At 62.9% G+C, this 86975-nt stretch carries 94 protein-coding genes and 1 tRNA gene; 43 read left to right on the top strand and 52 right to left on the bottom strand.

The features are described from left to right. Positions 1-258: 258 nt before the first annotated feature. Positions 259-1662, bottom strand: coding sequence for an MATE family efflux transporter (locus tag AC0L2X_RS10245; protein WP_473599736.1), 1404 nt, complete (start codon positions 1660-1662; stop codon positions 259-261). A gap of 67 nt (positions 1663-1729) precedes the next feature. Between AC0L2X_RS10245 and AC0L2X_RS10240 the strand changes: the two genes are divergently transcribed. Continuing rightward, positions 1730-1900: a hypothetical protein gene (locus AC0L2X_RS10240; protein WP_473599735.1), complete on the top strand. Its 171-nt coding sequence runs from the start codon at positions 1730-1732 to the stop codon at positions 1898-1900. Continuing rightward, positions 1897-2478, top strand: a complete 582-nt coding sequence (locus tag AC0L2X_RS10235; RefSeq protein WP_473599746.1) for a histidine phosphatase family protein — start codon at positions 1897-1899, stop codon at positions 2476-2478. Before AC0L2X_RS10240 ends, AC0L2X_RS10235 begins: the two co-directional genes overlap by 4 nt. Positions 2479-2499: 21 nt before the next feature. On the opposite strand, the gene AC0L2X_RS10230 is transcribed toward AC0L2X_RS10235, so the two are convergent. From AC0L2X_RS10230 to gcvA, 9 genes are all read right to left on the bottom strand, one after another. Continuing rightward, a complete protein-coding gene (locus AC0L2X_RS10230) occupies positions 2500-4086 on the bottom strand; it encodes an FGGY-family carbohydrate kinase (protein WP_473599734.1) in 1587 nt (528 codons plus the stop codon). Further along, positions 4083-4766 carry an HAD family hydrolase gene (locus AC0L2X_RS10225; RefSeq protein ID WP_473599733.1) on the bottom strand — a complete coding sequence of 228 codons (684 nt, stop codon included), beginning with the start codon at positions 4764-4766 and terminating at the stop codon, positions 4083-4085. Before AC0L2X_RS10225 ends, AC0L2X_RS10230 begins: the two co-directional genes overlap by 4 nt. A gap of 15 nt (positions 4767-4781) precedes the next feature. Continuing rightward, positions 4782-6260, bottom strand: a complete 1479-nt coding sequence (locus AC0L2X_RS10220; protein WP_473599732.1) for a mannitol dehydrogenase family protein — start codon at positions 6258-6260, stop codon at positions 4782-4784. 71 nt (positions 6261-6331) lie between these two features. Next, entirely contained in the window at positions 6332-7102 is a 771-nt protein-coding gene (locus AC0L2X_RS10215; RefSeq protein ID WP_473599731.1) for an L-iditol 2-dehydrogenase, read from the bottom strand. Continuing rightward, on the bottom strand, positions 7099-8103 hold the full coding sequence (locus AC0L2X_RS10210) for an ABC transporter ATP-binding protein (protein WP_473599730.1): 1005 nt from the start codon (positions 8101-8103) through the stop codon (positions 7099-7101). The genes AC0L2X_RS10215 and AC0L2X_RS10210 overlap by 4 nt, the downstream gene beginning before the upstream one ends. A 51-nt stretch (positions 8104-8154) precedes the next feature. Continuing rightward, a complete protein-coding gene (locus AC0L2X_RS10205) occupies positions 8155-8979 on the bottom strand; it encodes a carbohydrate ABC transporter permease (RefSeq protein WP_023676992.1) in 825 nt (274 codons plus the stop codon). 11 nt (positions 8980-8990) lie between these two features. Continuing rightward, on the bottom strand, positions 8991-9863 hold the full coding sequence (locus AC0L2X_RS10200; protein ID WP_473599729.1) for a carbohydrate ABC transporter permease: 873 nt from the start codon (positions 9861-9863) through the stop codon (positions 8991-8993). A 114-nt stretch (positions 9864-9977) separates the two neighbouring features. Beyond that, the gene (locus AC0L2X_RS10195) at positions 9978-11288 is read right to left on the bottom strand and encodes an ABC transporter substrate-binding protein (RefSeq protein WP_352567508.1); all 1311 of its coding nucleotides are present in this window, start codon (positions 11286-11288) and stop codon (positions 9978-9980) included. 213 nt (positions 11289-11501) lie between these two features. Beyond that, complete coding sequence (gcvA, locus tag AC0L2X_RS10190) at positions 11502-12413, bottom strand: transcriptional regulator GcvA (RefSeq protein ID WP_292662413.1); 912 nt, start codon at positions 12411-12413, stop codon at positions 11502-11504. A 110-nt stretch (positions 12414-12523) separates the two neighbouring features. Here gcvA and AC0L2X_RS10185 point away from each other — a divergent pair, with 110 nt between their 5' ends. After that, positions 12524-12709 (top strand): hypothetical protein, encoded by a 186-nt coding sequence (locus tag AC0L2X_RS10185; RefSeq protein WP_473599728.1) that lies wholly within the window; start codon positions 12524-12526, stop codon positions 12707-12709. A gap of 75 nt (positions 12710-12784) precedes the next feature. Here AC0L2X_RS10185 and AC0L2X_RS10180 read toward each other — a convergent pair whose 3' ends face one another. Beyond that, positions 12785-13744 carry a sugar-binding transcriptional regulator gene (locus AC0L2X_RS10180; protein ID WP_473599727.1) on the bottom strand — a complete coding sequence of 320 codons (960 nt, stop codon included), beginning with the start codon at positions 13742-13744 and terminating at the stop codon, positions 12785-12787. Between the two features lie 361 nt (positions 13745-14105). Here AC0L2X_RS10180 and AC0L2X_RS10175 point away from each other — a divergent pair, with 361 nt between their 5' ends. Continuing rightward, entirely contained in the window at positions 14106-14738 is a 633-nt protein-coding gene (locus AC0L2X_RS10175) for an HAD family hydrolase (RefSeq protein WP_473599726.1), read from the top strand. A gap of 15 nt (positions 14739-14753) precedes the next feature. Here the strand turns inward: AC0L2X_RS10175 and AC0L2X_RS10170 are convergent, their stop codons facing one another. The 7 genes from AC0L2X_RS10170 to ureC all read right to left on the bottom strand — a co-directional run bounded on the left by AC0L2X_RS10170 (position 14754) and on the right by ureC (position 20356). Continuing rightward, positions 14754-15521, bottom strand: coding sequence for a class II aldolase and adducin N-terminal domain-containing protein (locus AC0L2X_RS10170; protein ID WP_473599725.1), 768 nt, complete (start codon positions 15519-15521; stop codon positions 14754-14756). Positions 15522-15602: 81 nt separating this feature from the next. Next, the gene (gene ureG / locus AC0L2X_RS10165; protein ID WP_473599724.1) at positions 15603-16244 is read right to left on the bottom strand and encodes an urease accessory protein UreG; all 642 of its coding nucleotides are present in this window, start codon (positions 16242-16244) and stop codon (positions 15603-15605) included. Then, complete coding sequence (locus AC0L2X_RS10160; RefSeq protein WP_473599723.1) at positions 16241-16681, bottom strand: DUF3995 domain-containing protein; 441 nt, start codon at positions 16679-16681, stop codon at positions 16241-16243. Before AC0L2X_RS10160 ends, ureG begins: the two co-directional genes overlap by 4 nt. After that, a complete protein-coding gene (locus tag AC0L2X_RS10155) occupies positions 16678-17367 on the bottom strand; it encodes an urease accessory protein UreF (protein ID WP_473599722.1) in 690 nt (229 codons plus the stop codon). The genes AC0L2X_RS10160 and AC0L2X_RS10155 overlap by 4 nt, the downstream gene beginning before the upstream one ends. Next, positions 17360-17944 carry an urease accessory protein UreE gene (locus AC0L2X_RS10150; protein ID WP_473599721.1) on the bottom strand — a complete coding sequence of 195 codons (585 nt, stop codon included), beginning with the start codon at positions 17942-17944 and terminating at the stop codon, positions 17360-17362. The genes AC0L2X_RS10155 and AC0L2X_RS10150 overlap by 8 nt, the downstream gene beginning before the upstream one ends. Positions 17945-18002: 58 nt before the next feature. Beyond that, positions 18003-18596, bottom strand: coding sequence for a hypothetical protein (locus AC0L2X_RS10145; protein ID WP_473556854.1), 594 nt, complete (start codon positions 18594-18596; stop codon positions 18003-18005). A 47-nt stretch (positions 18597-18643) separates the two neighbouring features. Next, the gene (gene ureC / locus AC0L2X_RS10140) at positions 18644-20356 is read right to left on the bottom strand and encodes an urease subunit alpha (protein ID WP_473599720.1); all 1713 of its coding nucleotides are present in this window, start codon (positions 20354-20356) and stop codon (positions 18644-18646) included. Positions 20357-20535: 179 nt separating this feature from the next. Here ureC and AC0L2X_RS10135 point away from each other — a divergent pair, with 179 nt between their 5' ends. Together AC0L2X_RS10135 and AC0L2X_RS10130 are read left to right on the top strand one after the other, a co-directional pair. Beyond that, positions 20536-20919 carry a hypothetical protein gene (locus tag AC0L2X_RS10135; RefSeq protein WP_023677006.1) on the top strand — a complete coding sequence of 128 codons (384 nt, stop codon included), beginning with the start codon at positions 20536-20538 and terminating at the stop codon, positions 20917-20919. Positions 20920-21045: 126 nt separating this feature from the next. Beyond that, complete coding sequence (locus tag AC0L2X_RS10130) at positions 21046-21540, top strand: hypothetical protein (RefSeq protein WP_352567599.1); 495 nt, start codon at positions 21046-21048, stop codon at positions 21538-21540. Positions 21541-21566: 26 nt separating this feature from the next. Here AC0L2X_RS10130 and AC0L2X_RS10125 read toward each other — a convergent pair whose 3' ends face one another. The 4 genes from AC0L2X_RS10125 to AC0L2X_RS10110 are packed head-to-tail and all read right to left on the bottom strand — an operon-like array spanning position 21567 to position 23327. Next, the gene (locus AC0L2X_RS10125; protein WP_352567600.1) at positions 21567-21872 is read right to left on the bottom strand and encodes an urease subunit beta; all 306 of its coding nucleotides are present in this window, start codon (positions 21870-21872) and stop codon (positions 21567-21569) included. A gap of 29 nt (positions 21873-21901) precedes the next feature. Beyond that, positions 21902-22156, bottom strand: coding sequence for a DUF1272 domain-containing protein (locus AC0L2X_RS10120; RefSeq protein WP_473556849.1), 255 nt, complete (start codon positions 22154-22156; stop codon positions 21902-21904). Positions 22157-22174: 18 nt separating this feature from the next. Further along, positions 22175-22477 carry an urease subunit gamma gene (locus AC0L2X_RS10115; protein ID WP_473599719.1) on the bottom strand — a complete coding sequence of 101 codons (303 nt, stop codon included), beginning with the start codon at positions 22475-22477 and terminating at the stop codon, positions 22175-22177. 28 nt (positions 22478-22505) lie between these two features. After that, positions 22506-23327 (bottom strand): urease accessory protein UreD, encoded by an 822-nt coding sequence (locus AC0L2X_RS10110; protein ID WP_473599718.1) that lies wholly within the window; start codon positions 23325-23327, stop codon positions 22506-22508. A 223-nt stretch (positions 23328-23550) separates the two neighbouring features. Here AC0L2X_RS10110 and AC0L2X_RS10105 point away from each other — a divergent pair, with 223 nt between their 5' ends. From AC0L2X_RS10105 to AC0L2X_RS10095, 3 genes are all read left to right on the top strand, one after another. After that, positions 23551-23805, top strand: coding sequence for an acyl carrier protein (locus AC0L2X_RS10105; protein ID WP_023677013.1), 255 nt, complete (start codon positions 23551-23553; stop codon positions 23803-23805). Between the two features lie 4 nt (positions 23806-23809). Further along, the gene (locus AC0L2X_RS10100) at positions 23810-25018 is read left to right on the top strand and encodes a beta-ketoacyl-[acyl-carrier-protein] synthase family protein (RefSeq protein WP_352492188.1); all 1209 of its coding nucleotides are present in this window, start codon (positions 23810-23812) and stop codon (positions 25016-25018) included. A gap of 134 nt (positions 25019-25152) precedes the next feature. Then, positions 25153-25857 (top strand): glutathione S-transferase family protein, encoded by a 705-nt coding sequence (locus tag AC0L2X_RS10095; RefSeq protein WP_473556841.1) that lies wholly within the window; start codon positions 25153-25155, stop codon positions 25855-25857. A gap of 21 nt (positions 25858-25878) precedes the next feature. On the opposite strand, the gene AC0L2X_RS10090 is transcribed toward AC0L2X_RS10095, so the two are convergent. Then, positions 25879-26004 carry a hypothetical protein gene (locus tag AC0L2X_RS10090; protein WP_352911920.1) on the bottom strand — a complete coding sequence of 42 codons (126 nt, stop codon included), beginning with the start codon at positions 26002-26004 and terminating at the stop codon, positions 25879-25881. On the opposite strand from AC0L2X_RS10090, the gene AC0L2X_RS10085 reads away from it, so the two are divergent. Continuing rightward, complete coding sequence (locus tag AC0L2X_RS10085) at positions 25991-26287, top strand: hypothetical protein (protein WP_473599717.1); 297 nt, start codon at positions 25991-25993, stop codon at positions 26285-26287. The two genes, AC0L2X_RS10090 and AC0L2X_RS10085, sit on opposite strands and share 14 nt — an antisense overlap. Before the next feature lie 43 nt (positions 26288-26330). On the opposite strand, the gene AC0L2X_RS10080 is transcribed toward AC0L2X_RS10085, so the two are convergent. Further along, positions 26331-26951, bottom strand: coding sequence for a nucleoside triphosphate hydrolase (locus AC0L2X_RS10080; protein ID WP_473599716.1), 621 nt, complete (start codon positions 26949-26951; stop codon positions 26331-26333). A 289-nt stretch (positions 26952-27240) separates the two neighbouring features. Continuing rightward, the gene (locus tag AC0L2X_RS10075; RefSeq protein ID WP_473599715.1) at positions 27241-28347 is read right to left on the bottom strand and encodes a hypothetical protein; all 1107 of its coding nucleotides are present in this window, start codon (positions 28345-28347) and stop codon (positions 27241-27243) included. Between the two features lie 223 nt (positions 28348-28570). On the opposite strand from AC0L2X_RS10075, the gene AC0L2X_RS10070 reads away from it, so the two are divergent. Beyond that, positions 28571-29461 (top strand): D-alanyl-D-alanine carboxypeptidase family protein, encoded by an 891-nt coding sequence (locus AC0L2X_RS10070; RefSeq protein ID WP_473599714.1) that lies wholly within the window; start codon positions 28571-28573, stop codon positions 29459-29461. A 37-nt stretch (positions 29462-29498) separates the two neighbouring features. Here the strand turns inward: AC0L2X_RS10070 and AC0L2X_RS10065 are convergent, their stop codons facing one another. Then, complete coding sequence (locus AC0L2X_RS10065) at positions 29499-30305, bottom strand: AraC family transcriptional regulator (protein WP_473599713.1); 807 nt, start codon at positions 30303-30305, stop codon at positions 29499-29501. Positions 30306-30504: 199 nt separating this feature from the next. On the opposite strand from AC0L2X_RS10065, the gene AC0L2X_RS10060 reads away from it, so the two are divergent. Both AC0L2X_RS10060 and AC0L2X_RS10055 read left to right on the top strand, forming a co-directional pair. Next, a complete protein-coding gene (locus AC0L2X_RS10060) occupies positions 30505-31425 on the top strand; it encodes a zinc-binding dehydrogenase (RefSeq protein ID WP_473599712.1) in 921 nt (306 codons plus the stop codon). Positions 31426-31579: 154 nt separating this feature from the next. Next, positions 31580-31656 (top strand) — tRNA-Arg (locus AC0L2X_RS10055). Between the two features lie 75 nt (positions 31657-31731). Here AC0L2X_RS10055 and AC0L2X_RS10050 read toward each other — a convergent pair. Genes AC0L2X_RS10050 through AC0L2X_RS10035 form a run of 4 tightly spaced genes read right to left on the bottom strand, consistent with a single transcriptional unit; the run spans position 31732 to position 38494 of the window. Further along, positions 31732-32475 (bottom strand): M48 family metallopeptidase, encoded by a 744-nt coding sequence (locus AC0L2X_RS10050; protein WP_473599711.1) that lies wholly within the window; start codon positions 32473-32475, stop codon positions 31732-31734. After that, on the bottom strand, positions 32462-35764 hold the full coding sequence (locus AC0L2X_RS10045) for a type I restriction endonuclease subunit R (RefSeq protein ID WP_473599710.1): 3303 nt from the start codon (positions 35762-35764) through the stop codon (positions 32462-32464). Before AC0L2X_RS10045 ends, AC0L2X_RS10050 begins: the two co-directional genes overlap by 14 nt. After that, positions 35761-36990, bottom strand: coding sequence for a restriction endonuclease subunit S (locus AC0L2X_RS10040; protein ID WP_473599709.1), 1230 nt, complete (start codon positions 36988-36990; stop codon positions 35761-35763). The genes AC0L2X_RS10045 and AC0L2X_RS10040 overlap by 4 nt, the downstream gene beginning before the upstream one ends. After that, on the bottom strand, positions 36980-38494 hold the full coding sequence (locus AC0L2X_RS10035) for a type I restriction-modification system subunit M (protein ID WP_473599708.1): 1515 nt from the start codon (positions 38492-38494) through the stop codon (positions 36980-36982). Before AC0L2X_RS10035 ends, AC0L2X_RS10040 begins: the two co-directional genes overlap by 11 nt. A gap of 199 nt (positions 38495-38693) precedes the next feature. On the opposite strand from AC0L2X_RS10035, the gene AC0L2X_RS10030 reads away from it, so the two are divergent. The 4 genes from AC0L2X_RS10030 (at position 38694) to AC0L2X_RS10015 (ending at position 40875) form a co-directional block, all read left to right on the top strand. Next, positions 38694-38909: a hypothetical protein gene (locus AC0L2X_RS10030; protein ID WP_473599707.1), complete on the top strand. Its 216-nt coding sequence runs from the start codon at positions 38694-38696 to the stop codon at positions 38907-38909. Positions 38910-39114: 205 nt separating this feature from the next. Further along, positions 39115-40104: a DUF2332 domain-containing protein gene (locus tag AC0L2X_RS10025; RefSeq protein WP_473599706.1), complete on the top strand. Its 990-nt coding sequence runs from the start codon at positions 39115-39117 to the stop codon at positions 40102-40104. A gap of 289 nt (positions 40105-40393) precedes the next feature. Beyond that, on the top strand, positions 40394-40603 hold the full coding sequence (locus tag AC0L2X_RS10020; protein WP_473599705.1) for a hypothetical protein: 210 nt from the start codon (positions 40394-40396) through the stop codon (positions 40601-40603). A gap of 38 nt (positions 40604-40641) precedes the next feature. After that, positions 40642-40875, top strand: a complete 234-nt coding sequence (locus AC0L2X_RS10015) for a hypothetical protein (protein WP_352492179.1) — start codon at positions 40642-40644, stop codon at positions 40873-40875. A 108-nt stretch (positions 40876-40983) separates the two neighbouring features. Here AC0L2X_RS10015 and AC0L2X_RS10010 read toward each other — a convergent pair whose 3' ends face one another. Continuing rightward, on the bottom strand, positions 40984-41298 hold the full coding sequence (locus tag AC0L2X_RS10010) for a hypothetical protein (protein ID WP_473599704.1): 315 nt from the start codon (positions 41296-41298) through the stop codon (positions 40984-40986). A gap of 72 nt (positions 41299-41370) precedes the next feature. Further along, the gene (locus tag AC0L2X_RS10005; RefSeq protein ID WP_473599745.1) at positions 41371-41889 is read right to left on the bottom strand and encodes a metallophosphoesterase family protein; all 519 of its coding nucleotides are present in this window, start codon (positions 41887-41889) and stop codon (positions 41371-41373) included. 200 nt (positions 41890-42089) lie between these two features. Here AC0L2X_RS10005 and AC0L2X_RS10000 point away from each other — a divergent pair, with 200 nt between their 5' ends. Both AC0L2X_RS10000 and AC0L2X_RS09995 read left to right on the top strand, forming a co-directional pair. Continuing rightward, complete coding sequence (locus AC0L2X_RS10000; protein WP_473599703.1) at positions 42090-42419, top strand: hypothetical protein; 330 nt, start codon at positions 42090-42092, stop codon at positions 42417-42419. Between the two features lie 95 nt (positions 42420-42514). Next, positions 42515-43063 carry a DNA-3-methyladenine glycosylase gene (locus AC0L2X_RS09995; protein WP_473599702.1) on the top strand — a complete coding sequence of 183 codons (549 nt, stop codon included), beginning with the start codon at positions 42515-42517 and terminating at the stop codon, positions 43061-43063. Between the two features lie 32 nt (positions 43064-43095). Here the strand turns inward: AC0L2X_RS09995 and AC0L2X_RS09990 are convergent, their stop codons facing one another. Beyond that, complete coding sequence (locus tag AC0L2X_RS09990) at positions 43096-43515, bottom strand: DUF3606 domain-containing protein (RefSeq protein ID WP_473599701.1); 420 nt, start codon at positions 43513-43515, stop codon at positions 43096-43098. 16 nt (positions 43516-43531) lie between these two features. On the opposite strand from AC0L2X_RS09990, the gene AC0L2X_RS09985 reads away from it, so the two are divergent. Beyond that, complete coding sequence (locus AC0L2X_RS09985; protein ID WP_473599700.1) at positions 43532-44008, top strand: EF-hand domain-containing protein; 477 nt, start codon at positions 43532-43534, stop codon at positions 44006-44008. 169 nt (positions 44009-44177) lie between these two features. Further along, positions 44178-44519, top strand: a complete 342-nt coding sequence (locus AC0L2X_RS09980; protein ID WP_473599699.1) for a hypothetical protein — start codon at positions 44178-44180, stop codon at positions 44517-44519. 21 nt (positions 44520-44540) lie between these two features. On the opposite strand, the gene AC0L2X_RS09975 is transcribed toward AC0L2X_RS09980, so the two are convergent. The 11 genes from AC0L2X_RS09975 to AC0L2X_RS09925 form a co-directional block, all read right to left on the bottom strand. Then, complete coding sequence (locus tag AC0L2X_RS09975) at positions 44541-45374, bottom strand: SMP-30/gluconolactonase/LRE family protein (RefSeq protein WP_473599698.1); 834 nt, start codon at positions 45372-45374, stop codon at positions 44541-44543. 13 nt (positions 45375-45387) lie between these two features. Further along, positions 45388-47163 (bottom strand): CoA-transferase, encoded by a 1776-nt coding sequence (locus tag AC0L2X_RS09970; protein WP_473599697.1) that lies wholly within the window; start codon positions 47161-47163, stop codon positions 45388-45390. Beyond that, on the bottom strand, positions 47160-47945 hold the full coding sequence (locus AC0L2X_RS09965) for an enoyl-CoA hydratase/isomerase family protein (RefSeq protein WP_473599696.1): 786 nt from the start codon (positions 47943-47945) through the stop codon (positions 47160-47162). Before AC0L2X_RS09965 ends, AC0L2X_RS09970 begins: the two co-directional genes overlap by 4 nt. A 2-nt stretch (positions 47946-47947) precedes the next feature. Then, positions 47948-49153, bottom strand: a complete 1206-nt coding sequence (locus AC0L2X_RS09960) for a CaiB/BaiF CoA transferase family protein (protein WP_473599695.1) — start codon at positions 49151-49153, stop codon at positions 47948-47950. A gap of 17 nt (positions 49154-49170) precedes the next feature. Then, positions 49171-49956: an SDR family NAD(P)-dependent oxidoreductase gene (locus AC0L2X_RS09955; RefSeq protein ID WP_473599694.1), complete on the bottom strand. Its 786-nt coding sequence runs from the start codon at positions 49954-49956 to the stop codon at positions 49171-49173. Between the two features lies 1 nt (position 49957). After that, positions 49958-50953: an ABC transporter permease gene (locus tag AC0L2X_RS09950; protein WP_352492166.1), complete on the bottom strand. Its 996-nt coding sequence runs from the start codon at positions 50951-50953 to the stop codon at positions 49958-49960. Positions 50954-50983: 30 nt separating this feature from the next. Then, a complete protein-coding gene (locus AC0L2X_RS09945) occupies positions 50984-52516 on the bottom strand; it encodes a sugar ABC transporter ATP-binding protein (protein WP_473599693.1) in 1533 nt (510 codons plus the stop codon). Continuing rightward, the gene (locus AC0L2X_RS09940; protein ID WP_473599692.1) at positions 52506-53489 is read right to left on the bottom strand and encodes an ABC transporter permease; all 984 of its coding nucleotides are present in this window, start codon (positions 53487-53489) and stop codon (positions 52506-52508) included. The genes AC0L2X_RS09945 and AC0L2X_RS09940 overlap by 11 nt, the downstream gene beginning before the upstream one ends. Positions 53490-53619: 130 nt before the next feature. Beyond that, the gene (locus tag AC0L2X_RS09935) at positions 53620-54651 is read right to left on the bottom strand and encodes a sugar ABC transporter substrate-binding protein (RefSeq protein ID WP_473599691.1); all 1032 of its coding nucleotides are present in this window, start codon (positions 54649-54651) and stop codon (positions 53620-53622) included. A 23-nt stretch (positions 54652-54674) separates the two neighbouring features. Further along, positions 54675-55526 carry an IclR family transcriptional regulator gene (locus tag AC0L2X_RS09930; protein ID WP_473599690.1) on the bottom strand — a complete coding sequence of 284 codons (852 nt, stop codon included), beginning with the start codon at positions 55524-55526 and terminating at the stop codon, positions 54675-54677. Continuing rightward, entirely contained in the window at positions 55526-56662 is a 1137-nt protein-coding gene (locus AC0L2X_RS09925; RefSeq protein WP_473554149.1) for an extracellular solute-binding protein, read from the bottom strand. Before AC0L2X_RS09925 ends, AC0L2X_RS09930 begins: the two co-directional genes overlap by 1 nt. A 196-nt stretch (positions 56663-56858) precedes the next feature. Between AC0L2X_RS09925 and AC0L2X_RS09920 the strand changes: the two genes are divergently transcribed. The 6 genes from AC0L2X_RS09920 to AC0L2X_RS09895 all read left to right on the top strand — a co-directional run bounded on the left by AC0L2X_RS09920 (position 56859) and on the right by AC0L2X_RS09895 (position 62671). Next, positions 56859-57095 (top strand): hypothetical protein, encoded by a 237-nt coding sequence (locus AC0L2X_RS09920; protein WP_473554147.1) that lies wholly within the window; start codon positions 56859-56861, stop codon positions 57093-57095. A gap of 173 nt (positions 57096-57268) precedes the next feature. After that, positions 57269-58192, top strand: a complete 924-nt coding sequence (cyoA, locus tag AC0L2X_RS09915; RefSeq protein ID WP_473599689.1) for a ubiquinol oxidase subunit II — start codon at positions 57269-57271, stop codon at positions 58190-58192. Positions 58193-58194: 2 nt separating this feature from the next. Continuing rightward, positions 58195-60201, top strand: a complete 2007-nt coding sequence (cyoB, locus tag AC0L2X_RS09910; protein ID WP_473599688.1) for a cytochrome o ubiquinol oxidase subunit I — start codon at positions 58195-58197, stop codon at positions 60199-60201. Further along, positions 60198-60851 (top strand): cytochrome o ubiquinol oxidase subunit III, encoded by a 654-nt coding sequence (gene cyoC / locus AC0L2X_RS09905; RefSeq protein ID WP_352492158.1) that lies wholly within the window; start codon positions 60198-60200, stop codon positions 60849-60851. The genes cyoB and cyoC overlap by 4 nt, the downstream gene beginning before the upstream one ends. After that, the gene (gene cyoD / locus AC0L2X_RS09900) at positions 60848-61276 is read left to right on the top strand and encodes a cytochrome o ubiquinol oxidase subunit IV (protein WP_352492157.1); all 429 of its coding nucleotides are present in this window, start codon (positions 60848-60850) and stop codon (positions 61274-61276) included. The genes cyoC and cyoD overlap by 4 nt, the downstream gene beginning before the upstream one ends. 201 nt (positions 61277-61477) lie before the next feature. Then, complete coding sequence (locus AC0L2X_RS09895) at positions 61478-62671, top strand: DUF3182 family protein (RefSeq protein WP_352492156.1); 1194 nt, start codon at positions 61478-61480, stop codon at positions 62669-62671. A 147-nt stretch (positions 62672-62818) separates the two neighbouring features. Here the strand turns inward: AC0L2X_RS09895 and AC0L2X_RS09890 are convergent, their stop codons facing one another. Then, positions 62819-63256 carry an Lrp/AsnC family transcriptional regulator gene (locus tag AC0L2X_RS09890; protein ID WP_292655471.1) on the bottom strand — a complete coding sequence of 146 codons (438 nt, stop codon included), beginning with the start codon at positions 63254-63256 and terminating at the stop codon, positions 62819-62821. A 128-nt stretch (positions 63257-63384) separates the two neighbouring features. On the opposite strand from AC0L2X_RS09890, the gene rocF reads away from it, so the two are divergent. Together rocF and AC0L2X_RS09880 are read left to right on the top strand one after the other, a co-directional pair. After that, positions 63385-64305, top strand: a complete 921-nt coding sequence (gene rocF / locus AC0L2X_RS09885; protein WP_352663781.1) for an arginase — start codon at positions 63385-63387, stop codon at positions 64303-64305. 3 nt (positions 64306-64308) lie between these two features. Continuing rightward, entirely contained in the window at positions 64309-65376 is a 1068-nt protein-coding gene (locus tag AC0L2X_RS09880) for an ornithine cyclodeaminase (protein WP_473599687.1), read from the top strand. Between the two features lie 16 nt (positions 65377-65392). On the opposite strand, the gene AC0L2X_RS09875 is transcribed toward AC0L2X_RS09880, so the two are convergent. Continuing rightward, positions 65393-65554, bottom strand: coding sequence for a hypothetical protein (locus tag AC0L2X_RS09875; protein ID WP_352492153.1), 162 nt, complete (start codon positions 65552-65554; stop codon positions 65393-65395). 270 nt (positions 65555-65824) lie between these two features. Here AC0L2X_RS09875 and AC0L2X_RS09870 point away from each other — a divergent pair, with 270 nt between their 5' ends. The 4 genes from AC0L2X_RS09870 (at position 65825) to AC0L2X_RS09855 (ending at position 71244) form a co-directional block, all read left to right on the top strand. Continuing rightward, complete coding sequence (locus tag AC0L2X_RS09870) at positions 65825-67774, top strand: PrkA family serine protein kinase (RefSeq protein ID WP_352449545.1); 1950 nt, start codon at positions 65825-65827, stop codon at positions 67772-67774. 19 nt (positions 67775-67793) lie between these two features. Next, positions 67794-69116 carry a YeaH/YhbH family protein gene (locus AC0L2X_RS09865; RefSeq protein WP_352492152.1) on the top strand — a complete coding sequence of 441 codons (1323 nt, stop codon included), beginning with the start codon at positions 67794-67796 and terminating at the stop codon, positions 69114-69116. After that, the gene (locus tag AC0L2X_RS09860) at positions 69116-70654 is read left to right on the top strand and encodes a SpoVR family protein (RefSeq protein ID WP_352663787.1); all 1539 of its coding nucleotides are present in this window, start codon (positions 69116-69118) and stop codon (positions 70652-70654) included. The genes AC0L2X_RS09865 and AC0L2X_RS09860 overlap by 1 nt, the downstream gene beginning before the upstream one ends. Before the next feature lie 98 nt (positions 70655-70752). Beyond that, on the top strand, positions 70753-71244 hold the full coding sequence (locus AC0L2X_RS09855; RefSeq protein ID WP_473599686.1) for a DUF1772 domain-containing protein: 492 nt from the start codon (positions 70753-70755) through the stop codon (positions 71242-71244). A 110-nt stretch (positions 71245-71354) separates the two neighbouring features. Here the strand turns inward: AC0L2X_RS09855 and AC0L2X_RS09850 are convergent, their stop codons facing one another. Both AC0L2X_RS09850 and AC0L2X_RS09845 read right to left on the bottom strand, forming a co-directional pair. Beyond that, entirely contained in the window at positions 71355-71600 is a 246-nt protein-coding gene (locus AC0L2X_RS09850) for a hypothetical protein (RefSeq protein WP_023720508.1), read from the bottom strand. A gap of 39 nt (positions 71601-71639) precedes the next feature. Then, positions 71640-73640: a protein-L-isoaspartate(D-aspartate) O-methyltransferase gene (locus tag AC0L2X_RS09845; protein WP_352492149.1), complete on the bottom strand. Its 2001-nt coding sequence runs from the start codon at positions 73638-73640 to the stop codon at positions 71640-71642. Between the two features lie 279 nt (positions 73641-73919). Here AC0L2X_RS09845 and AC0L2X_RS09840 point away from each other — a divergent pair, with 279 nt between their 5' ends. Both AC0L2X_RS09840 and AC0L2X_RS09835 read left to right on the top strand, forming a co-directional pair. Then, positions 73920-76331 carry a phosphoketolase family protein gene (locus AC0L2X_RS09840; RefSeq protein ID WP_473599685.1) on the top strand — a complete coding sequence of 804 codons (2412 nt, stop codon included), beginning with the start codon at positions 73920-73922 and terminating at the stop codon, positions 76329-76331. Then, a complete protein-coding gene (locus AC0L2X_RS09835; RefSeq protein WP_473599684.1) occupies positions 76331-77524 on the top strand; it encodes an acetate/propionate family kinase in 1194 nt (397 codons plus the stop codon). Before AC0L2X_RS09840 ends, AC0L2X_RS09835 begins: the two co-directional genes overlap by 1 nt. Positions 77525-77561: 37 nt before the next feature. Here the strand turns inward: AC0L2X_RS09835 and AC0L2X_RS09830 are convergent, their stop codons facing one another. Both AC0L2X_RS09830 and AC0L2X_RS09825 read right to left on the bottom strand, forming a co-directional pair. Continuing rightward, positions 77562-78644 carry a sensor histidine kinase gene (locus AC0L2X_RS09830; RefSeq protein ID WP_473599683.1) on the bottom strand — a complete coding sequence of 361 codons (1083 nt, stop codon included), beginning with the start codon at positions 78642-78644 and terminating at the stop codon, positions 77562-77564. Between the two features lie 116 nt (positions 78645-78760). Further along, complete coding sequence (locus AC0L2X_RS09825) at positions 78761-78976, bottom strand: KTSC domain-containing protein (RefSeq protein ID WP_473599682.1); 216 nt, start codon at positions 78974-78976, stop codon at positions 78761-78763. A 128-nt stretch (positions 78977-79104) separates the two neighbouring features. On the opposite strand from AC0L2X_RS09825, the gene AC0L2X_RS09820 reads away from it, so the two are divergent. After that, a complete protein-coding gene (locus AC0L2X_RS09820) occupies positions 79105-79719 on the top strand; it encodes an alpha-ketoglutarate-dependent dioxygenase AlkB (protein ID WP_473599681.1) in 615 nt (204 codons plus the stop codon). A 41-nt stretch (positions 79720-79760) separates the two neighbouring features. Here the strand turns inward: AC0L2X_RS09820 and AC0L2X_RS09815 are convergent, their stop codons facing one another. Beyond that, the gene (locus AC0L2X_RS09815; protein ID WP_473599680.1) at positions 79761-80225 is read right to left on the bottom strand and encodes an NUDIX hydrolase; all 465 of its coding nucleotides are present in this window, start codon (positions 80223-80225) and stop codon (positions 79761-79763) included. A 125-nt stretch (positions 80226-80350) separates the two neighbouring features. Between AC0L2X_RS09815 and ku the strand changes: the two genes are divergently transcribed. From ku to AC0L2X_RS09795, 4 genes are all read left to right on the top strand, one after another. After that, complete coding sequence (gene ku, locus AC0L2X_RS09810) at positions 80351-81184, top strand: non-homologous end joining protein Ku (RefSeq protein ID WP_473599679.1); 834 nt, start codon at positions 80351-80353, stop codon at positions 81182-81184. Between the two features lie 150 nt (positions 81185-81334). Further along, positions 81335-82678 (top strand): PAS domain S-box protein, encoded by a 1344-nt coding sequence (locus AC0L2X_RS09805; RefSeq protein ID WP_473599744.1) that lies wholly within the window; start codon positions 81335-81337, stop codon positions 82676-82678. A gap of 76 nt (positions 82679-82754) precedes the next feature. Further along, entirely contained in the window at positions 82755-83126 is a 372-nt protein-coding gene (locus AC0L2X_RS09800; protein WP_473599678.1) for an avidin/streptavidin family protein, read from the top strand. Between the two features lie 109 nt (positions 83127-83235). Next, complete coding sequence (locus AC0L2X_RS09795) at positions 83236-83652, top strand: HD domain-containing protein (protein ID WP_473599677.1); 417 nt, start codon at positions 83236-83238, stop codon at positions 83650-83652. A gap of 30 nt (positions 83653-83682) precedes the next feature. Here AC0L2X_RS09795 and AC0L2X_RS09790 read toward each other — a convergent pair whose 3' ends face one another. Then, a complete protein-coding gene (locus AC0L2X_RS09790) occupies positions 83683-84093 on the bottom strand; it encodes a DUF427 domain-containing protein (protein ID WP_352492140.1) in 411 nt (136 codons plus the stop codon). Positions 84094-84274: 181 nt separating this feature from the next. Here AC0L2X_RS09790 and AC0L2X_RS09785 point away from each other — a divergent pair, with 181 nt between their 5' ends. From AC0L2X_RS09785 to AC0L2X_RS09775, 3 genes are all read left to right on the top strand, one after another. Beyond that, on the top strand, positions 84275-85090 hold the full coding sequence (locus tag AC0L2X_RS09785; RefSeq protein WP_473599676.1) for an endonuclease/exonuclease/phosphatase family protein: 816 nt from the start codon (positions 84275-84277) through the stop codon (positions 85088-85090). A 63-nt stretch (positions 85091-85153) separates the two neighbouring features. Next, on the top strand, positions 85154-86554 hold the full coding sequence (locus AC0L2X_RS09780; RefSeq protein WP_473599675.1) for a phospholipase D-like domain-containing protein: 1401 nt from the start codon (positions 85154-85156) through the stop codon (positions 86552-86554). A gap of 84 nt (positions 86555-86638) precedes the next feature. Beyond that, positions 86639-86821, top strand: coding sequence for a hypothetical protein (locus tag AC0L2X_RS09775; protein ID WP_473599673.1), 183 nt, complete (start codon positions 86639-86641; stop codon positions 86819-86821). Positions 86822-86975: the final 154 nt, after the last annotated feature.

Below are 86975 nucleotides of genomic sequence, written 5' to 3'. Positions count from 1 at the left end.
AAGCCCGTGATGCTCTGCCGCTGCCGAACCGCCCTCAATGCGAGCGCGACGTCCGGTTCGTGATCTTTACCTCACCCCACGCGCCAATCCCGCGCAGCGGGTTCGTTCCCCGGCCCTATTGAGACGTTGGTTGCCTCGGTGCAAATGTCCGCTCATGGCGCTTATCGGACGTTTCGTGAGAGCCGATCCGGAGGCGTCGGTTAATCAGCCACAATGTCAGGACACGAGGGCCACCGGAGGAGTCGACAGCCGCTTGCCTCAGTGCCCGAATACCAGAGGCGGCGCTATACGGTCACGCCGCAACCAGCGCCCCAGCAAGAGCGCCGCCACCACCGCCAGTCCCGACGACAGGCCGATCCAGATACCGACGCCATTGAAGCCGAACCGGAAGGCCAGCAGCACGCCGAGCGGCAACCCGATGCCCCAATAGCCGATCGCGGCATAGATCATCGGCACCTTGGTGTCGTGCAGGCCGCGCAGCATGCCGCTGGCGACCGCCTGCGCGCCGTCAAAAACCTGGAACAGCGCGGCAAAAGCGAGGAACGACACGGCAAGCGCCACCACCTCGGCATTAGCCGGATTGCCCAGGTCGATGAAGGCGCCGATCAGGAGATGCGGCCACAGGATCATCACCAGCCCCATCAGCGCCATGAAGGAGACACCGACGACATAGGCGGTCCAGCCAGCCCGGCTGACACCTTCCGGATTGCCGGCGCCGTGGGCAAGTCCGACGCGCACCGTCACCGCCTGATTGAGGCCGAGCGGCACCATGAAGGTGATCGAGGCGATCTGGATGGCGATCGCATGGGCGGCAAGCGAAGCCGCATCGATCAGGCCCATGAGAAAGGCCGCCGCGTTGAAGATCGTCACCTCGAAGGCCAGCAGGCCCGCGATCGGCAGGCCGAGCCGCAGCAGGCCCTTGAAGCGCGGCCAGTCGGCCCGCCAGAAGCGTCCGAACAGACGATAGCGCCGAAATTTCTTCTCAAGCATCACCACCGCCGCCATGCCGGCGAACATAAGTGTGCTGGACAGCGTGGTGGCAAGGCCGGAGCCGGCGATGCCCATCGATTGGATGCCGAGATTGCCGAACATGAACAGCCAGTTGAAAAAGGCGTTGCAGGCGACGGCAACGAAAACGATGATCAGTGCCCAGCGCGGCCGCTCCAGGGCCGAAATAAACGAGCGCAGGACGATGTAGCCGAAAAAGGGCAGCACCGCCCATTCGAGCCAGCGCAGATAGACGCCGGCCTGGTGCGCCAGCGCCGGTTCCTGACCCATGGCCAGCAACACGCTCTCGCCGTGCCAGAGAAGGACCCATATCGGAATACAAATGAGGATCGCCAGCCACAGACCCTGGCGCACGGTGCGGCGCAGATCGCGCGCCGAGTGGCGGCGACGGCCGAGCTCGGTCGCCATCATCGGCGAGGTTGCCAGCATCAGGCCGAGCCCGAAGATCAGCGGCATGAAGTAGAGGTTGGCACCAAGCGCACCGCTGGCCAGCGTGTCCGGCCCCAGCCGCCCCATCATCATGACGTCGGTAGCGGTCATCGCGGTCTGGCCGAGATTGGTCAGCACCATCGGCCAGGCGAGCGCCAGCATCGCCCTGATTTCCCGACGCCAAAGGTTTTCCGGCGCGCGAGCGTCGGCTTCGATCGCAGACATTCTAGTTTTCCGCCTATCCGATTGCGGCACGTCGGCAAGAGCCGGAAGCCGCGTCTCAGCGCGGAAAATGGCCAAGATCGGCCGGATTCCGCATTACGACGGGTTTGTCTATCAAATGGGCACCGGTGGCAAGAGGCTGACTTGCGGAAGGGTTAAGCCAGTCAACTCAATGCGGGCTGTTGGAGAGGCCATGGAAGCCGCTATGGTCACGGTGGATTCATTTGAAAAGGCACCCTGATGAGCGCGTTTCCCGAAATCTATCTGGTTCGGCATGGCGAGACGGAATGGAGCGCGTCCGGAAAACATACCGGCCGGACCGACATACCGCTGACGCCGGCCGGCGAGGACGCTGCGAGGCGGATCCCTGAGCGGCTAAAGGGCCTGTCCTTCTCGGCGGTGTGGTCGAGCCCGTCGCAGCGCGCCTTCAACACCTGTGCGCTGGCCGGCTTCGGCGCGTCAGGCGTGAAGAAGGACGATCTGGCGGAGTGGGATTATGGTGCCTATGAGGGATTGACCACCAAGCAAATCCTCGCCGAGCGTCCCGGCTGGCGGCTTTTTCGCGACGGCTGCCCGAGGGGCGAGTCGGCCGCGGATGTCGCCTCGAGGGCGGACCGGATCGTCAGCCAGTTGCACGAGGCCGGCAGCAATGTCCTGATCTTCTCAAGCTCGCATTTCCTGCGGGTGCTGGCCGCACGCTGGCTCGGCCTGCCGCCGCAAGGTGGCGCGCTTTTCGTGCTGGATACCGCCAGCGTGAGCGTGCTCGGCTACGAGCACGATTTTGACGAACCGGTAGTCCGGCGCTGGAACCAGAGATAGCTGTCTCGAGGCCGTTCGGCCCTATCGGATCGCGTCCAGCGCGTGCCTTTGCCGATGCATTTCGAGAAACACGCGATAGTCGCGGTCGAACCGGCCGGCGGCAGCCGGATTGGGCTCGCGCGTCCTGCCGCCTTGCTGCATGGCGACGCAGGCGGCGTTCAAATCGGGAAAAAGTCGGGCCGCGGTGGCCGCAATCATGCCGGTGCCGAGCAGCACCGCTTCATCCGCCAGCGGCTCGACCACTGTGCAGCCGGTGGCGTCGGCATAGAGTTCCATCAATAGCGGGTTCTTGGTGTGGCCGCCGGTGACGTGCAGCGTGTCGATCAGATAGCCGTTTTCGTTCAGCGCTTCCAGCACATGGCGGACGCCAAGCGCGATGCTGACGGCGGTGCGCCAGTAGAGCTTGCACAGGCTGTCGAAGGAGGAATCCAGCGTCAGCCCGCTGATGACGCCGACGGCATGCGGGTCGGCGAGCGGCGAACGGTTGCCGTGAAAATCGGGCAGCACGTGCAGCCTGGCGGCGAGGTTGTCTCCTTCCGCGGCGCGCAGCTCGGCGACGCGGCGGGCGATCCTGGCATGCATGGCGGCATCCGGTTCGCCGCCGGCGCCGTTCCAGCGGATGATGTGATCGAGCAGCGCGCCGGTGGCCGACTGGCCGCCTTCCGACAGCCACAGACCGGGAAGGGCGGCGCCATAATACGGCCCCCAGACACCGGCGAAAGGCTGCGGGTCGGGCGACATCGCCATGACGCAACTCGACGTGCCGGCGATCAGGGCCAGATGGCGGCCGATGTCCTTCGCGTCACCGGCGAAGCCGCCGAGCACGCCAAGCGCGCCGGCATAGGCATCGATGACGCCGGCGCCGACCCGGCATTTTTCGGTGAGGCCAAGCTCCGCCGCGGCTTGTGCGCCGAGCGGCCCGATATCGGCGCCGACCGGGCTTGCCTTTCCCGGCAAATTGCCGTGCTCGAAAAGGTCGCCGAGCCCCACGGCTTCGAAGAAGTCGCGCCGCCAGCCGGTCTCTTCATGGGCCAGATAGGTCCATTTGGCGGTCAGCGTGCATTGCGAACGGGCGAGCGAGCCGGTTGCCTTCCAGCTCAGGAAGTCGGTGAGGTCGAATAGGTAGCCGGCTTCGTTCCATGTTCCAGGCAGGTTGCGCTTCAGCCACATCAGCTTCGGCGTCTCCATTTCCGGCGACATGACGCCGCCGATATAGTCGAGCACGGCATGGCCGCTTCTGGTGCATTCGTCGGCCTCGGCAATGGCGCGATGGTCGAGCCAGACGATGGTGTCCCAGCGCCTTTCGCCAGTGACGGACACGCTGAGCTGGCCGCCGTGCCGGTCCCGCACCACAAGCGAGCAGGTGGCGTCAAAAGAGATGCCGACGATATCCTCGGCCTTCACGCCCGCCTTTTCGCGGGCAGTGCGCACGGCCATGCACACCGCCGACCATATATCCTGCGAATCGTGCTCGGCATGGTCGGCCTTCGGCTGTTGCATGGCGATCGGGTGCTCGGCGCGGCCGAGCAAGGCGCCACCGGTGTCGAGAATGCCGGCACGGGCGCTTCCGGTGCCGACATCGACCGCGCAAACGAAACTGTTGGTCAAGGTGTTCTTGCTCTCGCTCCCAGGCCTGCAATCAGATCGGGCAATTGCAGCATGTCAGCGAATATAAAGTCCGGCTCACTTGACGCAAGCCGCGCTTTCAATGCCGGGTTGCCGGTGTGCGAGCCGCCGGTGAAGGCAAGGACGCGCATGCCGGCCGCCCGCGCCGCTTCGATGCCGGCCGGGCTGTCCTCGACGACGAGGCAGTTTCGCGGGGCCGCTCTCATTTTATCGGCTGCATGGAGAAAGAGATCGGGCGCCGGTTTGCCCCGCGCCACCATGGCGGCGCTGAACAGATGCGGCTCCAGCAGGCCAAGCAATCCTGTGACCTGGAGCGCATAGCGGATCCGCTCCAGCGTGCCGGAGGAGGCGACGCAGCACGGCACGCCGAGCTTCGGCAGGACCTGTGCGATGCCTGGCATCGGTTTCAGCTGCTCGCGGAACTTGCGCATCAGTTCGGCGCGCATCTCGGTCAGATGCTGGTCGGTGAGATCGAGCCCGAAGTCGCTTGCGAGGATTTCGCGGACGCTCTTCATGCTCTTGCCGAGGAAGTGCTCGTAGGCAATGTCCTCGCTGACGTTGCCGCCGGCAAGCGCGATCATCTCCAGCAATGCCGAAACGGACAGCATCTCACTGTCCACCAGCACGCCGTCACAGTCGAAAATGACCAGTTCAGGCGTCATCGCGCTGGATCGGCTTCAGAGGTCGCCGGCGAGATAGCGCGTCAGTGTCGCGCGCGCGCCGTCCGCCCACAGCGATTTGAGCGCATGGCCGAACGCTTCGGCGAACGGCCGCGAGCGGCCGACATCGCCATAGATGTCTTCCATGGCAAGCCAGGCGGCAGGCATGTCCCTGGCCGCCTTGGCCGTCGCGTGCAACCGGCCCCAGTTCGGGTCGTTGGGCTCGGTGACGGCACCGGAATCCGTCGTGCCGAAGCAGTAGCGACACCAGAGCGCAGATTCCAGCGCCAGGCCGGTGACGCTTTTGCCGGCCTTCAGCCGGTCGGCGATGGTCGGAATGATGAATTTCGGCTGGCGGTTGGAGCCGTCGAGGCAAAGCCGGCGTATGGTGTCGCCGATCTTCGGGTTGGAGAATCGGTGCTCGATAAGCTGGTAATAGTCCTCCAGCACGGTGTCCGGCACCGGCGGCACGGTCGGGATGATTTCGTCATGCTCGAGCTTGTCGAGGAAGCCGCGTACCAGCGGCTCCTGCATTGCCTCATGTACGAAATGGATGTCCATCAGCCCGGCCGGATAGGCGATGGTCGCGTGGCCGCCATTGAGGATGCGGATCTTCATCAGCTCATAGGGCGCGACATCGCTGACGAACTGCACGCCGACCTTTTCCAGCGGCGGGCGGCCGTCGGTGAAACGGTCCTCCAGCACCCATTGCTTGAACGGTTCGCAAAACACCGGCCAATTGTCGTCGAGGCCGAATTCGCCGGAGAGAATGCCGCGCTCGCGGTCGGTGGTGGCCGGCGTGATGCGGTCGACCATGCCATTGGGAAAGGCAACTTTTTCGCTCACCCAGTTTGCCAGATCCTCGTCGATCAGCCGCGCAAGGCCGATGACGCCATCCGAGGTGACGTGGCCGTTATGGGGGATGTTGTCGCAGGACATGATTGTAAAAGGCACGATGCCGTCGGCGCGGCGGCGCAGCAGCCCGGCGAGGATGAGGCCGAAGACGGTCTTCGGTGTCGCCCCCGGCTCAGCGTCGGCAACGATGTCGGGATGCGTCGGATTGAAGACGCCGGAAGCCGGATCGATGAAATAGCCGCCCTCGGTGATGGTCAGGGAAACGATCTTGATCGCCGGATCGGCGAGCTGCTCGACGATTGCGATCGCGTCGCCAGGCATTAGGAAATCGATCATGACGCCGGTGACGCGCGCACTCATATGGCCGCTGTCCTGCTCGACCACGGTGGTCAGCCAGTCCTGCTCCTGCAGCTTGCCGCGGCCGACCTTCTCGCCCTCGAACACGCCGGCGCCGACGATTGCCCAGTCGTGGCCGACACCCGAATTGAACAGGTCATCGAGATAGACGGCCTGGTGCGAGCGATGGAAATTGCCGACGCCGAAATGCACGATGCCGGCCTTGAGTGCGGCCCGATCGTATTTCGGGCCGGCGACCTTGGGCGGCAGCTTGGTGAGGTTGGAAGAAGAGAGTTTCACGGACATCTGCTTTTACCCTTTAGCGGGACGGCTCTTCCCCCCGTGGAGGAGACGGGGAGAAGAGCGCCTTCGCCCCCTCAACTCATCCACTGGCCGCCATCGACATTATAGGTCTGGGCAACGATGTATTCGGCCTCGTCGCTGGCCAGGAACACCGCCATGCCGGTGAGGTCTTGCGCCGTGCCCATGCGGCCATAAGGCACGGCTTCGCCGACCAGTCTCTTTTTTTCGCCCTTCGGCCGGTTCTCGAACTTGGCGAACAAGGCATCGACATGGTCCCAATGCTCGCCGTCGACGACACCCGGGGCGATGGCATTGACGTTGATGCGGTGCTTGATCAGGTCGAGCCCTGCCGACTGGGTGAGCGAGATGACCGCCGCCTTGGTGGCGCAGTAGACGGCGACCAGCGCCTCGCCGCGGCGCCCGGCCTGGCTTGCCATGTTGATGATCTTGCCGCCCTTGCCGCGGGCAATCATCGAACGGGCGGCGGCCTGCAGCGTAAACAGCGTGCCGGCGACGTTGACGGAAAACAATTTGTCGTAGCTTGTCTTGGTGATCTCGACGATCGGCGCCAGGTCGAACAGGGCAGCGTTGTTGATCAAGATATCGAGGCCGCCGGCCCTGGCTTCGACCGCCTTGACGGCTGCATCGATAGACGCGAGATCGGTGGCGTCCAGCTTCACCGCGTAGGCGTTGCCGCCGATTTCCGAAGCCGTCTTCTCGGCGGCCTCGAGATTGATGTCGCCAATCGCAACCGTCGCCCCTTCGCGCATATAGGCTTCGGCAAATGCCCTGCCGATGCCGCGCGCCGATCCGGTGATCAGCGCCGATTTACCCCGGAGCCTCATTGCAGCATCGCCTTCCCGTCGGCGCCGAAACGATGCAGCTTGGCCTTGTCCGGCGTCAGGTAGATCGTGTCGCCGTGATGGACGGGCAATTCGCCGTCGGCGCGTACCGTCAGCTGCCCGACACCATCCGCCTGGACGTGCAGGAACGTGTCGGAGCCGAGATGCTCGGCAACGCCGACCGTCGCCTTCCAGTCGCCTGACGTCTTCGAAATGTTCATATGTTCCGGACGGATGCCGACTGTCCTGGCGCCATATTTGGCGGCCGGCGCGCCTTCAATCAGGTTCATCTTCGGCGAACCGATAAAACCGGCGACGAACAGGTTCTTGGGCGTCTTGTAGAGCTCCATCGGCGAGCCGACCTGCTCGATATTGCCGGCATTGAGCACCACGATCTTGTCGGCCATGGTCATCGCCTCGATCTGGTCGTGGGTGACGTAGACCATGGTTGTCTTGAGTTGGTGGTGCAGCTCGCTGATCTCCAGCCGCATGGTGCCGCGCAGCGCCGCATCGAGATTGGACAAAGGCTCGTCGAACAGGAAGGCCGATGGCTGGCGCACAATGGCGCGGCCGATGGCGACGCGCTGCCGCTGGCCGCCTGAGAGCTGGCCGGGACGGCGATCGAGATAGTTCGTGAGGTTCAGGATCCGCGCGGCGTCCTTCACCTTCTTGTCGATGGTGGCTTTGTCCTCGCCCGCCATCTTCAGCGGGAAAGCGATGTTCTTGGCCACCGTCATGTGCGGGTAGAGCGCGTAGGACTGGAACACCATGGCCAGCTTGCGCTTGGCCGGCGCCTCACCGGTGACGTCGCGGCCATCGATATTGATGGTGCCGCCGCTGGTGTCCTCCAGGCCGGCGATCAGACGCAGCAGCGTTGACTTGCCGCAGCCTGACGGGCCGACGAAGACGACGAACTCGCCGTTCTCGATGACCAGGTCGAGGCCGGGAATGATGGACGTCGCCCCGAAGGATTTGGAGACGTTCTTGAGCGTGATGTTTCCCATGTTTTCCTCCCCCGAAGGGCTATTTCGTCGTTTTCTGTCAGGCAGTTTCCGTTACTTCACCGCCCCGAACGTTAGGCCGCGTACCAGCTGCTTCTGGCTGAACCAGCCCATGATCAGGATCGGCGCGATCGCGAGCGTCGAGGCGGCCGAAAGCTTGGCCCAGAACAACCCTTGCGGGCTGGAGAAGGAGCTGATGAAAGCGGTGAGCGGCGCGGCCTCGGTGGTGGTCAGCCGGATCGTCCAGAATGCCTCGTTCCATGCGAGAATGATATTGAGCAGCATGGTCGAGGCGATGCCGGGCACCGCCATCGGCGTCAGCACGTAGATGATCTCGTTCCAGAGCGACGCGCCGTCCATGCGCGCCGCTTCCAGGATCTCGCCCGGGATCTCGCGGAAATAGGTGTAGAGCATCCAGACCACGATCGGCAGGTTGATCAGCATCAGCATGACCATCAGGCCGATGCGGCTGTCGAGCAGTCCGGTGTCGCGGAAGATCAGATAGATCGGGAACAGCACAGCGACGGCCGGCATCATCTTGGTGGAAAGCATCCACATCAGGATGTCCTTGGTGCGTTTGCCTGGCGAAAACGCCATCGACCATGCCGCCGGTATGGCGACGAGCAGAGCCAGGATGGTCGAGCCGACCGACAGGAACACCGAGTTCAGGAAGAATTTGAAATAGCCGTTCTGCGCCTGGACCTCGGAATAGCTCTCCGTGGTTCCCGACGGGAACAGGTTGAAGCCCTGGATAGCCTCCTGCTCCGACTTGAACGAGGTGATGATCGTGTAGAGGATCGGGAAGAAGATCAGCAACGCGACGATCCAGGCGGCCGCGGTCGCAATCGTCTTGTGCTGGGTGGTGACTGCACGTGCCATCTTATCCTCCCTTATTTGTCCAGGTTCTTGCCGACGGCGCGCATGGCGAAGAAGGCGACGATGTTGGCGAGAATGACAGCAATGATGCCGCCGGCGGACGCCTGGCCGATTTTGAACTCCAGCAATGCCTTCTGGTAAACGAGGAAGGGCAGGTTGGTGGAGGCGTAACCTGGGCCGCCATTGGTGGTGACGAGGATCTCGGCATAAACCGACAGCAGGAAGATCGTCTGGATCAGGATGACGACGGTTATGGCGCGCGACATATGCGGCAGCGTCAAATAGATGAAGCGGCTGACAAAGCCGGCGCCGTCCATTTCGGCGGCTTCCTTCTGCTCGCCGTCGAGCGACTGAAGCGACGTCAAAAGGATCAGCGTCGCAAACGGCAGCCATTGCCAGGCAACGATGATGATGACCGCCGTGAGTGGATGCTGTCCGAACCAGTCGATCGGCTGCCCGCCGAAGAAGCGCGCAATGTCGGCAAAGACGCCGTATTGCGGATGCATGATCATGTTCTTCCAGACGAGTGCCGCCACCGGCGGCATGACGAAGAACGGCGAGATGACAAGGATGCGGACGATGCCCTGTCCCCACATCGGCTGATCGAGCAGAAGGGCGAGCAGAATACCGCCGATCACCGTGATCAAAAGCACGCTGACGACGATGGTGAGCGTGTTGAGGATCGACTGCAGGAATGCCGGGTTGGAATAGAACAGCGCGTAGTTCGAAAACCCGACGAAGCCGTCGCGCATCGGATTGAGCGGGTTGTATTGCTGGAAGGAGAACCACAGCGTGAATGCCAGCGGCACAATCATCCAAACCAGCAACAGCACCACGGATGGCGCCATCATGAAGCGGGCAAGCGAACGGGTCTGCTGAGTAGCCATGACGGTCACCCTTCGAGGTCAGCCAAGTTTTTCAGCGGTGTGAAAGCTGGCCGCCCGAACTGGGATTCGGGCGGCCGTTGCCGGTCGCCATTGGCAACCGGCACCGGGAGGAGCCTACTTGATGTAACCGCCCTCGGTCATCGTCGCGGTGGCGGCGTCCTGCGCCTGCTTCAAGGCATCGTCGACGCTCGACTGGCCGGCAAGTGCCGCTGAGAAGAGCTGGCCGACAGTGGTGCCGAGACCCTGGAACTCAGGAATGGCGACGAACTGGACGCCGACATAAGGCACCGGCTTGACGGTCGGGTGCGTCGGATCGGCAGAGTTGATCGAGTCCAGCGTCATCTTGGCGAAAGGCGCTGCCTTCTGGTACTCGGGATTGGCATAGAGCGAGGAGCGCGTTCCCGGCGGTACGTTGGCCCAACCTTCCTTCGAGGCGACGAGCTCGGCATAGTGCTTGCTGGTTGCCCAGGACACGAACTTTTGTGCGGCGTCGGCCTTCTGGGTGCCAGCGGGGATGGCCAGCGACCAGGCCCACAGCCAATTGCCGCGCTTGCCGAGGCCATTGTCCGGTGCCAGCGCATAGCCGACCTTGTCGGCGACGGTGGAGTTCTTCGGGTCGGAAACGAAGGAGGCAGCGACGGTGGCGTCGATCCACATGCCGCATTTGCCCTGCTGGAATAACGCCAGGTTTTCGTTGAAGCCGTTGGACGACGCACCCTCGGGGCCGTCGGCCTTCATCAGGTCGACATAGAATTGCAGCGTGTTCTTCCATTCGGGCTGATCGAATTGCGGCTTCCAATTCTCGTCGAACCAGCGCGCGCCGAAGGAGTTCGACATGGCGGTCAGGAAGGCCATGTTCTCGCCCCAGCCGGCCTTGCCGCGCAGGCAGACACCGTTCACGCCGTTGGCGCGGTCGGTCATCTTGTCGGCGGCCTGCTTGATGAAGTCCCAGGTCGGTGCGTCGGGCATCTTGAGTCCGGCCTTGTCCATCAGATCCTTGCGGTACATGACGAAGGAGCTTTCGCCGTAGAACGGCGCTGCGTAGAGCTTGCCGTCGACCGACAGGCCGCCGGCTATGGCCGGAATGATGTCCTTGACGTCGTAATCGTCGCCGAGCTTGTCGAGCGGCAAAAGCCAGTTCTGCTTGGCCCAGATCGGCACTTCGTAGGTGCCGATGGTCATCACGTCGTACTGCCCACCCTTGGTGGCGATGTCGGTGGTGACGCGCTCGCGCAGGACGTTTTCCTCGAGCGTGACCCACTGCAGCTGGATGTCGGGATTCTTCGAGGTGAAGTCGTCGGTCAGCTTCTGCATGCGGACCATGTCGCCATTGTTGACCGTGGCGATGGTGATGGATTCGGCATGCGCGGCGAACGCAAGCGCGCTGGCCGAGAACAGGCCTAGGGTGAACGTGCGAAGTTTCATCAAAATTCCTCCCATAAACCAAGATGAGCATTTGCCTTGGCTGTGAGCAATTACTCACTTGCGCTGAATTATGTCAAGACGGATTCGTTGCTGCAGCGCAGCACGCCGGTCTCGTGCAGCGGCAAGCCTGGGACGTTTGCGGCATGTCTGATGAAGGATTCGACCGGGCTGATTGGGCCCGGAGCTTTGCTATCGGGCTTGCTGGGATTCAGCCTATTGGCAAGCGATCTCGCTCAGGATCCAATCGCGGAAGGCGCGGATCTTCGGCACGTTGCGCCGCGCCGTCGGATAGACCAGCCAATAGGCATGGCCGTCGTCACCAACCAGATCAAAGGGCTGGATCAGGCGGCCGTCGGCAAGTTCGGTCTTGAACAGCGCCTTGGTAACGATCGCCACGCCGTGGCCGGCAATCGCGGCATTGGCCTCATAGGCCTGTGCGCCCATGCTGGTGCCGGGGCGCTTGGCCAGCTCCTCGACCGGCAGGCCGGCGGCGGCGAACCAGTCCCGCCACCAGATGTCGCCGGGGTCTAGGATCGGCAGCCGCAGCAGGTCGGCCGGCTCCTTTACGCCGCCGATGCTTGCCGCGAGCTTTGGACTAAGAACGGGCGTGAAATCGGCCCTGAAAAGCATATGGGTCTCGACGCCCGGCCAGTTGCCGCCGCCGGAGCGGATGGCGATGTCGATGTCCTCTCTGGCAAAGTCGACAACCCTGTTCGAAGTATCGACGCGCACCGCCAGCGACGGATGCGCGACCTGGAACGAACCGAGATGCTGCGCCAGCCAATTGGAGGCAAAGGTCAGCAGCGTCGAAACGCAAAGCACGCCGTCTGCGCCGGTGCGCGCGGCGGCATAGGCGCCGCTCAACAGCGCGAACGCCTCGCTGACCGCAGGTGCCAGGCGCTGGCCGGGTTCGGTCAGAACGATCTGTTTTGGTTGGCGCAGGAACAAGGGCGCGCCGATGCGCTCCTCCAGAAGCTTGATCTGATAGCTTGCCGCCGCCTGCGTCATGCCAAGCTCCTGGGCGGCCTTGGTGAAGGAGAGATGCCGCGCCACCGCCTCGAATACCCGGATCGCCTGAAGCGGAGGAAGCTGCGAAACCAGCTGTCGTGAATTGAGCTCCGGCATAAGCCCTCCTTATGGGCAGTGATCGACGTTTGATTGGCGGCACCGGCCGGTCCTACCGATATTCCGTATTGAAGATCAATTACGCCTAGAGATAGTGAAGGCTGACGATCATGACCACGATACAGGAAAAGCTGCTTCTTGCTCCAGCCCATGGCTGGTTTTCACGGCTGGCGCGGGGATTGGCAGGGCACACAGCGCGCAAACGCGCCTATCTCGACGTCCGGGAACTGCCGCCGCATCTGCAGCGCGACATGGGCTTCCTCGACGGCAACGATCCTTGCGGCCGGCACCAGTAGTGTCGCTCTTTTTATCGGGGATTCAGCTGCGTTTCGATTTCACATGATCGTTTCCGACCGCCAGCGGCTCGGAGATCATGCACCCGCCAGCAAGGCGGCGGCGGTCCGCTCATCGGTGATGAGGCCGTTGACCAGCCGCCGGTTGACGGCGGCGAAGATGCCCGGCAGCTTGCGGTCGCCCATGGCAAGCGCGATCACCAGCGACTTTTCGCGCGACGGCAGCGGCGCCGACGACACCCGGTCGTTGGTGATGCCCTCGATCATGCGGCCGTCGCGATCGAATACCCAGCCGACGATCTCGGCGATACCGCCGGCCTTCTGCAGCGCCTTCAATTCACCCTCCGAAATGAAGCCGTCCTCGTAGAGCGGCGCCTTCGGGCCGAGATCGCCTATGCCGACAAAGGTGACGTCGGCCTCGGCCGCAAGCGCCAGCGTCGGCTGGATCATCGGCTGGCTGAGCAGCATCTCGCGCTCCTCCGGCGAGGAGGCGATGACCGGCAAAGGCATCGGAAACGAGCGCGCCTTGACCCTGTCGGCCATGGTGAAGATGACGTTGTAGAAGGCGGCCGAACCGTCCGGCGAGATGTTGCCGGTCAGCGATACCACCTTGTGCTGCGGGCATTCCATCGGCGGCAGCTGCTCGATCGCCGCCTTCAGCGTGCGGCCGGTGCCGATCGCCATGACGATCGGGGTCGGCGACCGCAGCCGTCGTTCGATCTCGGCCGCCGCCGCCTCGGCGACGCCGATGATGGTGGAGGAAGAAGACGGGTCGCTCGGCACCACCTCGACCAGATCAAGCGCAAAGCGCGATTTCAGCCGTGCCGCAAGGTCGAGGCAATTGGCGATCGGATGGTCGACGCGCACCTTGATCAGCCCTTCGGAGACCGCGAGCGACACCAGCCGCTGCGCCGTCTGCCGGGAGATGCCAAGCGTAGCGGCGATCTGGTCCTGGGTGTTGCCTGCGACATAATAGAGCCAGCCGGCGCGCGCCGCGTCGTCCAGCCTGTTGCCGCCGCTATCCTGCCGCGAATTCAAGTTCGTGCCTCCCAACCCCGCCGAGCACAAGAGGCGGAGCACCATAGTTTCGCAGGGAATGAACTTGCGCGCAATTGCCTATTGTAAGAGCAATTGCTTAGGGCTGAAACCTGGTGTTTGGAGCGAAGGGACGGGTCGACCCAGTCTCGTTGCAACAGCAAGGCTGTCGAGGTCGCACCAATCTTGGTTCTAAAGCGCGTCGCGTTCGATCGGCCTCATGCGGCGCGTTTTAGGTTCTTTTTTATGCATGTCGTCATCGCAAAACCGCTGCACACTTTTGCGCGACACGCATTAGCGGGGACGCGGCGGTTTATCTCCCGCGCTAAACGCTTTAAGGGATTTTTTGAGAATGGAGCCTTGCATGACGCCGAAAGCGGTTTTCTGGGACATGGACGGCACGCTGGTCGACAGCGAGCCGCTGCACGAGGCAGCGCTGATTGCGGCGCTGCACAGCGTCGGCATCGCACCGCCGGCCAACTTGCACGAGCGGGTGCTCGGCATCGCCGCATGGCCGGTCTACGAAATGCTGCGCGACGAGTTCGGCCTCGACCTGCCTTTCGACGACTGGATCGTGCGCAAATACGATCACTATCTGCCGATGGCCGAAACGCTGATGCCACGCACCGGCGCGATCGAGATTTTCAATGAGCTGCGCGCGCTTGGCGTGCCGCAAGCGGTGGTGTCCAACTCGGACAGGCTGATCGTCGATGCCAATCTGCGCGCCGCCGGCCTCGTCTATCCCGGTATGAAGACGGTCAGCCGCAACGACGTGCGCGAAGGCAAGCCGCATGCCGAACCTTTCCTGCGCGCCGCCTGGTTGGCCGACGTCGATCCCGCCGGGGCCGTGGCGGTCGACGACAGCGTGACCGGCGCCACGGCGGGGCTGGCGGCTGGAATGAAAACGATCTTCTGGCCAGAGGTGCCGATGGAGGGGCCGCCGGGCGCGATTGTCATCAACAGCGCCGACGAATTGCGGGCCGAACTGGGACTTTAAAGCTTTAACGGGCGCTCAGTTCCGGTAGGCAGGCTCCTGCTCGTCGAGGATAGCCTTCAGTTCGGAGAGGTGGCGTTCGGCCTGGCCGGGATAGTCTTCCTGTTCCCTTGCCGCCTTTTCGGCGATCTCATTCGACAGTACCCGCAGCGGCCGGCCGGTCCACAGCGCCTTGATATAGGTTTCGGCGGCGCGCTCGAAATAGAACATGCGGTTGAAGGTATCGGCGACGCTGTCGCCGATGACCAGCACGCCATGGTTGCCCATCATCATCACCTTGACCTTCGGGTCGACAAGAAGCTGCGAGCAGCGCTCGCCCTCTTCCTCGAAGGCCAGCCCGCCATAGTGAGCGTCGACGACATGGCGGTTGAAGAAGATCGCCGAGTTCTGGTCGATCGGCGGCAGCGTCGAGTCGGCGAGCGAGGCAAGCACGGTGGCGTGGATCGAGTGGACATGCATGACGCAGCGCGCATGACGCACGTTGCGATGGATGGCGCCGTGCAGGCCCCATGCCGTCGGGTCGGGCGCATTCGGGCCCGTCAGCGTGTCGGGATCGTTGGCGTCGATCAGAAGCAGATCGCTTGCCTTGATGCGCGAGAAATGCACCTGGTTGGGGTTCATCAGGAATTGCGAGCCATCGTCGTTGACCGCCAGCGAGAAATGATTGGCCACCGCTTCGTGCATGTTGAGCCGCGCTGTCCAGCGGAAGGCGCAAGCCATATCAACGCGCTCCTCATAGAACGGCAGGTTGGTCAGCACTTCCTTCTGCAGGCGCGTGATGCTCATCGTAAACCTCCGTGAAAGAAGCAAGGATGCCGCGCGGCCGGAAGACGCGCAACCGGTTTCGTTTGGTGCAGGCGAGCGCCGTTATGCCGCCGTGCTGGTGGCCGTGCCGACCCTGAGCCCGCCATGTTCGACGATGAAATCGATCACTTCCTGCAGTCCCTTGCCGCGCGACAGGTCGGTGAAGCCGAACGGCCGTTTGCCGCGCATGCGGGCAGCGTCGCGTTCCATGATGTCGAGATTGACGTTCACATAGGGCGCAAGGTCGCTCTTGTTGATGACCAGGAAATCGGACCGGGTGATCGCCGGCCCACCCTTGCGCGGTATCTCCTCGCCCTGACAGACCGAGATGACATAAAGCGTCAGATCGGCAAGGTCCGGCGAGAAGGTGGCGGCGAGGTTGTCGCCGCCCGATTCGATGAAGACGATATCGAGGTCCGGAAATTTCCTGGTCATCTCGGCAATCGCCTGCAGATTGATCGAGGCGTCCTCGCGGATGGCGGTGTGCGGACAGCCGCCGGTCTCGACGCCGACGATGCGATCCTCGGGCAGTGCCTGCAGCCGGACCAGCATCATGGCGTCTTCCTTGGTGTAGATGTCGTTGGTGACGACGGCGATCGAGAACTCGTCACGCAGCGCCTTGCAGAGCTTTTCGGTGAGCGTCGTCTTGCCCGAGCCGACCGGACCGCCAATGCCGATGCGAAGAGGACCGTTGGGCGATATCATGCGGGGAACTCCGAGAGGGCAAGAACAGCAAAGCCAAGCCCGATCAGCAGGCACAGCGGCGAATAGTAACGCAGATCGAGCCGCGAGAAAGGCTGTTCGGGCGTCAGCCGGCGCCACCAGGGCGTGAAGCCGGCAATGCCGCGCGCCAGGAAAACCAGTGCGATGAGCAGTGACGTGGCGGCAAGCCCGGCCTTGGGAAATGGCGTGGCAAAGATGCCCTCGAGCGCCATCGGCCACAGTGTCGCCAGGCCGAGACATGCGGCGACGGCGAAGCTGGCGAAGGGTGCCGGCATCTCGTCGACGCCGCGAAAGCCGATGACCGCACGGGCGCAGGAAGCCGCGTCCCTGCCCGGCCAGATGCCGCCAATGCCCCAATAGACATGCAGTGCGGTGATCAGCAGCAGGACGAGCGAGAGCGCGAAAGCGAGGACGATCATGAACGGAACAGCCGCGAGTACTGGATTTCGTGCTTCATCGCCATGATATCCGAGACGAAGGCGCAGCCGCCGAGGTCGTCTGTTGTCGAGCCGGCGGCGCGGTCGGCGGTAGCCAGGGCAAGCGGCTCGAAGGCGGCCAGTAGCGTCATCGCGGCACTCTGTCCGACGATGCCAAGCCGGATCGCAGCCTGGACGAGATTGGAGAAGAAGGCCTGCAGAAAGGCCGCCAGGGCGTCCCGCAGCGCAATGCCGTGGCCGCCGGCGACGGCACCGACGGCGACGCAATAGGCACATTCGGCCGGCAGGCGATCCAGCACGTGGCACGGCCAGGCGGAGGCCGCTTTCAGGAAGGCGGCGCCCTGCAGCATCGTCTCGGTATGACGCTCGCGCGAGCCTGCCAGAGCTTCGGCAAGGGCGACGATTTCATCGAGATCGCTGGCTTCGCGTGCCCGGCGCCAGCTTTCGGCAAACAGCACCGCATCGTTCCAGCCCGAACCGATCTCGACCAGCGTTTCCAGCCACGCGGCGAGCTCTTTGCTGTCGGCAACCAGCCCGGCATGCACGGCTTGTTCCAGGCCATGGCTGTAGGAAAAGCCGCCGACCGGGAAGGAAGGCGACAGCCACGCCATCAGCCGCAACAATGCAACGTTGGAAGGCTGGGCCACGTTGGAAGGCTGGTCAGTCATGGTCATGGTCGTGCGAATGGCTGTGGGAATGCGATTCGCTATGGCTATGGGAATGCGCTTCGGCGTGGCTGTGCGCATGCGCCTCGGCATGAGCATGGCCGTGGCCGCCATGCCCTGAATAGGCGCCGCGCACCGGCTTGAACGGCTCGGAGACGTCGCTCACAATGGCGCCCAATCCCTCCAGCATCGCCTTGATGACATGGTCGCGCAGGATGAGGATGCGCCCAGCTTCGATGGCGGCGGCGAGATGACGGTTGCCGATGTGCCAGGCAAGCTCGGCCAGATGGACAGGGTCGCTGGCCCGGACGTCGTAGAGCGGCTCCTCGGCCGCGATGATCTCGATGTGGCGGCCATCCTCCAGCACCAGCCGGTCGCCATGGTTCAACGTCACCGGTTCGGGCAGGTCGACCAGCACCTTGTCGCTACGGGCCGTTTCGATGGCGCGACGGCGCAGATGCCGCTCGTCATGGGCAAGCACCGCACGGTCGTATGGCGTGGTGGTTCCGGCTTCACCTGCGGCCAGGACGGCCACGGCGCGCGGGAATTTGGTGAAGTCGGTGCGGATATCGAGCTTCATGTAAAAACTGCCTCTCCCAAAAAAGCCTAGACTATCCGATCAGCCGCCCCAATGGCGCTCAAACAATCGTGTCGAAGAGCCGCAGGATAAACGATATCTGATAGACGAGCGCGCCCGCGACAAAGGCGATGTGAAAGCGGCGGTCGCGCAGCAGGATCGCAATGACGCAAAGCGCGACGAAAACCGGCGTGCGGATCAGATATTCGACGCCGAAATGGGCGAAATGCGCCGGCCCTTTCAGCAGCGTGTCGATCACGTCGAGCAGATAGGTCGCCGCCAGCAGGCCGAAGAACCAGGCCCGGCGCGAATAAAAGAAATCCTCATAGCTGGTGTAGTCCAGCATCGAATCCGGAAACAGCAGCGCGCAGAGCAGGAACAGCGTGACGGCGTAGAAGATGATGAACAGGTATTTGCCGAAGGTCCAATTCTCGATCTGGAACAGACCGAACTCCCACCACCAGAAATGCACCAGCATCAAAAGCACCGACGCAACCCAGGCGAGGTGCACGGGATAGAGCCGGTACTGGCCGGGATGCTGGACGATGCGGGCAAGCCCCGACAAAAGGCGGGTGACGCCAAGGCCGATCACCATGCCCAGGACGATGCGGATATGCGGGAAAATGTCGTGCGCGTAGGGGAGTTGCTGGTCCATAAGCCTGGCGCGGCATGTTCTACATCGGTCGTTCTAACGCCTATGGTTCAGAACAGGAAGTAGCGTTGCGCCATCGGCAGCACGGTGGCCGGCTCGCAGGTGAGCAACTCGCCGTCGGCGCGGACCTCATAGGTCTCGGGGTCGACCTCGACATGCGGAGTGGCGTCGTTGAGCACCATCGAATGCTTGCCGATGCCGCCGCGGGTATTCTCGACCGCGACCATCTGCTTGTCGACGCCGAGCCTGCCGCGCAGGCCGGAATCGAGCGCGGCCTTCGAAACGAAGGTCACCGACGAATTGGTCATCGCCTTGCCGTAGGCGCCGAACATCGGCCGGTAATGCATCGGCTGCGGCGTCGGGATCGAGGCGTTGGGATCGCCCATCGGGGCGGCGGCGATCATGCCGCCGATCAGCACCATGTCCGGCTTGACGCCGAAGAACGCCGGATTCCACAACACAAGGTCGGCGCGTTTTCCCACCGCCACCGAACCGATGTCCTTCGACAGGCCATGCGCGATGGCCGGATTGATGGTGTATTTGGCGATGTAGCGGCGGACGCGGAAATTGTCGTTGTTGCCGGTCTCCTGCGGCAGCGAACCGCGCTGGCGCTTCATCTTGTCGGCGGTCTGCCAGCAGCGGATCGCCACTTCGCCGACACGGCCCATGGCCTGGCTGTCCGACGAGATGATTGAGAAGGCGCCGATGTCGTGCAGAATGTCTTCCGCGGCGATGGTTTCCTTGCGGATGCGGCTCTCGGCAAAGGCGATGTCTTCGGGGATCGACGGCGACAGATGGTGACAGACCATCAGCATGTCGAGGTGTTCGGCCAGCGTGTTGACCGTGTAGGGGCGGGTCGGATTGGTCGAGGACGGAATGACGTTGGGCAGGCCGCAGACCTTGATGATATCAGGTGCGTGGCCGCCGCCGGCGCCTTCGGTGTGGAAGGCATGGATGGTGCGGCCCTTGATGGCCGCGACCGTGTTTTCGACGAAGCCGGACTCGTTCAGCGTGTCGGTGTGGATCATCACCTGCACGTCGTAATCGTCGGCGACCGACAGGCAGCAGTCGATAGCAGCCGGCGTCGTGCCCCAGTCCTCGTGCAGCTTCAGCGAGCAGGCGCCGGCGAGCACCATCTCCTCGAGCGCGGCAGGCAGCGACGCGTTGCCCTTGCCCGACAGGCCGATATTCATCGGAAAGGCATCGAAAGACTGGATCATGCGCGCCAGATGCCACGGCCCAGGGGTGCAGGTGGTGGCCAGCGTGCCGTGCGCCGGGCCGGTGCCGCCGCCGAGCATGGTGGTGATCCCCGACATCAGCGCCTCCTCGATCTGCTGCGGGCAGATGAAGTGGATATGCGCGTCGAAGCCGCCGGCGGTCAGGATCTTGCCCTCACCGGCGATGATCTCGGTGCCCGGGCCGATGACGATGGTGACGCCGCCTTGAGTATCCGGATTGCCGGCCTTGCCGATCGCGGCGATGCGGCCGTCCCTGAGGCCGATATCCGCCTTGACGATACCGGCGGTGGCATCGACGACCAGCGCATTGGTGATGACTGTGTCGACCGCGCCTTGCGCGCGCGAAACCTGGCTCTGGCCCATGCCGTCGCGGATGACCTTGCCGCCGCCGAATTTCACTTCCTCGCCGTAAAGGGTGAGATCCTTTTCGACCTCGATGAACAGCTCGGTGTCGGCGAGCCGGACCTTGTCGCCGACGGTCGGGCCGTACATCTGGGCATAGGCGGCGCGGGTGATTCTAGCCATCAGCAATTACTCCCGAAATACAGCCCGAAAATACCGCTTGTCGAAGCCGGGCCCCACATTGCCGCCATCCTATGGTCACGCAATGACCCGCTGAGCGACACTTTCCGATCCCATTTGGCGGTTGAGGTGGCCAGGTCACCCCAAAACGACCATTTGCCAATCGATGGAAAGGAACATCCATGCGCAAAACGACTCTTCTGGCAGCCGCCGCCACGCTGGTGCTCGCAACCGCCGCCAGCGCCCAGCAACAGCCTGCGCAGCAGCCCAGTCCGGCGCCGGCCGCGCCTGCTCCTGCCGCACCCGGGGCGCAGCCTCAGGCGCCCACCATCCAGGCGATCAACGTCGTCGATATCAAGGATCTGCCGGCGGACACTCAAGCCAAGGTCAACGAGGTGATCGCCAAGCGCAGCGACGCCGATCTGCAGAAACTGCGCGGCTCGATCGACGCGACACCGCAGGTCAAATCCGCGCTCGAAGCCAAGGGGCTCACCTCGGCGCAGGTGATCGCCGCCAGCATGAGCACCAATGGCGCGCTGACGCTGATCACCAAGAAAGCGAGCTGACGAGACGAGGCGGCGGGCCGGCGCCTGGTCAGCCCGCCGCATCGCAAAGGGAACCTTCACGGGGGACGTTACGTTTCGGTCCTGTCGCCCTGACACGAGACTCGAAAAGGACCCTGAGAACGAGCGATGGCGATCACCACCTTGTCCGACACCAGATGGCTGCATGGGATTGCCGCGACCGCGTTTCTGGCAGCCAGCGTCCCGCACGCGGCGCTGAACGCGCAGAGCCTTGATAGCGCCGAGACCGTCAACCGGATCGTCGGCTCGGAGGTCGGCCAGGAAGAGACCCAGACAAATGCGGAAGCCGGCAAGGTCAGCTCGGCGATCGACCGCACGCGTGAGAACATCGCCGCCGTGCGCAAGACATCCAAGCTCGACAAGGTCGATATCGTGTTTCTTACCGACGCCGCGCGCACCGAAGGCGGCCCGCCGCCGGCGATCGAGAACAAGGTCAGGCAACATCGGGACGACATTGCCGAGCTGCGCAAGGAGATCGAGGCGAACGCATTGCTGTTCAACGCCATCGACTCGCGGCGTGTGCAGACCGAGGACGTTCTGGCGGTAGAATTCGACGATCCGGGAAAGGTCGTCATTTACGCGGCGGCCAAGCCGCCCGGCTGAGCCGAAACTGCTCGACGCCTTCGATCTCACAGCGCGCCCATGATCTTCTGCTGAAACCCGTAGACCTCGCGCTTACCGCCGAGCGGCACCAGGGTAACGTCGCGCTCCTGCCCCGGCTCGAAGCGCATGGCGGTGCCGGCAGCGATGTCGAGCCGCATGCCGCGGGCCTTGTCGCGATCGAACCTCAGTCCCTCATTGGTCTCGAAGAAGTGGTAATGGCTGCCGACCTGGATCGGCCGGTCGCCGCTGTTGGCTACCTTCAAGGTGACCGTCGCCAGACCCTTGTTCAGCTCGATCTCGCCGCTTGCCGTGATGATTTCGCCGGGGATCATTGATTGCCTTCCGTTTCACGGTCGCCGGATCAGGCGGCCTTGCGGGGGTCGCAGCCTTCGGCCTTCAGCACACGTCTGGTGGAGGCCGGATATTTCATCAGCAGGGCTGCCGGACGGATCGGGCGGGCCGAGAAGTTGCCGCCGCAATTCGGACAGGCGCCGCCGAGCACGTTTTGTGCGCAGTCGGCGCAGAAAGTGCATTCGAAGGTGCAGATCACCGCATCCGTCGCATCGGGCGGCAGATCTTTGTCGCAGCATTCGCAGTTGGGGCGCAGCTCAAGCATTTCCTCTCCTTGGCGGTGTTATCTGATCGGCTCGTGCACGGTCACCAGCTTGGTGCCGTCGGGAAACGTCGCCTCGACCTGCACATCGTGGATCATTTCGGCAATGCCCTCCATCACCTGGGCCCGGGTGACCACATGGGCGCCGGCCTCCATCAGCTCGGCGACCGGGCGGCCGTCGCGGGCACCCTCGACGACGAAATCGGTGATCAGCGCGATCGCTTCCGGGTGGTTGAGCTTGATGCCGCGTTCAAGCCGCTTGCGGGCCACGATCGCCGCCATGGCGATCAGCAGCTTGTCTTTCTCCCTCGGCGTTAGATTCATGCGTTTTCCTGCGGTGGTACAATCAAAATCAAAGTGACCATAATTTGGGCAGGCCCGCCCGTCCGTTGAGCAATTCGACAAGCGGCACCAGCCGCTTGCGGAGCTGGTAGCCGTCCTCGGCGAACAGCCTCGCAAGAAGCTTGCCAGATTTCCGTACATTCCAGAAACTCACGCCGCCCTGGCCGCCGACCATGCCCCGGGCCGGCTCGAGCAAAGCCTCTGCCCGCGGCGACACCATCAGCAGCGTCGCCACGGCGACGGCACCGCCGCCAACCGCCGGACGGTTCAAGGTGGCCGCAATGTCCGGCCCGATGCAGAACTCCTCGGCATGGACTAGCTTCCCGTCCTGGCGGACGCGCCAGCGGTCGTGGAATTGGCCTTGCGAAGCCAGTTCACCCATGGCCAGGCGGCCGAAGACGGTAGCCTCCAGGATCAGCGCTTCGGCTCCAGCGGCAAGCTCCACGTCAAGCCTGCGGGCAAAGGCCGAGCGGTCGAAGACGATGGTTTCCTGCGGCAGCCAGGCAATGTGGCCGCCTTCGCCGACGGTCAGCTGCACCCGCACTTCGGCACGGTCGGATGCGGCGCGGTAGATTTTCTCGCAGGCCTGCGTCGTTATGGTTGCGGACGCGCCGGCACCGACATCGACCTCCCAGGCGAGACGGTCGCCACCGGTCAGCCCACCGGCGGTGTTGATCAGGACAGCTTCGAGCGGATCGGCCGAGACTGCCGGCATGCGGATCTTGGCCGAACCGTCCTGGTACAGGCGCCGAAGATGCGTCCGGCCTCCGTTCCAGTCGCAGCCAAGCCGCGCAACGCCGGCAACGCGCTGCGCCGGCGGCACTGAAGTCAAGCTATATGCGATCGTATCCACGACACCAACGTTAAGCACTGCGGCGGCTTTGTCGATATATAGCTTGTTGCTTGACAGCGTTTCGGTTTCTATAGAGGGAGCCACCTTGGTACGGTCACCGGCGCCTGGCGGGGGTAAAGGGCGATGATGACGACGTAATCGAGGACAAAAGGGGCGCTGATCAGTTGGCGTCGGGAAACGACAGAGTTGGGGAAGAAACCGAATGGCTGACCAGCTGGCAAACGATATCATCGCCAAGATCAAGGCTCACGCCGAGCCGGGCGGCGAGGAAATCACCACCAGTACCGAACTGACCGCCCTTGGCATCCATTCGCTGGAACTGACGGAGATCATCTTCGATCTCGAGGAAGAGTATGGCATCGAAATCGAGATGAACACGGTCGATGCCTGGAGCAATCTGAAGAATGTCGGCGACATGGTCGAGGCGGTTCGCGCGCTGATCGCGAAAAAAGCCTGACTGAATGCACAAGCGCATCGTCATCACGGGCATCGGCGGATTATGCGGGCTCGGCACCAATGCACCTGCAATCTGGAATGAGATGCGCGCCGGCCGTTCGGCAATCGGCGCGATCGACAATCCGCTGCTGCATGATCTGAAGGTCAAGGTCGGCTGCGAAATCAAGGCGCTTCCCGAGCACGGCATCGACCGCAAGCAGGTCGTTTCGATGGACCGCTTCAGCCTTCTGGCGACGATCGCCGCGCGGGAGGCGGCACAGCAGGCGGGATTGAACCCGCACGCGGCCAACACCTACCGGATGGGCACCATCGTCGGCGTCGGCGTCTGCGGCTGGGAGGCAATCGAAGAGAACTATCGCGCCATCCTGCTCGAAGGCAAGAACCGCGCCGGCATCTTCACGGTACCGAAAGTAATGCCGGGCGCAGCCGCCGGCCACGTCAGCATGAATCTTGGTCTGCGCGGGCCGGTGTTCGGCATCACCTCTGCCTGCTCGTCATCCAACCACGCCATTGCCTCGGCGGTCGATCAGATCAGGCTCGGCCGGGCCGACGTCATGGTCGCCGGCGGTACCGATGCGCCGCTGGTCTGGGGCATCCTCAAGGGCTGGGAGGCCCTGCGGGTCCTGTCGCCGGACACCTGCCGGCCGTTTTCGGCTGACCGCCAAGGGCTTGTGCTCGGCGAAGGCGCCGGCATGGTGGTGCTGGAAACATATGAGCATGCCATGGCGCGCGGCGCCGCCATCCTTGCCGAAATCGCCGGCGTCGGCCTTTCCGCCGACGCCTCCGACATCGTCGCCCCAACCATCGAAGGGCCGGAGGCGGCGATGCGCTTCTGCCTCGTCGATGCCGGGCTCAATCCGGAGGACGTCGACTATCTCAACGCGCATGGCACCGGCACCAAGGCCAACGATCAGATCGAGACGGCGGCGATCAAGCGTGTCTTCGGCGGCCATGCCTACAAGCTTTCGGTGTCCTCGACCAAATCGATGCATGCCCACTGTCTCGGCGCGTCCGGCGCGCTGGAAATGATCGCCTGCGTGATGGCAATCCGCGAAGGCATCGTGCCGCCGACCGCCAATTATCGGGAAGCCGACGCCGACTGCGATCTCGACATCACGCCGAACGTGGCGCGCGAACGCGCGGTGCGCACCGCGATCAGCAACAGCTTCGCCTTTGGCGGCACCAATGCGGTGCTGGCGGTCAAGGCCGTGTAACCGCACCCCTTGCGGTCCTTCACGGGGCCGGCGAAACTTTCCATGCGCATATTGATCGCGCCAGGCGTCGCGCCTAACTCTCTGCGACCCGCCATGACCGTGCCGCTCGGCGCGGTCCCCGACCAGGAGTTTCGATGACCGATCTGTCCGCGTTTCCGATCGCCACGCGCTGGCCGGCGAGCCACCCCGACCGCATCCAGCTCTATTCGTTTCCGACGCCGAACGGGGTGAAGATATCGATCGCGCTGGAGGAACTTGGCCTGCCGTACGAGCCGCATGCCGTCGACATCGGCAAGAACGAGAGCTGGACCCCGGAATTCCTGTCTTTGAACCCGAACGGCAAGATACCGGCGATGATCGATCCGGACGGCCCGGGCGGCAAGCCGATCGGCTTGTTCGAATCCGGCGCCATCCTGCTCTACCTCAGCGACAAGACCGGCAAGCTGGTCCCGGCAGACGCAACGCTGCGTTACGAGACGATCCAGTGGGTGTTCTTCCAGATGGCTTCGATCGGGCCGATCTTCGGCCAGGTCGGGTTCTTCCACAAATTCGCCGGGCGCGAAATCGCCGACAAGCGCCCGCTGGAACGTTATCGCGACGAGTCGCGGCGGCTGATCGGCGTCCTCGAAACGAGGCTCAAGGGCCGCAGCTGGATCATGGGCGACGACTACACCATCGCCGACATTTCGATGCTTGGATGGGTGCGCAACCTGATCGGCTTTTACGAGGCACGGGAACTCGTCGGTTTCGACGACTTCCCCAGCGTGGGCGCATGGCTGGAGCGTGGCCTCGCCCGGCCGGCGGTACAGAGGGGCCTCACCATTCCGGCCAGAGCCTGATCGAAAGCCTGACTGGACCGGCTATTTTGCCTTGGTCCGGCGTTTCGAGCTCTTGCCGACTACGGAAGCGGCAAGCGAGGCCGCACCTTTGGCGGTCGCTAGCACGGCACCGGCGGCGACGTTGGCCGTCGTTTTGACGGTGCGCATTGCGCTGCCTGCGATCGATCCTCTGCTGCTTGCCGGCTTTTTAGGGCTGGCGGCTTTGGGAGTTGCGGCCTTGCTCGCAGCAGGCATCACCTTTTTCGGCGCTGCCTTGCCAAAGCTGGGCTTTGCCGCCTCCTTGGAGCGGGCCGCCGCTGCCGGGCCGGCGCCGGTTTTCGCTCGAGTGGCTTTTGATCGTGTTGCCCTGCCCTTGGCGGGCGCAGGCTTTCTTGCCATGGTTTCCATCGAACTGTTCCCTCATGCGGCACGATTGCCGTGTCCGGGATAACGGCCTGAAAGTGCTAAGGTTCCGGCCGAACAGTCCTTACAGATCAGGCCTGTTCACCGACCACCAGGTCGGCGGGCCGCCGACGGGCAAGCACCCGATCGATGTTCGGCATGTCGTTGGAAGCAATCCAGGCGCGCGCGTCCTCTTCGGACCGGCCGTGCTCGTGCCATCGCTCCAGCAGTCGGCGCTCGAGCTCGGCGCGCGGCACATCGACAAAGATCGAGAAATCGAACAGCGGCGCCAGCCGCGTCCATGGCTCTTCGTCGAGCAGCAGATAATTGCCTTCGACCAGGATGAATTTGGTCTCGGCGGCGATGATCGCAGCGGCGGCGCGCGACAGCTCCATGCTGCGGTCGAAGACCGGGATGGCGATATCCGGCTCGCCGGCGCGGATGCGCTTGAGCAGCGTTTCGAAGCCGGCAAAATCAAAGGTTTCCGGGGCACCTTTTCGCGCGCGAAGGCCGCGCCGCTCGAGCACGACATCGTCGTAATGGAAGCCGTCCATCGGCACGACTTCCGCCGTGCCTTCCGGCAGCAGATCGTGCAAGCCTGCCGACAATGTCGATTTGCCGGCGCCGGGCGGACCGGCAATGGCAACGATGAAGCGCGGTGCCTTGCTGGCGCGCTTGAAGATGGTGGCGGCGAGATGAGCGATCTCTGACATGAGTGATTCCGCGCTACAATTTTTCGGGTCCATCTTGGCGGCAGTTCGGGGGAATTTCAAATCCGTACCAATTGTCGACATCCGCGCCGCCCCTCATTGCCCTGCCGGGCATTTCTCCCCGTATAGTGACGGGGAGAAAGGGCTGGCCGAAATGTTGGCGCCCTTCCTATGACGCTGGTGATTGGCGAAACCGTCGATGAGAGCGCCCCTCTCCCCGTCACTATACGGGGAGAGGATGCCGGCAGGCAGGTGAGGGGCAGCGCAAACGGTCCGCAATCTGAAGCGCCAATCAGGCCGCAACGGATTGGCCGATCCGCAGGAAATCGCTGTCGAAGCCGACGTCGCGCACGGCGTCGTCGGCGGCCAGGATGCGCATGCGACCCGGTAAGGTCGTGACGTCGCGCGGCGGCTCGCTGGATGGCCATGGCAGCGCGCCGATGACATGGCGGAACGAAAAGCTGCGCCCTTCAGAAAGCGCAAAGGCGGTCGCCACGCCTTCATGCTTCAGCCAGTTGTCGCCGAGCGATGCAGCGTGGCCGACGGCCGTGCGGCCGTCCTCGATGCCGAGCACGCCGCGGTGGCGGCCGCTCCATGGCGCATAATCGCGCCCGCCATTGCTGACCCACAGCATGGTAACCGGCAGTTCGGCCGGGTTCTTCAGCACCAGCACGAGATCGGCTTCCGCCTGGCGCGCCAGCGCGGTCCAGCCCGGCCCGTCATGATCGGCCTCGACCAGCGTGACGAAGTCTTCACGCTCATGGTCCATCCGATAGGTGGTCAGGTCGATCGTGCCGCCGTCGGCGGCGGGAAAACGCGTCAGGTCGGCGGTTCGCGCCGGGTAGGCAAGCAACGAACGGCCGCGCGCCGGATCGGGCTCCAGCGCCTCGTTCGGCGTCGCGGCAAAGCGCTTCGCCGAGAAGGCCAGCCTGCCGCCGGCCGTCATTACCGTCATCGGATGGTGGGCGACGGGAATGGCGCCGGCGCCGCCGGAAAAGACGTGCTCCTGGTAGAGAAAGGGATGATCGTCGCGCAAGGTCAGGATCTTGTCGACGGTTGCGCCCATGACCGGGCGCTGCAGGCGGAAGGCGGCGCGCCAGCCATCGGCCGTTGCCGCGCTGTCGACGACGTCCCAGCGACTGTTGGCCGGCCAGCCATGCAAAGGTGCCGCTTCGACGTCGCTGACCGAGAACGGCGCGCAGAGGAAATCGCCGGACAGGTGGACCGTCCCTTCAGGCAGGTCTTTCGGCAGCGTCTCGCGCGGCTCGTCGACCCAGGGTGCGCGATGCAGCGGCTTCAGCCGACGGCCTTCGATCTCGACCGTCATATCGGCGAGATGGCCGACGGCAAGATCGACCGATACCGAAATGCCCTTTGCCGTGATCGTGACCGTATCCATGTGCACCTACCGATTCTGCCAGCCCGATTCTGGCGGCGCCAGCAAAGCCCACTCGCCGCCGGTTGCGCAAGCGCGGTGGCCGGCAATTCGCATCAGACGGCGCCACGTCGGCCTGTGGACAGGGCACCAATCCAGGCCCAGACCGATATTAACCAAATGGACTGTGCCTTTGCGTTAAGATAGCTTCGCCTCGTCTCAGAAACAGCCTGCCTTCGGAACTGACTTGTCCGCCTTCCGGTTCTTTTCGTTCATCCACAAATGCGTCGCTGTGCTGACGCTGCTGCTGTTTGCCGCCGGCTGCACGACGGTGACGCCGCCCGACAGCGTGCTGGCGGTGCCGGCGCCGCCGCAGAAATATGCCGCCATGGTCATCGATGCCGGCACCGGCAAGACGCTGTTCGAGGTCAATTCGACGGCGCCGCGTTATCCGGCGTCACTGACCAAGATGATGACGCTCTATCTTCTGTTCGAGGCGCTGGAATCAGGCCGCATCAGCAAGGAGACGCAAATTCCGGTGTCGGACAACGCCGCCCGGCAGCCGCCGACCAAGCTGCGGTTCAGGCGCGGCGAGACCATCGACGTCGATTCGGCGATCCGCGCCATCGTCGTCAAATCGGCCAATGACGTGGCGGTCGCCGTTGCCGAATATCTCGGCGGCAGCGAAGAGGCGTTCGCCGGAATGATGACCGCCAAGGCGCGCCAGATCGGCATGAGCAGCACCGTTTTCCGCAATGCCTCGGGCCTGCCGGACGGCGACCAGCACACGAGCGCGCGCGACATGGCGGTGCTCGGCATGGCGCTGCACGCCCGCTTCCCGCAGCATTTCCACTATTTTTCCGAAAGCGACTTCATGTTCCGCGGCAGGCTGGTGCGCGGCCACAACGACATGCTTGGCCGGGTGCGCGGCGTCGACGGCATCAAGACCGGCTACATCAGGGCTTCGGGCTTCAACATCGTCACCTCCTATGATGCGGACGGGCACAGGCTGATCATCGTGGTGATGGGTGCCGACAGCGCGCGCCAGCGCAACGACCATGTCGAGGCGCTGATCCAGCGCAGCCTGTTGCCGACCTCGGAGGCAAAGACGCGGCTGCTGTATGCCGAGGAGCAGTGACGGTTTACGTCCGGGTGGGCGCGGATTGGGGTGCTCATCAGGCGACAAACGCTGAACCGCCGTTTTGCGCGACACTGCTGAGATACTTTGCCGGCGGCTTGCCAAGCGCTTTCTTGAACATGGTGATGAAGGCGGTGACCGATTCATAGCCGAGGTCGGCCGAAACCTGCTGCACACTGGCGCCGGAGGCCAGCTCGCGCAATGCGACGATCAGGTGCAATTGCTGGCGCCAGCGCCCGAAGGTCAGCCCTGTCTCTTTCACCACGAGACGTGCGAGACTGCTCTCGCTGAGCGCAACGCGACTGGCCCATTCCGCCAGGGTGCTGCGGTCGGCAGCATCTTGCGCCAACGCCGCGGCGATGCGCCTCAAGCGCGGCTCGGACGAGATCGGCAAATGTAGCTGCTGGACAGGCATGCGCGGCAGTTCGGTTAGCAGTACCCTGGTCAGGAGCTCGCCCCTCGCGTCATCGTCCTCACCGCGATCCGCCAGCTCGATGATGAGCTCGCGCAGCAACGGCGAGATCGACAGCGTGCAGCACCGGTCCGGCAGGTCGGCAGCTCCCGGCTCGATATAGACGAAGAAAATCCGGGCATTGGCGGTCGCAATATTGCTGTGCTCCATGCGGCCCGGAATCCACACCGCGCAATGAGGCGGCACCATCCACAGGCCGCTGGGGACGCGACATGTAACGCCACCGCCGAGCGCGAAGACGAGCTGCCCTTTGCGGTGGCTGTGGTCCGGCGCCTCTGCCCTGGTCTCGGTAACGTCAACGCGCACTGCGATTGCCGGCGCGAGGACATCATCCGGATCGAAAGGCCAGGGGTAACGGAGGGGCTGTCTCATATTGACCGATTTTAGCGATGAAATGCCAGGATAGCTAAATTACTCAAACAGGAAAGTCGATAGTTTAGGCCGCTGGATGAGTAACACAGGAGCCGGCAGGCGGGCTTCTAGTGCCTGCTCGCGTTCTGAACGTCGGACCAACAAGCCCGGCGCACCAAAAACAGGCTGGCGTCCGCTAGGCAGCAGGAAGGTACGAACCATGCTCGGCTTAATCACATCTTCCGATAGCACCACCGGGTTGAAACTCGCCGAGCTTGGTGAGCCCGAGCCCGCCCCAAACGAGGCGCTGGTCTCGGTCCGGGCAGTCTCGCTGAACCGCGGCGAACTGCGCCTGCTAAAGATCCGCCCCGACGGCTGGGTGCCTGGCCAGGACGTCGCCGGAATTGTCGAGCGCGCCGCGGCCGACGGCTCCGGGCCGGCCGTCGGCACCCGGGTGGCGGCTCTGGTCGACGAGGCCGGGTGGGCAGAACGGGTCGCCGTTCCAACCGACCACCTCGCCGTCTTGCCGGACGAGGTCAGCTTCGTCGCCGCCGCCACCGTTCCGGTTGCAGGCACGACCGCGCTGCGGACCCTGCGCCTCGGCGGCGACCTGGCCGGCCAGCGGATCCTGATTACCGGCGCAAGCGGCGCGGTCGGCCGTTTCCAGATCCAGATCGCCCGCCAGCAGGGCGCGCCGGTGGTCGCGGTCGCCGCCGCCCGGCATGCCGACGATCTCCGCGGCCTCGGAGCCGAGCGGGTCGTCGAAACGATCGAGCTCGCCGACGGACTGTTCTCGCTGATTACCGAATCGGTCGGCGGCAATAGCCTCGCCCACGCGATCGAACGGGTGGCGCCCGGCGGAACCGTCGTCATGTTCGGCTCGAGCAGCGGCGAACTCACGCCGATCGGCTTCCGCCAGTTCGTCCCGGGGCACGAAGGCGCGCGGCTGCAGACCTTCGCCTACTACGCTTCCGGTCCGCAGGTTGGCGCCGATATCGCCTCGCTGCTCGCGCTGATCGCAGCCGGCCGGCTCGAAACGCGCGTGGTCCTGACCGTACCGTGGCGGGACGTCGGCCGGGCCCTCGACGCGCTGCGGCAGCGCAGCATCAGCGGCAAGGCAGTGCTTACCATGACCGAATGAGTGGGCGCGGCCGCCGGACGGGGCACCCCCAGGGCTGCTACGGCAAGTTGGGCCCGCCCGCGATTGCCCGTTGAAGCCGGCGCCTGCTTCCGCTAAGAAGCCGTGGCTGGCCGGTTTACCGGCTGGTTCGTTTTTGGGATCACCGATCCTGAAGGCACCCGTAGCTCAGCTGGATAGAGCGCTGCCCTCCGAAGGCAGAGGTCACAGGTTCGAATCCTGTCGGGTGCGCCAAATCTCAAAGTGTACGGCCCAGACGCATGGGTTACGGTTTCTGCTCGACAGCCACTCTGACACTCTGACACACCCTCAGTCGTTCAGGATGATCTCTGCGCTGTGGTCGAGGCGCGATTTAATGGCCTCCCAGCCCGGCATCGAGCGCGTGAGAAGGCGGAAGAACTCGGGGCTGTGATTGTGCTCCCTGAGGTGGCAAAGCTCGTGGGTGATGACGTAATCGACCGCCTCGCGCGGGGCCTTGACCAGGAACGGATTAAGCGTGACCGAGCCGCCCGTCGCACAGCTTCCCCATTGCCGCTTCATGTCGAGCAGCCGGAAAGGCGGCGGCTCCTGGACCCAGGGCAACGCCTTTGAAATCGTCTCAATGCGGCCGGCGAAATAGTCCCGCGCCTTGACGCGATACCAAGCCCGCAGGCGAGCCCGGAGCGCCGCCTTGTCAGTGTTGTCGCTGGCGACGACAAGTAGGCCACGCTTCAGCTTGATGGACCGCTCGGCCTTGGTGACCTGCATGATCTTCAGGACATAGCGGCGGCCCAGATAGAGCGCCTGCTCTCCGCTGACATATTGCCGTGGCAGCACATGCTCGAAGCGCTTGCGGGCATCGGTGACGTGCTGGAGAATCCAGCGGGCACGTTTCATCACCGCCTTGCGAATGGCTTCCTCGCTTGTGTCCTCGGGGGCCTCGACCTCGACGGCACCATCGGCATGAACGTGGATGGCAATGCGCTCATGCCGCGCCGGGTTGACCCGAACGGTATAGGCGATGCTCTCGTCGCCATAACGCAGCGTCGACATGTTGCGCTCAGAAAGTGCCACGGGAGGCTCCCAGGCGAACGATCTCGACGATGCGGTCCACCAGCGTCTGGGCCCTGTCCAGCCCTCCCAGCGCCTTGAAATAGCGCGGCAGGAGCCTGGTCCTGATGTCGGCCTCGATGTTGGCCGGGTTGATCGAGAACGTCGCCACCGCATTGCTCACGATCCCATCGATGTGGAAGGCCTCGGCGACTAGCCAGTCCTCGCCACGATCCCGCGCGGATACCTCCCCCAGGACGATCGGAAACAGACCGAAATAGGCCTGCGCATGAGGATTGTCCGGGAAGCGGTCAGGGACATGGGGATTGGCTCGCATCCGCGCCTTTTCCTCTAGGTCCTTGAACAGGATGTATTGCTTGTGCGGGTGATCGAAAAGGGATTCCGCTTCCTTGATCGCCTGGCGCAGCAGGTCGGAAAAGACCGCTTGGGCATAGGGGTCATCGGCCAGCGTCTGCTCAATGGTTTTGGTCAGCCGGGTCTTGATGACATCGGTTTCGGCACGGGCCTTGTCGTCGCTCCAGGCGGAGGCGTCATAGCCGGCCTGCTTGTTTTCCGTGAAGCCGGTGAGGTCGATGACGCCTTCCGACTCCTTGATCTCGACGCCGACAACCTGCTTGTCGACCAGCTTGCGTATCTGCTCCTCATAGGCTGAAAAGTCGACGGTCTCCATCGCATCCTGTTTGGCCTGGAGGCGCAGTTCAATGAAGAACTTCAGATCCTTTTTGTAATCGGCAATCGTCGCCTCGCTGAAAGAGCCGTCCTCGAAGAAGGCGCGTGAGGAAAGGGCGAGCTTCAAGCACATGCCGAACTCGGTCAGCGCGGCATAGAAATCCTCGCGCACCTTCTGGTTCCGATCGTAGCTCGCGCCGCCTTCGCCAAGGATCGAATCCGGGGTCAGCACCAGACGGAACTGCTCGCGGTCGCCCTTGTTCTTGACGGTTGTGAAGATTGCCCACAACGAGGCATGGAGGCCCGGCAGGCGCTTGTACTCGGTCGAGACGCTGGCGAAGGTGCCCTCGATGTCCTCGATGTCGTAGCCGCCCTGGGTGCGCTCGGCAAGGTCCTGGTAGTCCTTCAGCGACGTGTCGAGTTCGGTCAGGATGCCGCGATAGTCGATCAGGAAACCGAATTGCTTGGCCTCATGCAGCCGGTTCACCCGCGCGATGGCCTGGAGCAGATTGTGCTCCTTCAGGTATTTGTCGATGTAGAGCACCGCGTTGCGCGGCTCGTCGAAACCGGTCAGCAGCTTGTCGACGACGATGAGGATGTCGGGCCTGCCTGGTGTAGCGAAATCCTCGATGACGCGCCGCTCGTATCCTTCCGGGTCGTTGCCGACATTGGCCGTCCACCATTTCTGAACTTCCGGGGTCTTCGCCTCGTCGGTGTCCTCATGGCCTTCGCGGGTATCGGGCGGTGAGATGATGACGGCGCTAGTGACAAGACCCGTGGCGTCGAGGGCCTGCTTGTAGCGGATTGCGGAGAGCTTGCTGTCGGTCGCCAGCTGCGCCTTCAGCCCGGTGCCAAGCTCCTTGAAGTTCTGCGAGAAGTGCGTGGCGATGTCCCAGGCGATGAGGTCGATGCGGTTGCCGGCGCGATAGACGATGCCACGGGTGGCGAACTTCTTCTTCAGGTCGGATTGCTGCTTGTCGGAAAGGCCCGTGGTGATCTTGTCGAACCATTTGTCGATCGCCTCGGCATTCACGTCGACCACCGGCCGGCGCTCCTCATAAAGCAGTGGGGTGACCGTCCCATCCTCCACCGCCCGCTGCATTGTGTAGGCGTGAAGGATCGGCCCGAACTTGTTCTGCGTCTTGTCGTCCTTCAGCAACGGCGTGCCGGTGAAAGCGATGAAGGCAGCGTTGGGCAGTGCCTTGCGCATTCGCTCGTGGTTCTCGCCGCCATGGCTGCGATGCCCCTCGTCGACCAGCACGATGAGGTCTTCGGATGCGTTGTGGCACTCCTTGAACCGTGTCGCCGAATTGAATTTTTGCAGCAGTGTAAACATGATGCGCTCGGTGCCGGAGCCTATGCGCCGCGCCAGGTCGCGACCTGAAGAGGCTTTGGCGTTCTCGCCGTCCTTCTTCGTCGCCACCGCAGAGCCGAAAGCGCCGCCCGCTATGAAGGTGGTCGACAGTTGCCGCTCCAGGTCGACCCGATCGGTGATGACGATGATGCGGCAGCGGGCCAAGGCGTCGTGGATCAGCAGCGCCTTCAAGAGAAAGACCATGGTGAAGGACTTGCCCGACCCGGTGGTGTGCCAGATGATACCGCCCTCGCGCCCGCCCTCGCGGTTGCGCTTCTCCATCCGCGCCAGCATCGATTTGATGCCGAAGACCTGGGGATAGCGGGCGGCGATCTTGCCGAGCTTGCGGTCGAAGAGGAGGTAGTAGCGGATGAACTCCAGCAGGCGGTCGGGTCGCAAGAGGGAGATTATGAGCCTATCTTGTCCGGTCGCGGCGACAGGCTTCGACCACAGGCCATCGAAGAAGGCGCGAACATGTACCGGGCGCTCGGCAAACAGGGCGGAACGCTGCTGCGTTGTCAGCCCGACGTTGACCGTCGCGTCGATGGCGGCGGCTGAAATCTCCTCTTCGCGCCACATCGACCAGAATTTGGCCGGGGTCTCGGTGGTAGCGTATTTGCCGTCCTGTCCTGAGATAGAGAGCAGGAGCTGGGCATAGGCATAGAGGGCCGGAATGCCGTCCGACTTCTGGTTGCGCAAATGCTGCGAGACGCCTTCTGTCAGCATCAGCTTTTCGGCGTGGCTGCCAGTCGGGCGCTTGGCTTCGATGACGGCGAGCAGGATGCCGTTGACATAAAGTACGATGTCGGGCCGGTAGCGACCATGGCCGCCCTCGCGTTCGACGGAAAGCTCCTCGGTGACTTGGAGGCAGTTCGCTGAAGGGCTTGCGAAGTCGATCAGAGGCACGGTTACGGAATGCTTGTGTCCGTCCGGCATGAACTCGGACACGGTGACGCCAAGGGTGAGATGCTTCCAGACTCGCTCGTTGGCCGGTGTCAGGCCTTCGTTGAGGCCGGTGTCGTTAAGCACCTTTAGTACCTGTGCAATGCCGCTGGCGGAAAGCGGATGGCTCGCCCCGCGATAGGCAAAGCGCCATGTGGAAAGATGGTCGCGCAATACGCCTTCGAGCAGCAACGCCCGCTCGCTGCCGCGCAGAACAAGAGATTTGGCCGGCGACAGATAGCTCCAGCCGAGTTTCATCAGAAGGGCAAGCGCCGGAACCTTGGCCTGAGTTTCCTCGCCAGTTTGTGGGCGCTCGGGGGCGTTCACGCCCGCACCCGTCTCTTGCCAGTCAGCAGTTGCTGCATGAGGGCAGACTTTTCGTTCCTAAGCATATCCAGCTCGCCCTGATACCGGGATACGGTTGCTGAGGCGGCCTCTAATGTTTCTCCCAGCACCTCCTGCTCTGAAACAGACGGAACTGGGACCAATGTGCTTAAGAACTGGGTTGGGCTGATATTCAAGAGACCGTTGTTGCGGACGCCCGTATTCACCAACCGACCAAGTTGCGGCCTAAGGTAGTCAGCCGCGAAGAGCGCCTTGAAGAACCGATGGCTAAGACCTTCCTTTAAGCGAAAGCAGACATAGACATGAGGGACAAGGCCAGTTTGAAAGCTCTCCAAATCGAAAACGCAACCGAACTCAAAAGACTTCGAATTGCCTTTGTTGTAGGCGAACTCTCCTCTGCGGAGGAGTATGTAGTTTTCGACACTCTTGCCGGCCATATACCTACTATATTTCTGGTCTTGCCTGACAAAGCCCGATGTCGAAGAGATTGTCAGGATCGGATGGTTTCCGCCATCCGTCCTGCGCCGGATGCGCGTAACAATATCGGCCAAAGGCTTTTCCATCCATGGCGCCGTAAACCCCCTCAACCGCCGTTTCCCAGTGAGCAATTCCAGTATGAGGGCTTGCTTCTGCGTCTTCGCATTGGCGAGCAGCTTCGCGGTCGTCTCTATGGCTAAATCCCAAGTCGAGAGGATTTCGGCGATCTTCTTCTGTTCGGGGAGGGGAGGAAGGGGCGTGGGCGCCTCTCGAAGAATTCCCAGATTGATGTGCGGTTGTCCGGTTTGGATGAGTTCTGCCTCCACGTGCCTGGCAAAGAGGTCGGACAACATGAACTGAAACAGATAATCGGGATCAACGGCTTCGACATCGGGTCGAATGGCCATCTGGCTTTGACAGATTACGTATCTTTCGAAGCCGCCGTTGGCTAAAATTCTGGAGACTTTCCCCGTGGAACTTCCTCGCTGGGCGACGACTATATCTGATGCATAAGCTAGATTCTTGCTGAGACGATCCGCCTTTTGTGCCGAAACGTAAACGAATTCGCCGCCAATTTTGGGGCCTTCTTGATTGCTGATTCGGATCACTGGGACTCCAGCCGGAACGTAATCCTGTTGCGTTAGGTCAGACCCAAATGGTCCTCCTATTGTCGCCCCCTTCTCCCCGACCGCTTTCGCCAAGGGTTGAATTGTCCACCCCTCAGGCACCATAGCCAAGCTCCCGAAGATACCCATCCATTCGGATCTCAAGCTCTTCCATCTGCGCCTTCAGCGCCAAGCGCTCCGCCCGCGCCGCCATCAGGTCGATTTCTTCTTCCTCCTCGAAGGTGTCGACATAGCGGGGAACGTTAAGATTGAAGTCGTTCTCGGCGATCTCCTTCAGATTCACTAGATGAGCATATTTCGGCACCGTCTTCCGCGCCCGATACGTCTCGACGGTCTTGGCAACGTCTCCCTGCCGCAACCTGTTCTGGTTGGTGTCCGCCTCATAATCGCGGCTGGCGTCGATGAAGAGCACCGTGTCGTCCGTCTTGCGCTTCCGAAAGACCAGGATGGCGGCGGGAATGCCGGTGCCGAAGAACAGCTTTTCAGGCAGGCCGATGACGGTATCGAGAAGGTTCTCCTCAATGAGCTTGCGGCGGATTTCGCCCTCGCTCGATCCCCGGAAGAGAACGCCATGCGGCACGACGACCGCCATGCGGCCGGTCTTTGGCTTCATGGTCTCGATCATGTGCAGGATGAAGGCATAATCGCCCTTGGTCTTCGGCGGCAGGCCACGGCGGAAGCGCCCGAAGCGGTCATTAGCGGCCTTCTCCGATCCCCATTTGTCGAGGCTAAAGGGCGGATTAGCGACGACGACATCGAAATGGCGGAGCCGGTCTTCCGCCGTGCGCAGCTTCGGGTTGCCGATCGTGTCGCCCCATTCGATCTGGTGATTGGTCTCGCCATGCAGGAACATGTTCATCTTGGCCAGTGCCCAGGTGGAGCCGATCGCCTCCTGGCCGTAGAGCGCGTATTTCCTTGAGCCGGTGTGCCGGGTGATCTCCTGGCCGCATTTCATCAGCAGCGAACCCGAGCCGCATGTCGGATCGCAGATGTCGTCGCCTTCCTGGGGCTCGACTAGCCGCGCCATCAAGGTGGAGACCTCGGCGGGCGTATAGAACTCGCCGGCCTTCTTGCCGGCCGAGGCGGCGAAACGCGAGATGAGGTATTCGTAAGCGCCGCCAATGATGTCGAGACTTCCAACCCGGCTTGGCCTGAGGTCCAGGCTGTCCTTGGCAAAGTCCTCCAGGAGCATGCGCAGGATGTCGTTCTTCTGCTCCTCGTCGCCCAGCTTATTGGCGTTGAAGGAAATGTCCTGGAACACGTCGCGCAGCTTGTTGCCGTTCGCCTCCTCGATAGCGTGAAGGGCCTTGTCGATGCGCTCGCCATTGCCGGCCTTGTGGCGGTCGCGATGGAGGTCATAGAAGCTCGCGCCCTTGGGCAGCACGAACTGCTCATTCTTCATCAGCGCCTCGATGAGGTCGGGATGGTCGCCGTGCTCTTTGCGGTAGTTCTCGTAGTGGTCCTTCCACACATCGGAGATGTATTTCAGGAACAGCATGGTCAGCACGTAGTCCTTGTAGACCGAGGCGTCGACCGTGCCTCTGAAGGTGTCGCAGGCAGCCCACGCAGCCTTGTTGATTTCCGCCTGTGTTACGCGACCCGCTGCCATGATGCCCCCTATCGAATCGGTGGAATACATCAGCCCAGCGCTGGCTTTGCAATCTCAAATGCACCGCGCATTCTTTAAGGCTGGACCGGTTGGGAAGGCAAAAAATGAAGGTGTTTGCAAGTCTGGAACCCAATCCGCCTCGAATGACTTGTTCGTTGATAGCTCTCGAAGGGAGCGCCCCCGTGCCTGCACACCCGAAATGGATGTCGTCCTCGAACAGCTGCCGTTGAGGATCGGCGCCTATATCCCCGATGACTTGCTGGAGGACTGGTTCGCGCCGGGAACTGGCATGAACCCGGTCAGCAAGGAAGCGCTCGCCGCCGCCAAGAATTACGGTTGGCGCTTCGAATGCGAGTTCAAGCACTACCCCGAACGCAAGGAGGGCGTGTTCTGGAAGTGGGTGCCGGCGATCTGACCGGCGCTGGAACGGTTCATCGTTTCACGGAAACGCAGAACCGGTCTATCCTTGACGCAATTGCGGACGGAAAACCGTTTCACACTTTTCCTGGAATTGCTCAGCCTCCGCCGGTCAAGCCTGTGTAAAAAACGCCGGGCCTGGCTCCAATCAGATCCGTGGATCGTGTACTGTGATGAGACGTCGGGACCGAGGATCAGCGGATATGGACGAGGAGGGCTTGGCCGAGATCTCAGCCCGATATATTCGCTTCGCCGATACGGAAGCTCGCGGTCGCTCGCCGCTCTACGAGGAGTTGGCTCGGGCAGTCGCTGGGAACCGGGAGGCGCTCGGTTTCCTGTCGACCCTTCCGGACCTAAAGCGGCAACCGAATCTTCTACTTGCAGCGGTGCGTCACCTGTTCGGCACGCCGACAGGGTGGACCGAGCTTCGCCAGGCGCTTCAGGCTAATCCCGACGCTATCCGCTCGCTCATGCTCGAGCGCTCAACGCAAACCAACGAGCCGGGAAGATGCGCCACGCTGCTCCCCGTGCTGGCGCATTTGCCGCAGCCGCTGGCCCTCATCGAGGTCGGGACCTCCGCAGGGCTCTGCCTCATGCCCGACCTCTATGGCTATGACTACGGACGCAAGGTGATCCGCGCACCCGCGATGGCCTTGGAGCCGCCTGTCTTCCGATGCCTCGCCAGCGAAACAACGCCATTGCCGACGGCCTTGCCGCAAGTCGTCTGGCGGGCGGGATTGGACCTGAGCCCGATAGATGCTTCGGACGACTCGCAAGTCGCATGGCTTGAGACACTGGTCTGGCCGGAACAGACAGCACGGCTCGCCAATCTGCGGGCGGCCCTGAAGATCGCTGCCACGGTCAAGCCTCGGGTGGTGAAGGGCGACCTGCGCGGGAGCGACCTCGTGCAACTCTGCAACGAAGCGCCAAAGGACGCTACACTCGTCATCTTTCACACAGCCGTCCTCGACTATGTCTCCGACCCTGGTGACAGAGAAGCTTTCGCCGAGCAGGCGATGCGTCTCTCGCCTTATTGGGTATCGAACGAGTTCCCTCGCGTCTTCCCGTCCATCGCCACACGCGCCGGAACAAGCTGGCCGCCCGGCCGCTTCCTCCTATCTGCGAACGGCTCCCCTATAGCTTGGACAGACCCGCATGGCGCCTCGCTCGAATGGATCGCGGACGAGGCGTAGGCTAGAGGTGGTGGATTACTACCCTTGGCCAGAGACGCCATCAGTTCTCAGTTTCATCTATGCGCGTTTGGACTACTCGCGTCTGGAATTCGTTGGAAGCGACCTCTCCGGCTTGCCCAGTCGCCGCCTCTACCTGACGGCTGAGAAAGAGAACGGCGCGCTGAGGGGTACTAAGACGCTCCACAGTCGGGAACCACAGCTATCGGCAAGCCGTTTACGCTGCAAACCCCGCCTGGCGATCCTCAGAGCCCAGGCCGAGTTCTCCAGAGAACCAAATTGGAGATTGATCATGACAAGCGCTGCCGACCGCGATCCGCGCCACCACACGCACAAAATGCGGAAAAAGTTGGAGGAGGTGAAGCAGCACCTTCGCGAGGACATCGAGAAGGTCGATGAGCCGCAGCTGAAGGCGATGTTCGAGACGTCTGCCGAGGTGATCGGCGGCCTCCAGAAGGCTTTCCAGGACTATGAACAGAAGAATGAACCCGCCTGGCGTTGAACGACTTCTTCGCGGGTAGGTTTCGAAGGGAGCGCCCCGTGCCTGCACCACCTGAAATGGATGCCGTCCTCGAACAGCTGCCACTGAGGATCGGCGCCTATATCCCCGATGACTTGCTGGAGGACTGGTTTGCGCCGGGAACCGGCATGAACCCGGTCAGCAAGGAAGCGCTTGCCGCGGCCAAGAACTACGGTTGGCGCTTCGAATGCGAGTTCAAGCACTATCCCGAACGCAAGGAGGGCGTGTTCTGGAAGTGGGTGCCGGCGATCTGACCGGCGCTGGACCGGTTCATCGTTTCACGGAAACGCAGAATCGGTCTATCCCTTTGTTTTTGACGCAAATCCGGACGGAAAACCGTTTCACACGTTTCCTCGAATTGCTCAGCCTCCGCCGATCGGTGTCGTCACCTTGCCGGTTCCGCCACATTCGGGGCAGGTTCGGCCGTCGATCATGCCTGACCCTGCACAGCGGCGGCAGATGTTCTCGCCGGCGCCGGGAATGCCTGCGGGAACCTCGTCCGGGTTAGTTTGAGCGGCTTGGCGGGGCTTGCCCTGCAGCTTGTTTCTCAGCCGGGCGACCCAGCCTTCGTCGATCTCGAGCGGCTGGCTGCTGTCGTCCGGCAGGCCTTCGCCGGATTGGCCGATGGTTTCATTGCGCGGCCGGTCGTTCGCGCCTGTCGTGATCTTCTGAGCCATTGCGTTTGCCTCTGCGCCTTGCAATTTCGAACGCCTCAGCTGCGCAGAGGTTCCGGTAGCGGCCAGCCGCCTTCAGCCAGGTTTTTTCCGAGCCGCCCTTCGGCCTCGGCTGGCAAGGATGGTGGTCAGTGTGACCGGACGAAAATCCCAGTTGTCGACGCCGACGTCATACTGACGCGTGACCGGGGTGAGCCGGCCGTGGGAATGGCCATGCAGATCGATCGATTTCCTGCCGATCTGGTTCCAGGTGCGAAAAGGGTAGTGGCAAAGGATCAGCAGGCTGCCGTCGAGCGTCAGCTCCTTGTAGTGTTGCGTGCTCGCCCAACCCGTGGCATCGATGGTGGCCGCAGCATCGTTGTTGCCTATGACCAGATGCTTGCTGCCATGAAGAGACGACAGCAGCGACGACACGAATGCGGCCGATCCCCTGGTAAAATCGCCGAGGTGCCAGACCTCGTCGTCCGGCCCGACAGTCTCGTTCCAGAACGCAATGAGCGCCCGGTCATGTTCCTCCAGCGAGCCGAACGGGCGGCGGTCGATGCGCAAAATGCGCGGGTCGCTGAAATGCGTGTCGGCGGTGAAGTAGATCATGCGCTGGAGCCTGTCGATCTGGGCGCGTGGCGCACCAAGTCCATCTTGCTCGTCCCGATGCTTGCTCAACCCGCTCGATCGCCGGTTGTTCCTGTAAGCAGGCAAGCGGTTTCCGCTCGCCGGAACTTTGAAACGGGGGAACTTTGAAATGAGACGCAGGTTAGGATGCTTGACGCCGATGCTCTGAAAGGACCTCGACGATGACCGACGCAGCACCTCTTGGGCGAAGCCCGGCTCAGGCGCGGGGCGATATCGACGCCGGGCGCGAAGGGGACAAGACACCGGGCATCGATCCGGCTGCGGCTCCCATGGAAACGGACGCGGAATCCGCCGGCAACGCTCCGGCAAGAGATCCGTCTCCACGCAATGAAACGCCGGAGTTCACCAACCAGGCGAGCTATGCCAATGCGATGCGCCCGCTGCAGGATGAGCACGACATCCAACCGCGCAGATACGGGCCGGTGCTGGTGATTGCCGCCATCGTCGTGCTGGCGGCAGCGGTTTTCATCGGCGCAGCCATGCTGCGCTGAATACCGACCTTCCGAGAGCAGTGGCTGGACATTTTGTGCCCGGTCCGGGAACTTGCCGACGCGCCAGGTTCAGGCGTGAACGAGTCTGCTGCACATTGACCACGACCCATCAATTCTTTGCCCGTGACGCCACCATCGTGGCGCGCGACATGATTGGCGCCACGCTGCTCTTGCACGGCGTCGGCGGCATCATCGTCGAGACCGAGGCGTATCGCCCGGATGACCCGGCTTCGCATGCTTTCGGTGGCAGGACGGTGCGCAACGGCGCCATGTTCGGCGCCCCGGGCAGCACTTATGTCTATCGCTCCTATGGCCTGCACTGGTGCCTCAATGCCGTCTGCCTGCCCGGCAGTGCCGTGCTTATCCGCGCAATCGAACCGCAATCCGGGCTGGAAGTGATGCGAGCCAATCGCGGCGTTGACGATCCTCGGCTGCTTTGTTCGGGACCGGGTCGCCTTTGCCAGGCGCTGGCAATCGACAAATCCCATGACGGGCTGCCGCTGGACGTGCCGCCATTCGAATTCAGGCGGCCGGGCGACGCCGGCGCCATTCTTACAGGCCGCCGGATCGGCATTTCCAAGGCTGTCGATGCAGAGTGGCGGTTCGGCCTGCGCGGCTCGGATTATTTGAGCCGCAAGTTCTGACGCTGCGGCAGCGGCAGAGTAGCTGCCTGGCATCACTCGTCGGGTTTGCCGAGATGCATAGGCGTTCTCTGTTGGCGGGCTTCGCTGGTCACCTCGTCAGCTCCGGCAGGTGAAATCCCTCGCAACGCCTTCGCGGCTTCGATCAGGCGCCCGCGATCATTGCCGAAGCTCTTGATCAGCTGGCGGACCTGATCGGCGGTGATGCCGTTCTGTTGGGCAAAATACTCGACCTCGCGGTCGTCTTCCGCAGCAACGCGATCGCGGTCGCGGAAATCTCGCTTGCTCTTATCGTCAGCCATTTTTTCCTCCTGGTGGAGCTTCGCATCAATGGCAACGTGGGCAAGCGGCTTTCGTTGCCGCGACCAGGCGGACTTTTGCGCCATCGTGGCGACTGACCAGGAACCATGAGGCGAGCAGCCGGTTTGGCTTGGATGCAGCAGCCACCAATTCATACCGATGGAGATTACGATGACGCTCGCAAGCAAAACCACTGTAATTGCAGCGGCGCTGGCCATGTTGGCCGCGCCGGCATTCGGCCAGACAAGCCCGCCCGCAGCGCCGGCACCGGCACCCGGGAATGTGAACGGGCAGGACGCCATGCGCGACATGATGCGCCAGATGATGACCGAGATGCTGGACGAGAGAATGCAAGAAGATCGCGCGCCCCGGGGAGAACGGCGAGGTCACTGGCATCGCGACTACAGGATGGGCCCGCCTCACAGAGATTGGGCGATGGGAGGGCGCGGCGGCGGGATGCATGGCGCGAGGATGCGAATGATGTTCGCCATAGTAGATGCGGACGGCGATGGCGCGCTTTCTCAAAGCGAAGTCCAGGATTTCGTCGGGCGGATATTCAACGCCGTCGATGAGGACGGTGACGGCAGCGTCGACATGCAGGAAATCCGATCCTTCTTCCACGGAGCAGACGCCGAGGATCAGGAGTAAGTCTCCTGCCGGTCGGCAGGAGACTTATCTGGGGCAGCGCGAGCTACGTTGGCCGCGAAGGATGAAAGCTCTGGCAGCTTGATACCAGACTGCCAGCCGGGGAGATGCGTTCCTTGGCTGGCCTTGCCGAACGCCGCGGACCAATCAGACCAGCAGGAATTCGTTGGCCATGACAGAGAAAGCTACAGAGAAAACCCCGACCATCGCTCGTATCTGGCGCGGCAGAACCGTGCCTGAAAAGGCGGATGCCTATGAGAGTTACAATTACGAAGCCGGCATCAAGCCGCTGATCGGGAAGGCCCTGGGCGTGCAGACCTTTCGCGAGGACACGCCGACCCATTCGGAATTCGTGACGATCTCCTATTGGGAAAACGTCGAGGCGATGGCGGCGTTCACCGGCGGCGATCCGACAAAAATCCACCATCTGGAGCGGGACGAAGAGTTCCTGATCGAGCTGCCGTCGCGGGTGCAGGTGCTGCGCATCCGCTCCAGTCACGGCCAGTTGCAATAGCCGCCCGCTTCGGCCTCGCCTCTATGGCATAGCCGTAAGGTCGATCTCGGTGATGTGCCAGCGGCCGAGATTTGCGGTGTAGAGCTTGTCGCCCTTGAAGGCGATGTTGGTGGGATGGGCGAGCGTCGTTGCGGCCGGATCCTCGATCAGCACCTCGAGCCCGCTATCCTGTCGCCAACGATAGATGCGGCTCGGCTCGTAGCACGAGATGAACAGCGAACCGTCCGGCGCCAAGGCGACGCCATCGGGAACGTTGTTCACGCCGTCCACGACGAGCTGGCGAGGTCCTGCCGTGCCGTCGGCACGGATCGGCACATAGCTGACGCAGGCCGCATGGCTTTCCACGACGTAAAGCCCATTGCCACCCGGCGCCATCGCCATGCCGTTGGCAAAGGCCATGGTCTCGCTGCACCACAGGCCGCCTTTGCCAGTCTTCAAATCGTAGCGAAAAATGCCGGAGCGGTTGTCTTCGCCTACGCTGTCCGACACGTAGAGCCAGCCGCGTGTCTCGTCGATCACGGGATAGTTAGGCACGCGGATGCCGGCCCAGGCGAAGCGCTGCATCTCGGCCGTCGCGGCATCTCGGCGAAAGATCGCCGCATGTTTGAGATCGCAGGCAAAGCAGTTGTCCGCGCTGTCGAAGGCGATGCCGAGCAGAAAGCCATCCGTGCCGCCCATGCGTTCGACCGAGCTGCCATCGGCGGCCAGCCGCAGCAGGTCGCCGGTTTCGGTGCCGCACCAGATCGAGCCGTCGCGATGGATGGCCACGCCTTCCGGATGGGCGACGCGCGGGCTGGTGAAGATGCCGTCGAAGAAGACCTTCGCGGCCGACATTTCGAGCAACGGCTTTGCCATGCACCGCCCCCTCTCAGCCTGTTGCGGTATGCGATCGCTGCGCGGCAATACAGCGCTCGACCATCAGCCGGTCGGCCGCCAGGATCTCGGCGATCAGCGCGCCACGCTCCTTGGCGCTGACGAATTCGAGGCGCCGCAGGCCGAGCGGGTCGATGCGGTTTCGCAGGATGTCGAGCGTCTCGTTCGAGGGTAGCGCCACCTCGCGGCAATCGGCATCGAATGTCAGGGCAAAGCCGGTGGCATCCTGGACCTGCTGGCGGGTCACGCCCGGCATGGTCTCGACGGCGACCAATTGGCGGCTCTCCCGGTCGAGCCGAAACACACAAAGGTCGGTGAACACCAGAGCCGCGCCGGTCCGATAGCCCATCGGCTCGCGTTCGGCCTCAGTCAACAGGCCGCGCGCCGAGCTGGCGATCTCGACCGTCTCGACCAGCGACTGCACGGAATGGCGGGGGACATAGAGCAGATAATCGCGATGCATGTTGGCGACGTCGGCCATGCCGCCTTGCCCGGGCAGCCGGATGAGGCTGCCGTCACGCTTGCGCAACGCAATGGTGTTGACGCGCCCACGGCGGTCAACCTGCGCGGCACCGACGATCTCATGCGTCACCGCGCCGGCCTGGTAGTAGGTCGAATAGGTGTCGTCGCCGCCGGCATGGGCCACCGCCGTCTCGCAATCGAGGCTTTCGATCAGCGACAGGATCATCGGGCTCGGCGCGATGTCGAGATGGCCGCAACTCATGGTGGCGATGATCATGCCCGGCGCGTGCGTCGCTTTGGCCAGCCGGTAGGCGACATTGGCGAGCGGCGACACCGCGCCGGCACTGGCAAAGCTCTCATTGTCGAGCTCGGCGGCGATGCGGGCGACGATGATCTCGTCGATGGACGCCGCCTCTTCGCCGTGCACGAGCCCGGGCATTGCGAGGACTGTTTCAGCGCGGACTTTTGCAGCGCCTTGAACCCGCTCCGGCACGCCTTCCGAAGGCATGCCCAGGCTGTCCGACAAAGGTATTTCCTTGGCCGCGAACGCCCCCGCAAACGCTTGATAATCCGTCACGTAGAATGGCAGGCAGGAGGCGGGATAGGCGCCGCCTGGCGCCGGCGCGATCGCCGACACCTGGTTGCGGGTCAAAATGCTCTGCCGGCCGTCATGGCGCAGCGCCCCGACCGGGACGATCTCCTCGACCGTGACCAGCACCTGGCGCGCCGCGCCGGCCATGGCGAAATCCAGCGCTCGTGGTCCGATGATCTGGACATTGCCGCTCTCGTCGGCTCGCTGGGCATGGACGACGAACGTATCGAGCCGCAAGGCCGGGATGATCCCGGTCGTGATTCCCGCGATCGGATCGGGCGCGGCGATCGCGCCGGGCACGCGCGCCAGCATGTCCGAACCCTGCGGAAGCTGAAACGGCATCGACGGCAGGTTCTGCTGCGCCGCCCGCAACGCCTGGATCATCGCCAGCGCCGTCCAGTCGCGGACCGGCACGGCATTGGTCTCGGCAGCCGCGCGGAAGCGCAGCGGCAAGCCAAAAATATCGAGGCTGGAAAAGCAGAGGTCGATTTCCGCCACGGCGTCCGCTTCCAGGAGCAGCTCGAGCGGCAGGCCGCCGGCCCAGCAGACATAGCGCAAATCCCTGACGCCCGAGCGGGCGATGGCCCGCAACAAGGCGATCGGCAGCCGGGCAAAATGATGACCACCGACACCGAAGACGTCGCCGCCGCCGACCATCGCGGCCAGGCCCTCGACATCGGCAAAGCGCGGCCGGTTCGGCTTGACCAGGGACGTCATTTCGCAGCCTTCGGCCGTGTCGCGCTCTTTTCGGCAAATTCCCTGACGCGGCGCTGGCCGATCTCGCTGCGGTACAGGCCACCCAGGACATCGCGCTCCATGGCAAGGCCCCCGGCCAGATCGCCCGACACGGCATGCGCTGTCAGCGCTTTCAGCCCCTCGATCGCTGCGGCCGGTTCGGCGGCGATCATCTCGGCGAGTTCCAGCGCCCGCGGCATCAGCCTTTCGGCATCGACGATCTCGTTGACCAGCCCGGCGCCGACGAACTCGGAAGCCGGGACGATGGCGCCGGTCATCAGCAGCAAATTGGCGCGGTTGCGGCCGAGTTTTTGGACGCTGCGCTGCGTGCCGCCGCCGCCGGGGACCAGTCCGAGCTTGATCTCGGGCAGGCCGAGCTTCGCGAACTGGTTGGCGATGACGATGTCGCAGCACAGCACCAGCTCCATGCCGCCGCCGAGCGCAAAGCCGTTGACCGCCGCGATGACCGGCTTGCGGTTGTTCTCGACCGCCGCATACATGCGCGTGCCGGCGGCCTGGAAGGCGTCGAACTCGATAGCTGTCTGGGCGGCGTATTCCTTGATGTCGGCGCCGGCCATGAAGCCTCGCCCCTCGCCGGTCACCACGATCGCGCCGACGCCATCATCCTGCGACAACGCCTCGAAAACTTCGGTGATCTCGCTTTGCATCAGCCGGTTCATGGCGTTGAGCTGATCGGCGCGCCGGAAGGTGACGACTGCGACGCGCCCGAATATTTCCAAGCTGAGTGTCTGGTAAACGCTCATCGTCAGGCAGCATCCACGGTCATGTCGCCGGATGCCTCAAGTGCTGCAATCTCGCCGCTGGAGAGGCCGAACTCGGCCAGTATCTCGCGGCCATGCTGGCCGACCAGCGGCGCCGGCCGCTCTATGGTGGCCGGCGTCTCGCTCATCTTGACCGCCGGTGCGACCACCCTGACCTTGCCGCCGCGCGGATGATCGTAGCTGGTGATCATGCCCAGGTGCTCGACCTGCGGGTCCTCGGCTGCGCGCCTTATGTCCTTTACCTCGGCACACCAGATGTCGGCTGCCAGCAGCCGCGCCAGCAGCTCCTGCGTGGCAAACTTCCTGGTTTCGGCGTTGACCTTGTCGAACACCTCGTCGCGCTTGTCGAACAGCGTCTTCAGATCGTCGTAGACAGCAAGCTGCGGCGCCTCCAGCACTTCATACAGCGTCTTGAACGGGCTCATGGCGATCGACACATAGCCGCCGTCCTTCGCTTCGTAGATACCGAACGGCGCCTGCATGCCGGGGTGGCCGATGCCGGAATTCGGGCGCACGAAATCTTCGCCGAGATTGAGCACGGCGACATATTCCTGATTGAGATGCGCCAGCATGCCAGCGAGCAAATTGACCTCGATCTTCTGGCCCTTGCCGGTCTTCTCGCGATAGTAGAGCGCCGACAGGATGCCGTAGACCATGTTCATGGCGCCGATCTGGTCGGCGAGGCCGGCGCCGGCCGGAACAGGAGGCTGATCGCCGCGGCCGGTGTTGGAAATCAGCCCGGACAGTCCCTGGATCAGCATGTCCTGGCCGGGGCGCTCGACATAGGGGCCTTCCTCGCCATAGCCGGAGCCCGAGCAATAGATAATGGCGGGATTGACCGCCCTGAAATCCTCGTAGCCATAGCCGAGCCTGGCGAGCACGCCGGGGCGGAAATTCTGCACCACCACATCCGCCTTCTTGGCCATGTCCATGATGATGGCATGCACCTTGCGGCTTTTCAGATTGAGCGCGATGGAGCGCTTGTTGCGGTTCCAGGCGAGGAAATTCGGGCTTTCGGAGCCGCCGACCCATTTGGCGAAGAAGGTCATGCCGCGGAACATGTCGCCGGCGCCGGCACGCTCGATCTTGATGATGTCGGCGCCCATGTCGCCGAGCAGCTGCGTGGCGAACGGCCCTTGCAGCAGATGGCTGAAATCGAGAATGCGGACGCCTTCGAGGGCCTTGTTCATTTTTGTCTCGTTTGTTGTCAAAGCAGGTCGGGTACGTAGCGCGGTGCTGCGGTGAGGCCGCCGTCGACGCGCAGGTCGGTGCCGGTGGTGAACCCGGCGGCGTCGGAGGCGAGATAGACGGCGGCTTCGGCCACCTCGGACGGTTTGCCGATGCGCCCGAGCGGATGCATTTTCACCCAGGCCTTGGCAAGATTGCCGCCGATCTCCTTGACCAATTTGTCGTTCATCGGCGTGTTGATGGTTCCGGGTGAGATCGAGTTGACGCGGATGTTGAGCGGACCGAACTCGACCGCCATCTGGCGCGTCATCGCCATCACCGCACCCTTGGCGCCGGCATAGGCGGTCCAGCCGTCGAGCCCGATATGCCCTTGTGCCGAAGCCATGTTGATGATCGAGCCCGATTTCTGCGCGATCATATGCGGCAACGCATATTTGCAACCGCGGAACACGCTGGTCAGGTTGACCGCGATCAGCCGGTGCCACTGCTCGTCGGTCATTTCGTGAACCGGCATGCCGCCGATGGCGATGGCGGCATTGTTGACGAGAATGTCGAGATGGCCGGTCTTGGCGACCGCGCCGTCGATCAGGGCGGCGATGTCGGCCTCCTCGGCCACGTCGCAATGGATGTAGTCGGCGCGGTGGCCGGCGGCGCGCAGCTCGGCCGCGAAGTTTTCACCCTTCTCGTCGGCGATGTCGCCGAGGAAGACATGCGCGCCTTCCCTTGCCATCGCCTCGCTGATTGCATGGCCGATGCCGTCGGCGGCACCCGTAATGATTGCGGTTTTCCCCTTGAGACGATCCATGTCAGCCTCCAATGGCGCGCCGGCGCTTTGCTTCGTCGAAGGCGACGGCGGCAATGATGATCATGCCGGTGATGACCAGTTGCCACTCGGTCGGCAGGCCGAGACCACGCAGCCCGTTGGACAGGAACTGCAGGATCAGCACGCCGAGCGCCATGCCGGTCAGGCTGCCGATGCCGCCGGCAAGGCTCACCCCGCCGAGCACGGTGGCGGCGACGACCTGGAACTCGAAATTCAGCCCGGCCGTATGCTGCGCCGAGCCGACACGGGCGGCTAGGATGATGCCTGCGACTGTCGCCAGCAGCGCGCTGATGATGAAGCAGATGAACTTGACGCGGCGGACGTCGTAGCCTGCCAGCCGCGCCACTTCCGGATTGCCGCCGACGGCATAGATCTGCCGCCCGAACGGCCGGTGCTGCATCACGTAGGCGAAGACGACGAGCAGGACGATGGCAATGACCGCCGAATACGGAATGACATTGAACAGGCGACCGTCCGACAGCGCGATGAAGCTGTCGAGCGCTGCATCGTCGGGGATGGCGCGCTGGCCGGTGTAGAGGTAGACACCGCCGCGCATGATGAACATCGTGCCCAGGGTCACGATCAGCGAGTTGATGCCGGCATAGGCAGTCAGATAGCCATTCACGACGCCGATGATCAGCCCGAACAGCAGCGCGCCACTGATGCCGAGCACAAGCGAGTTGGTGTCGTTCATGATGATGATAAGCGGCAGCGCGATCGTCGCCAGCAGCGAGCCGATCGAGATGTCGACCTCGCCGGACATGAAAACGATGGCGCAGCCGATGCCGGCGGTCAGCGCCAGCGAAGCCTGACCGAGCACATTGGTGATGTTGCGTACGGAAAAGAAGTTCTCCGCGGTGAAGGAAAAGAACGCAATCACCAGGATGAGGCAGAGGAGCAGCGCCAGTTCCTGCCGCGCCAGCAACCGCGCCAGCATGGACGGCGCGGCTTCGATGGACCGGGTGCCTGCAAGGCTCATCGCTTGCTCCCTTTGCGAAGCGTCATCGTCTTAGCCGATCGCCGCATTGAGGATGTTCTCCTGCGTGGCCTCGTCGCGAGGCATGATCGCGGTGAGGCGGCCTTCGCACATCACCGCGATACGGTCGGCAAGGCCCAGCAGTTCGGGCATCTCGGACGTCATCATGACGACCGCCAGGCCTTCGCCGGCGAGCCGGTCGATGAGCGTAAAAATCTCCGACTTGGCGCCGACGTCGATGCCGCGGGTCGGCTCGTCGACGACGATCACCTTGAGACCTCGCATCAGCCAGCGCGAGATCAGCACCTTCTGCTGGTTGCCGCCGGACAGGTTCTTGACCTGCTGGAACAGGCTGGGCGTCCTGATGCGAAAACGGTCGACATAGTCCTGCACCGCCTTGCATTCGCTGGCCTTGTCGACGAAGCCCATCCTGGCGAAGGCACCGAGCGAGGCGAGGCTGGCATTCTGGTAGACCGGCAGCTCGCCCATCAGCCCTTCGCTCTTGCGGTCCTCGGTGAGCAGGCCGATGCCGAGCCGGACGCCGGTGTGCGTGTCGTGCGGCAGCAGCGGGTTGCCATCGACCGAAATGGCGCCGGAAGTGATCGGGTCGTAACCGACGATGGCCTTGGCGAGCTCGGTCCGGCCTGCCCCCATCAAGCCGAAGAAGCCGAGAACCTCGCCGGCATGTGCCTCGAACGACACATACTTCAGCTTCTTGGCGGTGCTGAGCCCTTCAACGGAGAGCGCGACCTTGCTTGCCGGCGCGCCGCGCTTGCGCGGGAACAGGTTTTCGATGCGCCGGCCGATCATGTCCTGGATCAGCGTATCGTTGGTGTGCTCGCCGATCGGCCTGGTCGAGACGTGGCGGCCGTCGCGCAGCACGGTCACCGTGTCGGCGATCTCGAAGACCTCGTCGAGCTTGTGGCTGACATAGAGCACGGCGATGCCGAGCGCGGCCAGCCGGCGAATGACGGTGAACAGCAGCGAGACCTCGTTCGGCGTCAGTGAGGAGGTCGGCTCGTCCATCACGACGACGCGGGCCTCATGGGCGAGTGCGCGAGCGATCTCGACCATCTGCTGCTGGCTGACCGGCAGCGATCCCGTGCGTGCCGCCGGGTCGACGTTGAAGCCGATGCGCTTGAACAGAGCGGCCGCATCGGCCCGGATCTTCTTCCAGTCGATCGAGCCGCCCTTGCCGGTCGGATAGCCTTCGAGGAAGATGTTTTCGGCGACGCTGAATTCGGCGATCAGCGCGATCTCCTGGAACACCACCTTGATGCCCTCTTTCAGGCTGTCGCGCGGCGACTTGATGTCGGCCTCGCGGCCGCGCAGGCGGATGGTGCCGGCATCCTTGCCATAGACGCCGGCCATGATCTTGATCAGCGTCGACTTGCCGGCGCCGTTCTCGCCCATCAGGGCGTGGATTTTGCCGGGTTCCAGGGTCAGGTCGACATTGTCCAGCGCCACCACGCCGGGAAAGCGCTTGCCGATGCCGCGCATCTCCAGCGCCGGCACGCTTCTGTCGACAGCCACGGTTTCGCCGGGGTGGAGGAAATCAACCGACATTGGCTCTGTTCCGCACGATGTCGAGATAGGTCGCCAGGATGATGACGATTCCCGGCACCACCATCTGCAGATCCTGGTTCCAGCCGAGGATGATGATGCCGTTGTCGATGACCTTCAGCACCAGCACGCCCAGCAATGTGCCGAGCAGCGAGCCGCGACCGCCAAGCAGGCTGGTGCCGCCGAGGATGACGGCGGCGATCACCGTCAGCTCGAAGCCGCGACCGGCGGTCGGCTGGCCGGCATTCATCAGCGACGACAGGATCATGCCGGCAATGCCGACGCACAGGCCGGTGACGACGAAGGCGAACAGTTTCAGCCGTTGCGAGCGCACGCCGGAGAGACGAACCGCGCGCTCGTTGGCGCCGACAGCATAGAGATAGCGGCCGAGCGTGGTGAAGCGCAGCGTCGCCGCGGCCAGCGCGAAAATCAGCGCGGCAATGACCACGGGCAGCGGGATCGCGCCGAGATAGCCGGCGCCGAGATCGGTGAAGCTTGCAAGCCGGTGATGGTTCTGCACCGCTTCACGCGTGAACAGGTAGACGCCGCCCTGCAGCATCATCATCGTGCCGATGGTGGCGATCAGCGAGTTCACCTTGAGCCTGGTGACGACGAGGCCGTTGAAAAGGCCGACGGCACCGGAAAAGGCGAGCGCCGCCAGCAGGCCGAGCGTCAGGCTGTGCGTCGAATTGAGCACGGCCATGCCGATGCAGCCGACAAAAGCCAGCGATGCACCGACCGAAAGATCGACCTCAGCAGTGATGATCAGCATCGTCATGCCCGAGGCGACGATCAGCACCAGCGCGCATTGGCGCAGGATGGCGATGATGTTGGCCTCGGAATAGAATTGCGGCGCCGCAATCGAAATGGCGATACAGAGCACGGCCAGGATCACGCCGAGCACCAGCTGGCTGCTGCCCAGCAGCTGGCCGCCGATGAAACGCCTTGGCGCGGAGGATTGCGTAAGCTCGCTCATGTCCATTTCATTTCCGGGCAGCATTGGGTGCCGTCGCCGTTGAAGGTCAAAACCGGACGGTTGACCTGTTTTGCCGTCGGCACCCGATCCGATGCCCTTCCCGCCGTGCGGGAAGGGCTACCCGGAATCCTTACTTCTTCAGATCGGCGGAAGTTTTCATGCATTTTTCCGGTGGCTGAAGCGCATTGACGGCATCCCATTTGATCGTGCGTGTGGTGCCATCGTAGTCGTAGAACTTCTTCCAGTCGTCGCCGTTCATCGGCGCGGTCGGGCTGACGATGTGTTCCGGCACCTCCTCGCCGTTGAAGAGCTTAACCGCTGCATCGATGGCGGTGTAGCCTTCCTTTTCCGGGAACATCGCGGCTTCGATGCGGTAGGACGGTTCATTCTGCATGGCATTGATGAAGGCGAGGCCTTCGCCGCCGGTGCCGACCGTCAACAGGCCGTCCTGCGACTTGCCGGCCGCTTTCCAGGCCTGAAGGCCGCCGAGCGAGGAGGAATCGTTGATGCCGTAGATGATGTTGATGTCGGCGTTCTTGGCAAGAGCCGCCGAAGAGACTTCGAGCGCGCGATCCGGATTGCCGCCGCCGTCGAGGTCGTGGACCATGACCGCGTCGGGGATGATGGTCTTCAGGCCGTCCATGAAACCCTGCGACCGCAGGACGGTGGCCGACAGCAGCGGCAGGCCGACATTCATCACCTTGGCCTTGCCTTCGAGCTTTTCCTTGGCGTATTTGCCGGCTTCGACGCCGGCGGTGTAGCCGGTGTCGTAGTCGCAGATCGCGACCATTGTGGTCATGCCCTTGACCGGATTGCCTTCGAGCACGACCGGAACGTTGTTGGATTTCGCCTGGCGCAGCAGCGGCACGACGCCTTCCTCGTTGACGGGCGTGATGATCAGGACGTCGACGCCCTTGGCCATGAAATCTTCGGCCGCCGAGACCTCCTTGGCAACGTCCAGATTGGCGTCCTGCACCTCGAGCTCGATGCCGAGTTCCTTGGCGCGGGACTGCATGCCCTTGATGACGTTCTGATACCACTCATGCGTAGCATAGTTGGTGACGTAGCCGATGCGCTTCGGCATGTTTTCGGCGTGTGCCGCGGCGGCGCTCAGAGCCAGCACCGCCGCCGAGGCAAACAGCATCGATTTGGACCAGTTCATGTTTCTTCTCCCTGTATTTCTTGTCAGTTGCTGAACGGATAGTCCCGCCGTTCCGGGTCGGCACGTGAAGAGGCGGCAGCTTCGCCCGCGCCCAGCGCCGCCGATATCGTCTCGGCCGCCGCCTTCGTCCGTTCGAAGACGGTCTTGCGATCGAAGCGAGCGGCCTTTTGCGGCAGGAACGGGACGGTGAGCGCGGCATTGACGGCACCGGTATGGTCGCGCACCGGCATCGAGATGTTGGTGCAGCCCTCGACAGCCAGCGAGGCGCGCATTTCATAGCCGAGCCTTGCGACCTCGTTCAGCCGCGCTTCGATTTCCGCCCGGCTGCCCTGGCCTTCGCCTGCAGCGACGATCCGCTCGACGATGCGATCGCGCTCGGCGCGGCTTGAATGCGCCAGCAGCACCGCGCCGGAACTCGTTTCGAGGATCGGGAAATGCGAGCCAAGGGCAACCGAATAACGCATCGGCAAAGGCGAATCGATCTGCAGCACGACCAGCGCGCTCTCGCCTTCGCGCACGACCAGATGGCAGCTCTGGTCGGCATTGGCGGCGAGGCCGCGCATCACCGGCAGCGCGCATTCGACCAGGCGGTTCACCGGCGGATGCATATGCGCCAGTTCGAACAGCTTCAGCGACAGGCGGAAGCGGTCCGATTGGGTCCGGAAAATGTAGCCGCGCTTCTCCAGCAGCAGCAGGATGCGGTAGATCTCGTGAATGGAGCGCCCCATTCCGGTGGCGATCTCGGTCTGGGTCAGCGGCTCGCCGCTGGCAGCCATGAATTCCAAGATATCGAGCGCCTTCTCTACCGCCGGCACGCGGTAGCCGTTGCGGCCGCTTTCCCCTTCGTCGACGACCTGGGCAATATCGGTGGCCATTACGCGACGCTCCGTTGCGGCTGCCTGGTCTCGCGATAGAGTCGGTTCAGCCGGTCCGCGAGTTCCGCCGCCGGCAATTCGCCGGCGATGGCCGCCGCGGCATGAGGGGCGCATTGGCGGAAGAAGCTGATGAAGCCCGGGTGGGTCGGGCGCAGATAGGAGGCTTCGATCGTCGCCAGCGTCGAGGCGAAGAAGCCGCCGGAGAGAGCGTTGACCTCGGCATCCTGCCACGCCGCCAACGATCCCGGCTGTCCGCCGGATTTCACATAGTCGCCGCGCTGATAGCCGGGCGAGCACAGAAACAGCGCGTAATCGATGGCAGCCTGCTTGTGTTTCGATTGGGCGCTGACGCCGATGCCGGCGCCGCCGAGCAAGGCGCCGGCGGATCGCGGCGTCGGCACGTCGGCGAAGCGCAGAAACGGCCTGTCTGCCTTGGAGGCATAGTTCACATAGCCGAAGGCGAACGGCACGTAGACCACGTCGTCATGCGCGATCATGTGATCGTAGCAGCGGATCGGGTTCCATTTCGGCGAGTTCGGGTGCGACAGCGCCGCAAGCTGGCGCAATTGCCCGACGGCCCGCTCGATCTTTTCCCCGGCGATGAACTCGTCGCCGTCTTCGCTGGGCTCACCCAGCGTCAAAAGCAGGCACATAGCGTCAGTCGGCACCAACGGCAGCCCAAGCCATTTGCCGTCCTTCAAGGCGCGCCGGCCGAGATCCAGCACCTCGTCATGGCTGCGCGGCAGCGGTCCGTAGCGCTCCAGGAGATCGGGGCGATACGAGGCAACCTGGCAGGCAGCATCGATCGGCAACGCCCATTGGCGCCCGTCCCTTGCGTAGGATTGCCAGGATGCGCCAACTGAATCCTGTTCGAAACCGCGGCGCTGCTCAGCCGACAAATCGAACGGCACCATCAGCCCGCCTTCGGCAATATCGCCGATGAACGGATGGTCGAACACGACGAGATCATAGACGTCGAGCACCGGACCAAGCGCGCCCTCGCCGAACTCGTAAAGGCTGCGGCGGTCCCATTCGATCTCAAGACCGGGATTGGCGACGCAATACGGCCCGATGCTGGCGTCGAGCGGACCCCAGCAGCGTCGGTGATCCCACGCGAGGCCGCGCAGTCTTGTCATGCCGAAAATTCCTCCCAGAGCCGGCCATGTGCCGGGTCAGCCGATTAGTAGCAATAATTTTCACCTAGACAAGTAGTTTTTACATACGCAAAGCCGACCCTCGCTTCCGCTTGGCAGGAAAGCCGTCCAACCGCCCCTGGTGTGCATCGCATTGCCGCCCGGCCCTGCAACCAAAGGCTGCGATGGATCCGGTTTTTTGGGAACTTTCGCGACGAACATTCGTTCGGTTGGCGCCAGTCATCTGGAGCAGCATCACTGGAATCAGCAGCCACGTCGCACGGAGCAGGGCAAATGGACCAACTATGGGCGCGGCGATGAACTGGTTTGCCGCCTTGGCATTCGCCACGTTTCTGGCGATAACTTCGATCTGGGTACTGTTTCTGGTTTCTTAGGATTTGGCTCTGGTTGCTTGGGATTTGCCGCTGGTTTTTAGGATTTGGAGGGGTTCTCGACAGGTCGACCGCCTAACGATGACATCCGCCGCATGCGGTTCTGCCAGCCGGAGCATGCGTGAAGGAACTGTGGCCACACCGGCGCGCACATTCGGGGTTGGCAGCCACGCTGCCTGCAACATTCCAATCGGTTTTCAGGAAACGGCGAGATCTCATGTTGCTGAGGGCGATCGTTCGAAACTGTGCCGCCATCCGTCTTGGCCGCGTCGGCGCGACGATGCTTGTTGCCGGGCTGCTTGCCGGCTGCCAGGGCGGCGTGCTCGACCCGCAAGGGCCGGTCGGCGCCGCGCAGCGCACGATCCTGCTCAATTCGGTTGCCATCATGCTGGCCATCGTCATCCCGACGATCGTGGCGACGCTCGGTTTTGCCTGGTGGTTCCGTGAGACCAACACAAGAGCGCAGTATCTGCCGGAATGGGCCTATTCCGGACGCATCGAACTGGTCGTCTGGTCGATCCCCATCCTCGTCATCCTGTTTCTGAGCGGCATCATCTGGATCGGGTCGCATGACCTCGATCCAATGAAGCCGCTGGATTCCCAGCAAAAGCCGCTTGAGGTGCAGGTCGTCTCGCTCGACTGGAAATGGCTGTTCATCTACCCCGGGCAGAATGTCGCGAGCATCAACCAGCTTGTGGTGCCGGTGGGCAGGCCGGTGCATTTCTCGCTCACCTCGGCAAGCGTCATGAACGCGTTCTTCGTGCCTCAGCTCGGCGGCATGATCTACACGATGAACGGCATGACGACGCAGCTTCACCTGCAGGCGGATCAGCCGGGCGAATTCTATGGGCGGTCTGCCCATTTCAGCGGCGACGGTTTTCCTGGCATGCAATTCGTGCTGCATGCCGTCGCGGCGGACGCCTTCGATGCATTCGTCAATTCGGCGCGAAGCCAGGGACAGGCACTCGACAAGGCCAGCTACCAGGAACTGGCCAGACAGAGCCTGGACGTGCCGCCTTCGACCTATCGCTCAGTCGAGCCGGACCTTTTCTATGAAATCGCGACGCAAGGCGTTCCGCCCGCGCCCGGTCCCCAGGCCGTTGGCCCCGAGCCGAGCGTATTGCCCAAGACAGGAGGCTGACAATGCTCGGAAAATTGAGCTGGGACGTCATTCCGTTCGATCAGCCTCTGCCGATGATCGCCTCGGCGGTCGTCGCCCTGGCAATCCTCGGCGTGCTGGCCTGGGTCTTCCTGGCCGGCCATTTCCCCTATCTGTGGCGCGAATGGATCACCAGCGTCGATCACAAGCGGATTGGCGTGATGTACACGCTGCTGGCGCTGCTGATGCTGCTGCGCGGCTTCAGCGACGCCGTCATGATGCGGTCCCAGCAGGCCCTCGCCTTCCAGGCGCCCGGCTATCTGCCGCCGGACCACTTCAACCAGGTCTTTTCCGCCCACGGCACCATCATGATCTTTTTCGGGGCGATGCCGTTCGTCATCGGCCTAATGAACCTGGTCGTGCCGCTGCAGCTAGGCGTCCGCGACGTTGCCTTTCCGACGCTCAACTCGGTGAGTTTCTGGCTCACCGCCACCGGTGCGCTGCTGGTCAACATCTCGCTGGTAATCGGCGAATTCGCGCGCACCGGATGGCTGCCCTATCCGCCGCTCAGCGAGACCGCCTACTCGCCGGGCGTCGGCGTCGACTATTATTTGTGGGCAGTGCAGATAGCGGGCGTCGGAACGCTGCTCACCGGCATCAATTTCGTCACCACGATCCTGAAGGTGCGGGCGCCCGGCATGAGTTATCTCAGGATGTCGATGTTCTGCTGGACCTCACTCGCCGCCAGCCTGCTCATCGTCGCCGCCTTCCCGATCCTCACCGCCACGCTCGCGATGCTGACGCTCGACCGCTATTTCGGCTTTCATTTCTTCACCAACGAAGCCGGCGGCAACATGCTGATGTTCGTGAACCTGATCTGGGCCTGGGGCCATCCCGAGGTCTACATCCTCGTCCTGCCGGCGTTCGGCATCTTCTCGGAGGTCATCTCCACCTTCTCCAGCAAGCCGCTGTTCGGCTACCGCTCGATGGTGGCCGCGACGCTCTTCATCTGCATCGTCTCTTTCATGGTGTGGCTGCACCACTTCTTCACCATGGGCGCCGGCGCCGACGTCAACGCCGCGTTCGGCATCGCGACCAGCATCATCGCTGTCGGTACCGGCGTGAAGATCTACAACTGGATGTTCACCATGTATGGCGGCCGCATCCGCTTCGCGACGCCGATGCTGTGGTCGCTGGGCTTCATGGTGACGTTCGTCGTCGGCGGCATGACGGGCGTGTTGCTGGCCGTGCCGCCGGCCGATTTCCTGCTCCACAACAGCCTGTTCCTGGTGGCGCATTTCCACAACGTCATCATCGGCGGTGTGCTGTTCGGCGCCTTCGCGGGATATACCTACTGGTTTCCCAAGGCATTCGGCTTCCGGCTGCACGAGGGCTGGGGCAAGCTGGCCTTCTGGCTGACGCTGATCGGCTTCTACGCCACCTTCGTGCCGCTCTACGCTGTCGGCCTGCTCGGCATGACCCGCCGCATGCAGCATTTCGACGTGCCGGCCTGGCATCCCTGGGTGCTGGTTGCCGGCGCCGGCATGTTAATCACCACCGCCGGCGTGGTCGCGCAGATCGTACAGCTCGTCGTCAGCATCCGGCAGCGCGCGGCACTTCGCGACGCCACCGGAGATCCCTGGGACGGTCGCTCGCTGGAATGGGCCACGCCCTCGCCGCCGCCGGTCTTCAACTTCGCCGCGCTTCCGCATGTCGAGGGCGAAGAGCCCTACTGGAGCATCAAGCAGCGGGCACGCGAGCAAAACCGGCTGCGCGACGAGCCTGAATACGAGCCGATCGAGATGCCGCGCAACAGCCCCACCGGGTTCATCTGCGCCTTCTTTGCGACCGTGATGGGCTTCGCCCTCATCTGGCACATCTGGTGGATGGTGGCGCTCGGCGCGCTCGGTGCTTTCGCCACCTTCGTCGTATTCGCGTGGCGCGACATCCCCGAATACGTCATTCCTTCCGCCGAAGTCGCCCGGATCGACCGCGCCAACCGAAGTGCCCGCCGCGAGGCGCTGGCCACCTACACGGGGCCAAGGCCATGACTGTGATCGACGTTCGAGAACGTGACCCCTACCGCCTCGGCCATCGCGGGCACGGCCATGCACCCGGCCATGGCGACGGCGGCCCGGCACCGATCCGGATCGTCGTCGGCTACGGCTTCTGGATCTTCCTTCTGAGCGACATCGTGATGTTCTCGGCCTTCTTCGCGGCCTATGCCGTGCTGGCGGGCAAGACGGCGGGCGGACCAAGCGGACCCGAGCTGTTCGACCTGCGCAACGTCTCGATCGAGACGGCCGCTTTGCTTTTGTCGAGCTTCACCTGCGGTCTCGCCAGCCTCGCCGTGACAGCGCGGCGAAGCTCCTGGTTCTATGTCGCCATGGCTGTCACCTTCGTGCTCGGCGCCACCTTCATCCTGCTCGAGTTGCGCGAGTTCGCGCATATGGTTGCCAGCGGCGCCGGACCTACGCGCAGCGCTTTCCTGTCGGCGTTCTTCACGCTGGTTGGATGCCATGGCCTTCACGTCACGGCGGGGCTGCTGTGGCTGCTCACGATGATGGCGCAGATCTTCGCCAAGGGATTCCGCGACGATATTCTTCGGCGTTTCATGTGCTTCAGCCTGTTCTGGCACGCCCTCGACATCATCTGGGTCGCCCTGTTCACGGTGGTCTATCTCCTGGGAGCAAGTCGATGAGCCATGCTGACGATCGCCACGCGCAACGGCGCGACACCGATGGCCCGGAGCGCTACGACATCGATACGGCGCCGGGTGACGAATACCTCGGCGACGCCGAGGTCGGATCCGGGTTGCGCGGCTATGTGATCGGCCTCGGGCTGGCAACGCTGCTGACCATCGCCTCATTCTGGTTGCCCGGAACGAACCTGATATGGGCACCCGGCATTCCGGTGGCGCTGGTCGTGCTGGCGATCGCTCAGATGGGCGTGCATCTCGTCTTCTTCCTGCACATCACGACGGGGCCGGACAACACCAACAACGCTCTGGCGCTTGCCTTCGGCGTGCTGATCGTTGTGCTGGTGATCGGCGGCTCGATCTGGATCATGGCCAATCTCGACCACAATTTGATGCCGATGAACGCTAACATGAACATGAACCGCTAGGGATTATTCCGGCCGTTGGCCGCAGTTCATGCGACAGCGAGCTCCGGTCTCAAGCCCGCTCGAATGTGCCGACGAGCTCGGCCTCTCCCAGGACGTGCGGCGCGGCCGTCACCCGGTCAAATCTGCAGCCAGCCGCTGGCCGGAACATTCGCCGCGTAAGCGGGTTTTTCGGTTCGGACGCATCGCCGCGGAATAACGGCAATGGGCTCGGCAATGGACGAAGGGCGCGACATGACCGGGCTAAGCGGTAAGCAACCTAGCGGGGCGAAAGGTGTTGTGGTCGCATTCTCCGCACCGGGCGGCGAGACCATCTACGCCCACGAACGCGAAACTGTCGCTGCCGTCGCGCGCACGATTGCAGCGTTGAAGGGGTTTTCCTTCCGCCAGGGCCTGCGTGACGGCGGCGGTGACAGCGGCGGGCTGTATTTCGTGCCGGACGACAGCTTGCTTGCTGCCGATGCGGCCCAACTGGGCATCAACGGGCCCGACGACCTCTTCGGCGGCGTGGTGCCCTGGCGCCTCGCAACCACCAAGGCCATAACCCACGAGCTGGTGGACGGATCGGCGGCACGGCCAAAAGAATGGCCCGCCGGCTTCGGCAGCACCGTCGCCGCAGCCGTACTGCCCGGCTACACTGCATTTTCACGCCATGACGCGCTGCGCGCAGCGCAACGTCTGCTGGAGCTCGGGCTGGTCCGGTTCAAGCCACCGCGCGCTTCGCGGGGCCGCGACCAGCACACCGCCGCGACGGTCGGCGACGTCGAAAGGCTGCTGGACCAATATCCATCCTCCGACCTCAGCGAATACGGCCTTGTTCTCGAAACGCAGCTTCGCGACATCGTTACGCTGAGCGTTGGCAGAACCATGATCGACGAATTGTCGGTCAGCTATTACGGCACCCAGCGGACGACGACCGACAACGACGGACAGCCCGTCTACGGCGGATCCGATCTGGTTGTCGTGCGCGGCGGATGGGAGGCGCTGGACGGGCTGCGACTATCTCCGGCGCTGGGTTTGGCCGTGGCGCAGGCGAGAACCTATGACGCAGCGATGGATGGTTATCCCGGATTCTTCGCCTCGCGACGCAACTACGACATCGGCCAAGGTGTCGATTCCTCGGGCATCTGGCGATCGGGTGTGCTGGAAGCCAGCTGGCGGATCGGTGGCAGCAGCAGCGCCGAGCTCGCAGCAATGGACGCCATGAAGCGCGACCCCGACATGCAGATCGTGCATGTCTCCGCCGTCAAGCAGTTCGGCAGCACTGCGCGGCTGCCGCTGAACGCAGCAATCCATTTCCACGGCGAGGACCCCGAGGAGGGTCAAATCACGCGTTACACCGTCGTCACCCAGGCGATCCGAGGGCCGAGCGGGGGAGCCGGCCGATCGTCATTCTAGCCATGTCAGGTCGGGCCGAAACACGCCGCCGGCCGGGAACATCCGCCAATGGCGTTCCACACTTTTCGTGGAATTGCTCTAACCGCGGCGGCAATTGAAGGTTCCGTGGCTTCGGACTTCGTTACCGCTACAGGTCAAGGGCGAAGATCACAGCCGCGCCTTGGTGGTGCGTGGCGTTGCCAGGAGCAGGCTTGTTTCGCTGCCGGTAATTCCGGGGATCAGGCGGATACGTCTCAGCACCGCGTCGAACTCGCTCAGGGTCTGGGTTCCGAGTTCTATCACCAGATCCCAGCGGCCATTGGTGGTGTGGATGGTCGAGACCTCGGAGAAGCCGCCCAGCGCCCGGATGACGCGATCGGCGGCGTGGCCTTCGATCTCGATCATCATGATGCCACGCACGCGCTGATCGACCGCGTCGGCGCGCAGAATGACGGTGTAGCCGACGATGACGCCGTCCCTTTCAAGCCGCTCGATCCGCGACCTTACCGTTGCCCGGGAGACACCCAGGCTGATGGCAAGATCGGAAATGCTGCGCCGGGCGTCGTGCCGCAAAGAGGTGATGATCTGCTCGTCGAGCTGGTCCATGATTGCTCACAACGGAAGTAGATGATGCCACAATGGTAAGGCACTTCGACAAATTTGCCAATTTGACATGTTCATTCTGCCAGCGATGCCGGCTTCAATAAAGGCATCGTAATTGGTCGGGTATGAGCATGCATTGCACGATCGTTGGGGCGCCGATCCAGGCCGGCTCAGGCCGCATGGGCTGCGAGATGGGGCCGAGTGCGCTGCGCACGGCCGGCCTGGCCGGCGCACTGACCGAGCTCGGCCATACGCTGACCGACCTCGGAACCATCGTCCCTGCCGACATGCGTCCTGTCGCACACGGCAACGCGGCGGTGAAGGCGTTGCCGGAAATTGCCGCCTGGACAGCGGCAATCAGCGAAACGGCCTATGCCGCGAGCGCCGACGCGATGCCGATCTTTCTCGGCGGCGACCACAGCATTTCGGCCGGCACGCTCGCCGGCATTGCCCGCCGGGCGGCGAATGCCGGCCGGCCGCTCTTCGTGCTGTGGCTCGACGCCCACCCCGATTTTCATACGCTCGACACGACCACCAGCGGCAATTTGCATGGTGTGCCGCTGGCCTACGCCAGCGGGCAGCCCGGCTTCGAGGGCTATTTCCCCCGCCTTGCGGCGCAGGTGGACCCGGCTCGCATATGCGCGCTGGGGATCCGCAGCGTGGACCTGGCAGAACGGGAAGCGTTGCGCCGAGCCGGTGTGACGGTCCATGACATGCGTTCGATCGACGAGCACGGCATTGCGCAACTGCTTCGCGCCTTTCTCGAACGGGTGAGCGCCGCCAACGGCATGCTGCACGTCAGCCTCGACGTCGATTTTCTCGACCCGTCGATCGCCCCGGCGGTCGGCACCACCGTTCCAGGCGGCGCCACCTTCCGCGAGGCGCATCTGGCGATGGAAATGCTGCATGACAGCGGCCTCGTCACCAGTCTCGACCTGGTCGAGCTCAACCCTTTTCTCGACGAACGCGGCCGCACCGCCACGCTTTTGGTCGACCTGACCGCGAGCCTGATGGGTCGGCGGATCATGGATCGCCCGACGAGGGGGTTCTGAGCCATGACCGTCAATTTGAACATCGTGCCGTTCGTCAGCGTCGACCGCATGATGAAGCTGGTGCTTGCCATCGGCATCGAGCGCTTCCTGCTCGAGCTTGCCGCCTATATCGAAGAGGATTTCAGGCGCTGGGAGCTGTTCGACAAGACGCCGCGCGTCGCCTCGCACAGCGTTGACGGCGTCATCGAGCTGATGCCGACCAGCGACGGGCAGCTTTACGGGTTCAAATACGTCAACGGGCATCCGAAGAACACGCGTGACGGCCGCCAGACCGTGACCGCTTTCGGCGTGCTTGCCGATGTCGGCAACGGCTATCCGATGCTGCTTTCGGAAATGACCATCCTGACCGCGCTCAGAACCGCCGCAAGCTCGGCGGTCGCGGCGAAATACCTCGCTCCTGAGGCCGCCAAGTGCATGGCGATCATCGGCAATGGCGCGCAATCGGAATTCCAGGCGATTGCGTTCAAGGCGCTGCTTGGCGTCGACAGGCTGCGGCTCTACGATATCGACCCGGCGGCCTCGACGAAATGCATGAAGAACCTTGCCGGCATGGGTTTCGACATCAAGCTCTGCGCGTCGGCGCAGGAAGCCGTTGAAGGTGCACAGATCATCACCACGGTTACCGCCGACAAGCGGTCGGCAACAATCCTGACCGACAACATGGTCGGATCCGGCGTGCACATCAACGCCGTGGGCGGCGACTGCCCGGGCAAGACCGAGCTGCATCGCGACATTCTGCTGCGCTCGGACATTTTCGTCGAATATCCACCGCAGACGCGCATCGAAGGCGAGAGCCAGCAGCTCGATGCGGATCATCCGGTTACCGAATTGTGGCAGGTGATGACAGGAAAGGCAGCAGGCCGGACGGATGCCCTACAGATCACATTGTTTGATTCCGTCGGCTTTGCGATCGAGGATTTTTCTGCGTTGCGCTACGTCCGCGATCAGCTTCAGCGGACCGGTCTTTACGAGGAACTAGACCTTCTGGCCGATCCCGATGAGCCGCGCGACCTGTTCGGCATGCTGCTGCGGGCCGAAAAAGCGACCGGGCTGGCGGTTGCCGGCAGCTGAGCTGCGATCCTGTCGGTCAGTCCTTCTTTTCCCGATACAGGCGCTCGGTTGCGCGCTCGCTTTCCCTGCGCTCCGCCGGGCCGCGACGGCGCTGCGTGAGCAGGGCGTAGGCGATCAGAATTGCCAGCAGCAGTGGACCGCCTGCAACGACGAGCAACCACAAACTATTCCCAGACATCGACCGTCTCCTTTCCCTCACAACCGGGAAGGACCCGAACCGTTCCTCGGTCTTGTTGGGAGTCGTCAGCGGGGCGTGGTGCAATTCAGGATTTTATGCCTCGGTCAGGACGTTGCACGCCTTGTCTGCACTCAGGATGTCCTTATCTAGACTCTTATCCTTCGATCACATGCACTCTCTGCGAAGTGAAGGGAACCACAAGCGCTTTCTGACATTTGGTTGTTCAAGAGACAAACGTGCAGCCACACCGGCTCCGGGGCTAGGAATACCATGCGTGAGAATCAATCCGACGTCTTCGATCTGTTTTCCGAGGTTTACAAGAATGCGGCTCAGGAGGAGATAAGCCTCCAGCAATATCTGCTTGCCTGCCGCGAGGACAAGTCGATGTACGCCTCGGCACCCGAACGGATGGTCGAGGCGATCGGCGAACCGACCTTTGTCGATACCAGCAAGGACGAGCGGCTCGGCCGTATTTTTTCGAACCGGACGATCAAGATCTATCCAACCTTCGCCGACTTTTACGGCATGGAGGATACGATCGAGCGTATCGCCGGTTATTTCCGCTATGCCTCGCAAGGGCTCGAGGAACGCAAGCAGATCCTCTATCTGCTCGGCCCGGTCGGCGGCGGCAAGTCCTCGCTTGCGGAGCAGCTGAAAAGGCTGATGGAGCAGCGTCCGATCTATACGCTGAAGGTCGGCGGCCAGGTCAGCCCGGTCTTCGAATCGCCGCTCGGGCTGTTCGATCCAGACCGCATGGGCGACCTTTTGGAGGACAAATACGGCATCGCCCGGCGGCGGCTGAACGGCCTGATCTCGCCCTGGGCGGCCAAGCGCCTCGACGAATTGTCCGGCGACATCTCCAAATTCAGCGTCGTCAAGCTGATGCCGTCCAGGCTGCGCCAGATCGGCATCGCCAAGACCGAGCCGGGCGACGAGAACAACCAGGACGTTTCGGCCCTGGTCGGCAAGGTCGACATCAGGCAGCTGGAGAACTTCAGCCAGTCCGATCCTGACGCCTACTCCTATAGCGGTGGGCTGAACCGGACCACGCAAGGGCTGCTCGAATTCGTCGAGATGTTCAAGGCGCCGATCAAGGTGCTGCATCCGCTGCTGACCGCGACCCAGGAAGGCAGCTACAACGGCACCGAGAATTTCGGCGCTTTCCCCTATCAGGGCATCATCGTTGCCCATTCCAACGAGTCGGAATGGCTGCAGTTCAAGAACAACAAGAACAACGAGGCGTTCCTCGACCGCATCCTGGTGGTCAAGGTGCCGTATTGCCTGCGCGTCACCGAAGAGCGGCAGATCTACGAGAAGCTGTTGCGCGAGAGCGAATTGGCAAACAGCCCCTGCGCTCCGGAAGTGCTCGATATCCTCAGCCGGTTCACCGTCTCGACCCGCCTGGCCGAACACGACAATTCGCCGCTCTACACCAAGATGCGCGTCTATGACGGCGAGAACCTCAAGGAAACCGATCCCAAGGCGAAGTCGGTCCAGGAATACCGAAACGCCGCCGGCGTCGACGAAGGCATGACCGGCGTCAGCACCCGCTTCGCCTTCAAGATCCTGTCGCAGACCTTCAATTACGACACCGAAGAGGTGGCCGCCGATCCGGTGCATCTGATGTACATCCTGGAAGAGGCGATCAAGCGCGAGCAGTTCCCGAAGGAGACCGAGGCGGACTATCTCGATTTCATCAAGTCGGAGCTGGCCACCCGTTATGCCGAGTTCATCGGCCACGAGATCCAGAAGGCCTATCTGGAATCCTACAGCGAATACGGCCAGAACCTGTTCGACCGCTATATCGCCTACGCCGATGCCTGGATCGAGGATCAGGACTACAAGGATACCGATACCGGCCAGATCCTCAATCGCGAGGTCTTGGACAACGAACTGTCGCAGGTCGAAAAGCCGGCCGGCATCGCCAATCCCAAGGACTTCCGCAACGAAGTGGTGAAGTTCACGCTGCGCGCGCGCGCCAGAAACCATGGCCGTAACCCGTCATGGACAAGCTATGAGAAGCTGCGCGAAGTCATTGAGAAGCGGATGTTCGGGCAGGTCGAGGACCTGCTGCCGGTGATCAGCTTCGGCTCCAAGCAGGACAGCGTGACGGAGAAGCGGCATACCGAATTCGTGCAGCGGATGATCCAGCGCGGCTACACCGAGCGCCAGGTCCGCCGGCTGGTGGACTGGTACATGCGGGTGAACAAGGCGGGTTGAAGCCAGCCCGGGGTAACATATGCCGATCTTCATCGATCGCCGACTGAACCCGAAGGACAAAAGCCTCGGCAATCGGCAGCGTTTCCTGCGGCGGGCGCGCGAAGAGTTGAAGCGCACCATCCGCGATCAGATCCGCGCCGGCAAGATCGCCGACGTGGACGCCGAGCATGCCGTTTCGATGCCGGCGCGGGGTACCGGCGAGCCGAGCTTCAACGATGCCAGGAACAGCGGCAGCCGTCAGCACGTCCTGCCCGGCAACAAGCATTTCACCCCAGGCGACCGGCTGCCCAAGCCCGGCCAGGGCGGAGGCATGGGGTCCGCCCCGGGGAGAACCGAATCGGAGGACGATTTCCGTTTCGTGCTGTCGCGCGAAGAGGTGCTCGACCTCTTTTTCGAAGACCTAGAACTGCCTGACATGGTCAAGCTCAACCTCAAGGAGATCCTCGCCTTCAAGCCGCGCCGGGCCGGCTTTGCCGCGACCGGCTCGCCGACCAACATCAATGTCGGGCGCACGATGCGCAACAGCCATGGCCGCCGCATAGCGCTCAGGCGCCCCAAGCAGGAGGAACTCGACGCAATCGCCCAGGAGATCGCCTCGCTGGAGGCGAAGCCGCAAAACGCCGAGCTGCGCCAGCGCATCGTGGCGCTGCAGGAAGAGCTTGAGCGGCTGGAGCGCCGCCGCAAGCGGATCGCCTTTGTCGATCCGGTCGATATCCGCTTCAACCGCTTCGACGCCCAGCCGGTGCCGAACGCCAATGCGGTGATGTTCTGCCTGATGGACGTGTCCGGTTCGATGGGCGAACGCGAGAAGGATCTGGCCAAGCGTTTCTTCGTGCTGCTGCACCTGTTCCTGAAACGGCGCTATGACCGGACCGAGGTGGTCTTCATCCGCCACACGCACGAGGCGCAGGAGGTCGACGAGGAAACCTTCTTCTACAACACCCAGAGCGGCGGCACGGTGGTTTCCACGGCGCTCGAGGAGATGCACCGCATCGTCGAGCAACGCTATCCCAGCCGCGAATGGAACATCTATGTCGCCCAGGCCTCGGACGGCGATAATTTCGTCACCGATTCCGAGCGCTGCATCGCCCTGCTCGATCAACAGATCATGCGGCTCTGCCAGTATTTCGCCTATGTCGAGATCCTCGACGAGCGTGAGAGCCACATCTTCGGCGCTACCGACAACGGCACGTCGCTGTGGCGTGCCTACAGTGCGGTCAAGCTGAGATGGTCAAACTTCCAGATGAGCCGCATCGCCACGGCGGCCGACATCTACCCGGTTTTCCGCCAGCTCTTCGCCAGACAGCCGGGTTATCAAAAGAGCGGTGAAAGAGGGGGCTGATGGCGAGCAGATCCGGGCTGCTGTTTTCCGGTTCCGACTGGGATTTCAGGACGCTGTCGCGCGCCTACGAGACCATCGAGGCGATCGCCACCGAAGAGCTCCACCTCGACATCTATCCGGTGCAGATGGAGATCATCTCGTCCGAACAGATGCTCGACGCCTATTCCTCGGTCGGCATGCCGCTGATGTACCGGCACTGGTCCTTCGGCAAGCACTACCTCTACCAGGAATTGCTCTATCGCAAAGGCGGACGGGGGCTGGCCTATGAACTCGTCATCAATTCCAATCCCTGCATCGTCTATCTGATGGAGGAAAACACCATGGCCCTCCAGGCCCTGGTGACGGCGCACGCAGCACTCGGCCACAACCATTTCTTCAAGAACAATTATCTGTTCCGGCAGTGGACGGACGCCGGCGCCATCCTCAGCTATCTCGACTTCGCCAAGGGCTATATTGCCCGCTGCGAAGAGCGGCACGGCGTCGATGCGGTGGAAGAGATCCTCGATGCCGCACATGCGCTAATGGAACAGGGCGTGTTCAGATACCACCGGCCGCCGAAGCTGTCGTCGGAAAAGCAGCGCGAGGGCCTTCGCGAGCGCCTGGAGTACGAGGAGCGTTCCTACAACGATCTGTGGCGCACGCTGCCGCCTTCCAAGGACGGCACCAAGGTCCGCGAGACGGATACCATGACGGAGCGCAAGAAATCGCTCAAGCTGCCCGAGGAGAACCTGCTTTATTTCCTGGAGAAGAACAGCCTGATCCTGGAACCGTGGCAGCGTGAGGTCATCCGGATCGTCCGCGTCATCGCGCAGTATTTCTATCCCCAGCGGCAAACGCAGGTAATGAACGAGGGCTGCGCCACCTTCGTGCATTACACGCTGATGAACCTTTTGTTCGACCGCGGCCTGATCGGCGAAGGTGCCATGCTGGAGATCCTGCGCAACCATTCGAACGTGATCTTCCAGCCGGGGTTCGACGATCCGCGCTTTTCCGGTATCAACCCTTACGCGCTGGGCCTCGACATGATGCAGGACATCCAGCGCATCTCGACCGCGCCGACGGCCGAGGACCGCGACTGGTTCCCCGACATCGCCGGCAACGGCGACTGGCGCCAGACCTTGCTGGACGCCTGGGCCAACCATCGCGACGAGTCCTTCATCCGCCAATACCTGAGCCCGACCCTGATACGGAAATGGCGGTTCTTCGTGCTTGCCGATGCTGCCAACGACCCCCATTACGAAGTCGCCTCGATACACAATGAGCGCGGCTACGAGAGCATCCGCGGCGCACTCGCCCACAGCTACGATATCGGCGCCAGCCGGCCCGACATACAGGTGGTGGATGTGGACCTGCTCGGCGACCGGCATCTGCGCCTGCAGCACAAGGTCAAGGACGGCATCGTGCTGGAAGGCGGCAGCCGCGACGCCACGCTGCGCCACATCCGCAAGCTCTGGGGCTACGAGGTCAGCATGGTCGCGGTCGACGCGCAGACCGGCGCCACGCTCCACGAACGGTCTACCAGCCAGATCGGGGAATGACCCTACCGGCTTGCCGGCGACGTCGGGTGTCATCGCCTTTACCGCATCACCAACGACCCTATCTACGGGCGCATCTTGACATGGTCGGGAGCAGGAACATGCGCGCATTGATGATCGCCGCCCTTCTTCTGGTCGCCGTCTCGATGGCGCTCTCGCTCGCGCACGCTTTGGAATTGCCCGGCAAATTGCGCCTCAAGGAGGCCACCTACAGATCAGTGCAGGCAATCTACTATCCCGGCTTCACGATCGGCGGGTTCGCCGAGATCGGCGGCATCATTGCACTCGCCGTCCTGCTTTACCTGACGCCCTATCCAAGCGCCCGATTCTGGTGGACCTTGGCGGCGCTTGTCTTCTTGCTGGCGGAGCATGCGACCTATTGGTTGGTCACGCACCCCGTCAATAATTTCTGGGTGCAAGACACTGCCATGCCGAAATCAGCCGCGACGTTTTTTTCAATGTTCTCTCGAAAGCAGGCCGGCGACTGGAGAGATTTGCGCAACGTCTGGGAGGCTTCGCATGTCGCCAGGGCAGGGCTGGCGATGCTGAGCCTTGTCTCACTTGCTGTCGCAGCGACATTTTTTGCCGAATAGCGCCTAGGAGATCAAGACGGCGCCCTCGTCTGCCAATTTGCGGCCCCGAACGCTGCATCCGTCAGATCAGAGACCGGACCCGGCGCCGTAACGTCAAGCGATCCGGCCGTTCAGCGGTCGGCGCGGTGCTTGTTGTGGGCGCTTTCCTGGTGCTCCCCGCGGATGATGTTGCGATCGTCGGGATCGGCAATATCCTTCGGGTCCGATCTGAGCTCGGCACCGCGCCGGAACGCCTCGCGCTCTTGCCTGGTCTTTTTCAAATCCGCTTCGGCGTCGAAATCCTTGCCGGCGTTTTTCGTGTTCTCGCGCTCTTCGATGATGCGCAATTGCTGCTCATGAGTCTTTTTTCCGGCCATCGGTGACCTCCTTCTTTCTATTTTCCGCTTCCCAAGCTGCTAGAGCCCGAAAGGATAGGTCTCGGGAAGGCCTGTCCCGGCATGTTCCGGCCCAAGCGGCGTCACGGCACTGGTTTCATCGAACCAGACGAAAGCATCGAACTGGCGGGCCAGCGAGGCGTCCGCATAGTGGCTGTGGAGCTCGGTCTCGGGCCGGTAGATGACGCCGATAAAGCGTTCCAGCCGGCGCTCCAGAAGCCGTTCGCGCAGCGTGTCGTCGCGCTCGAAATCGAGCAGGAAAGGCGAGACGCCGCTGTCGTGGCAAAGGCGCTCATAGCTGTCGTTGTGGGAAGGCCGCACCGGTTTCACTTCCATGTCGCCGTCCCAGTCGGTGGCGGCGGCCACCGTCCCGGAATGCGTACTGAGCCCAATCAAGGCAACCTCGTCGCCAAAACGCTGGCGGCAGAGCTGGCCGATGTTCAGTTCGTCCCTGACGATCCCCATCTCGGTATAGCGGGCATCGCCGATGTGGGAATTATGTGCCCACACCACCGCCTTGGCGTTCGGGCCGCGGGCCTGCAGCAGGTGCTCCAGCGTTTCGAACATGTGGGTGTCGCGCAGGTTCCAGGACTGCGCGCCGCCGTAATACATGGTGCGGTAATAGCGCTCGGCGGAGGCGACCAGGCGGGCGTTCTGGGTGGCGTCGAGGAAATCGATGCCGTCCTGCTGGGCATAGTCGAGCTCTCTAGCGAGCAGTTCCCGGCATTGCTCGAGCACGGCCTTCTCGCATTTCTGGTAGCCGGAGGTGAGTGCGACACGGCCATAGGTGGCCGGGTCGTTCTGCCACGGAGTCAGGCAGCCGTAGCGTTCGCGCGCGATCCTTGCCGCCTGCGGATCGACGCGGTCGAGATATTGCAGGACCGCCGCGATCGATCCGCCCATATTGTAGATGTCGAGGCCATAGAACCCGGCCCGCCGGGAGGATATGCTGATCCGCTCATTATGCTCTCGCATCCAGTCAACGAACGCCGCGACGTCGGTGTTGCGCCACATCCAGGTGGGAAAGCGCTGGAACGGCGGCGCGGCGCCCGGCCGCGGCGGCCGATGGCGGACGTAGCGGTCGATCGCCGCGGCATCGGGCCAGTCGGCCTCGACCGCGACGATGGTGAAGCCATGCTTCTCGATCAGCCTGCGAGTGATCGCGGCGCGCGCACGGTAGAACTCCGACGTGCCGTGGCTGGCTTCGCCGAGCAAGACGACGCGGCGGTCGGCAAACCGGTCGAACAGCGCACCGAAGGCCGGATCGTCGAAATCCGGAAGCGGTTCGGCGGCGGCCGCGATCATCTGCGGCAGGCTGCTCCTGCGCTGATGCCGGTGCGGAAGCTCGGCCGCTATCTGGCTGTCGCTGCCTGGCTCGCCCCAGCCTTGCTCGCCGATCAGCGGAACAAACCGCACGCCGCCGAAATCCTCCTCGGTGTAAGTTGCTGCGCCGGTCCGGGTGACCTTGAGCAGGCGCTGCGAGTCGAATTCGTCGCCGACCGGGATGACAAGCCGGCCGGCGACGTCGAGCTGTTCCTGCAGAGCGAGCGGTGCGCCGGGTCCGGCGGCCGCAACCAGGATCGCATCGAAGGGTGCCGCCTCTGGCCAGCCCTTGGTGCCATCGCCGGTGCGGACTTCGATATTATCGTAGCCGAGCTTTTTGAACCGCTGCCTCGCCGTTTCAGCCAACGCGGCGTGGCGCTCGATCGTGTAGACGCGTTCGACAATCCGGCTCATCACGGCAGCCGCATAGCCTGATCCGGTGCCGACCTCGAGGACGTGGTCACCGGCTCCGACCTCCGCCATTTCGATCATGAACGCAACGATATAGGGCTGCGATATCGTCTGACCTTCGGCGATCGGCAGCGGCCCGTCCTCATAGGCGAATTCTTCGAAACCAGGCTCGACGAAGGCCTCGCGCGGGACCTCGCGCATCGCTAGAAGGACATTGCGGTCTCGAATGCCACGGCGGCTCAGGTGGATATCGACCATTTGGTTGCGGGCATGGGAGAGATCGAGCATCTTTCTGCTCCTTTTTGCAGACCCCTCCGCCCAATGAACGAAGCTTCCTTGAGGGCAGCTCGGTTCATGTCCCCGTACGTCCCTGGAATTGCGGTCCCTTGAATTCCTGGATTGCGCACGCCTTTCTAACCGTTGGCGAGGCTCGAGGTTCCCAAGGGACAGCGATCGGCTTTTACCAGCGACGGCAGCGCCCGCTCGAACTTATTTCAAGGCAAATCCTTTCTCCGACGCGACGCCACTCCAGATAACGACGGACGAGGGTATTCCGGAGGCATTTCCATGAACGACGAGGCTCGCACCACTGCGCAAACAACCGGCCTTGACCAGGTCGATCTGATGGACCGCTACTGGCGCGCCGCGAACTACATTTCGGTTGGCCAAATCTATCTGCTCGACAATCCGCTCTTGCGCGAGCCCTTGCGGCCCGAGCACATCAAGCCGCGGCTGCTCGGCCATTGGGGCACAACGCCCGGCCTCAATTTCATCTATGTGCATCTGAACCGGATCATCCGTGAACGCGGTCTCGATGTTCTGTTCATCTGCGGTCCGGGTCATGGCGGTCCCGCAATGGTCGCGAACACCTGGCTCGAGGGCACCTACAGCGAGATCTATCCCGAGGTCGGCAGGGGCGAAGACGGCCTGCGAAAGCTGTTCCGGCAGTTCTCGTTTCCCGGCGGAGTGCCGAGCCACACGGCTCCGGAGACGCCCGGCTCGATCCACGAAGGCGGAGAACTCGGCTATGCGCTGGTTCATGCCTTCGGCGCCGCCTTCGACAATCCGAACCTTGTCGTTGCCTGCGTCGTCGGCGACGGTGAAGCCGAGACCGGCCCACTCGCCGCGGCCTGGCATTCCAACAAGTTCCTGAACCCGGCATCCGACGGTGCCGTCCTGCCGATCCTGCATCTCAACGGCTACAAGATCGCCAGCCCGACGATCCTCGGCCGCATGGAAGACGAGGCATTGCGCAGCCTGTTTCTCGGCTATGGCTACGAAACCTTCTTCGTGGAAGGTCATGATCCTGCCGCGATGCATCGGGAGATGGCCCGCACGCTCGATACCGTGCTCGACCGGATCCACTCCATCCAGGAGCCTGCACGAGCCGCGGGCTGGAAGGGAGAGCGGCCGCTGTGGCCGATGATCGTGCTGCGCAGCCCAAAGGGCTGGACCGGGCCGAAAAAGGTCGACGGCAGACGAGTCGAGGATTTCTGGCGTTCGCACCAGGTACCGGTGTCGAACGCACGCGGCGATGCGGCGCACCGCCAGATCCTCGAAGACTGGATGCGCAGTTACGAGCCGGAAAAACTGTTCGATAAAGGCGGCCATCTCCTGGCGGAGCTCGCGGCGCTGGCGCCTGCGGGGCCAAGACGCATGGGTGCAATCCCCTACGCCAATGGCGGCCTGCTGAAACAGGACCTCGTGCTTCCCGACTGGAAAGGCCTGGCGCTCGACGTACCGCGTCCCGGCGGTACCGTCGGGGAGGCAACGCGGACCGTCGGAAGCTACCTTCGCGATGTGATCCGCTTGAACGCCGACGCCAGGAATTTCCGGCTGATGGGACCCGACGAGACATCCTCCAACCGCCTCGACGACGTGTTCGATGTTACGGACCGCGTCTGGATGGAGCGGATCGAGCCTTACGACGTCCATCTTTCCCGCGACGGCCGCGTCATGGAAGTGCTCAGCGAGCACCTTTGCCAAGGCTGGCTGGAGGGCTATCTGCTGACCGGCCGCCACGGCCTGTTCTCGTGCTATGAGGCGTTCGTCCACATCGTCGATTCCATGGTCAACCAGCACGCCAAATGGCTGAAGACCTCCGGCGAACTTGCCTGGCGCAAGCCGATCGCCTCGCTCAACTACCTGCTGACCTCGCATGTCTGGCGACAGGATCACAACGGCTTCAGCCATCAGGACCCGGGCTTTGCCGATTTCGTCGCCAACAAGAAGGCCGACACGGTCAGACTCTATTTCCCGCCTGACGCCAACACGCTGCTGTGGATCACCGACCATTGCCTGAAAACCTACAACCGCATCAACGTCATCGTTGCCGGCAAGCAGCCGGCGCCGCAATGGCTGTCCGCCGAGGACGCGGAAGCGCACTGCAAGGCCGGTGCGGGCATCTGGGAATGGGCCGGGACGGTTGCCAGGGGCGAGGATCCGGATGTGGTCCTGGCCTGCGCCGGCGACGTGCCGACACTGGAGACGCTTGCCGCAGCCGACATCCTGCGCTCGGGCGTTCCGGACCTGAAGATCCGCGTCGTCAATGTCGTCGACCTGATGATTTTGCAGTCGAATTCCGAGCATCCGCATGGCTTTGCCGATGACAGATTCGACGCACTGTTCACCAGGGCCAAGCCGGTCATCTTCGCCTATCACGGCTATCCCTATCTCATTCACCGTCTGACCTACCGGCGCGCCAACCACGACAACATGCATGTGCATGGCTTTCGCGAGGAGGGCACGACGACGACGCCGTTCGACATGGTCGTGCTCAACCAGCTCGACCGCTATCATCTGGCGCTCGCCGCGATCACGCGCGTGCCGGGGCTGGCCGAGCGGGCGAAGGATCTTGCCGCGGCGCTGCGTGGGAAATTGGCTGAGCACACGGCCTATGTCCGCGAACATGGCGAGGACATGCCCGAGATCCAGAAATGGTCCTGGCCACAGGACGGCGCGACGAGGGCCCGCGATTGATGCGACGATCGATCCTTGCCTTGAATGCCGGCTCGTCGAGCATCAAGTTCGGACTTTACGATCTTGCAGCGTCCGCCGAGCTGGATCTTGCCTCGCGCGGTTCGCTGGATCTGGGCGACGCGCCAAGGCTGACCGCGAAAGCCGCCGATGGGGAGCTGCAGTGCGATCGGCCACTTGCCGCAGACGCATCACGCGACATGGGGCCCGATATAGGCATCGGCCAGATGCTGCAATGGATCGAGAACGAACTTGGCGGACGGAAACTGATCGCCGCCGGCCATCGCATCGTCCATGGCGGACGCGAGTTCGTCGACTCCGTCCGCCTGACGCCGACAATTATCGAGGCTCTCGACAGGCTGACCCCGCTTGCGCCACTGCACCAGCCGCGCAGCCTTGCACCAATCCGGGCGCTTGCCGCGTTGCGGCCGGACCTGCCGCAGGTCGGATGTTTCGACACGGCCTTCCATCGGACCATCGAGCCTCTGGTCAGCCGTTTCGCGCTGCCGCGCCGCTACGAGGCGGATGGCATCCACCGCTACGGCTTTCACGGACTTTCCTACGAATATGTCGCCGGCCGGCTCAAGCAGATATCGCCCGATCTGGCGGCAAAAAGAACCATCGTCGCCCATCTCGGCAACGGGGCGAGCCTGTGCGCCATGCGCGACGGGCGAAGCGTCGATACGACGATGGGCTTTTCGGCGCTTGACGGCCTGGTCATGGGCACACGCTGCGGCACCATCGATCCGGGCGTGCTTTTGTACCTGCTGCTGGAAAGAGGCATTTCCGGGGAGGCGCTGCAAGACATGCTCTACGAGAAATCCGGCCTGCTCGGCGTGTCCGGCATTTCCGGCGACATGCGCACGCTGGAGGCCAGCGACGACCGCCGGGCGCGCGAAGCGGTGGAGCTTTTCGCCTTCCGCGCCGCCAGGGAAGTTGCCGCCCTCGCCAACACGCTGGGCGGGCTGGAATGCCTGGTGTTCACCGGCGGCATCGGCGAGCACTCTGCCCTGGCCCGCAAAGCGATTTGCGAGCGGCTTGGCTGGCTCGGCGTGGCGATAGACGAGGCCGCCAACAAATCCCATGAAGCGCTCATAAGCCAGGCGGACAGCAAGGTCGAAGCCCGCATCGTCGCAACCGACGAAGAAGGTGTCATCGCCCGCCACACCCGCAAGGTGATGGAGAGGCCCGGCTGATGCGGATGGCCTTGAATGGCGGCGCTTGCTCGACCGGCTACGTCGCGAGCGCGGCCGATCTGTTGAAGACGATGGTCACCCGGGTTCCTTTGCCGGGGGCAGAATCCACCTCGAACCGGGCTTTGGCATTCTCGATCAGTGATTGAGCGATCAATGCTCCGAGCTTGCCGGGTTTCGGCCAGGTCTCGCCTTCGGGCAGGCCGATGCCGTCATCGGCGACTACGACGCGAAAACCATCGTCGTCGACAACACTGCGCAGCGTGATCGTCCCGCCTTCGCGACCCAGAAAGGCGTGTTTCAGCGCGTTCGTCAAAAGCTCATTGACCACCAGGCCCGTTGGCATCGCCACGTTGATGGACACGGGATAGGTGTCGACCTTCATGTCCAGCCGAATGCCTTGCACGGCGTGCGAGGTCATCACGGCGGAAGCGATCTGGCTGAGATAGACGCCAAGGTCCACTTCGGCCTTCTGTTCGTCGACCGCCAGCGTCTGGTAGAGAATTGCGAGCGCATCGACGCGGCCGGCGAGGCGCTCGAAACGTTTCTGATCGGGCGACGCCGCGCTGCGAGCCTCCAACCTGATGAGAGCCGTGATCATCTGGAGATTGTTCTTCATCCGATGCTGCAACTCGCGCAGCAGCATGTCCTTTTCCCGGATGCGTTGTTCGAAGGCTTCGCTGTCACTTGCCTTGTGCACGGTAACATCGACAAGGGCGACCAGTCGAAAGGACGGTCGCCCGCGCTCGTCCTCGATCAGGTTCGAATACACATCGATGATGACCGGCGCTGTGCCGGCACGTTGCAGGCTGAACGTTCCCGCCCGGTCGATGTCCTCGACGATGGCGCGGGCCAGCGACCGGTCCTTGTTTTCGCCCAAGCCTTCTCCGCTCAGCGCAGCCCAGTTGCGGCGCTCCAGCTCTGCGACGGAAACGCCCGACAATTTCTGGAACTCGGAATTGACATAGACAACACGTTCATCGCCGCTCAAATCGGAAATTGCGATCGCAGTCGGCAGCTGGTCGAGGAACCTCTTGTAACCGTCACTGTCCAGGGCGCCCGCCGGATCGAGGTTGTCGAGCAATTGCTGGAGCTGCTCGGTTTTTTCAGCTTCGGCGGACATTCCAGGCTTTCGATATCTTCGGGTGGGACCAAGATCAATATCAGGTCGCTCGCCAGCTGCGAAGTCCGCTCATTGCCGCGCGGAGCCGAGATCGTGGTTGAGAAGCGTCTGAAGGCTCAGCTCGAATGGCTCTGCTCGACCAGATGGTATTCATACCGGTCGCGAATATGTTCGTTGAAGAACCGGCCCTTTGACGAAGCTTTGCGGAATGCCGCGTGGACCTGCGGCGGCACGTCCTCGTAGTCATAGCGGTTTCCGCTCGGGACGAACCATATGGAGAGTACCCTCGTCGCCGGCTGGTAATCGATGTTTCTGATCGCAGTTGAAGGCATCCTCGACGGTCCAATGCTCGGCAGTGCTCCGTTCCGTGCCGCCGTGTGAATAACCCTGCACGGAGGGCGAGGTTCCTTGCTGCCGAAGCAGCCTTGCCGCTACGGGCCGGCTTCACCAAATACGGTTGATGCCATCGCCCAAGACATCGGCTGCCCGCCAGGGCGATCTCTTTGCCGCCACCGACGACCTGCCGGAAGGATTTCACTACCAGCCTGAACTGATCACGCCGGAGGAAGAAGCAGCGTTGGCGAGCCAGCTGGCAAGCCTGCCTTTTCAGGCCTTCGACTTTCACGGCCATCTGGCAAACCGGCGGGTGGTCGGCTTCGGGCTGCGTTACGACTACGATCGGCGCGAAGTCGTCGAGGCACCGCCGATACCCGGCTTTCTGCTGCCGCTCAGGGAAAAGGTTGCAGCCTTTGCCCGCCTGCCGGCCGAGACCTTCGTGCAGGTGCTGATCAACGAATACCGGCCGGGCGCCGGTATCGGCTGGCACCGCGACAAGCCTCATTTCGAGGCGGTCGCCGGCGTTTCGCTGCTGGCCGCCTGCAGCTTTCGCCTGCGCCGGAAAAACGGCACCCGATGGGATCGCAAGACGGTCACCGTCGAGCCAAGATCAGCCTATCTGATGACGGGCGCTGCGCGCAGCGAGTGGGAGCACAGCATTCCGCCGGTCGCCGAGCACCGCTATTCGATCACGTTGCGTACGCTGCGCGCTCAAAATTCGCTTGGGACAGCGCGATAAGGCAAGCTAGGCGCAGCCCTGAACTACCAAGCCGATACGGTTCATCGATCGCCATGCCGATCGGCAAAATCCGCCAGCATGGCGCGCTGGCCTTTCAGGATCTTGAGGTTGGCTTCCGGCAGGGAGAACCAGCCCGCTCTGTCGACTTCGGCAAATTCCTTCATCGAGCCGGACCTTGGCGGCCATTCCATGACGAAGGTGTTGCTGCTTATGGCGTCGCTGTCGAAATCCGCCTCGACGCACCATGCGATGACGAGCTTGCCGCCCGGCTGCCGGTAGCTGCCAAGGTGTTCGAAAACTCCATCGATGGCGACGCCGAGCTCCTCTTCGGCCTCGCGTTTTGCCGCCCTCAGCTCATCCTCGTTCTCGTCGACCAAGCCCTTCGGGATCGACCATGCGCCGTCGTCCTTCTTCGCCCAGAATGGGCCGCCCGGATGCACCAGCAACACCTGAAGTGAACCTCTGCTTTTGCGATAAATGAGCAACCCTGCGCTGCGTTTGGCCATTCCGCTATTCCCCTGACGAAAATCAAACGAACGTTCTCGTCCGGGCCGGCCCATGGAGCAGCCTGCCACGGCGGAACGATTTCCGCTCGCAGCCGTTCCGTCCGTTCGGCAAATGAGTGATTGACATGGCGACGCCGCGAGCTGCCTGGAAGGGCTTTATGAAAGTCGGATCGGTTTCCTGTGGCGTCAAGATCATCGGCGCCGTCAGCGAGGCCGAGAAAGTGCATTTCAGGATCCTGAACCGCAAGGACGGTCTCCCGGTCAAGAGCGCTTATATCGACGAGGAGACCGGCGACACGGTGGTGGCTGCCGACCAGGTGAAGGGCTATGAGGTTGAGAAGGGCGAGTTCGTCCGCATAGAGCCGGACGAAATCAAGAAACTAAAGATGGTGTCGCAGCATACGCTCGAGATCGGCGAGTTTGTGCCCACTGCCGACATCGACGCACGCTACCTCGAAAAGCCCTATTATCTGGTCCCGGCCGATGTGCCCTCCACGGAGGCTTTCGCGGTGATCCGGGACGCCATGGCCAGGAAGAAAGTGGCGGCCCGCTCCTGCGTCGTGCTGTACCAGCGTGGCCGAGAGGTGCTGATCCAGCCGCTGGGCAAGGGCATGGTGATGACGGAATTACGCAACCACAATGAAGTGGTCGCGGCGGACGCGGTTTTCGAAGGGCTGAAGGCTCGCAAGGTCGATCCCGAGATGCTGGAAATCGCGCAATTGCTGATCGACAAGAAGCCGGCCAAATTCGACCCGTCGAAGTTCGAAGACACTTATGAACAGGCGCTGGTTGCGATGATCGAAGCCAAGCGCAAGGGCAAGAAACCGCCCAAGCCGGCACCCGAGCCGAGGACGAACGTCGTCAATCTCGCCGATGTTCTGCGCAAGAGCCTGGCGCAGGAGGGCGGCAAGGCTCCGAACAAAAGTCCAAGAGCGGCGGCGAAACGCAAATCGGCCTGAATGTCCGAAAGCAGATCGAACGGAACCGAAAACACTCGCGCGCATTTAGATGACGTAGCAATCCGTCGGCAAGCTAAGCGGAGCGGGGGACTGGTGGACGTCGTTGAACTAAGGACTGGCGGAATCCCGCAAGTTTCTTCCGCCGATCTGATGCAGGCGTTGCCTGTGGCTGTCTACACCACCGACAGACAAGGCTTCATCACCTTCTTCAACGAAGCCGCTGCCGATCTCTGGGGACATCGTCCGATGCTTGGCCAGGACCGCTGGTGCGGTTCATGGAAGCTTCGCCACCTTGATGGGCGACCGATGGCGCACGACGAATGTCCGATGGCCGTTGCCTTGCTGGAGGAGCGGGACGTTCGTGGGGGCCGGGCGATCGCCGAGCGGCCGGACGGCCAGTTCATCCCGTTCAGCGCGCACCCGGTCCTGCTTCGCAATGTGCGCGGCGAGGTCGCCGGCGCCATCAACACCTTGCTCGACCTGCGCACCCAGGCGCTGGCTGACGACGCCGGCATAAGGCTCGCTGCCATCGTCGAATCCTCGATGGACGCGATCGTGTCGAAAGACCTGAACGGCATTATCACCAGTTGGAACGACGCGGCACAACGCCTGTTCGGCTACACCCCCGCCGAGGCGATCGGGCGCCCGGTGACGATCCTCATCCCGCCCGACCACCTGGATGAGGAAGCCATGATCATCCGCCGCATTCGCGCCGGCGAGCGAATTCCTTCATACGAGACGATCCGGCAGCGCAAGGACGGCACCCTGGTACCGGTTTCGCTCACCATTTCGCCGATACGCGACGGCATCGGGCGTATCATCGGCGCCTCCAAGATCGCGCGCGACATCAGCCCGCACAAGGAGAGCGAACGGCGCATCCGCACCCTCATGCGCGAAGTCAACCATCGCGTCAAAAACCAGTATTCGGTGATCGTCTCGATGATCCGCGAGACCAGCAAGCTGGCGGGGACGCCAGAGGCTTTCCTTTCACAGGTCCGGCAACGCATCATGGCGCTTTCGGAATCGCACGATCTGCTGGTCGATGCCGAATGGCGTGGCGCGACTATCGGCGAATTGATCCATGCCCAGACCAAGGCCTTCGCGACACAGGCCCGCCTGTCGATGAGCGGGCCGATGATCATGCTGCAGCCGAACGCCGTGCAATATCTCGGCATTGCCTTTCACGAGCTGGCCACCAATTCGGTAAAGCACGGAGCGCTGTCGCACCATGACGGACGGGTCGAGGTCGAATGGACCGTGACGCCAGCCCCCGATGGCAGCGACGGCTTCCGCCTTGTCTGGCGGGAACTGGACGGGCCATTGGTGGATGAAACCACGCGACGCGGTTTCGGAACGGTTGTGCTCAAACGGGTCACGCCGCAGGCGCTCAGCGGCACCGGCCGCCTGGAATTCGCCAGGCACGGCATCACCTGGACGCTGGAAGCGCCGCTGCGCTTCGTTCAGATGTCGACGGCCGGCATCGCGGCTGATTAAAGGCCGCTACCCCGGCCGCGGCTTGGCGGCCGTCTGGCAGCGCAATCCCTATGGTGGCAAATCAGGAGGAGCAGCGATGAGTTGGCTGGGCACCTGGCGGAACCAGTACGGGTCGGTCGTCGAACTGACCAGCGAAGAGGGCGGACGGATCAGCGGAACCTTCAGGACGGCGCTGGAGGACAGCGCCTTCTTCGGCATGACCCTGCCGCTGTTCGGAGCCTGCCATGGAGACGTCATCGGATTCACCTGCGCGGCCGAAGGGCGGGTCGGAGCCGCGGCGGTGAGCTATACCGGCATCCTCAGGAACGGGAAGCTGGAGATGCTGTGGCACACCGTTGCAGATGCCGCTTTGTCGGCGGAAAAGGAAGGTGCCCCGGCCCGTGCCCGGAAACTCCCCGCCTGGCGCGCTTTTGGAACCAGCCTCGACAGTTTTGAACGCGTCTCCTGACTGTAGCGGGCATTCAGCTCGCGCGTGAGGCAGCGGGTCATCGGAACTCGCGCTGACGATGGCGCGTTGGTGCGCCAGGACATGCGCTGTTCGTTACGGGGTCGACCCAATGAGCGTGCTTTATCGCGCAGCGAAAATCGCCGAACAGGCTCATGCCGGGCAGACGGACAAGACAGGGCGGCCTTATATCGAACATTGCCGCCGGGTCGTCGATGCCGTCGAAACGCTCGACCAGAAAGCCATTGCCTATCTTCACGATGTCATCGAAAAAGGCGATGGCTGGAACCGCGACCGGCTTGAGGCGGCCGGGTTCGGGCCGTCCATCGTGTCTGCCGTCGATGCCATGACGCGGTTGCCGAACGAGGATGATGCCGCTTTCGTTCGCAGGGCCGCTGCCAATCCGTTGGCGTTGCCGGTCAAGCGCGCCGATCTTGTCGACAATCTATGGCAGGCACGGCAGATCGGGGCGTCGACAGCGAAATACGAAGACGGCTTGCGCATTCTCAGAGAAGAGTTCGCGAGCTGACGGAAGGCTGCGCCTGTTGCCGATTTGGGTTTACTCGGTGACGTGCGGCGTATGCTGCTTGTCCTCCGCGGGATCGGCCTCGATCCGCGCCCTGCCGGGATCGAACGCGCCGTGGCGGGCGATCGCCAACGCCGGGGTGTCCGGCGTCTCGTAGGCCCACATGAAGTCTTCTGCCGACGAACCGACCGCATGAACACGCCAATAGCTTGCCGTGCCCTTCAGCGGGCTGTGGCTCGTTGTGTTGGTCTTCTCCAGAAGGTCGAAATAGATGTCCTCGAAAGGTATGTAGAAGACAGGATCATGACCGTCTTCGTAGAGCAGCTTTGCCCGCTCGCTCGATGCAATAATGGCGTCGGAGAACCGAACGGTTACGGCTCCATCGAACGGGACAATCCTGAGCGGGCCTGGCCGGGGGGCGGAATTTGCGGCTAAGGGCTGCATTCGACTTCTCCGTTGACTGCGCTGCCCTCCCGAAACGTGTTGTTGCCCGTCAGGGTTCCAGACGGCGGGCGCGCCGAGGCCGGTGCTGGAACGGTTTTGCAAGGTCGCCGTTGTTTCAGACCTCCGCACGCGCCATAATCGCAATGGCCGCCACTCACCGACTCAACAGCAAATGGATCACATGCTGGATCGATCGCCTACCCTTCCAAGGTCGCTTGGCGCTGCGCTGCGAAGGGAAGTGCCGCGGTTTGCCGCGCCCGGCAATGAAATTTCGTGCACCACGGTCGCATCCTACAATGTGCATAAATGCGTCGGCACCGACGGCAGGTTCGATCCGGAGCGGGTCGCAGCCGTGGTTAGGGAACTCGATGCCGATATCATTGCTTTGCAGGAGGCCGACGAAAGAACCGGAAGCAGGCAGGGATTGCTGGATCTCGCAGCGCTCGAGCGGGACAGCGATCTCGTCCCCACCCATGTCCCGGAAAACCGCCGCAGCCATGGCTGGCACGGAAATCTGATCCTGGCACGCCGTGGCGTGGTCGAAAGCGTGAACCAGCTCCGGCTGCCCGGCCTGGAGCCGCGCGGTGCGGTCATCGTGGACCTGGAACTGAAGGGCGTTTCGCTCAGGATCATAGCCGCACATTTTGGCTTGCTGCGGCGGTCGCGCTCGCAGCAGGCCAACGCGCTGGTCGAAGCCACGCACCCGGTTCTGCGGCCAACAATCCTGCTTGGCGACCTCAACGAATGGCGCGTCCGCAACAGGTCTTCGTTGCTGGCCCTGCTTCCGCATTTCGGTCCGATCGATGCGGTTCTGCCCAGCTTTCCGTCGCGCTTTCCGCTGTTTGCGCTCGACCGCATCCTGGCCAGGCCGCCGCACCTGATTTCCAGCATCGAGGTGCACAAGACGCCGCTGGCGCAACGGGCTTCCGATCATCTGCCGATCAAGGCCCGGCTGAACCTGGACGCGATACGTCAGCCGCGACTGCAACCAGAATGAACCTGAAGGGTTGTTAGTCAGATTTCAGACGGTTTGCTTCGCTGATGTTTGTCGGTGCACTTCATGGATACAGCCATTTCGCGGTTTGCCCGGGACAAGATCGCTGCCGGCAATAGCGGGCTGCTGCTGATCGCCGACAATTATGACGCGTTTGCCGCGCGAATCCTTGCTGCGCGCAGTGCCACAAGCAGCCTCGACCTGATGTACTATCTCTGGCACGACGACCATAGCGGCCGGCTGCTGATGCAGGAGGTCGTCAAGGCGGCGGAGCGCGGTGTCCGCGTCCGCATGCTGCTGGACGATATCAATCCGCGCAACAGCGACGCTGCTTACCTGGCGCTCAACAGCTACAAGAACATCGAGCTGAGGCTGTTCAACCCGAGCGGCATGAGGAACGGCAGCATCTTTCGCTCGCTGGAGATGGTCGCCCGGCTGTTTGCGATGACCCGCCGCATGCACAACAAGGCCTGGATCGCCGATGAGGGCTTGGCCATCGTCGGCGGAAGAAATGTCGGCGATGCCTATTTCGACGCTGCGGAGACGAATTTCCGCGATCTCGACCTGTTGCTTCTCGGTCCTGCCGTAGGGCAGACGATGCAGATCTTCGAGGCGTTCTGGAATTGCGAGGCGGCAACGCCGATCCAGCTGCTCAATCCGGCTGCGGCGGGCTCGCGCGCCGATTTCCTCGACAATCTCGACGCGACCGCAGACGGCCAGCTTTTGAACAGCCTCAGTGCCTGGCGCACGATTGCGGAGTTCATTGCAGCGCACGGCGACGTCTGCTGGACGAAAGGCGTTCGCGTCATTTCCGATCCGCCGGAAAAGGTGCGCGGCAAGAGGCGCAGGAACTGGCTGACCAAGGAGCTGCTTCCTGCTATCGCGGCGACCAGGCAGCGCCTCGAAATTGTCTCGCCCTATTTCATCCCCAGCCGCACCGGGTTGGCCATCCTGTCGAAGCTGGTGGACCGTGGCGCCGAGGTTGCAATCCTGACCAACTCGCTCGCCGCGACGGACGTCGCCGCCGTGCACGGCGCCTATGCCAAATACCGCCGCAAGCTGCTTAAAAAAGGTATCCAGCTTTTCGAATTGCAGCCCTTCGACCGCCAGGCCAACATCTCCGTTTTCGGTTCAAAGGGAGCCAGCCTCCACACGAAGGCCTTCACGGTCGACGACACGCTGGGGTTTGTCGGCTCCTTCAATTTCGATCCGCGTTCGGTGTCGTTGAATGCGGAAATGGGCGTGCTTTTCCACGATACCAATCTGGTGATGGAGTTGCGCCGGCTGTTCGAGCACGAAAAGTCGCCGCAGACGAGCTATCAGCTGGTCCTGGACAAAGGCGGCTTGCGGTGGCTCGGCATGGCGGATGGCGAGATGCGGCAATATTCGCGTGAACCGGAGGCCAGTCTCTATCGGCGCATCGTCGCAGCGCTGGTTGGATGCCTGCCGATCGAATCGCAATTGTAGAGGCAACGGATTTGTCGGAACGGAACGCTTTGTCGGAACGGAACTCGGGGATTACGAGTTGTAACCTGGGTCCGGAGCATGCCTATGAAGACCACGATCTACAGTTTTCTTGCTGAGCTCTTGCCGTTCTGGATGGCGCATAAACGCAAAATGCGCGCTGACCGCGCCGCTGAGTGGCCGACGCGACCGGCTGCTGCGGATGACGATGGTCGGCCGTCAGGCGATCCTAATCGAGCAACACCGGCGCGACGGCGCAACACGTCCTGAGCGCGCGGAATGCGCTCAAATTAGAACTGTCTGACCAGCCGCGTTTCTGCGACGCCAAGTGATCCCATTTGCCTGCAGAAGCTATAGCTCCTAGCGATCACGCTATCGTCAAGTACCGCTATTCGAAATCCGGCATTGCCAAGCATCCAATTTG

This window comes from Mesorhizobium sp. WSM4828 (assembly GCF_055811175.1).
The sequence above is the reverse complement of the archived record's forward strand: the minus strand, read 5'-3'. Positions and strand labels throughout refer to the sequence as shown.

Bases quoted from the DNA above. Each gene is read 5' to 3' on its own strand.
- AC0L2X_RS10075 (WP_473599715.1), bottom strand. From the start codon at position 28,347: ATGGATACGGTCACGATCACGGCAAAGGGCATTTCGGTATCGGTCGAT.
- AC0L2X_RS10220 (WP_473599732.1), bottom strand. From the start codon at position 6,260: ATGTCCGTGAAACTCTCTTCTTCCAACCTCACCAAGCTGCCGCCCAAG.
- AC0L2X_RS09935 (WP_473599691.1), bottom strand. From the start codon at position 54,651: ATGAACTGGTCCAAATCGATGCTGTTTGCCTCGGCGGCGGTGCTGGCT.
- AC0L2X_RS09840 (WP_473599685.1), top strand. From the start codon at position 73,920: ATGAACGACGAGGCTCGCACCACTGCGCAAACAACCGGCCTTGACCAG.
- AC0L2X_RS09795 (WP_473599677.1), top strand. From the start codon at position 83,236: ATGAGCGTGCTTTATCGCGCAGCGAAAATCGCCGAACAGGCTCATGCC.
- AC0L2X_RS10160 (WP_473599723.1), bottom strand. From the start codon at position 16,681: ATGATCGTCCTCGCTTTCGCGCTCTCGCTCGTCCTGCTGCTGATCACC.
- ureC (WP_473599720.1), bottom strand. From the start codon at position 20,356: ATGGCTAGAATCACCCGCGCCGCCTATGCCCAGATGTACGGCCCGACC.
- AC0L2X_RS09980 (WP_473599699.1), top strand. From the start codon at position 44,178: ATGACAGAGAAAGCTACAGAGAAAACCCCGACCATCGCTCGTATCTGG.
- AC0L2X_RS10205 (WP_023676992.1), bottom strand. From the start codon at position 8,979: ATGGCACGTGCAGTCACCACCCAGCACAAGACGATTGCGACCGCGGCC.
- AC0L2X_RS09835 (WP_473599684.1), top strand. From the start codon at position 76,331: ATGCGACGATCGATCCTTGCCTTGAATGCCGGCTCGTCGAGCATCAAG.
- AC0L2X_RS09800 (WP_473599678.1), top strand. From the start codon at position 82,755: ATGAGTTGGCTGGGCACCTGGCGGAACCAGTACGGGTCGGTCGTCGAA.
- AC0L2X_RS10095 (WP_473556841.1), top strand. From the start codon at position 25,153: ATGACCGATCTGTCCGCGTTTCCGATCGCCACGCGCTGGCCGGCGAGC.
- AC0L2X_RS10185 (WP_473599728.1), top strand. From the start codon at position 12,524: ATGACCACGATACAGGAAAAGCTGCTTCTTGCTCCAGCCCATGGCTGG.
- AC0L2X_RS10010 (WP_473599704.1), bottom strand. From the start codon at position 41,298: ATGGCTCAGAAGATCACGACAGGCGCGAACGACCGGCCGCGCAATGAA.
- ureG (WP_473599724.1), bottom strand. From the start codon at position 16,244: ATGATATCGCCCAACGGTCCTCTTCGCATCGGCATTGGCGGTCCGGTC.
- AC0L2X_RS10030 (WP_473599707.1), top strand. From the start codon at position 38,694: ATGGATGTCGTCCTCGAACAGCTGCCGTTGAGGATCGGCGCCTATATC.
- AC0L2X_RS10195 (WP_352567508.1), bottom strand. From the start codon at position 11,288: ATGAAACTTCGCACGTTCACCCTAGGCCTGTTCTCGGCCAGCGCGCTT.
- AC0L2X_RS09955 (WP_473599694.1), bottom strand. From the start codon at position 49,956: ATGGATCGTCTCAAGGGGAAAACCGCAATCATTACGGGTGCCGCCGAC.
- AC0L2X_RS09855 (WP_473599686.1), top strand. From the start codon at position 70,753: ATGCGCGCATTGATGATCGCCGCCCTTCTTCTGGTCGCCGTCTCGATG.
- AC0L2X_RS10035 (WP_473599708.1), bottom strand. From the start codon at position 38,494: ATGGCAGCGGGTCGCGTAACACAGGCGGAAATCAACAAGGCTGCGTGG.
- AC0L2X_RS10025 (WP_473599706.1), top strand. From the start codon at position 39,115: ATGGACGAGGAGGGCTTGGCCGAGATCTCAGCCCGATATATTCGCTTC.
- AC0L2X_RS10005 (WP_473599745.1), bottom strand. From the start codon at position 41,889: ATGATCTACTTCACCGCCGACACGCATTTCAGCGACCCGCGCATTTTG.
- AC0L2X_RS10145 (WP_473556854.1), bottom strand. From the start codon at position 18,596: ATGGACCAGCAACTCCCCTACGCGCACGACATTTTCCCGCATATCCGC.
- AC0L2X_RS09940 (WP_473599692.1), bottom strand. From the start codon at position 53,489: ATGAGCGAGCTTACGCAATCCTCCGCGCCAAGGCGTTTCATCGGCGGC.
- AC0L2X_RS10020 (WP_473599705.1), top strand. From the start codon at position 40,394: ATGACAAGCGCTGCCGACCGCGATCCGCGCCACCACACGCACAAAATG.
- AC0L2X_RS09890 (WP_292655471.1), bottom strand. From the start codon at position 63,256: ATGGACCAGCTCGACGAGCAGATCATCACCTCTTTGCGGCACGACGCC.
- AC0L2X_RS09805 (WP_473599744.1), top strand. From the start codon at position 81,335: ATGCAGGCGTTGCCTGTGGCTGTCTACACCACCGACAGACAAGGCTTC.
- AC0L2X_RS09875 (WP_352492153.1), bottom strand. From the start codon at position 65,554: ATGTCTGGGAATAGTTTGTGGTTGCTCGTCGTTGCAGGCGGTCCACTG.
- AC0L2X_RS09950 (WP_352492166.1), bottom strand. From the start codon at position 50,953: ATGAGCCTTGCAGGCACCCGGTCCATCGAAGCCGCGCCGTCCATGCTG.
- AC0L2X_RS10135 (WP_023677006.1), top strand. From the start codon at position 20,536: ATGCGCAAAACGACTCTTCTGGCAGCCGCCGCCACGCTGGTGCTCGCA.
- cyoD (WP_352492157.1), top strand. From the start codon at position 60,848: ATGAGCCATGCTGACGATCGCCACGCGCAACGGCGCGACACCGATGGC.
- AC0L2X_RS10170 (WP_473599725.1), bottom strand. From the start codon at position 15,521: ATGAGCATCACGCGCCTGCAGAAGGAAGTGCTGACCAACCTGCCGTTC.
- AC0L2X_RS10210 (WP_473599730.1), bottom strand. From the start codon at position 8,103: ATGGGAAACATCACGCTCAAGAACGTCTCCAAATCCTTCGGGGCGACG.
- AC0L2X_RS09930 (WP_473599690.1), bottom strand. From the start codon at position 55,526: ATGGCCACCGATATTGCCCAGGTCGTCGACGAAGGGGAAAGCGGCCGC.
- AC0L2X_RS09870 (WP_352449545.1), top strand. From the start codon at position 65,825: ATGCGTGAGAATCAATCCGACGTCTTCGATCTGTTTTCCGAGGTTTAC.
- AC0L2X_RS09845 (WP_352492149.1), bottom strand. From the start codon at position 73,640: ATGCTCGATCTCTCCCATGCCCGCAACCAAATGGTCGATATCCACCTG.
- cyoC (WP_352492158.1), top strand. From the start codon at position 60,198: ATGACTGTGATCGACGTTCGAGAACGTGACCCCTACCGCCTCGGCCAT.
- AC0L2X_RS09815 (WP_473599680.1), bottom strand. From the start codon at position 80,225: ATGGCCAAACGCAGCGCAGGGTTGCTCATTTATCGCAAAAGCAGAGGT.
- AC0L2X_RS10215 (WP_473599731.1), bottom strand. From the start codon at position 7,102: ATGAGGCTCCGGGGTAAATCGGCGCTGATCACCGGATCGGCGCGCGGC.
- gcvA (WP_292662413.1), bottom strand. From the start codon at position 12,413: ATGCCGGAGCTCAATTCACGACAGCTGGTTTCGCAGCTTCCTCCGCTT.
- AC0L2X_RS09965 (WP_473599696.1), bottom strand. From the start codon at position 47,945: ATGAGCGTTTACCAGACACTCAGCTTGGAAATATTCGGGCGCGTCGCA.
- AC0L2X_RS10155 (WP_473599722.1), bottom strand. From the start codon at position 17,367: ATGACTGACCAGCCTTCCAACGTGGCCCAGCCTTCCAACGTTGCATTG.
- AC0L2X_RS10115 (WP_473599719.1), bottom strand. From the start codon at position 22,477: ATGAATCTAACGCCGAGGGAGAAAGACAAGCTGCTGATCGCCATGGCG.
- AC0L2X_RS09945 (WP_473599693.1), bottom strand. From the start codon at position 52,516: ATGTCGGTTGATTTCCTCCACCCCGGCGAAACCGTGGCTGTCGACAGA.
- AC0L2X_RS10060 (WP_473599712.1), top strand. From the start codon at position 30,505: ATGCTCGGCTTAATCACATCTTCCGATAGCACCACCGGGTTGAAACTC.
- AC0L2X_RS09985 (WP_473599700.1), top strand. From the start codon at position 43,532: ATGACGCTCGCAAGCAAAACCACTGTAATTGCAGCGGCGCTGGCCATG.
- AC0L2X_RS09830 (WP_473599683.1), bottom strand. From the start codon at position 78,644: ATGTCCGCCGAAGCTGAAAAAACCGAGCAGCTCCAGCAATTGCTCGAC.
- AC0L2X_RS10245 (WP_473599736.1), bottom strand. From the start codon at position 1,662: ATGTCTGCGATCGAAGCCGACGCTCGCGCGCCGGAAAACCTTTGGCGT.
- AC0L2X_RS10240 (WP_473599735.1), top strand. From the start codon at position 1,730: ATGGCCAAGATCGGCCGGATTCCGCATTACGACGGGTTTGTCTATCAA.
- AC0L2X_RS10090 (WP_352911920.1), bottom strand. From the start codon at position 26,004: ATGCGCACCGTCAAAACGACGGCCAACGTCGCCGCCGGTGCCGTGCTA.
- AC0L2X_RS10130 (WP_352567599.1), top strand. From the start codon at position 21,046: ATGGCGATCACCACCTTGTCCGACACCAGATGGCTGCATGGGATTGCC.
- AC0L2X_RS10225 (WP_473599733.1), bottom strand. From the start codon at position 4,766: ATGACGCCTGAACTGGTCATTTTCGACTGTGACGGCGTGCTGGTGGAC.
- AC0L2X_RS10000 (WP_473599703.1), top strand. From the start codon at position 42,090: ATGACCGACGCAGCACCTCTTGGGCGAAGCCCGGCTCAGGCGCGGGGC.
- cyoA (WP_473599689.1), top strand. From the start codon at position 57,269: ATGTTGCTGAGGGCGATCGTTCGAAACTGTGCCGCCATCCGTCTTGGC.
- AC0L2X_RS09850 (WP_023720508.1), bottom strand. From the start codon at position 71,600: ATGGCCGGAAAAAAGACTCATGAGCAGCAATTGCGCATCATCGAAGAG.
- AC0L2X_RS09990 (WP_473599701.1), bottom strand. From the start codon at position 43,515: ATGAATTGGTGGCTGCTGCATCCAAGCCAAACCGGCTGCTCGCCTCAT.
- AC0L2X_RS10125 (WP_352567600.1), bottom strand. From the start codon at position 21,872: ATGATCCCCGGCGAAATCATCACGGCAAGCGGCGAGATCGAGCTGAAC.
- AC0L2X_RS09825 (WP_473599682.1), bottom strand. From the start codon at position 78,976: ATGCCTTCAACTGCGATCAGAAACATCGATTACCAGCCGGCGACGAGG.
- AC0L2X_RS09775 (WP_473599673.1), top strand. From the start codon at position 86,639: ATGAAGACCACGATCTACAGTTTTCTTGCTGAGCTCTTGCCGTTCTGG.
- AC0L2X_RS09820 (WP_473599681.1), top strand. From the start codon at position 79,105: ATGCCATCGCCCAAGACATCGGCTGCCCGCCAGGGCGATCTCTTTGCC.
- AC0L2X_RS10100 (WP_352492188.1), top strand. From the start codon at position 23,810: ATGCACAAGCGCATCGTCATCACGGGCATCGGCGGATTATGCGGGCTC.
- AC0L2X_RS10200 (WP_473599729.1), bottom strand. From the start codon at position 9,863: ATGGCTACTCAGCAGACCCGTTCGCTTGCCCGCTTCATGATGGCGCCA.
- AC0L2X_RS10150 (WP_473599721.1), bottom strand. From the start codon at position 17,944: ATGAAGCTCGATATCCGCACCGACTTCACCAAATTCCCGCGCGCCGTG.
- AC0L2X_RS09880 (WP_473599687.1), top strand. From the start codon at position 64,309: ATGACCGTCAATTTGAACATCGTGCCGTTCGTCAGCGTCGACCGCATG.
- rocF (WP_352663781.1), top strand. From the start codon at position 63,385: ATGCATTGCACGATCGTTGGGGCGCCGATCCAGGCCGGCTCAGGCCGC.
- ku (WP_473599679.1), top strand. From the start codon at position 80,351: ATGGCGACGCCGCGAGCTGCCTGGAAGGGCTTTATGAAAGTCGGATCG.
- AC0L2X_RS09780 (WP_473599675.1), top strand. From the start codon at position 85,154: ATGGATACAGCCATTTCGCGGTTTGCCCGGGACAAGATCGCTGCCGGC.
- AC0L2X_RS09960 (WP_473599695.1), bottom strand. From the start codon at position 49,153: ATGAACAAGGCCCTCGAAGGCGTCCGCATTCTCGATTTCAGCCATCTG.
- AC0L2X_RS09925 (WP_473554149.1), bottom strand. From the start codon at position 56,662: ATGACAAGACTGCGCGGCCTCGCGTGGGATCACCGACGCTGCTGGGGT.
- AC0L2X_RS09785 (WP_473599676.1), top strand. From the start codon at position 84,275: ATGCTGGATCGATCGCCTACCCTTCCAAGGTCGCTTGGCGCTGCGCTG.
- AC0L2X_RS09895 (WP_352492156.1), top strand. From the start codon at position 61,478: ATGGGCTCGGCAATGGACGAAGGGCGCGACATGACCGGGCTAAGCGGT.
- AC0L2X_RS09970 (WP_473599697.1), bottom strand. From the start codon at position 47,163: ATGACGTCCCTGGTCAAGCCGAACCGGCCGCGCTTTGCCGATGTCGAG.
- AC0L2X_RS09865 (WP_352492152.1), top strand. From the start codon at position 67,794: ATGCCGATCTTCATCGATCGCCGACTGAACCCGAAGGACAAAAGCCTC.
- AC0L2X_RS10120 (WP_473556849.1), bottom strand. From the start codon at position 22,156: ATGCTTGAGCTGCGCCCCAACTGCGAATGCTGCGACAAAGATCTGCCG.
- AC0L2X_RS10040 (WP_473599709.1), bottom strand. From the start codon at position 36,990: ATGGTGCCTGAGGGGTGGACAATTCAACCCTTGGCGAAAGCGGTCGGG.
- AC0L2X_RS09860 (WP_352663787.1), top strand. From the start codon at position 69,116: ATGGCGAGCAGATCCGGGCTGCTGTTTTCCGGTTCCGACTGGGATTTC.
- AC0L2X_RS10175 (WP_473599726.1), top strand. From the start codon at position 14,106: ATGACGCCGAAAGCGGTTTTCTGGGACATGGACGGCACGCTGGTCGAC.
- AC0L2X_RS09790 (WP_352492140.1), bottom strand. From the start codon at position 84,093: ATGCAGCCCTTAGCCGCAAATTCCGCCCCCCGGCCAGGCCCGCTCAGG.
- AC0L2X_RS10080 (WP_473599716.1), bottom strand. From the start codon at position 26,951: ATGTCAGAGATCGCTCATCTCGCCGCCACCATCTTCAAGCGCGCCAGC.
- AC0L2X_RS10105 (WP_023677013.1), top strand. From the start codon at position 23,551: ATGGCTGACCAGCTGGCAAACGATATCATCGCCAAGATCAAGGCTCAC.
- cyoB (WP_473599688.1), top strand. From the start codon at position 58,195: ATGCTCGGAAAATTGAGCTGGGACGTCATTCCGTTCGATCAGCCTCTG.
- AC0L2X_RS10065 (WP_473599713.1), bottom strand. From the start codon at position 30,305: ATGAGACAGCCCCTCCGTTACCCCTGGCCTTTCGATCCGGATGATGTC.
- AC0L2X_RS09975 (WP_473599698.1), bottom strand. From the start codon at position 45,374: ATGGCAAAGCCGTTGCTCGAAATGTCGGCCGCGAAGGTCTTCTTCGAC.